Below are 115,111 nucleotides of genomic sequence, written 5' to 3'. Positions count from 1 at the left end.
CGCGCGAGGCGAAGAAGCGAGACGGGTCGGCGGCGGGCGACTTGTCGATGACGGTCAGCCGGGTTTCGGCCGTGGTGCCGTGACGGGCATAGACGCGGCCGTCGATCGCGGCGGTGAAAACGACCCTGCCCTGCTGCTGCAGGCGCTCGAAAGCGGGCCGCCATTTCGGGTTGTCGGGTGAAAGACCAGTCCCGGTGATTGCCACCAGACGGCCGCCGGGCCGCAGGCGTGCGAAGGCAGAGCGCAGGTGACGCCAGGCGGCATCCGAGACGTGACCGTCGACATGGGCGCCCACCGTGAAGGGCGGGTTCATCAGCGCGACGGAGGGATCGATGGCCGGATCGAGGTGATCGTCGATATGGGCTGCGTCGTGGCGGAAGGTCGGAACCCGCGGGAAGAGCAGGCCGAGCAAATCGGCGCGTGTGGCGGCAAGCTCGTTGAGCGCAACCGAGGCCTGCGCGATCTCGGCATGGATGGCGAGCAGGCCAGTGCCGGCCGAGGGCTCAAGCACGAGGTCGGAGGATGCGATCGCCGCCGCACGCGCCGCCACGAAGGCGAGCGGCAGCGGCGTCGAGAGCTGCTGCATCGCCTGGCTTTCGTCGGACCGGCGGGTATGGGTCGGAATGAGCTGCGCGATCCGCGTGATCAAGGCGAGTGCCGCCTGCGGCGATGCCGAGCGCGACAGGATCGCGGGTGCAAACTTGCGCATGAACAGGACCTGGGCGGCTTCGAGCGCCTCATAGGCGTCTTTCCACACCCAGCGACCTTCGGCGTCCGTGCCGCCGAAAGACGACGACATGGCCGCGCCGAGCACATTGGCGCTGATCGCGCGGCCGCCCTCGAGTGCAGGGAGAAGAAGCTCTGCTGCTCGGAGGATCGCGGCGGCGCGGTTTGCGGACCCGGATCCGGGCATGGCAAGGGGGGCTGCCGCCGGGGCGGCCGATGCGGGGATGACGATGTTCATGGTGCAACCTTCCCGGTGCTGGAGTATCCGGCCCCCTCCGGCACACTCTCTGCGCCGGCCGGGCCGCACTCCTGCCGGCCGCCCTCTCCCTCCGGCGAGATTGTGATCATCGGGTTGCGTCATGCGCGAACTCGTGACTCAATGGGCGGACAGGGGATGCGGCGGCAGCCCGGAGCAACGGAGGTGATGCGGCGATTCAGGATCGGAGGTGAGGTCTACGCCGATGAAGGGTCAGAACTGCAGGTGGCCCTCGCTGCCGCCTATGGGCGTAAGGAGCGGCCGCTGTGCTTGTGTCGCGATCCGGGGTGCGCGATGTATATCGCGCAGATCGGCAACCTCTACGTGATCAAGCGCATGCCGCTTAGCGGCGGCGAGCACGATCCTTCCTGCGACTCATATGAATCTCCGTATGCACTGTCCGGCCTCGGTGCGTTGATGGGCAGCGCAATCCAGCTCGACGCTGAAAGCGGCGTGGCGGCGCTGAAGCTCGACTTCAGCCTGTCGAAGACAGGCAGCCGAGCAGCGCCCGTGTCAGGAAGCAGTGGCTCCGCCGGGGTGACCGCAGACCCAAAGAAGCTGTCGCTGCGCGGCCTGCTGCACTATCTGTGGCACGAGGCCGAGCTGACGGTCTGGACGTCCAAGTGGACTGGGAAACGACATTGGTGGACTGTCCGGTGGCATTTGCTCGAGGCTGCGAAGCAGATGTCGGTCAAGGGTGGTCCGCTTTCAGACATTCTGTTCGTGCCCGAACCGTTTCGCGCGGACAACAAGGATGCCATCGAGCAGCGGCGCAACGCGGAGCTTGCCGCGGCGCTGCCGCCGAAGAATGGACCACGCAGGTTGATGGTGCTGGTTGGCGAGGTGAAGGAGCTGATCCCAGCGAGGTCAGGCCAAAAGCTCGTCATCAAGCACCTGCCAGGCTTTCCGTTCCTGATCGACGATGCCCTGCATCGACGTCTGTTGACCCGCTTTGAGCGGGAACTTTCGCTTTGGGGCGCCGACGCCTCGTCACACCTCCTCGCCGTCGCGACCTTCGGGCTGAACCCGGCTGGGCTGGCCATCGTTGAGGAAATCGCGCTGATGGTGGTGTCCGAGAACTGGATTCCATACGAGACGTTTCAGGAGAAGCGATTGGTCGATGCTCTCGCCCGGGTCCGCGAGAAAAGCGTCAAGGGCCTGCGCTTCAATCTGCCACCCGATCAGCCGATCGCCAATGCCCTGCTCCAGAACAGGAGAGACCCGGTTGCGCTGTTCATTGTTCCAGCCGGAGCCGACGACACCTTCGACGTGTCCTTGCAGGACATGATCGCCGAGCGTCCGGAAATAGCGACTTGGATGTGGCGCGTCGCCGAGGGCGATATGCCGGCGTTGCCCTAGCCGGCATCACTCCGCTCGAGAGCGATTCCATCAACTTGGTGAATCGGTTCGTCGTCATCGATTCACATAATGCGTTGGACAGACTGGTGCCTCGCCCGGATCATTGTCGAATGGTGGGGAATGATCAGCGATCGTGTTGCAGCTTGAGCCTGCTGCGGCTTTCGGGTGAGCGGCCTGAAGGTGGTGGAGTTCGGCTTATCGTTGTCAAGATCGACGTGTTTGACGCGGATATGCACGTCCGTGGCGTTGCGGACTTTGCTGGCGAGCCTCTCGAAAGCTGGCTTGCACGACGACACGATTTGGTGGATGAGCGAAATTCGAGACTTCGGGCGAGTGGACGATAACACCCGAGCAATGTAGATCGCCGCATGATCCGGGTAGCGGATCGAGTCTCGATCCAGGATAAATATCTATGAGGCGGCAGGTCCGACCCTTCGTGGTGGAGGTGAAGAAAAAGCGCGGTGATCAAGCGCGGAAGCGTTCGATCTGGGGCGGACTGGATCTGTCCGTAGTCGCTGCCGAGACAGTGGCGAGTATTGCAGAGATGAAGCCACAGCAGCGGCAGGTGGAGGCAATTGAACGACCGTCGACATCGGGAAATTCGATTGTCTCTATTCCTGCGATGACGATGCCCCAGATAGATCAGGATGTCGGCACGCGCGATCTTGAGCTTGAACGCGCCGACGAGCCACCCGGTGGAGAAGAGCGCCAGATAGTCGTTTGGAAGCGACGCGGACGTGTCGAAGCACTTCCGCGTGGCCAGAAGTGGAAGCGGCGGTTGCCGAAGGTCCTTCGCAGGAGAAAGTGAATTCCCTCGCGAGCCGATAGGGCGACTGTCCGAGCGGGCGCCTCGCTATTCATAGCGGGGCCGCACTTCGGGATAGAATTTAGGAGCGAAGTTCTCGTACACCGCGACCGAATGGCGTCCTCCGCGGTAAATGACCGATCCGACATCTGGCCTGTGCCGCTGAAGACGCTCCAGAAGCCGGTTCGCGCGGTGTGCGAGGTCATAGGCCCTTTCTTCGGCTTTGAAGGTGCGCCAGATGCGCACGAGTTGGCCGGTGTCGTACCACCAGCCGCCTTCCTCGGGACCGCCGTAAACCCGATCGATCTCGTAAAACGCCAGGACATACGTCGTCATGACGATGCCTCCGCGTGCTGGGAGCCTGGCTCATCCGGATCGCGGCGTTCCTCGATGATCGCTCTCGCCTTCTCAATCGCAGCGACGGCCTTCGGCAGCCAGCTTTGGAAGTCGACTTGGGAGAGACCCATCGGCTGGGCAGGGTAGGCAAGCAGGTCAAGTAAAACAGGGAAGTGATCGACCATGCGGCGCATGGTTTCCTGGAAGTGCGAGGACACCAGGATTTCTTCGCCCTGGTAGGCGGTCTCCGCACCCTTCCAGAGGCCGGTGATATAGGTCGGACCGGGGCATTCATAGTCTGGCAGCTCACCCGACCAGTCGTCGTCCTCGATAGCGTGCCTGCAAGCCTCCTCGGGTGTCGCCGCGTCGTAGGTGCGCTGCCGGTAGTACGGCATGCGGTAGGTGGCTTCGATGGTGAACTTGGGCATGGCATTGCTTTGCTCCTCTGATGAAAAAAGGGCGCTGCCCAGCGCGAGGGGCCGGGCAAGAAATCGACGCATGGAGGTGATCGCCAGGACGCGAGCCGTCGGGTGCAGCGGTCGGGTAGACCGATCGACTATCCGCCTGCTTTGACGCCGCGCCGCCAGGCGATGCGTTGCTCGCGCGTCGCGTTCGCTAATCGGTGCAGGAGGTCCCCGTGGCACGGCCGGGGCGCGCAGAAGCACACAAGGTCGCGGCCGCGCAGCTCGTCGAGCGAGCGCAGAAGGTCATTCTGATCGGCGAGCCATTGCTCATGTTTGGCGATAACCGCCTGGCGATCGCCGTCGCGGCCGATGACGAAGCGATTGCCCCATTTCGATCCGCGGCCGATGTACTGGGCTCCTGGCGGGATTACGTCTGTGTGCTTATTGAGCACCCGGCACATGTTCCTGTTGCCGCCCGGTCGGATCCTCTCTGCCGACGCCGACGTCGCCTCCTCCCGGCCCACCTCTGCCTCCCGCGCAGCGGCCGGTTTATGCTGTGCCGGGGTCGGCGCTTGAGGCTACCGCGCGGGCCGCAGCGCCCATATCGGCCGAATAGGTGGATTGCGCCTCATACGCTTGGTTGGCGTCAGTCCATGCTGCCTAGGAATGGTCCGCATTGCCGCCTCCCCTGCGTGGGGCGTGCCGTAATCTGGCGCGAAGAAGGGCGTCGATTTCTTCCTCCGAAAGGTCCTCTAGCCGCTTAAGGACGGTGCCCTGCGCGCCGGCGTTGACAAGGATAGTGCGCTTGCCGCGATGTTCTGGCGCCCAGGCATCGGGGTTCACGTCTCCCGCGTTGCCTTTGAAGTCGGCATGGGTTGCGGTCCAGATCGCCTCAAGCTTCTCCTCACGCGTCATGCTGTCGACTGCACCCGTCTCGTGCGCGATGATGGCGGCGCGCATGGTATCCGGGCTGCGCTTGTCGGAGAGATCGCAAAAGCCGTGGAACCAGCGTTCGCGGCCGCGGATCCTGATCGCGAAGAAGACGCTGGTGACATAGCCGGCCTTGAATTCCGAGATGCCGAACATGCCGGTTCGCTGGAATAACGGAGGCAGGAGTTCGAGCATGAACCGGTAGCCGTCGGCGGTGATTTCGAACCACTCGCCGGCATAGGGCTTGCCGGAAAGCACATCGATGCCGGGAGTGTCGCGATGGCGGTTGAACAGCTGAAACATCTGCTCGCGCGAGGCGACGCCGTCAAACACTTTGCGGAACGGTGGATGGTCGGACATGACGTACCTCCGATATGGCTGCGCCCTTCCGCCACGGCGGCAGGCGTGGCGTCGGACGATCGGTGGGTTGACGGATTCGGGGTGGGGACGCTGAAACGCCGAGCCGGGTCGGGTATCAGTGCGGTGGCAGGGGCCTTAGGCCGCGCGAGAGCTCGACGCGTCGCAGCTTTCGCGGCCGATGCCGGTAATGGGGCGTACGGCCGCGGCGAGTGTCGGAATATCGTCGAGCATGTCGAGAGCGACGAAGTGATTGGGGCCGCCGGTGTAATCTTTGCGGCCCTTGCAGGTGCGGATCAGGATGCCGTGGCCGGATGACAGGCCGAACTGGCCGACCTGGATGTAGGCGCGCTCGTGGTGGAGGGTGATCTCGCCGGAAACGGCGATGCCCGCCTTGTTCGATCGGATATCGTAGCTACCCGGCTGCAGACCGAGTTCGCTGGCGAGGCTCTTGAGCCGTGAACGGGCCGTTGTGTGAAAGCGCTTCTTCTGCTGTTCGTCGTAGGAGCAGCTCTTGTTCCACTGAAACATGTTGGTCTCCACGAGATGGCCCGGCGACCGCATCAGCGATCCCGGGCCTGTTGAGGTTCAAAATCTGTGACGAGAAAGGTCAGGCCGCTGTGCGCCCCTCGACGGCGTCGGCGCTCACCTCGTCGGCGGTGATCTCCTCGAGGTGGGCCTTCTGGTGCCGGTTTCGGGTGAGCCAGAGCTCGGCAGCCTCACGGTTTTCGGCCAGATGCAGCAGCTCTGAGCTGGCGCCGACGGATTGCAGGACGCGAACCATGCCGATCGCCGGGCGCTCGACAATCTCAAAACGGAGGTCGCTGCCGAGAGAATAGGTGCGCATCACTGTGACCAGAATGATGCCATCCTCACCGAAATCGCCCTCGTGCAGGGTGAAGCAGGCCGGCGAACTGTAGGTCGGGCGCTCGCGCGGCGACTCTTTCTTCACGAGCCGGCCGACGCCGTTGCGGGTTTCCCAGCTAGCAAGCTTCCTGGTGAAGCGCGATGGCGGTTTGGGCATTCCGTCCGAATAGCGGATGAGGCTGCCGAGCGGCGCGTTGTCGTAAACGATTGTTGCGGACATGCGTGTTCTCCATTGGCAATACGAGAAGGGCCCGGCACAATTGCCGAGCCCCGGTGCGGATCGATGAACCCGGCTATTCGGCGGCCAGGATCTGATTCGCCTCGCCATCGTCGGCGGAGGCGGGGTCTTCCGAAGACAGGTCTGCGTCGTCCGCGAGGAACGCCGGCAACTCGGCCGGCTCGTGATCCGAGGCAGTCTCCTCGAGTGCTTCGCCGGACGCCTCGTGGTCGACGGTGGCAGTCGCGTCGTCTCCCTCGAGGCGCAGCGGCTCGGGGAGCCAGTTCGATCCCTGGAGAAGACGGGCAGCCTCCTGGGCCATGCGGTCCTTCTTCAGGTTCTCGATCAGCTCCATGGTCTCCTCGCCGCGAGCCTCACGAACGGCCTGCAGGATTCGGGCCTTGGTCACCCTGCCGAGATAGTTGTCGACGGTGGGCGCCCAGCCGGCAGAGACCATGTCGAAGCGGAGTGTGCGGGCGAGCACGTCGGCATGCGCAAGCGCCCGCGGCCGCTTGTTCCAGACCTCCAATGCGGCGTTGAGGGACAACGAAACGCAGTGCGCGAAGAGCGCCCTTCGGCTTGCTTCGTCAAGGCCGACAAGGAAGTCCCAGAACTCCCCCTCCCCGTCGGGAAGTTCGCGGTCCCAGGCCTCGTGGCGCTCGGTGATCTCCTTTGCCCAGGGAGTGTCGCCGAGACCCTGGACCTGGCTGAAGCTCGCGCTCGTCAACCCAATTTCAAGGCAGGTATCCTGCGCGAAGCGGTAGAAGACCTGCAGCGCGAGCGCATGCAGGGCTGCGACGAAGGCGATGTCTGCGTCGCCGGCAAGCGCGTTGCGCAGCGCCAGCGTCCGCTCTGCCGTCAGATCGAAGACCAGACGATCAGGCAACGGCTTGATCCCCTCGTCCTCGGGTTCCTCGCGCGGCTCAGTTGCGCCATTCACCGGCTTTCCGTTGACGACGACGGGGCTCCCGTTGCCCTCGTACGAGGAAATATTGGCGTCGCCGGCTTCCGCTTCGCCTTCGCCGGCGTCGTCGATCTCGACGCGAGGCTCATCTTCGGGACGGATGAAGCCCGCCTCGATCTGCAGCCGGCCATTTGCGGCGAGCGTCACGAACGCACCTGCCAGCGCCTTTTGGGCAGGATCGTAGAGGTGAGGCCGATCGTCGAAAGCATCGAGTTCGGCGCCGAGTTCATCAAGCTTCTTCTCGACCTTCTCGTCCGCCTCTTCTGCCTGGGCGTATTCGGCATCGAGCTTGTCGTATTCGGCCTTGAGCGCCTCGTAGCGCTCGATCTCCTCGGCGCTCAGCTCCTGCGGCTCGGCATAGATGCGGCGCATGCCGTTCGTGTGCCCGTAGGAAAAGCTGATCGCCGCCTCGACCCACTTCCAGCCTTCGGCGCGGATCGCCTCGGCATCGACCTTCAGCTTTTCGAAAACGAGCTGCTCGAGCAGCGCTGCATCCTGGAACCAGCCGCCGGAATCCTGCTCAAAGAGATCGCGCAGGATGACGCCGCCAGCCGTCTCATAGGCTTCCGCGCCGACGTAGACTGCCCGGCGGTCATCGGCCCGAACGGTGGTCTCTGTCAGCAGCCGCTTGATATAGTAAGGCTCCTGCATGTGGGTATTGGCGACGCGCTCCCACACCTGCTCCTGACGCGCATGGTCGTCGGAGATCGAGAAGGCCATGACCTGTTCGAGGCCGATCTCTTCCTTCTCATAGAGGTCGAGGAGCTTCGGCGAGACGGAGGCCAGCTTCAGACGCTGCTTTACCGTTGCAGACGACACGAAGAACCGGGCGGCGATCTCCTCGACGTCAAGTCCCTGGTCGCTCAGGGTTTTGAAAGCGTGGAACTGATCGAGAGGGTGCAGGTCGACGCGGCGCACGTTCTCGGCAAGCGAGTCTTCCTCGGCCGAGGTCGTGGCATCGCGTTTCACGATGCAGGGGATGGGTTCATTCTTCGCCAGGCGCTTCTGCTTGATCAGGATGCCGAGTGCGAGATAGCGGCGCCCGCCAGCAGGCACTTCGAAATTGCCGGTCTCCTCTCCGCCTTCGTCGAGCACGGGACGGACGTTCAGGCTCTGGAGGAGCGTTCGTCTACCAATGTCCTCGGCAAGCTGCTCAATGGACACGCCGTCCTTGATGCGGCGCACGTTCTTCTGGGAGAGGACGAGCTTGTCGTAGGGAATGTTCTCGGCGGCGCTCAATACGATCTTCCTGATGGCCTTTGCCATGATTAGGTTCTCCATGACGGGCGGCCCGGGGACCCTCCCCGGACCTCCAAGCCCGTCGGGAAACCTCCCCTCCCCCCTCTGCCTCTGCCTGCCGGCGCCGCGGCCACCATTGCCGCAACGCACGCTTCGACCCATAACGAGAAATGGCGCCGTCCTCGTGCTCTGGGGTAACGGCGCCACAAATGCGATCAGAAGGAATGAACCAAACGATCCTCGGAACAGGTATCTAAGGTCGCCGGCATCACAGGGTCATGCTGCGAGATCCAGAAGCTTTTTTGCCCTGCCCTCCATATCGAGCCGCAAATCCTGATGTGGCTTGTCCCGCGCGATACGGGTGATGCCCTGAACAAAGTCGAAGATGGTCTCCGGGGGGCGACCTTCCTCGAGCAGGACGGCGTCGATGATCTTGGTGGTCTCGGTTTTCGAGAAGCCGCGCTTGCGCAGGAATACTGTGCGGTCCTCGTCATCGCGGGCGACGATCCGTTCCCGCGCCGCCTTGATGCCGTTGATGAACGGCATGGGCGAGGAGTCGGCGAACTGGATCAGTGCCGGCTCCGCCTCATGGGCGAAACGGGAGGCCGCGTATTTGGAGTGCCGGATAGTGATTTCCTCGAAATCTTCCACCCCCCACAAATTGCGGTTCTGGCACACGGCGCGGAGATAAAAGCTGGCAATTCCCAGCGTGCGGGCGCCGACCTCAGAGTTCCAGCAGTAGAACCCCCGGAAATAAAGGTCGGGCGAGCCGTCGGGCAGCTTGCCGGCCTCGATCGGGATTGAGGTCGTCGACCAGGAAGAGAAAGACGTCGCGGTCGGACGCATAGAGCGTCGTCGTGTCCTTGGTAACGTCGGCGTGCGGATTGTAGATCCGGGTCGACCAGTCGAGCACGCCCGGCACCTTCCAGCGCGTGTCACCAGTACCGTTGCCGGCAATCCGCTGCACGGCCTCGACCAGCTCATGGTCGAAGATGCGGCCGTTATCCAGACTCTGTGTACCTGTCTCACAGACGTCAGGGTTGGCGGTTAGTATCGCCGACGGTCAGAGAGACAGAATCGTCGAGTGATGCCGGTGCGAAGTTTTTGCCGGGGGGCGGGCTCGAGCCCGTCCCCCGGCAAAAACTTCGGCGCCGTTTGGGAGGTCCATTGCCGCAGCTGTTCTTCACCGATCTTTCCGCCCTGCGCCGTTCCGTGACGGTCAACGGCGCGACATACGAGTTGTCCTCGGACGAGATAGCGGCTGCGGACAGCATCGGCCTCATCGAGGGCATGCCGTTCATTCTGGGAAGCGACGGCACCTACGATCACCATCTCAACCGTTTCCTCCGATCGTGCCCGACCATGGGCGTGCGCTCGATGAACAGCCTTCGCGCCTATGCGCGGGACATTATCGTCTGGATGCGCTTCCTCGAAGAGCGACAGAACGGCAAGTCTGTCTGGTCGGCAGATCGCGATGACATCGCGGCATTCCACGAAGCCCGGCGCTTGTCCGAACCTCCGTTCCGGATATCGGCCTCTTCCTGGAACCGGATGATCGCGGCACTCGACAAGCTTTATCGGTGGGCAGTGGACGAGAAGATTATTGCCGCGGCTCCGTTCACTTACCGGCAGCTCTGGTCACGCGCGTCGACTTCGGGAGCGGTCATAGCCGTTGCGGTGAACTGCTCCAAAGAGAGCGGAGCTCGCAATGGCGACATGCGCTTCCTGGACCTGCCGCGCTATCTGGTGTTCCGCGATGTCGGGCTGCGCGGCAGGCTTCCCGATGGGCGGGAAGACCCGACACGGCGAGGCCGCAACGGAGAGCGCAATGCGCTGTTCGCGGAACTGCTGATCACGACCGGTCTGCGGCTGCAGGAAGCGTCGAGCTTGCTGCTGAACGAGTTGCCCACACTGGATACATGCCTGGATTCCACGGCCCGATCTCTGCCCTTCCGATTGGCCGCCGCGACCGCAAAGGGTTCGCGCGGCCGGGATATCCGCATGCCGATCCGTCTGATCGGGCAGTTGCACGACTATGTCCGGATCGAACGGGACAACGCGCTTGGACGAGCTCGGCGGAGCGGTCGTATCCGCCGGACGCGTAGCCCGATCCCGGTCGTCGAATGCGAGCATCGAGCTCTTCGCCTGAACGATGGCGACCGCGCGGTGAGGATGAGCGTCGATCAGATGACGCCCGCGGAACGAACGCGGCTCGTGGAAGCCACGACGGGCGCGCCTCTGGCGCCCTGGCTGACCGAAGACGGATTGCCGATGCCGATGGCGTCGTGGGAAGCCGTGTTCACGCGAGCCAGCGAGAGATGCCGTCGCTTCGGCTTCGATGACATGCACGTCACCCCTCACATGCTTCGCCACAGCTTTGCTGTCCACATGCTGACGCTGCTTCTGCGCGAACAGGTTGGCTGGGTCATCAGCGAGCGATCGCGGCATCTTGGCTCCGCCTACCGCCGAATGATCGGCGACCCGCTGCTGAAGCTCCAGAGACTGATGGGGCACAGCAGGATCGAGAGCACCTATATCTATCTCGATCACCTCGCGGACAGCCAGGAGATCGTCGATGCGGCGGTGGGCAATCTCGGCCTGGATGTTACCTCCGGGGAGCCGGCGCCATGAGCCGGGGACGACGGGCAACCTTCCCGCCCCGGTTGGAGCCGCCGGATGAGAGCGCCGTAGCAGCCGTCATCGTGGCCGATCCCCGCCGCTTCGCTGTGCGCGTCGACACAGTCGGCGAGATCATCGTCGACCTGAGTACCTGGTCGAACCCATCCTTCGTTGCCGAGATCGCCCCGCTGGTGCGGGAACGCATCCGCCAGATGGGGCCGACGCCGATCGGACGTTCGGTGCAGCGCACGGTGCTCAATCTCCGTCGGTTCTGGTCGTTCCTGGATGCTCGGGAGATTGCCGTCCGAAGGCTAGGCGACATCACCGTCGAGCTGATCAATGATTATGAGGCATGGCTCGAGCAGAATGCCGGGAACCGGCTGTTCCAGCGTCACCTTCTGGCGGCGCTGATCAGCGTGCTCCGCATCGCGGTCGAGGACCGTCCCGGCGTGCTGACGCCGGACGTCGTATCCCGCCTGCGCTATCTCGGTCACGGCGATAGCGGCGGGAGCCGGCCCCGAGACGCCTATAGCGGCGGGATCGCTGAAGCGCTGCGTACCGCGGCCCGGGCTCAAATCGCTGAAGCCCGCCAGCGCATCGCGCTCGGCGACCGCGTTCCGCCGCCTCCGCCGAGAGTCGACGCATGCACGCGGCTGCGCGCCCATCATGATGCCGTCGTCGCCGAGATCATACGATCCGGGCAGATCGAGACGCGACATCCCGCCTTCAGGCGCTTCGTCAATCTCGCGGCCTACCGCAAGGTCGACAGCAGGATCGAGGTGCCGCACCGAGGCTTCCACCTCACGGCGATCGACCTTGCGGCATTCCTGGCGCTGCTGTCGCTGGAGACCGGCATGGAGATGGAATGCCTGATCCACCTGAAGGCGGACTGCCTGCGCAATCCCACCAGAGGCTATGTCGAGATCGAGTATTACAAGCGCGGTGCACGCGGCTCGGAGTGGAAGCGCCTTCGGGTGCGGGATGGATCGAGCGGCACACCCGGAGGGCTGGTCAGAATGGCGATCGCGCTCACCGAACGTGCCCGACGACACACTGGGTCGGATCGCCTGTGGGTCCTCTGGACCATCGACGGCTTGCGTCCAGCCAATGAAGAAGGCGGACAAGGCATCGCCGCCTTCGTCGAGCGCTATCATCTGGTCGATGACGACGGCGCATCGCTGCGGCTGAGGCTGTCGCGGTTGCGGAAGACACATAAGGCCGAGTGGTATCGACGCACGAACGGCCAGCTCGAGCAGTTCGCCGTCGGGCATTCGATCAGCGTCGCGGTCCGGCACTATGCAGATATTCCGGCCCTGCGCCATGTTCACGAGCGGACCCTGGCCGCCGCGTTCCACGATGCCCTCGACGCTGCGCTGAAGCCGCGCATCGCCACGAGCGAGCGGGAAGACCTTGTCGCAGAGCGGCAAGACCCGCCTCCGGCGATGGACGAGCAGGATGTGTGGCTCGCGCGATGCGGCAGCTTTTACGAGAGCCCGTTCGCTGAAGCGGGCAAACCTTGCCCGACCCCGTTCTGGGGGTGCCTGGAATGCGAGAACGCCGTGATCACCGAACGCAAGCTCCCGGCGCTCATCGCATTCCAGTCGTTCATGGCCGATCAGCGCGCCACCCTCAACGCTGACGAGTGGTCGATCAAGTTTGGCCGCCCCTGGCACCGCATCACGAAGCAGATCCTGCCCGCCTTTGCGCCCCAGATCGTGGAAGCGGCCCGGACACGGATTGCCGCAGAAGGGCCGACGCTACTTTATCTGCCGGTTGAGGCGACGGCACAATGACGGCGACGAACGTCGCCCAGGCCACAGCCCCGTCGGCCATACGCAGCCAGAGCGACATCGTGCTCTGCTCGATGAAGCTCAAGGAAGGGACCGACCGGGAGACGCTCTCGCGCTTCGGCGACGACGTGTGGAATCTCGATCCGGCAATCTTCCATGTGACTGCGCGCAATGCATTCCGGACGATCGACTTCACCGATATTGCCTGTCCGGTGGAGAGGCTGACGGCCAAGGAATACATCTTCGCCTGGCTCAACGAACGCCTTCCGGACCGCTCGGGGCGGTTGCGGCCGTTGAGCGCGCGAGCAGCGCTCGCCTCCCTGCGCCAGTTGATGGCGTTCGTGCGGGAACGGGAGGGCCGCTTCGATGCCGCGCTCATCGATCAGGATCTGCTCGACGCTTACCTTGCTCTCCAAAAGAACCGGCCCGTGTTGCCGAGCCGGGTTGGCGCCTGCCTGAGACCGGTCGTGCAGTTGCATCGGCTCGCCCGCTTCCTGACCCATGGCGGCTTGTGCTTCGTTCCCTGGAACGGGACGCCGGTCTACAAAGTGGCGGGCTGCGGCGGTCGGCCATATGAGAACATGACGCCCCGCATTCCCGAGCCGGTGATCGGCGCATTGCTGCGCTGGTCGCTGCGCTATGTCGAGCTGTTCTCGACCGATATCCTCGCGGCACGCGACGAACTCGACGCCCTTGAGGCCGCCTATGCAGCGCGCCCGCGCTATGCCCGGCGCGGCAGCGTCGAAGGGCGGCTTGCGGACTGGATCGATAGGCGGCGTCAGGCGGGACGAGGCGTTCCCGTCTGGAACGAACCGAGGCGCATGGGTGGCATCTGCTGCGCTATCGCGCTCGACCAGCTCCTGAACGGCCAGGTTCTGAACATCCGGCTGATCTCGTTGCAGAGCGGCTTGCATCCCAGCAACCTCATCCAGAACAAGATTGCCTATGGCCGGCTTCTTGACGCCGTGAAGGAACTCGGCGTCGAGCAAGGCGGCATGGACACGCCGATCGCCATCGATCCCGATAGCGGCCAACCATGGCGGCCGCGCTTCGACGCCTATGTGTTGGCACACGAGGAACGGCAACTTCAGACTGCCGCCTACATCCTGTGCGCCTATCTGACCGGCATGCGCGACGGTGAGGTCCAGGCAATGCGGCCCGGTTGCCTTCAGCGCAAGTGCAGCGCCGACGGCATGATCGAACGGCTGGCAATACGCAGCATCGTCTACAAGGGCCGGCAAGAGCGTGGCGAACCAGAGGAATGGGTGACGATCGAGCCGGTCGGCCGCGCTGTCGAGATCGCCGAGCGCCTTGCGGCAAGGCATCGGCCGCGGCGCAAGGATGACGGCATCTGGATCGTTCTGCACCACGCCGTTGCGCTCGATCGCGGCGTGCCGCATGTGGTGCGACAGATCAATCGGTATCGCGAGCACCTGGACGAGCGCTTCGGTGCATCGGAACAACCTGCAATCCCGCTCGTGGAGGGCCGAAGCTGGATCTTCAACACACGGCAGTTCCGGCGCACCGTGGCCTGGTACATCGCCAACCGGCCGTTCGGCGTGGTCGCCGGCAAGATCCAGTACAAGCATGCCTCCGTCGCAATGTTCGACGGCTATGCCGGATCATCGGCTTCCGGCTTCCGCCAGGAGGTGGAGCAGGAACACCATCTGGGGCAGCTCGACGACATCGTTGCGCATTACGAAGCGGCGCAGCGCGGCGAGCGACTGGCCGGCCCCGGCGCGTCTCGCGTCACGCACGAGATCGACCGTGTCGCGCAGGAGATCGGCTCCCTGCCGGGCGTGATCGCAGACGGCAAGCGCGTGAAGGCGATGCTCGCCCACCTCGCGCGCACGCTGCACGTCGGCTATCTGAACGACTGCTTCTTCGAGCCGGCGACGGCGCTTTGCCTTAGCCGGTCGACGGGTTCGGCAAGCGAGCCCATCCTGTCGAACTGCGCCCCTGACCGCTGCCCGAACTCCTGCATCGCGCGTCGTCATCTGCCGTCGTGGCAGGCTGCGATCGCGCATGCCGAGGCCATGCTGGACGAGAAGCGATTGTCGAGCGTGCAGCGGACCGCAATCCGGCAGGACCGGGATCGAATGCGCAAGCTGATCGCGCCACTGCTGGAGGAACAGTCGTGAAGCCGGTCAGCGCATCCACAGAGCGAGCTCTTCGCGCCGCGCTGATCCGGCTTGTCTCCGGTAATGCGGCCCGGACGGACGGCCGACTGACGATCGCCGGTCTGGCTCGGGAAGCCGGCGTCAGCCGGGCGACCGCGAACCGTGCTCCAGTAATACTCGCCGAACTGCGGCGGGTAGCCGAAGCCGCAAAGCTGTCCCGATTGGAGGAACCCCGCTCACCGCAGAACGCCACAGAGCGGGATCGGCGTGAGCGGGAGAATGTGGTCGCTCAGCATATCCAGGCCCGTGCCCTGCTACACCGCGCCGACGAACGTCGGATCGGGGCGCGAATGCGCCCGTTGCTTTATGAGATCAAGCCTCCGCAGCGCGATGTTCCGAGCGTGCCGCCTGCCACACTTCTCGCGCGGCATCGGCGTTGATCGCAGCAATACCAAGTCCGACGATCAGGTCGGGCCAGGCCGACAGGGTGTAGGCGGTGAGCAACCCGGCGGCGACGATCGCGACGTTGGCCAGCGCGTCATTGCGTGCCGAGAGGAAAGCGGCCTTGGTGAGGCTGCCGCTGTGGTGGCGGAAGCGGGTCAGCATGAGAGCGCAGGAGAGATTGACCGCGAGAGCGCCGAGGCCGGTCAATGACAGGGCAAACGGCTCCGGCGGGGTCAGTGTCATGAACTTGTCCCAGGCAGTCCAAAGGGTAGCCAGACCGGGGACGAGGAGGATGCCAGCGAGCGCCATCCCGACCATGGCCCGGCGGCGGGCGGACCACCCGAGCGCTGCCAGGATCAGGAAATTGACTGACGTATCCTCGAGGAAATCGACGCTGTCGGCAAAAAGCGACACCGAGCCGATGGCAAGCGCGACGGCAAACTCGACGCCGAAATAGGCGAGATTGAGAAGAGCGACGAGACGAACCACTCGCCGCAGGTCCTGTTCATGGGATGACATGTCCAACGTGTCGGCTCCAGTCAGCGGTTCTCGTCGTGAGCGTCAAAAACCTGGCGAGCATAGGCGTCGAGCAAAGCCTCACACGCGCGCAGCCGCTTCTCGGCCTCCGCACCGAGCGTTGCGCCATAGAAGTCGAGCTTGCGGATCTTCTCGAACCAGCCCTGCAGCTTCTTCAGATCGACGTCGTTCTCCTCCAGTTCGGCGTAAGTGAAATGGTTGGCCGCCCGCTCCTTGGCGATCTCCGCCTCGAAGTCGTCGCACTTGTCGACGAACTCGCGATAGGCTTCGTCGCGGTCAGCCTTGAAGCGGGCGATGACCTTCTCCTCCTGCGCCCGGTCGAGCGCGACTGTCTCCAGGATCACGGATTCCCCGCCCATCTCGCCGACGTCGTTCTCCAGCATCTTCAGCCGGCGGACGTGATCGTCGGTCTTGGGCAAAAGGCAGACGCCGTTCTGCAGATAGACGGCGCCCATGCCCTTCAGCCGTCGCCAAAGCGCGATGCGCTTCGCCGCGGGTTCGGGCGGCACTTTGTAGGTCAGAAGGAGCCAGTTTGCAGCTGTCATCGTCACATGTATAATGTTACGACCGTTACAGTTCAACCGAAATGATCCCGCGCGTGATTGAGAGTGGGATACAAATCCCGAAGCCCCGTCACGGATGGAGCCGCAGCGGCCTTAGGCTGCTGCGCGTGCATCCAGTCGGCGGCCTGCTGCGCCTTGCTGGCGGCTGTGAAGATGGCGCGGGGATCGTCCTTCAGCACTTCGATCCACGAGGCAATATACGCTGCATGATCGGCACGCGGATGATGGGCTATGCCCAGATCGGCAAGGACGAGCCCGCTGAGAATCTCGACGCAACACTCCTCGGCGGCATAGGCAGCCGAGCCGAAGCGACCCGAGAGATCACGATCGAGCCGGTGCTTTGCTCCCGAGGCGTGGCCGTCCTCATGAAGCCACACGCCATAAAATGAGGCGGCATCGCGGAAGGAAGCGAAATCCGGCATGAACACCGTGTCCGATGACGGGAGGTAGTAAGCTTCCGAACCGCCGAACACGGTCTTGATCCCGAGATTGGCGATGAAAGCCTCAGCATGCGCCAGGCGTTCGCTCTCCGGCAGGAGGTCCACCGGCGGCTGGTCGTATCCGTCTACCTGCGCGACGTTAAACACCGAGAAGGCCCGGGCAAACATCCGGCGGTGGCCACCGACGTCGTTGTCATCGTCGTCAGCCGGCTCAGACGAAGCGACCTGCTTCCACAACACGACGGTGGTCGAGCGTTCGCCTTTGCGCACCTGGGCGCCGGCGGCCTGCCATTGCCGGTAGGTGCCCCATAAGCCATCGCTGTAACCGCCAGCTATGGCTGCGGCCAACAGCGCCACCGTGTTGATGCCGCGGTAGCACTTGCCCGATGCGACATTGGTCGGGCGGGCAACACTTGTCCCGTTGTGGAACCACGGCGCACGCCACTCGCCTGCATCTTGCTCGATTGCCGCGATGATCTCGGCAGTGATGCGCGTGTAAACGTCGGCACGCGCTCCGGAATGCATCCTGGAAGTCATCGTGAAAGCTCCTTGAGAGCGACGCGAGCGCACGGGATCGCCACCGCTTACGGGCGGCGTCGAGCTCAACATCGATGGAAGGGATCAGTGAAAAGCCGGTGAGACAGCTTGACTGTTCAGATAACGCACATAGTCCGGGCCCGTGACCGCCCGGAGCTCCAGGCGGCCGTTCTCGATCTCGAGCGTCTTGACCTGCTCGGTGCGGTGGGTGGACAGGCCATATTGTAGATTGATGCCGGCAAGCGCGGCTGGAAGCTGGCGCAGATAGGTCGCGGGTGCGCTGACCAGGCTGGCAAGCTGGCCAAAACTCCAGTGTGTCGGCGCGACCGGTGCGCGGGCATCTGGCAGCATGAGTGTCAGCCGCTCGGGATTGTCGCGAGAAGCTTCCACACGGATTGTCTCGCTTTCCACGATCCGGGTCTTGCTGTGTTCAGACCGCCGGCTCACCGCATTGTTGAGATCGGTGAGAGAGAGGTAGCGTTCGTCGTCCGGCCGGTTGAACCATTCCGACGATACGCGCCCGATGCGCTGGCCACGGCTGATGTCGACCTTGTAGCCGTTGGGCGTAGTGCGTGAGGGTGCCAGAATCTCAGTATGGGTCATGATCGTTCTCCGCGACGGGCACCGGGAGACTCTCTCCTGGCCTCGACCCGCCGCCGCATCCGGGCCTCCCCTCTGCCTCCGCCAGCGCCGGCAGGCGCGAAGCGCGCAGCCGTAGCTGCGCCGCGCCTCCATATGAGATCACGCGCGAAGGGTACGCCGGCCCCGGCTGGCGGCGGCGAAGCAGTGCGTGCACACGAAAAGCTCTGAGGGTTGCGTTGCCGCCCAATCCGTGAATCAATGAAAGACAGGGGATGCGGCGGCGTCCGGAGCGATGGAGGCGATGCGACGATTCAAACTTGGTGACCAGGTTGTCGAGGAGACGGCGCCGGATTTGCAGGTAGCGTTATCCGACGCTCATCGTAAGCGGGTTCGACCGCTTTGCCTCTGCAGGGGAGGCGGACTTTCGATGTACATCGCCCATGTCGGCGACCAGTACATCGTCAAGCGCATGCCTATGTCGGGTGGGAGCACGATCCCGTCTGTCCTTCCTACGAGCCACCAGACGAGTTGTCCGGTCTCGGCGTGTTGATGGGCAGTGCGATCCTGGTCGATCCGGAGAGCGGGATGTCCGCGCTTAAAGTCGCCTTGAGTCTCACGAAAATCGGCACGCGGGCTGCGCCGAGTGCGGGGACGGATACGACTGACAGCATCGCTGGCGACGCAAAGAAGCTCTCGTTGCGCAGCGTGCTCCATTATCTCTGGCATCAGGCCGAGCTGACGGCTTGGACGTCGCGGTGGGCTGGCAAGCGTCACTGGTGGAATATTCGCTGGCACCTGATCGAGGCCGCGGGCCAGATGACGGTGAAAGGCGGAATGCTCAACGAGATGCTTTTCGTGCCTGAACCGTTCCGGTCGACGGACAAGGCCGCGATCGAGCAGCGCCGGACCGAGGCGCTGGTACCGGCACTTCCGCCGAAGAGCGGACCGCGCAAATTGATGATCCTGGTGGGTGAGGCCAAGGATTTTGCTCCGACACGCAGTGGCCACCGATTGATCGTCAAGCTCATGCCGGACTTTCGGTTCCTGCTGGATGAAAGGCTGTATCTGCGACTGAAGGGTCGTTTCGAGAACGAGCTGGCACTGTGGGACGCGGACGAGGCTACTCACCTGATGGTGATCGCGACGTTCGGGCTCACGCCGACCAGCCTTGCAGTCATTGAGGATATGGCGCTGATGGTCGTCGACGAAAACTGGGTGCCTTTCGAATCCGCATAGGAAAAGAGGCTGGCCGACACACTGGCCAAGCTGCGTGACCGAAGCGTCAAAGGGTTGCGCTACAACCTGACGGCAGAAAACGCCAACCGCGGCGGTAATGGTGCAGCGTCAATCCCGGCCGATCGCGCTTTTTGTGGTTCCGCCTTCGGCGGACAAAGCTTACGAAGAGGCCTTGGAAGAAGAACTGATCACGGCCGGAAATCGGCGCCGGATCTGGCGCACAGCGGAGGGCGAGATGCCTTCCATGCCTCTTCGGTGAACATCGCACTGTCTCGGCTATCAGCGCATCTTGGTCGACTGGCAAGTCGGATTCTTGGGCCCTGCCCTTGCCCAATATCTTGAGCGGTTTCCCAAGCGGGTTTGGCTCATTTTCGCACGTGCGATACGAAATTGTGCATTGCAATATCAACGGCGTTCGGTATGATCCCGTTGTCGGCCATCTACTCCTCCCAGATGCGATGCCGATGCTGGATGCGGTACACCTCCTCCCGCGCCTTGTCCATAGATCGAGCCCGCTGCGACCTCCTCCCGGCAGCGGGGGGCTTTTTTCCTTGGCCGTCCGGCATCGAGGCAAGGCGAATGGATCGATCCTCCAAGCGTTTTTTGTGGCCCCCCGAAACCTGATGATCCCGAACGGCCGAAGGTGAAATGCCACCACTTTTCCTCCCAGTGAATTGAGATGGATCTTTTCAGCGACAGGAGACGGCGAATCCCCAGAGTTCCTCAACACCATTTCGACCGGGTGTGTTCTGTTGCTTCAATCAACACGGTGCCATCGGAATCCTTCCAGTGGGATGTCTCAACGTGGTGTGGAGAAAACCCACGACAGGGGAACGATGACGCTCAGGAGTATTGGCTGGTGCACGAGGTAGATCGGAAGGCTCCGATTTCCCATCCAGACCAAAATCCTTGCAAGCCATCCTTGCATCGGCTGGTCGCCCAGAGAACCTTGCTCACGTCGATATGCGAACAGCTTTGCGCTTGCCATGCCCAGAAGCGTGACGCCGACCCACGGGAAAATGGGGACGAAATCGTTGCTGGGTGGAGGGCGTTCTGCAAATCCGATCCAAGCCAGCCACCGCGTGTTGAATGCCGGTGCATCCGCAACGAATGGCAGCATCAGCACTATTGTGGCCGCGCCCAAACAGACTAAGGGGCTAGCGCGCAAGAACAGTGCACCAAGCAGCGTGGCAGCCGCGATCGCGTGGAGAATCCCGAAAAAGATGAAGCTCTCCGGGAAAACGAACCAGGTAACCAGCGTGATGACCATCGCATAAGCGGTGATGGAGAAAAGACGGCGGGTAAAGGCTCTCACGTGAATGGTTTCGCGATGCGCGAGCACCAGACTGACACCAACGAGAAACATGAATGTTCCGGCTAGGCTTCGTCCAAAAGCCAACCAGACTGGGTGCCGTGCGACACCGTTGATGATCCCGGTGAATTCCAGATCCCACACAATATGAAACAGGACGACGCCTGCGATCGCCAGTCCTCGTGCGACGTCAATCGCTACAACGCGCTGGCCGTGGGCCATGTCTTTGCCTCTCCTGTGCGCCATGGATTCGCAGATCCTCGCACGCGGCGCTCCGGCCCTGGCTAACGGGTGGGCATCGCTCTACGCGTGCGGCTCATTGAGTGCCTTGAGCGAGCTTGACTTCAGTCTCGACAAGATCGACGAGCTGTTGCGGCCCGAAGGTTTGCATGCTCTTGCCGTTGACGAAGAACGTTGGGGTCTGCTCGACGCGCCACGTATCGATGTCCTTCGATTCCTGATCGAGGACTGCTGTAACGTCCGGTGAAGAGGCGTCTTGCCGCGCGCGCTCGAGGTCCAACCCGGCGGCGGCCGCGGCCTGCCATGCCTTGTCAATGACCGGCCCGCTATGCGGGGCCCATTCCGGCTGCGCGGCCAGGAGAGCTTCCAAGACGGGTTCGAAGAGATTTTGCTTTCGTGCGGCTTCAAGGATTCCTACTGCCTGGTCCGAACCGTCGTGGAATGCGGCGTATCGTAGGACGAGTCGGACATCCTGAGGATATTGTGCAAGGATGTTCTTTACGATGGGATAGAAGGCGCGGCAGGCTTCGCATGACGGATCGAAGAACTCCACGATGGTGACAGGGGCGCTGGCCGGTCCCATGACTGGCGAGTAGTCTCTGACGAGGCTGGCATTGTCGGAGATCGCCTCAGCACTGCTTCCACCAACACGGTCATAGTAGAGCACAGACCCCGCGAAGAGGATGGTGGAGGCGACGGCAGCGGAGACGATTATCACCTGTCGACGGTTCATCGATAAACTCCGGGGCGGCACAGGAAAAGGAGCCCGCCGATTGCCGCAAAGGCAATCAGCGAAGCGAGCGGCAAGGGCACGCTGCCGAGAATGGTCATAGCTTCTCCAGCGCAAGATGGCCCGGCGCGCGTGCACGGGACTATCGCTTCTTCTATAAGGCCGAAGTAGATCAATGTGTGAAACAAGGCGATCGCCGCGCCCAATCCAACGAGCGGCAATGCATAGAATTTGATGCTGGAATCAGAGCGAAATGCCGCGATTCCCAAGATAATCGCGAGAGGAAACATAAATATCCTCTGGAACCAGCAGAGATTGCATGGTGTCTGCCCAACGATCTCTCCAATGAACAAGGCGGTGAGCGTTGCTGCTACCGCGATCATCCAAGCGAACAATAGCCATAAGCCATTGCGCTCCTCCACCACGTCGTTGGACAATTTGTTCAACATGCATCAAGAACCCGTGACTTGATCTCTTGCTATGCGACGAAGCTTTTCCAACCGCGTCTCGCGTGGCTCGTGCATATCCATCATACCGCCAAAGCTGCCATCAGATTTCATGAGGAACACGCCGGCAGTGTGATCCATCGTGTACTCGCCGGCCTCCAAAGGAACCTTTTTCGCGTAGGCGGAAAAAGCCTTAAGCGCGGCATCTGTCTCGGCAGCCGTACCACGAAGCGCCAGGATCCGGCTGTCGAACGATGTCATGTAACTTGCCAAGGCTTCTTGGGTGTCGCGCTGCGGATCGACCGTGATGAATAGAACCTCGAAACCGTCGGCTACAGGTCCCAGCTCCGTCATCAGGTCCGTTAGCTCGAACAGCGTCGTCGGACAAATGTCGGGACAGTAGGTGAATCCGAAAAAGACCAGATAGGGTCGACCGGCCAGCGACTGATTGTCGACGCGTTCGCCGGTATGCGACACCAAGGAGAAAGGCCCACCGACTTTCGCGGTGCCACTTGAAGTCTCGACCGTAGGACTGCGACCGGATCGTTGCGTCGACACGATCACGAACATGCCGAGCACCACGATGGCGGCCCACACCATGAGCCGGAAGGCCCGCAGTCCGCTCACGGCGTATGACCGCCGTGCTCATTGCCGCTGCCCGTTTCCACCGTGGGGTTTCTCTGCACGACAAACTCGATCTCTACGGTCCCGGCCCGGGCGAACTCCAATGTCGCCTTGAAGCTGCTCCCTTCGATCAGCTGCTGGTTGGGTTTGATGAGCATAAGGTGGATGCCGCCTGGCGCCAACTCGACCGCGGCTCCTGCAGCGATCTCGACTCCATCGGGAAGTGGACGCATGCGGGCTGTGCCGTCATCCATGGTCATCTGATGGACTTCGATCCGATCAGCTATCGGAGTCGATCCGCCGGTCAGTCTGTCGGGCTGTGACCCTGAATTTGTCACCGTCAGATAGGCTCCGGCGACCGGGGCAGCGGACGGCGTGACCCGTGACCACGGATGGCCAATCTTGATATCACCTTGCGAGAATTGGTGTGCAAAAGCTGATGTAGAAAGCAGCATCGCGGCCAATATGCAAATGAGCTTCACGGTCAGCTTGAACCCGGACGACAATGGGTTTCCTCCAACTATTGTTCTTTCGCGGCTTTATCGCCCTTTCGTGTCATAGGGACCACTACGCACTTCGCCGCATAGGGACTGCCATCATGTTTCACGAAGCCCCTTCCAGGCGAGCAGGCGCATGGCATTGGCGGTGACCAATACCGTCGCGCCGGTATCGGCAAGAATGGCGGGCCACAGCCCGGTCACGCCGAGAACCGTGGTTACGAGGAATACGGCCTTCAGGCCAAGCGAGAGGGTGATATTCTGGAGGATGTTGCGCATGGTGAGGCGCGACAACACCACCATATTGGCGATGTCCTTGACACGGCCATGCAAGACCGCCGCATCGGCTGTTTCCAGAGCAACGTCCGTGCCGCTGCCCATGGCAATGCCGATGTCAGCAGCTGCGAGCGCCGGAGCGTCATTGATCCCGTCACCGACCTTGGCCACGAACTTGCCCTTCGCGCGCATCTCGCCGACGATCTTCTGTTTATCCTGCGGCATCAGTTCTGCGCGTGCTTCCATGTCGAGCGACGAGGCTATGGCTTTCGCCGTCCGCTCATTGTCGCCCGTCAGCATGACGGTTTCGGCTCCAAGATCGTGTAGCGCGGCTATACCGGTCTTGGCGTCCTCTCGCGGTTCGTCGCGTATTGCGAAGAGGCCCGCCACTTCCGTTCCGGCAAGCAGCACCGAAACAGTCTTGCCTTCGTCGTTCAGCGCGGCGATTTGCGATAGCAGCCCTTGGTCCAATTTGACCTTTTCGGCCGCGGCGCGCGGTGAAGCCAGAAAGAGCTTCACCGCATCCACTGTCCCTACCACACCCTTGCCGCCAACAGCGCCGGCATCGGTGGCGGCGACGACAGGAACCTTGTCAGCCTCCGCCCTTGCCAGGATGGCCACAGCCAGCGGATGGCTCGATCCGGCCTCAAGGGCCGCTGCGAGCCTCAATACCTCGCGCCCGTCGCGTGCCACACCGATGATGTCGGTGACCTTCGGCTTGCCTTCGGTAAGCGTCCCGGTTTTGTCTAGCGCGACGTAGTTGACTTTGCCCAGATTCTCCAGCACCGCTCCGCCCTTCATCAGGAGACCACGGCGCGCGCCGGCGGATAGCGCCGCGGCGATTGCCGCAGGCGTGGAGATGACCAGCGCGCAGGGGCATCCGATCAGAAGAACTGCGAGGCCACGATAGATCCAGGTGTTCCATTCCGCGCCGGCAAGCAGCGGCGGCAAGATCGCTATCAGTGCAGCCACCACCATTACGCCCGGGGTATAATATTTCGAGAAGCGATCGATAAAGCGTTCGGTCGGCGCCTTGGACTCTTGGGCCTCCTCGACCAATGCGATGATACGGGAAATGGTGTTGTCGGCCGCTGCTGCCGTTACACGCACCCTGAGCACGCCTTCCTGATTCACAGTGCCGGCGAAGACATTGTCGCCCGTCTCCTTGCGCTTCGGTACGGACTCGCCGGTCACCGGCGCCTCGTCGACCGCGCTTTCGCCGGAGAGCACGATGCCGTCGGCGGGCACACGGTCGCCGGGCCGAACGAGCACCACAGCATCTACCGTCAGGCTTTCGGCGGGAACCGTCTGCGTGGCACCGTCGCGCTCAAGGAGCGCAGTCTTGGGCATCAGTGTTGCGAGCGCCCGTATCGAGGCGCGAGCCCGGCCTGTCGCTATCCCTTCAAGGAGTTCACCGACAAGAAACAGGAAGACGACGACGGCGGCTTCTTCGGCCGCATCGATGATGACAGCTCCGACCGCCGCGACCGTCATCAACGTCTCGATTGTGAAAGGGCTCCCGTTTGCAGCACCGAGCAAGGCGCGTCGCGCAATTGGTATGAGCCCGACGGCCATTGCAATGATGAAGCCCCACGGCTGGGTCTGCGGAAGAACCTGCGAAAGCCCAAAAGCGACGGCCAGCGCGATGCCGCAGATGATCGTCAATTGCGCTTTAGATGTTTTCCACCAGGGTCCGTCCTGCGGCCCGTGATCGTGCCCGTGCATGCCTTCCAGGGCATCAGGCGCCTCGGTAGCGATCCCGCTTGCTGTCAGTGCCTGGTCAAGCCTACCGTCCGGCCCATGGACATGGTTTGCGGGGGTGGTGGCCGGCTTTTGTCCCGCAGGGCCTATCGGCGCGGCTTTGTAGCCAAGGCTGGTGACCTTGCGGGCAAGTCCGTCGAGGTCAGCCTTGCTTCCGTGCGTGACGGTCATGGTGCCAGCAACAACTGATACCTTCACATCAGTGACATCCGGCATACGGCGCACTGCCGTGTCGATCTTTGCCGCACAGCTCGCGCAATCCATGCCCGCGACGCGAAAGCGGGTCTGATGCGCGCCTGGCGACGCAGTCTCCTCGATGTAACCAGTCGCGACGCGATATTCGCCTGAATGACTGTGCCCCGCGTGATCGCGATCAGCATGATCGTGCTTGCAATCCGGCCCGTGAACATGTCCGGCATGGTCATGGCCGGAATGGTCGTGTCCGGCGTGATCGCAGTCATGATCCGCATGATCGTGCTTGCCGTCCGGCCCGTGCACATGGCCGGCATGGTCATGGTCCCAATGATCGTGTCCGGCGTGATCGCGGTCATGGTCGGCATGATCGTGCTTGCCGTCGGGCCCGTGCACATGGCCGGCATGGTCATGGTCCGAATGATCTTGATCGGCATGATCGTCGTCATGGTCCGAATGGTCGGACTTTCGGTCTTGGCCGTGGGCGCGCTCCGCAGCCTTCGACCTCTTCGCCGCACCAAGGCGTGTGGCCTTATAGCCTAGCCGGTTGACCTTTTGGGCCAGTGTGTCGAGATCGAGCTTGTCTCCGTGTTCAACGCTCATGGTGCCAGCAACAACCGACACGTTCACATCTGTGACATCCGGTATTCGTCGGACCGCTTTGTCGATCTTGGCGGCGCAACTTGCGCAATCCATGCCTTCAACCCGAAAGCGGGTGCGGCGTGCTGCAGCGGTCATCTCGATGTCTCCTGTCTCGCAGGGACTACGTCATAGGACCTATAGCAGCTAGAGGGTCAAGGGGCCTTGAGAGATTCTTCGCTACTGCGATGTCGGTTGGTCGCGAGAGGCCGCGCGCATGAGATATTCTTCCAGAACCTGCGGATACAATTGCACCTTGGCTTCTTGAAGTTGCCGCCTCTGCAATTCCTCGGCCATAGAGCGATGCTGTTGGTTGGTCAGGTACTCCTCGATAAAGGGTTTTGCCTCGTCAAGAGTTAACTGCTGCGGCAAGGTTCGTTCCGTCACTTCCACGATGTAGATGCTGCCTCCCAACTCGAAAGGTTTGCCAACTTTTCCCGGCTCCATGTCTTGAATCGCTTCATGGAACGGGTGGCTCATCAGTTCGCCTAGTGGATCCCCGCTTTCGCCGATCCAATCAGGGAACTCGCCACCCTTTGAAGCTGTTTCGACATCCTCGGAATACTCTTGCGCCACCGAGGCGAAGTCCGACCCCGGGACAGCTCCGGTCAGCTTCCGATAGGCTTCGTCCGAACGTTCGCGTGCACGACTCGCGTCCGCCTCGCTCGAGCCAAGACCGATTCGGACATAACGGATTCTCGACTTCGGAGGACTCACAAGGCGATCGCGATTGTCGGAGTAGAATGCTTGAATTTGCTCGTCGCTGACTTCGATCCGGTCGTCCACCTCCTCCTGCTCCATCATTTGCCGCAGCAGACGAAGTCGCGTTTCGTCGGCAAGGGGCTTGTTTGCGACGTCGAGCAACCTGTCATAAGTGTCCGATACCAGGAGCATGCGATCAATAAGTGCGTTTGCCAAACGTTTGAGGCCCTCTGCTCCTTCGAACTGCTCGCGAAGTGACGCTTCCTCGTATTCCTTGTAGAAATCGCGAAGGCTGTAGCGCTGTCCCTTGATCGTGAAGAGCGTCTTTTCGCCGTTATCCGCGAACCATCGCTGTTCCTTTTGCGTGCGTACGGTTGTCATGATTGTCGGACGGACTTCGGCGAAGCTCTTTGCGCCTGCGGGCATGACCTCCTGAAGGCGGACGACGTAATACGATCCGCCTGCCTGAAACACGCTCGCCAGTTCCCCGGGAACCAGTGCGAAGACGTATTTGTCCCAATCGGGGTTCCTGCTGCCTTCGGGCACCTCCGCCCGGGATGAAAAACGCGCCTTCGAGAATCGCCCTGCTGTCGCCTGGAATGTTGCACCGCCTTGGATGCCTAGTAAGGCGCTGGCCGCCTCTTGTTGGGCCTTCGGGCTGAATTGTGATGCACTAAACTCCAGTTCATCAACGATGGCGCGGCGTGGCAATTTGAATCGGTCGATGTTCTGTCGGTAGTAGGTCTCAAGCTCCTTCTGGCTCGGAGCTGGTACATCCAGGAGATCGAAACTGCGAGTGATCGATGCGCTCGTTCGCAGCTTCTCTAAATAGTCTTCGACAAAAGCGGGTTCCTGCTCGGCAACCAGGGTCCGCCGTATCTCATCGCGCACCTCGGTAAAGCTACGTCCTTCATAGCGCGCTTTGTTCTTATCGTAATATTCGCGGATGCTGCTCTCGGAGATTGAGATGCGCTCGGTATGAAGCTGGTCCGCGAAGGATTCGAGATTGAGATTTTCATTTATGTGTTTGATCGCATGTTGGAAGCTCTCGTCGGCTTCCGGCTTTCGATTAGCTGCCCATCGGAGAATTAGTTGATCGGATACGAGATCTTCAACTGTCTCAAGAAGCGCTTCCTGCGACATGGGACCAGGGTTGCTGGTGGACGACGAGAGCATATTCAGGTGAGCTTCGATGTCTTCAAGGGTTATCTGTCCCCCCTCGAATGTCGCGACGACATTGGGGGCCGGAGGAGATGGGAGCGTCATGTCGGCGAAATAGTCCGACGAAAAGAAGACGAGCGCGGCGGGAATGGTCGTGATCGCGAAAATGCTCGCCACATACTGCCCCAGTGTCGGTTGCCGTGTTGGCGCAGGCTGAGCCTGATCTGAATCTGCCGTCCATTCTGTCTCCGACTGTGCGCTTTCCGTGAGCTGGCGGGCGAGCTGCTCCGAGTCATCGGGACTCGAATTCGCTGCGGCCGGATCGGTCGCAGGAGGTTTTGGCGAGGCAGTGGCAATTGGTGGACCGGGTGCGATAGTAGCCCGGCTATCAGCCGATTCTGGAGGTTCGACCGTGCGATCGCTGTCCGGTTTCGATGGCTTTCCTCTGAGGCTATCGCGAAAATCGGACCAAATCTGACGCCAACCATCTGCCATGGCTAGCGCGCTGCCTCACCGTTTGTTGGTGCGCCATTCTGAGCGCCATAAAGTCTCAGGTTGAAGCTGCCGCCTTTCGCGGTATCCAGAGCATAAACCTGCACTCGAGGCATGATCTTCTCGATGGTCTCAAGATACATCCGATATCGGGTCACATCTTCGCCGTAGGCTTCCGCGTTCTTTCGATACTCGTCCCAAAGAAGATCGAAGGCGCGTGCCGTTCCGCTTGCGCGCGCCAGAACGGCGGATCGGTAAGCGGCAGCCTGTGCCTTCAGCTGCTGTGCCTGACCTCTGGCTTCTGGGACGAGGCTGTTCGCATATCCTCGTGCCTCATTGATCAGACGGGCCTTTTCCTCGCGCGCGGTATTGACGGCTGTGAAGGCATCCGCGACGTTGGCAGGAGGGAACGCTTTCTGCAGGTCAACGCCGACGATAACGAGGCCGGTCCGATACTGATCCAGACGCGATTGCGTCTCCTCGCGGATGGCTTGTTGCAAGGACTGCCGTCCGCTGGTCAGCAATGCATCAACCGGCAGACGTGTTACCAGCCTGGTGACTGATGCCCGGAGTGCGTCTCGGACGATGCGATATGGAGCGTATTCGACGTTCAGTATGTAGTTGGCTGGCTCGCGCACCTGATACTGCACGATGACTTCCACATCGACAACGTTGGTATCGCCGGAGAGTGCCTGAAGTTTCGCCGGAGGTTCAGGATGTATGTGCTCTTCCTCGGGAGCGCTTATACCTACTTGCTCACGTCGGACACTGGTAACATCGACGATATCCACGCGATCGATCGGCCACGGTAGCCGATAGTGGAGTCCCGGTTCAACACTGGGTTGGACAATCGCGCCAAAGCGGCGCACAACCGCGGCTTCTCCAGGCGCGACCGAATAGACGCCGGTCAAAGCATAGCCGATAGCGATCAGCATCACCGCACCCGCAAGCAGAGGGCCGGGCCTTAGGTGACCGAGAGCGACCTTGAAGTCTGCAAATGCGAACCGCCCACCCTCCGCAATGGCGCGAACAAGGAGCTTCGATTTGATCGCGACGTCGCGGGCAATGTTTCCGCTGCCATCGTCCGCCGTCGACGGGGACTTTGGTGATTTTGCCACATCCTCGTCCATCATCTATCGCGCTCCGAATCCGCGGTCACGTTGCGCGATCCGACCGCAGATCCGCCAGTCGCGGTCGATGATGGAGGAAGTTTCAGAGCGTTTCGTGGATCCAGATACTGAAGCAGTTCGGAATCGGCTGGCAAAATCAACGTCGTGCCTTCATCAATGAACTTGTCGTAGGCTTCGAGCGTTCTGGAGAAGCGGTAAAAATCCTTGTCCCTGCCGAAGGAGCCCGCATAGATCGCAATCGCCTCCGCATCGGCCGTCCCTCGGATCTCGGCGGATTCGCGGCTCGCGGTGGCGAGAATCTTCGCCTTCTCTGTATCAGCTTCCGCTCGTATGCGGGCTGCTTCTTCCGCGCCTTCCGAGCGAAACTGGCGCGCGATCGCCTCACGCTCCGAGCGCATACGCTGGAAGACGCTTGTGAGGTTGGCCTCCGGGAACGTGAGCTCCTTGAGCTGGATATCTGTGACCGTGAAGCCATAAGCACCCGTGCGGGCTGCAGCCCTCTCCTTCACGGCGTTCAAGGTGTCTGGAAGGCTCGCCTGTGAGGTTTCTACTGTGACGAGATTTCCGAGCTCGACCTGTCCCAATGCCGCTCCGAGCTCAGCTTTGATAATATCGTTGAGCTGTGTGCTGGCGCCGCGCAGGCTGTTGACGTTCTTCAGAAACGCCAGCGCGTCCGTTACTTGCCAGGTGGCATAGGCCTCCACCATAATGTTCTTCTTGTCGCTACTCAGGAATTCCGTTTTCGGTAGGTTGTAGACTTGAATTTGCTTGCTGATTTTTAGAACGCTTTGAATGGGGTCGGGCGCTTTGATATAGAGACCAGGGTCACTGAGCACGCGGACGGGCCGCCCAAACTGCGTCACGATCGCGTATTCGGTGGTGTCGACCTGATAGAGGGTCAGTGTTGCTCCCAGGAAGCCAAGGCCCAAGACGCCAAGAGCGGCAATTCGAACTGGTTTCATGTCGTAATCGTCCTCGCCCGTCCCTATTGCATTGGGGGCAGCAGTTGAGCCTTGCCCGGTTGTGTTATCCAAAGATCCGTCGATTGCGGGATGATCGTCGGGTCCATCACGAATTTCTTGGCGCCAGCCAGCGATTTCTCCACGGCCTCGAGGTAGAGGCGCTGGCGGGTGATATCCGGCGCCGCCGCGTAGGCTTGTCGCCGCGATTCGAAATTCGCGGCATCTCCAGCGGATGTGGCGAGCTTTTCAGCTGCATAGGCTCGTGCAGCCTGCCGCGCGGTGTCGGCGTCGCCGCGCGCGGCCGGAAGAACCTCGTTGCGGTAGGCGAGTGCCTCGTTGACGAAGGTGTTGCGATCTTCCCGCGCGCTCGCGACGTCGCGAAATGCATCAGCCACTTCGGGTGGCGGCGCGCTTTCGAGCAATTGCACGCCGACGATCCGGATCCCCGCAGCACTCCGGTCGAGCGACGCCTGGGCAGCCTTCACGGCTTTTTCCTGTATGGCGGTCTTGTCGACCGTGAGGACAGCGTCAACCGCGTCCTCACCAACGCTCTGGCGCAGGGCTCCCACGCCGGCTTGGAGGACGAGGTCGTCCGGCGCGGATACATTGAGAACGAATGCCGAAGCGTCGCCGACTGAGAACTGAACGCTCGCCCGGACAGAGATCAGGTTCTCGTCGCCCGTCAGCATCTGGAGAGGGCCGGTCTCGATTCGTCTCAGCAGATCGAGCGCAACCACGTCGACGGTCTCGATCGGGCTTGGCCAGCGATAGTGTATTCCAGGCCCGGCCTCTTCGATCACCTTTCCGAAGCGCCTCACCACCGCCACTTCCCCGGGCTGAACCGTGTAGATGCCGGTCAAGAAATAGAGAGCTATCAAGGCGAGCGATGCGATAGGGGCATAAATGCGAAACCAGCCGCGGCTATGGAGGTGACCGTGTGCGTCCTCGGCTTCCACTTGCAGCTGCTCACGATGCCGCAGCGCAGTGATCGCAGCAGCCGCGATCTCGAATCCAGAAAGAAAGATCATGACGACGACGATGGCCGCTGCAGCCGTGTCCAGGTTCTCCAGGCCGAGAGCTGCGCCTCCCAAGCCTGCGACAACGACAATCGACGCATATATGTCGACTTGAGAGTGGTAGCCGCTGGCAATCAATGCCGGGGACTCTGTCTGGCGGCCCACATAGAGCTTGTAGCGGGCAATGACGTAGGCGACCACGACGGTAACGAGAGAGGCCAGGGTGATAGGCCCAAGGTTCCTCAAATCGGGAGGGTCGCCTGCAAGGACCTCCCCGACAATGTCCAGCCCGACATAGAAGATCGCCGCCGAAACAAGGAGCGCCACCCAATTTTCCACGGCGTGAGCCCCGTGTTGCGCGGCTGCCGCCAGCTTCGTACGGCTCAGGAATAGACCTATCAGAACGAACACGCCGATCGCGAGATCCGCGAGGGAATGAATGGCGCTGGACCGGAGCGCCAGGCTTCCGGAAGCTGCTGATAACCAGAACTTGAAAAGGATCAGAAGTCCGTTGATGAGGATCGTAACGAATACGGTGCGCTCTTTACGATCCATCGTCTGTCGACTCTCGCGAAATGGAAACAGGTTCGGCGGCCGCGACCTTCGGGGGGGAAACGGCGAGACAAAGGGGCTGGGTCAACAGCGTCGGAGAACGGCTGATGACATCTTGTAACTTGGAATCGGCGACTTTCGGTGGCGATCGGAAGTTGTCGCGGAGCCAAGCCCGATGACATCGAGATCGAAGAGATCGAGGGAGAGCATGGGCCAACTCCACCATTTTCCCAAGCCCGTACAGTCGCTTGGGGAAACTTCCGGCCGGAAGCCAAACCCGTCTTGCGCAAGGTGGGGCCAAGGAGAATGAAACCAGGACGTGTGGACTTTGTAGATAAACGGACTGGATTTCCAAGACAGTCGCTCCCCCTGTTCACAACCGAACGGAGAATCACGGTGCTGCGCTGCACATACACGACATAATTTTCAGGAGTTCGTCGCAACCTCGCCCGGACATGGCGGAATTTGTCACCACAGGACTTCTGACACATTCTGCAAAACTTTTCTGAAGCGCCGACCGTCGGCTGACGCGGAAGCGATCATTCCGGTCCGTTGGTCACCAGCGCTTTGAAGCCGGCTACTTGCGTGGCTGGCGAGATCGATGCCTTGGGGCGGCCCCGCGATTGGCGACGTTTGTCCCTACTGGCATCAGGACCCGTACGCAAAGACCGCCGGCTTCGCCGCGGTTTTCCAGTTGGATAGATCCGCCGTGCATGTCCAGAGCCATCTGGGCGATGGCCAGTCCAAGGCCCGCGCCACCGGTGTTGCGGTTCCTTGAGCTCTCAATGCGGTAGAACGGTTGGAATATGCGCTCCAACTCTTCATCCGGGACTCCGGGACCTTGATCGGTGATGCTGATATCGATCATCCCTTCCCGGACCTTGGCAACCACCTGAGCGCGCTCCCCATACTTGACCGCGTTGTCGATGAGATTGGACAACGCTCGCTTCAAAGCCAGTGGGCGGCATGCAGCGACGATTGTGCCGTAAGGCACAAAGCTGACGTCGTGCCCGATGTCCGAAAAATCGCTGCAGATCGCCTCCAACAGGGATCCGATATCCGTTGCCTGCAGTTCCTCCTGCGCGGTGCCCTCCCTGGCAAAAGCCAGCGTGGAGGCAAGCATCGCGTCCATCTCCTCGATCGCCGCGAGGATGCGATGCCGGACCTCGGAATCGCCCAAACTCTCCGCCCGAAGACGAATTGTCGTCAGCGGTGTACGCAAATCGTGGGAGATGGCCCCGAGCATTTGGGCACGCCCTTCGATCGTCTGAAGGACTCGCTTCTGCATGTTGTTGAACGCCCGGGCGGCTTCCCGGACTTCACTCGGGCCTGTCTCAGGTAAGGACGGCGCATAGACATTCCGAGCGAAAGTGGTGGCTGCGCGCGCAAACAGAGCCAGTGGGCTCGACATCTTCCTGATGGCCCACAGGGAAAGCGCCAACACGATGACCAAAAACGTCCCGGTGACCGCCAGCTGTCGCTCCCATCCAGGCGCCGAAGCCAGCGGCATCGACGTCGAGAAATTGAGCCTTTGACCCTCTGACAGCGGAACTGAGACCAGCACAGCCTGGTCGCGGTCGTGCCCATAGGCGAGGCGACTGAGCCGCGAACTCAGCCACCGGCGCCAGCTATCTGGCGCAAGCGGCGTATTGCCGGGGTTTGCGTCACTTATGTCCACCGATATCGGTTCGCCCGTGCCCTGTCGAACCTGTCGTAACAACAGGTCGGCCAGCGTGCTGCTGCTGGTACCAATAGGTTGAAGCGTGCTGTTGGTGCTGTCCTCCGTTATTCTGACGTTGAACAGGTGGCCATCGGAGGAACGAACGATCCGGTCCCTCCATTCGCTTGGAACGCCTGAAACAATATTTGTAATGGACGCAATATGCTGGGCGATATGTTGCTCTTCAGTGCGCGTCAAAGACTCAACTCGATCTTCTGACAGCACGAGCAGGGTGACGATATGCGTCGCAATAAGGCCCGTCACGAGAATGCCAACTGTCCGACCGCTCAGGCTTTTCGGGAGCAAACCGATCATCCACGAGATACGTCGGCTGCAAATACATAGCCGTCGCCCCACACAGTCTTGAGGATTTGTGGGTTTTGGGGATCCTCCTCGATCTTCCGCCGCAACCTGCTGATCCGGGTGTCAATGCTGCGATCAATGAATTCGGACTCACGGCCCCGGGTCAAATCGAGGAGTTGATCTCGCGTGAGCACGATCTGCGGCCGTTCAACGAATACTTTCAGCAGGTTAAACTCGGCAGTGCTCAAGGAAAGCAACGCATCATCTGTCGACTTCAGAGAGCGTGTCGCCGTGTCGAATGTCCAGCGGCCGAACCGCCACAAGCACGCAATTTGGCTTCGCGTTCCTGGTGGAACGGATCGCGTCCTTCTGAGGACCGCGCGAATCCGGGCCACGAGTTCCCTGCCGCCGAATGGCTTTGTCAGATAGTCGTCAGCACCCATCTCGAGACCGAGGACACGATCAAATTCGTCGCCTTTCGCGGTGAGCATGACAACCGGAATGTTTGTCGAGGCTCTGAGATCGCGACAAAGGGTGAGCCCGTCCTCTCCTGGCAACATGAGATCGAGAACGACAAGGTCGACGCTGCTTTCGATGAGCTGCCGACGCATTTGTCGTCCATCCGCTGCTGCGCTGACACGGTATCCTTCTTTGGCGAGCAGCCCGGCGACCAGGTCTCGAATATCCTGATGGTCATCAACCACCAGGATATGACCGTTCAAAACATCCACTGACACACAGGTCACTCCCGATCGCTAGCACAGGGTGAGCGACGTTTCTGGGCTTCCTGTCTCAGCCGATCGATAAGTCTCGCTCCAGCCTAGCGTACAATCTCAAGCTGCTAGAGATTCAAGAGGGATCTGACGTAGGTCGCCGCGTTAGTTTGACTCACTGGCAAGAGCGAGGAGGAGGGACTATTCGTTCATGCGTCCCGACCGTCTTGCGGCTGCAGAATGCCCGATACGCTTTCACCAAGTAGTCTACATAGGGCGGGCATCGTCGCGATGGCAGTCCTGTGCATAGGGTTTTGCGCAGCATCGTTGGGATCGATGGTTCTCGCGACAACCATATGGATACCTGATCTCGCAAACTTCCTGCGCCCGCATCTTCTGCTCACTGCGACGTGCCTGTTTGTTCTTGGCCTGGCCTTCCGCCACGTCGTCGTGGCACTTTTCGGGACACTAGCGCTGCTAAGCGGTGTGTTCCCGTTCTTTTTCCTACCACAGCCTGCTTCTTCGCAAATCGGCGCGCCGCTTACGGTGGTGACCGCCAATGTCTATGTCGATAACCCCGATCCGGCGGACTTTCTCTCACTTCCATCAATCGCGGCCGCCGACATCCTGGTGCTCCAGGAGATGACGCCGCGATGGCAGGACGCGTTGGCAGCCAGCGGCATCTGGCCATTCGAAAGCAGTCGCGACCTGCACGCCAACACGGACATGAAGCTGTTCAGCCGATTTCCGATCCTGACCGCGAGAACCGTTTCTCCCGATAGCGCCGACACGGGCGGTAGGTTTGCCGTCCGTTATGAACTACTTGTGGGAGCCAGGACCCTCATCGTCTATGCGGTTCATCCGCAGACGCCGAGAAGTCCACGCATGTGGCGCGAGCGGTCGGCCTATCTGCGTGATCTTGCACAGGCGCTCAGGTCGGAACCGCACGACACCCCCGTTGTCGTCGCGGGAGACTGGAACACCGCCTCGTGGTCTCCCTTCTTCAAAGACCTGTTGTCCTCCACGGGTTACAGGACGACTGAATCCCGATGGTGGCCCCTGCCGACTCGATTCAGCATAAGGTTCGGATCGTGGACGCAGCTCGGGACACCAATCGATCGCATCGTGCTGACGCCTGCGGTGGGATTGGACAGCTTGGCGATGGGGCCAAAATTCGGCTCAAATCACCTTCCAGTCATTGCGAGGCTCACACTTCCATAGGACAGGCCCATCGATCCCAATTTCAGGCACGGTGACCGGATGCATCAAGACGCGCGGATCGGAAGGCGAGCATGCGGCTAGGGCAGACAATCGGCGCTTTGCTTGCGGCATCGTTTGCCGGCGTTCTACAGGCTTTGGCAGAAGCGCCGACGGGCGTGTTCCTGTGGTTCCCAGAGCAAGGAGCAGTACCCTCCTCAGCGGACTGTGATGCGCTCGTGCGGCGCATCAGGCCATCCCGTGAGAAGGCCGACGCCTTGCTTTGGGGACGAGCGCCGTTCGGTTCGGACATGGAATACTATCTGTTCCTGGATCAAAGGAGGATGGAGACGACCTACGCCGCGGAGGGCGACTACGATACAGGATCGATCCGTTTCGGCCAGACCCGCGGGGACAAAACCGCCTTCGAGCTCATCCCCGATGACCATCCGACGGTGACGATTGCCGGGAATATCATCGCGCCTGCGGGCAGCTCGGTCGTCAATGTCATTCTGCACAACGTTCCTTCATTCAATGGCACCGCCGACAGGGTGACCTATTTCTGCCGGTTCGAAGACGACACGGAGGCGTGAGGACGCCGGGATCAAGCCGGGGGCGCAAGAAAGTCGAAGAGCAGCGTGACGTTCAGGGCAGCGATGGCAAAGGCGATGAAGAAGGCGACGGCGACCAGCGCACGGGGCGCCACCAGTTCACCCATCTTTTTCCGGTCGGCAGTGAACATCACCAGCGGAAATACCGCGAAAGACAGCTGAAGGCTGAGGATCACCTGGGTCAAGATCAGGAGCTGGGCGGTGCCGCTCTCTCCGTACCAGATGGTGATCGCCGCGGCCGGAATGATGGCGATCGCCCGCGTGATGAGCCGGCGGAGCCAGGGTGGTAGCTTGATATCGAGGAAGCCTTCCATGACGATCTGTCCCGCCAGGGTCGCCGTCACCGTCGAGTTTATGCCACAGCAAAGGAGTGCGATCCCGAACAAGGTCGGCGCGATGGCCGCGCCGAGCATCGGAGCCAGCAAGCTGTGGGCTTCGCCCAATTCGGCGATTTCCGTCCTTCCGGTCGTGTTGAACGTGGCTGCGGCAAGGATGAGGATCGACGCATTCACACAGAGTGCGAACATGAGTGCGACCGTGGAGTCGATCGTGGCGAACTTCAGCGCTTCGCGCTTCTCCGGCAGGCTGTCGCCATAATTCCTCGTCTGGACGATCCCGGAGTGGAGATAGAGGTTATGCGGCATCACCGTCGCGCCGAGGATGCCCAGGGCGAGGTAGAGCATTTCGGGATTGGTGACGATCTCGGTGGTCGGGGCGAAACCGCGGATGACGTCGCCCCAGTTCGGATCCGCCAGGACAATCTGAAGCACGAAGCAGACGGCGATTACGGCGAGCAGCGCGATCACCAGTGCTTCGACCCACCGGAAGCCGAGCCTTTGCAGATAAAGGATGAGGAAGACGTCAAGCGCGGTGATCACGACGCCAATTTCCAGCGGAATGCCAAAGAGCAGGTTCAGGCCGATGGCCGTTCCGATGACCTCGGCGATGTCGGTCGCGATGATCGCGATCTCGGCCAGCACCCACAGGGTACGCGACACGGATTTTGGATAGGCATCCTTGCAAGCCTGCGCCAGGTCCCTACCGGACGCGATGGCGAGCCGCGCGCAAAGGGATTGGAGGATGATCGCCATGATGTTGGAGATCAGGGCCACCACGAGCAGGGTGTATCCGAAGCGAGAGCCGCCTGCGATCGACGTCGCCCAGTTGCCGGGGTCCATATAGCCGACGGCGACAAGATAGCCTGGACCGATGAAGGCGGCGGCCCGGCGCCAGGACGAGTGCATGCCCTGCACGGGCACTGACCGGTGCACATCGGACATTGAAGGGGCACTCGACCTGCCCTTCCAGCCGTTGGCGACGTCCGACGTCGAATCGGTCATATTGATCTCATGTCTTGCAGTTGCGACTTATTTGCATTTAAGGCTAGGAAGGCGCCTTTTTGCAAGAGGCGCAGACCGGCGTCGCGCTGCCGTTTCAAGATCTCCAGGAGATCGCGCGAAAAGCCGAGGTTTGGTTTCTCGCTAAGGCGCTAGTGTTCGCTCACGCACATGTCGTGGTTGGCGAGAGACCGCAGGACGTAGCAGTGTTTGACTTGGTCGTCGTGGTTGCGGGACGTCATTCGATCGAGTTCCTTCTCGAGAAGACGGAGCTTGGCGATCTTGTTGCGAACGGACTGAAGCTGCCGAACGGCGATTTCATCAGCATCCACGCAAGGACGGTCAGGATGGGCGCTCAGTTCCAGGAGCTCCCGAATGGCTTCGATTGTAAACCCCAGATCCCGAGCATGCTTGATAAACGACAGGCGCTCTCGATCATGGGATTCATATCGCCGCTGGTTGCCCCCGGAGCGTTCGGCAGCAGCCATCAATCCCATCTGTTCGTAGTACCGTATCGTAGGAATTTTGACGCCGGTTGCCCGCGACAGGTCTCCAATCGTCAGCATGTGTTCCTCCAGTATCTATAGCTATTATGGCTTAGGATTTCTCCCTGCAAACGCGTTCAATTGCCGCATTGTCCGGCAGCATTGATCACAGGTTTGCCCAGATTGTGCTCAACCAAAGGGCAGGCACTGGAGAGGGGACAATTGCTTGTGAACAGAGCACTTTTGAGAGCGGCGCTGGCAATCTTCGTCTTGGCCACGCAGGTGGAGGCATCCGACGGTGTACAAGATCATGGCAAGCCGCCGCCGATTTTGACGGTCGAGCACGCGGAGATTTTGGTGGCAGACAACGAGGACGTCGGCGCTGAAGGCTATCTCACAATCTGGAATGGCACCAATCAGCAGATAAGCCTGGAGGCGATCCGAAGCGATGCATTCGGCAAGATCTCCATCTTGCGAACCGAGATGAGTTCGGGCCAGACCAGCACCGGGCCCGTGGAAGGAATTGTTCCTGTGCCGGGACACGCCGAATTGACGATGCGCCCTAGCGGCATTCGCTTGCTCCTGCAGGATCCCCTGCCCCGAAATGACAGGTTGGCTGACAGCCGCTTTACGCTGGTCTTCGAAGGCGGCCAGAAACTGGAGGTTACCGCCGATGTCGTCCAATCTCGCGATCAGTTGACGGTACATCATCACGGCCAGGGCGACGTCGCCATTGACTGATCGCGTGTGCGTTGCCCATCGGTGAATCAAACGTTGAAGCGGGGCATAAAATTCTCCGATAGTTCTCCCTTAATTTAACTCGCTGATTTTCCGTCGTTTTGAGGCTTATCTTGTATCTGTTTCCCAACACTACGGGGAGACGGTTCAATGATACGCTTTATTGTCTGCGCCCTGGCGCTCGGGATGTCCTGCGTCGTAGCTTCGGCCAACGCCTTTCACTTCAACCCGACCCAACCCACCAATGCGCGCAATATGCTCACGTACGGCGCGACAACCATGCCGGTGGGATACTACGAATATTGCCGTCGCTACCGAAAGGAGTGCGCGCGCGGACCAGAGGGGATGATGATCAAGCTTACCGAGCCTCGGTGGCGCGAAATCGTCTCGGTCAACGCTGACGTCAATGCCGCGGTTGCGCCGTTGACCGATATGGAGATTTTCGGAGTCGAGGAGCGATGGGAGTACCCGACGACAGTGGGGGACTGCGAGGACTACGCCCTTGAGAAACGCAAGCGCCTGAACGAGATGGGCTATCCCTTGGGAGCCCTCTTGTTGACGGTCGCCCGTGATGCCAAGGGCGGTGGGCACGCCGTGCTGACGTTAGTCACGGACCTCGGCGACTTCATCCTGGACAATCTGGAGCAGAAGGTCCTCCTGTGGAAGGACACGGAAATCTACTATCTGAAGCGTCAGTCAGGAGATGACCTGAATCGCTGGGTCAGCCTGGTGAATGAGGAAGACCTTCTAATCTCGTCGGGCAGGAGCCAAGCGCCTTCCACAGCGGCGGCGAGCGTCAAAAGATAGACAGCGGTCCCGCCGTACAGCATCTCAATGGTGTTGTGCCCGAGCCCGACGCACACCATCCCGAACAAGGTGGCTAATGGTAGGTAGGCTATCGGTGCGACCAACGCAAAGCAGGCCAAGCGCAAAATCATCGAGAGATGGACCGAGCTGGACTTAGGTCGGTCCACTTTCTCACCGACAAGGGCGATCGGCCACTCAAGCGTGGGTGATTGGACCGTTATCCAGTTCGGAGGATGATTGAGTTTCATTCGTCTCAGTCCGGACGTGGCTGAAACTTATCCAGTACACGGCAACGACGAAGGCCAACAGGAGCCCGCAGATCACCCAATTCATGCGTCGTCTGCGCCGTGCGAGTGTCTTGGACTCTTCGAGGGTGAGGTGTTCCGATCCTTCTGGCATGGGCGTGGCGGGGTCTTTCTCAGGGCACTTTGTCCTGCCCTTACCTAGTTGGTCTTCGGCACAGCAGCATAGTCTGTTTGCTGCGGTTCTTTGACGCTCGCGAATTTGTGGGCGGAAACGTCATCTTAACTATGATACTCGAACTTTCGGACAAGCCGCCGGAAGGGGTGGGCGCCGACACACATGGTTCTGGATGATACTCACGGCCGTCAAGATGGGGGGAATTGCAGCACTTGCGCTCTTTTTGAGCGCATGTGTTTCCACTGTTCTCGACGTTGACGGGAAGGCAACTCGGCCGATCCCCGCCGCCCTCGTGGCGGATATGTCGCGCAAATCCATGTCTCCCTCGGCGCCTGTCCTCGTCCGGATCTTCAAACAAGAAAGCGAGCTGGAGGTCTGGAAGCGCGACCGCAGCGGCAAGTTCGCCCTGCTCAAGACCTACCCGATGTGCCGCTGGTCCGGAAAGCTCGGCCCCAAAAAGCAGAATGGCGATCGTCAGGCTCCCGAGGGCTTCTACCATGTGTCCGCCCGGATGCTGAACCCCAACTCTCAATACTACCTGTCGTTCAACCTCGGCTATCCGAACAGGCTGGAAGCGGCTCTCGGCTACACGGGAGAGGCGCTTATGGTCCATGGCGCCTGCTCGTCGTCCGGGTGTTTCGCACTAACGGACGAAGGCGTTGCCGAAATCTATGCCGTCGCGCGCGAGGCCCTGAAGGGCGGCCAAGGGTCGTTCCAGGTCCAGGCGTTTCCGTTCCGGATGACGCCTCAGAACATGGCGAAGAATCGGAACGACCCGAACTTTGCATTCTGGTCGGACCTGAAGCTGGGCTACGACATTTTCGAGGTCACACGCCGGCAACCGAAGGTTTCCTATTGCGAAGGACGCTACGTCTTCGACAGGGAGTTCGAAGGTGGAGAGCCACGGGATCCTTTGGCGTCATGTCCGCCAGCACTGAACGCTGCTGATCCGTTGGTCGCCGGACGGCAGCAATCCGATCGCGTCGCTATGGACGATCTTCTTTCGACCGGCAGCGTGCTTTCGGCACATGCCTATGCCGACGGAGGCATGCATCCGAGCTTCCGCAAGTTGCTGGAACGCGGCGGGCAGTCCGCTCTCGCCAAGCGGACCTCGCTGACATCAGTGCCGATCAGCCGTCCCGACGCTGCACTGGCCGACCCTCACTCGCCAGATGAGTGACGCGATGGGACGGACACTGCTCGCTCTCCTGATGCTATGTTTCGTCAGCCTTCATGCTGCGCTGCCGACGGCTACGGCCGGCGAGCAATCCGTCACGATCGTGTCGCTAGTCGCGGGGGATGCAGTGGAGGGCAGCGATGACGCCGCCGCACCTGTTTCGCCCGACGCGGCAGCGAAGTGCCACGACGGGTGCAGCTGGCTTGCGGAGTGGCATGTACCTGCCGTCGGTGGAGTACCTCAATCGCTTCCTGAGAGGCGCACGCGAGCGATCCCTCCCGGCCTCATCTCCTTAGATTCCCCACCGCCCCGATAACGTCTCGAAGCTAGAGCGCGCGAGCGTTGCGCCGAGCTGGACATGCGCCAGAGCCTACAGCGTGATGCGCGTTCCTTGCCTTTCGGCTTCGCTTGCCCAGCAAGCGCTGGATTTTCGATGACCTATTGCGAGCGGAACAGTGACCTCAAAAGACCTTCGAACGACTCCATCCCGGCGACAATTTCTAAGCTTGGCTGCTGCGGCCGCCGGCGGACTGGCCTTGCCCGCCTGCTCGACTACGGGGGACCCGGCTGCGGTACCGGCATCGGAAAAGCCTGCCAGCGACCCATCCTATGTCTCGATGTACCGGGCGATGCCGGAGGAAGATTTCCCGATACCGGCGGTCGACCTCACCAAGGTCGACAAGCGCTTCTACAGGCAGCTTGTCGACGATCCTACCGGTGAGCGACCCGGCACGGTCGTTGTCGATACGAGATCCTACTTTCTGTACCTCGTCCGGCCAGGCGGCAAGGCAATGCGGTATGGGGTGGGGCTCGGGCGGCAGGGATTCACCTGGTCCGGCGATGGTGTCATCCAATGGAAGCAGAGGTGGCCGAAATGGACGCCGCCGGCGGAAATGATTGCCCGGCAGCCCGAGCTTGAAAAGTGGAGCGCGGACAATGGGGGCCAGCCACCCGGACTCAACAACCCGCTCGGGGCGAGAGCCCTATACATTTTCCAGAACGGTGAAGACACGCTCTATCGTCTTCACGGCACGCCCGAATACTGGACCATCGGCAAGGCCGTTTCCAGCGGCTGTGTCCGGTTGATGAACCAGGACATCATCGACTTGTACGACCGCGTCGCAACGCCGACCCCCATCATCGTGCGGGGTGGTACCCGCGCATTTGTATGAAAAACGCCCCTTGCTTCTCAAGGGGCTAGAGCTTGCACAACCCTGTCCTCGCGAAAGGACCCAAGATGAAACGTCGCAATTTGATTTTCGGCATGGCTGCCGTCGGTATGTCTGCCACATATCCAGCCCTGCTTTCGGCCCAGCCAACGCCGGAGGCCCTGCTGGCGCCGGGACCGCTGCCGGAGAAGAGTTTCGGGCCTGACGACGCAACCGTCACCATCATCGAATACGCGTCACTGACCTGCCCCCATTGCCGCACCTTTCATGTAAATGTGTGGCCCGAGCTCAAGAAAAAGTATGTCGATACGGGTCAGGTCCGCTTCGTCATGCGGGAGTTTCCCTTTGATCCGCGGGCCTCGGCCGGCTTCATGCTTGCGCGGTGCGTCAGCGACGACAAATGGTACCCCACCATCGACCTGCTCTATCGAACCCAGGACAATTGGGCGCGGGTATCAGACGGCACGGCCGCGCTCAAATCCGTCATGGGCATGACCGGGATGGGCACCGCCGACTTCGAGAAATGCCTTCAAGACCAGGCTCTGCTCGAGAAAGTCACAGCCGTCGCCGAGGGGGGCCGATCCTTCGGCGTCGATTCCACGCCCACTTTCTTCATCAACGGCCAGATGCAAAAGGGCGCGCTTAGCATCGAGCGCTTCAGCGAGATCATCGATCCGTTGGTAGCCGCCGCCAAGCAATAGGGAGGTTCTCATGATGGGCTGGACCAAGAACAGGTACCGGGAGAGCGGCATTCTGATCACGACGATCGTTTCGCTGTCGCTGTTGCTCGGCTCGGTCGCCGGGGCGCAGGACGCGAGTGTTGTCGGCCGCGTCGACGGCCAGGACATCACTGCCGATGATCTTGCCATTGCCGAGCAGATGTATTCCCAGCAGCTCGGACAGATGCCCGAAGATGCGAGGCGCTCGATGCTGGTGGACGCCCTGATCGAGCTCAGGATTGTCGCCGAGGCCGCGCGCAAGGCCAACGTCGCCGACCAGGAAGCCTACAAGCGGCAACTGGCCTTCTTCGAGGCGCAGAGTTTGCGCTCGCTCTTCCTCGAGCAGCGCGTCGCGGCGGCGGTGACGGACGAGGCGGTGAAGGCGGCCTATGACGAAAGGGTTGGGAAAATCCCGCCCGTTCTTGAGCGCCGACTTCGTCATATATTGCTTCGAAGCGAGAGCGATGCCGTCGAGGTCATTGAGGCACTGAAGGGGGGCAAGGCCTTCGCGGAGCTGGCGCAGGAACGCTCTGCCGACGAGGTCTCCAAGGTCAAGGGCGGAGACCTCGGCTTCGTGGCGGAAGGCCAGGTCGTGCCGGAGGTCGACGCGGCGGCGGCGAAACTACAGCCCGGAGAATTCACGCAGTCGCCCGTTGCGAGCGCCTTCGGCTTCCACGTCGTTCTGGTCGAGGAGACACGCAACCGGCCTCCCCCAGCTTTCGAGGCCGTCGCACCGCAGATTCGGCAAGCCCTCGAAGCCACGGAGGAAAGACGGATCATTTCCGAGCTTCGGGCGGCCGCGAAGGTGGAGAAGCTTGTTCCGGATGTCGCGCCGCCAGAGGGAGACGATGGCCATGAGCATTAATTCCGAGGAAATTGGAAGCGACTGCTCGCCTCTCGGGATTGGTCGACGGACTTTTTTCCTTGGCATGTTCACCTTGCTGGCGGCACCCGGGCAGGCCCTGGCGAACGGGGCGCAGCGCAACTTCGTGCTCGAGGAGCGCTTCCTTCCGCAGGTCGTAAGGACACCCTATGACTATCTGGCCGGAACGATCATCGTGGTTCCGCGCGAGCGATTTCTCTATCTGGTCGACGGTGCGGGCTTTGCGCGTCGCTATGGCATCGGTGTCGGCAAGGCAGGCCTGGCGTTTTCGGGTTCGGCGATCATCGGCAGGAAGGCAAAATGGCCGTCATGGCGTCCGACCGACAATATGATCCGCCGCGATCCCAAGAAATATGCCCGTTATGCTGGCGGCGTGCCAGGGGGGCCAAACAACCCATTGGGGTCACGGGCTCTCTACCTCTATCGTAACGGCCGCGACACGCTCTACCGTATTCACGGAACGACCGAGCCTTGGACCATCGGCAAGGCTGTTTCCAACGGCTGCGTCAGGATGGTGAACGAGCATGTTGAGGATCTTTACGAGCGTGTGCCCGTAGGAGCCCAAGTCGTCGTTGTCTGATGGAAAGACCTGTCTTAGTGATCGGAGCCGGACAGGCGGGGCTCGCAGCCGGGTATCACCTGAAGAATGCCCGTGTGCCGTTTGTCATCGTCGACAGTCATCGTCGGGTGGGAGACAACTGGCGGGTGCGCTACGACTCGCTCACTCTGTTCACGCCACGCCAGTTCAGCGCCCTACCGGGACTAGACCTGGCGGGCAACCGGGAACTTTATGCGACCCGCGACGAGTTCGCCGACTATCTTGAAGTATATGCTACACGCTTCCGGCTGCCGATCCAGCTTGGTCGACGTCTGATCCGCCTCTCGAAGGCTGGAGACGGTGGATTTGAAGCTGCGTTGGACGATGGATCGCATATCAGTGCCAGCGAGGTGATCGTCGCGACCGGAGCGTTCCAGGTCGCGCTTGTGCCGAAGCTTGCGGCGCAGTTCGGACACGAGGTGCTGCAGCTAACCACCGAAACCTACCGCAATCCGAACCAGCTGCCCGACGGTCCGGTCCTGGTGGTCGGAGATGGAGCAAGCGGGCGGGATATCGCTGTGGAAGTGCGACAAAGGCAGCCCGCCATGCTGGCGACGGGCAAGCCTCGCAAGCTCTTTCCCGAGCGAGTGCTTGGCAAGTCCATCTGGTGGTGGCTCAACCTGTTTGGCGTACTGAGAGCCCCCGCGGAGTCGCGGATTGGCAGAAAGCTTAGACAATCCGATGCGTTTCCTGACCGTGACCGGAGCATCGAGAGCCTGGCGAAGCGCGGCATCCGGGTGCTGCCACGTCTCATTGAAGCAAGCGGTGAAGCGGCCCGGTTTGCCGACGGCACGTCGGCGAACATCCGGACGGTTATATGGGCGGTCGGCTATCGGGACGACGCAACCTGGCTCGATATCGAAGACGCGAAGGGGCCTGATGGAGCATTCCTGCACGAAGCCGGTATCTCGCCGGTGAAAGGCATCTACTTTGTCGGGCGGCCATGGCAACGCAATCGAGCATCGGCGCTGATCATGGGAGCCGGGCCGGACGGCGAGATTGTTGTCCAGCGATTGTTGTCGGACAGAGCGAAGCCATAGTCGTCAAGCGTCGAAACATCGTAGTCAAGGGGTTTCGACGCTTTTTTTCCCAGAGATGGCAGCATGCAATTCGTCACCGGATGATCGTCTGCTGCCATCCAAAGTTGCTGGCGCAATCCGGAATGGATCAAGCTGCGGCAACTTCAGCAAGCAGCTCGTCGAACAGCTTTTTTGCTTTTGGCGGATGCTTGACTGCCCTGGCTTCATCCAGGTTGCTTGGCGTCCCTACGGCGATAAGCATCACCATCCCCATTCCGTAGTGCGGGACACATTTTACGTCATAGACGCCTTCCTTCTCGACGGTGACGGTGATCTGTTCATTCAGCTTGCCTTTGAACGGGAGCGCATTTTCCGGCAGCATCCCTTTTATGCTCTCGGCGTTGTGGGACTTGTCGGTTGGAAAGAAGGTTATGGTATCGCCGGGGGAAGCAGCCACGAAGTCCCGCTCGTACACCATTGCGCCCTTCTTTCCTTTGTTCAGCATCTGGACCTTATGGTTGACACCGGTCTGTGCTCGCGCGGGCAGTGCCGCCAGGGCTGCAAAAGCCGTTGTGCCGGCCAGCATCTCGCGTCTCGTGAACATATCGAGCTCCTTGCTCTTTCTATTGACGGGAAACCCGTTCCCCTTCCCAACACATCGCGGCCGGGTTCTGCTTCCGGATGAGAGCTGTATGGCGTGGGCGTCTGCCACCACATGCGGTTCGGACGCTGATGTCACCTTCGGATCAACCCGCGTATGTGAAATCCGATAGACCGACGCCGGCGGCAGGTTCCACATGACGGTCCCAAGCAAACTCGCTTCCAGGCCCAGCCTCTCAAGTATGGCGTGCGCAACGGGGCACCGAGCGCCATAGGTGAATTGATAGAGATTGCCGCGGGGCCCGAGCCTGCGCGCCACGCCCTCGACGATGCGAAATACCGTGCGGGGGGCATCGAAAGGAGTGGCAACTCGCTGATAACCGCACCGTATGCGACATCTCTCCCGACGCCCGCCCCTGACAAGCGAGCCGCACTGCCCTGGACGATTCGAGCGCCCGGAAACCGGCGCAAGAGCAAGTAGGCAAATCTCTCGTCCAGTTCGACCAGAGTGTTGCGGTCGATTGCCTTTGTCATCAAGTGGGCCAGAGACGTACTTGAGGGGAGCACCGCCCCTACCCTCAGGGGGTCGGCGAGCCACTGGCGTAGGAATGTCAAACGCTGCGGCATCTGAGACATCCAGCGCCAACCTTTCTTGCCAAGCGATGTGGCATGGCGTGCCGGTTGCCACTGATCGTCGGGTGCGACAGTGAGGCTGGGTTGGCGAGATGCTTCAATCCACGGTACCGAAATCGGATACTAGATTTGCCGTCCAAAGAGGCAGAGGATTGGTCTTCGGAGAGCTCATTTCTGGCGGACCGCTTCGATTGCATCGGCAAGCGGTTCCTTTCCAACGGCGCCCTCGATGATTTGATCTCCTACGACGAACGAAGGCGTCCCTGTCAGGCCGAGCCGCTGAGCCAGAGCGAGGTTTGCCGCGATGATGGCCTCGATCGCTGGTGTAGCCATTTCTTCAGACAGCTTCTTGCGGTCGAGTCCCATCTCTTCGGTCAGGTCCAATGCCCGGCTAGCGTTTATCTGTCCTTGCATTTCCATCAATCTGACATGGAAATCACGCGCAGCGGCGTCGCCAGCAACGCGCTTCACGGACAGGGCCACTTTCGCGGCCTCGACCGAGCCCGGCCCAAGAATGGGAAAATCCTTCAAGACGATCCGCAACTTGGGATCCTCGGCGACAAGTGCCTTGACGTCAGGCGCCGCCCGCTTGCAATAGCCGCAGTTGAAGTCGAAGAATTCAACAAGCGTAGCATCCCCGTCCGGATTTCCCAAGATGACATCGTCGCTCGATCGGAGTAACGCATCAGTTGCGGTCGCTATCGCTTGCGACCTGACCTCGGCCTGAGCTGTTTGGTTCCGCTTCTCAAGCTCCGTAAGTGCTTCCTCGATGATCTCCGGGTTTTGCATGATGTATTCGCGGACGATCTTCTCGACCTCCGCGCGATCGATCGATTGGGCATAGGTCGGCGAGGCCGTTGTCAACACGGAAATGGCGTACCACCCTAGCCGACCAATGCGCGCAGCCTTCATGGTTCCGCTCCTGGTGGGGTGTCAGTCGAACAATCGGCTGAGGAACGAACCGTGCCTTCGACCATGGTGTCCGCCATGACGATCATGGTCGCTATAGTCGCGGCGGTGATCTTCGCGGCAGTCATTCGATGTATTGCGTGAGGACGCTTGCGCACGGCCGCGACCGGCTTGTCCCTGGGCGTACTGGGCCTCTTCCGCCGCGCTCCGTTCGATTATCTTGTCGAGTTCGCCGCGATCCAGCCACACGCCGCGACATTTCGGGCAGTAGTCGATTTCGATACCCTGACGCTCGCTCATAACGAGGTCGACCCTGCAATGTGGACAAAGAGCCCCGGTGGCTTTGTCGCCTGGTCCTAGCGAGTTGAGAAGCGTTCCTGACATCGCGATATCCAACCTATTTGAGTGCACCAAAGCACCCCGCTAACGGAAAGGTAGGACCTCGATCAGGCTGAGGTTCAAGTGTTCAAATGTCGCAGCTCCCTTTTGGAAAGCGACGCCGCTAAACTGTTGCGCGGCCACGATTTCAAGCGTCTTTTCACATCGGCGACAGGTGTTCGAGCAGGATCATCGTCCCCAAGCCGCAAAGTGCAAGACCTGCAATCAGTTCGGCTAGCCTGCCGAGGCGATGGCCAACCAGCCTCCCGACAAGCATGCCGCCCGAGGACATTACGAAGGTGGCAAGCCCTATTGCTACCGCCACGATGACGATGTTGACCTGAAGAAACGCGAGAGAGATAGCCACTGCCATGGCGTCGATGCTGGTTCCGACCGCCGTCGCCATCAGGGCGGCGAGCGATCTTCCCTTGGGCGGGTTATCCATGCCGAAGATCAAACCTGTCCGTAACGCATTCTCTCAGGGGCGGCGAGCCGATGGCGGCCCCTCGTCCGACAGAGACTGCAAAGGCATCGATCGACATGCTCAGGGCGAGCACGGCAATGGTGTAGGGCGACATTGGATAGCGATCCCGACGGACATCTACCGGGGCGCCAACCCCTGCTCGTCCGCATAGGAGCAGTGGCGCCACAGTCTTGTCGGGCCGTTGAATCGGCTGACCGCGCCATGCGCATGTGCACAAGCCTGTTGACACGGTCCCGCGCGGGCGCGGTGACTACTCCCTGATTGGCCGGGAGATAGGAACGCGGATCCAAAAAGTCAGATTAATTCAGCTAGATGAGCACTTGATACTCATTTGCATCTGGCCAGGCTTCGCGTGAAGCGTGGCGTCGCCGACACAGCACTAAGCGGAGCGGGCCAGCCTACAATGGGAGTTGCCAGCCAGAGATCACCGCCGCTTGGCGCAGTTCTTCAAGCACTTCAATTCCGACGATGGCGACAAGGAACCACATGACTTCCGTCAACGACCGTACAAATGCCCGAGAATGAACAACGACGGTGTCTTCGCTTTCCGGCAAATCGAGGCGAGGAAAGAAGCGAGGAACTCTCGCCATGTATAGCAGGTAATCCGGCCCAAAGAGGGACAGCAACCGCTTTTCCTCATTCCTGATTACCGGTCGATAGTAAACCAGGAATGCGACCGCGCTTATGATCATCAAGACAATGTTCTGAGCCGCAAGGCACACGCCGACGAGCCCGAGAAAGGAGAAGAAATAGAGAGGATTGCGGGTAAGGGAATACGGACCGCTTTGGCAGAGATCCAGATCCTTCCGACTTCCAATATACAGAGTGCACCAGAGCCTTCCCAGAACGGCAGCAAACACCAGAAAGAATCCGAGAAACTCAATCAGGCTGTAGCCCAGCGTTTCAAAGCCTTCTGGCTGCGTTGCGAACAGCATCGCCAGCCAAGCTGGTGCCAAAAGCCACGTTACAAAAGTCCTCTTGCGCTCGACTAGGGATTTCGTACCAATAGTTCCTAACACTGATCTAACTCCACCCCCCGCCGAATGTGCGGTAAAAAATATGGGAACCGATCTGCGTCATGCGCTCCATGGAGCGAGCCCAACGCGGGCTGACGTAGGTGGCGTTGTAGTGGGTCGATGACGCCACTTCGGATAAGAATATCTTCCCGCCGGTGACTGCCATGGCCACGTCCTTTGCCAGACGATACGCGCGTCGATCTGTAATGACATCCGGAATGCCGTCGCAGGCAAAGGAAAACTGGCATTTGTTGATCCAGCTGTCATTTTGATAAACTACGTTACAGACGCTTGCTGGATATGCAGGGTTGCGCACCCGATTGAGAATGACTTGTGCGACCGCGGCCTGCCCCCTCACCTCCTCGCCCCGAGCCTCGAAATAGATAGCGGTGGCAAGGCACTTTTGCTCGGCTGTCGAGAAGACGGATTCCGGTAGAGGCTGCTTCATCCAATCGTGGTCACCTTCCATAGTGGGCGGAACGAAGCGACCGGCTGTCTCATCGGTGCCGAGCAAAGCCGTGAAGGCATTGGAGGAGGCGTGGAACTCATCCTTTGGGGCGTAAGCCGTGGCCAGGATGTCGGCGCCATCGTTGTTGACCAGGTCGGCCAGCGCCGCCGGGACACCGGCCAGACGGTCGTCTGCTGGGCTATGAAACGTAGACAGGCCCGCCACCATTTCGGGATCTGCCTGTTTTGAAAAGCCCCGCAGAAAGTATGACACGTCGGTCCCCGACGAAAGTAGCCGCGAAGCCAATGCCTGCTCGCCAACCGGGGTCTCCAGGTTTTTCCGATACGCTACGCTGACCAGCCGTGGTTTCTTCGCTTCTTCAACCACCCGCTGGGACGCGGAAGAAACCTCTCGATCCGCCCGCAAATTGACCCGTTGACCGCCGAGCACCAGATCCAGGTTTTCGACATCGCCAGGAATAGCGGCACTGGGCAGCCGGAGCTCCTTCAGATGAGAGCAGGTGTCGGCCTGCTCGACATATACCGCCCAGCGATCCGGCCCGGGAGCGATTCCCAACTCGGATTTGGTGCCCTGGATCCCCGTGGGCGATGCGAAGCCGAACACGAACCAACTTGCGCCGAGAATCGCCAGCACACGCCGATGGCCGTTCGATGATCGTCGCTCGAAAGCGGCTTTCGGTTTGGACCGCAATATCTCATTCTCCGGATGCCCCACGCAGAAGGAGAATCGATTGTTAACCTTGATGGAAAGTTAACACTACTGCGACTGCGCGTCGCAATGTCACGGCAGGCTTATCCAGGCTCCCATTGAACCTCATGTCGCTTGAGCATTTAGACCGACACACAAATGGGGTCGGGGATTGCAGTCGACAGAGAAAGGACGACAGCCTTGGCGATCGATGTCTCAGCCGTCGGACTTCTCACGGCGATTTTGGCGGGTGCCATATCATTCGTTTCCCCATGCGTTCTCCCGCTTGTGCCGGGCTATCTTTCGTTCGTGTCAAGCGGCGTCGATCCTGCGTCCAGGCAGCTTGCCGATCGCATCAGGGTCGTCTGGTCAGCGCTTTTTTTCATAGCCGGGTTCTCCACCGTCTTCGTGATGCTTGGGCTCGGCGCGCAGGCGTTCGGCGGCATTCTCCTGCGGTACAATGTCGAGGCAAATCTCCTTGGTGGGGCGCTGCTGGTCTGTTTCGGCCTTGTGATGACTGGCATGATCAAGATACCGGCGCTGCTTAGAGATTTCAGACTGCCGGGGCCGCAGACCATATCGGGGCCAGCCGGAGCCTATACGCTTGGACTTACATTCGCCTTTGGATGGACGCCGTGCATTGGCCCAGTGCTCGGCTCGATCCTTACCCTTGCGGCGGTGTCCGCAGGAAGCGGTGCTGTCCTCCTCGCAGCCTATAGCGTCGGGTTGGGAATCCCCTTTCTGATAGTTGCGGTCGCCTTCAGCAGCATCGCCGCCGGATTCAAGCGCATGCGGTATGCCGGCCATATCCTCAACGTCCTTGCCGGCGGCATCATGATTGCCATGGGAATATTGATGATGACAGGCCGCCTCACTCTGATCGCATTTTGGCTGCTCGAGCGCTTTCCGGGACTGGGCTACATCGGCTAGCGCGGTGCGGCGCGATCCACGAAGAACGGGGGCCGATTCAATTTCGAGGATCAAGTCGCGCGGAAGGTATCGTCGCTGCGCCCTCGTTGCCGTCACGATGGGCGGCCTGAGCGGCTTGGGGTTCGCACCCTATTTCGTCTTTCCTCTCACGTATTTGGGCCTTGCCGCGTTCGCCTTTCTGACACGTCATAGCCCAAGCGGCTTGCCTGCATTCGTCACCGGATGGGTCTTCGGTTTGGGTCAATTCATCGTTGGCCTGAGCTGGATAGCCGAAAGCTTTGCGGTGGAAGCCGAGAGATTTGGAATGCTGGCTTGGCCCGCGGTGGCTGCTCTTTCGGCATTCCTGGCGCTGTTCCCGGCGTTCGCGGCGATGGCTGCTCGTTGTCTCGGCGGATCGGGACCGGGTGCGCTCATCGTCCTCCCGGCCACGTGGTCCATCGCCGAGATGGCGCGCGGCACCATACTGGCGGGATTCCCCTGGAACCTCATTGGATACGCTTGGGGATACAGCGATGAAGTTCTTCAGGCCATATCGGTCATGGGTATCTATGGCCTCGGGCTTCTGACAGTTCTCCTGGCGATTTTGCCGCTCCTGATCACCGAGAAGTACAAGCTGGGCCGTCGGTCTGCGGCACTCGTTCTGATCCTGGTGCCAACGATCGCTTTCGCCGCTCTATGGACTGGCGGTGCGATGCGCCTGGCCGCGGCCGACATCGGGGAAAATGGACAGCGCGTGCGGATCGTCCAGCCGAACATCCCGCAAAACCAGAAATGGGAGGCCGGCCAAGCGAACGCAATCCTCGACAAACTCCTGGCGCTCAGTACGTCCGGTAAAAGCGATCGGCCACGCTACGTAGTCTGGCCCGAGACGGCGTATCCTGTCTTGTTCGAAGCTGGTCGCAAGATCCATCCAGCCCTCACCGCCAGTGTACCGACCGGAGGCCTGCTTCTCTTCGGAGCGGTCAGGGAAGCTCCTGCGCGTCGCGCTAGTGATCCTGCCCTGTTGAACAGTGTTCTTGCACTCGATGAGAAGGGAGGCGTCGTCGCGGACTACGACAAGGTGCGATTGGTGCCCTTTGGGGAGTTCACCCCTTTCAAGGAGGTCCTCGGCGCCATGAAGATGACCGTCGGCGATATCGACTACATTCCGGGTGAGAGCAGCGCACCGATCCAGCTTGGAGGATTGCCCGCCGCGAGGGTCTTGATCTGCTATGAGGCAATATTTCCACGTTCGGGCGACGACCGAGCAGGATGGATACTGAACATCACGAATGACGCGTGGTTCGGCATCTCCGCGGGACCCCACCAACATTTTCTTGCCGCGCGAGCGAGAGCGCTTGAGGCGGGTCTGCCGCTCATCCGGGCGGCCAACAGCGGTGTCAGCGCGATTGTCGACAGCTATGGTCGGGTGACCGAGATGCTTCCCCTGAACGTCAGCGGGGTCATCGATGGTCCATTGCCCGCATCTTCCGAAACCGTGTTCCGCCGGGCCGGAAACATTCCAGTCGTCGTAGCGATCGCACTGCTAATTGCCGCCGCCGCGGTCACTCGACGCCGCTTCCGAAAAACCAAGGGGTTGCTCGCGCGCCCTAATGAACGGAACTGACCAGCGGCGCGTCACCGTCTCGTATGGAGACCCATCGACCGGTATGATCAATCGCTTGCCGCTTCAAGTAGGTGTATCCGGTTTCATCCCAGTTCAAAACCGTGTCCGTGAGATTATCGAGAACAATGTCCCCAGCATCGGTTCGAACGGTCAGCACTGCATGCCCGTCGCCGTTCGGGCGTCGCAGTACAGTCAGGAGCAGGTTTGATGCTGAAATGCCACCTTCCATCAGAACGCGGCGTTTCGCCAACGCATAGTCCTCGCAGTCGCCCGCATCAACGGGATAGGTCCAGAATTCTTCCTTGCCATACAGCTCGAGGTCGCTTTTCGGCTTTATGGCCTGATTCACGGTGACCGTGAGTTTCTCCAGCCGCCCGAGGAGCTCAGTCGACATCTTCAGCGGTGTCACGTTGCGGGAGCGAATTGAGCATTCTGAAGCGTTGCGCCTGCAGAACTCATAGTGTCCGATCGGTTGCGATGTCAGGCTTCCTGTCATCATCGCTGAGGGATGGGCCCATGCACTGCTGGCACTAAACGTCCAAGCGGCCACCACGCACAAAGCAGCGATCGACTTTCCAGTGGTCACTCCCCGATCCCCCGTCGATTTTAACCGATATTACCAAACCCTTAACGGCTCCTGGGGTCCGCGTCTATTCCGGGCGGGCCACGACTTCGTGAAGTGTCCATGCCCTCAGCTTTCCACAGGAAGCTGCCCGCCGGCGATTGAAGCTCAAGCAGCTAGAGCGACGAAGCTCTCATCCCCGAACGTGACGGAGGATAACCGTGAAGCGATCCACTAATTTAACTCGAGTTCTCCTCGGTCTCGCCTGCGTGGCTTTGGCGTTCTCGATCGACCAACTGTCCAAGTTTGTAATCGTCGAGTTTATCATGCAACCGCCAAGGGAAATTTATATAACTGAATTTCTGAATATTGTTCTTTCTTACAATACAGGAATAAGCTTCGGAATCCTGTCCGGTTATTTTTCCAGCTCTTCCTCTTCGCTGTCATTCCTGACATCGGTCGTTGTCGGATTTCTGTTTGTTTGGATGCTTTATGCAAAGACGAACGGCCATACCATGGCGCTGGGACTGATAACGGGAGGTGCGAGCGGGAATATCTACGACCGAATGCGACAAGGCGCGGTTACTGATTTCATCGACCTTCATTTAGGTGCCTGGCATTGGCCGACATTCAATACTGCTGATATCGCGATTGTGGTTGGAGCGGCAATTTTGATTGCAGATTCTTTCCGCTCCAAGCCCGGGCAACCTGCTGGATGATGCCGTCGCGCACTACGATCCGGATCGAGCGCTTGTTCGATAGCTCACGCCGCACTAATGGTCAGTGATCACATGCAAACACTGACCCAAAGTCAGTGCGCCATGAACCAGCAGATTTCGGTGCTCTTCAACAATTCTGTGGTTACGCCCCCAAAGACGCGTTCGGCGAGTGAACTACGTCCGAAAACGCCAGTCACAATCAGGTCCGATCCCTCCCGACCGGCCTGCTCAAGCAAGCTCGAGCACGCGTCTCCAGGGGTGTTGGGAATGTGCAAATATTGCGCTTTTGCGCCATGGGAACTCAGGTGCGTCGCAACAGCATCGAGCCGTTCGCTCGAAACCTCATCCCCGACGCCGACGACCGAAACACTCTCGGCGCGGACAAGCAGAGGGAGGGCATCATGAACTGCGCGTCGGGCTTGCGCTGTGTCCTTCCAAGCGACCAGAATGCGGGGGAAACGAGCGTTCTCAACCGAGCGCCCGAGGCGCAGCACGGGCACGCCGGAACCAAGGGCGACGTGAGCCGGGTTCGGCAACACACTTTCGTCTTCATCGGATGAATCCGTGATCAGCAAGTCTGCGGTCAGGAGGTGCCCCTGCATTGCAGCGGTAGGTTCGCCAATTCCCGAACACCAGTGGACCTGCTCAGAATCGGCGCCAAAGACCTTGTCGACGATGTTCCGACTAGATGCCAACATGCGTTCCATCAATCGGGTCTGCTCTTCGGCCCAGAAAACGTTCGGAGCCAAGACATCCTTCATCGACGTTTTCGGCCATGCGTAGGAAGCGACGGAGACTCTGGCGTCGAATGCCTTGGCCATCTCGCGTGCGAATTCGAGGGTCCTGGTTAGGTTGCTCCGTGGACATGCATCGACAACGATTTCGCGGAAGTCCGTCACGGTAGAGCTCCTATGGCCTGTTCAAACAATATGCCCATTGTTCTGCGGGCTTGCGTTCCCTATCCTGGGTGGAAGCGCTGTCACCGTTCCGCGCAGTTGCGGACAGCACCGCTTCGGTTATCGAGTTGGGCAACCTTCGGGGCGTCTCGACCAAGCCCAACATAGGCATCGCCACCAAAAAGAAGGCGAAATAAATGACCGTCGAGATCTGCATCAACACGACATATATCGCATCCGCCGGTTTGGCCCCGAGCCATCCCAGGAAAAGAGCGTTTGCGGCAAACAACCAAAAGAACACTTCATACCACGGGCGATAGACTGCGGATCGCACTTTCGATGTGTCGGGCCATGGCACGAAGAAGAGCACCGCGATCGCTCCAAACATTGCCAGGACACCCCCCAACTTAGAGCCGATCGGTCCGATGTCGAACGTCACGGCGCGGAGGATCGCATAGAATGGAAGAAAGTACCATTCCGGGACGATCTTCGCCGGCATCTTAAGAGAGTCGGCCTCAACGTAATTTTCTAGATGGCCTAAGTAGTTCGGTATGCAAAAAACGAAATATGCGACACGAGTAGAAACACTATGGCGGCCTCTGGCCAGCCAGCATTTGCCGACATGCTTCGTGACATAGGTTTTGCGCCGGCAACACGCTCTGCGATGAAGCTTGGTGACAAGGACGCGCCCATGGGAGCGGTCATGATCTTCCCTGTCGAGACCGTGCCTGCCAGCTGAGCGCACGGCGTCGATCTGGAACCAGCGCGGCTGTTCCTTCCGCCGATCGGGCGCAGTTGTCTTTTGCCAGCGGTGGGAAGCACTCCAATGCAGTGAATCGCAAACTGCATCCACATACGCCTGTTCAAGCTCTCAATTGCTTCCTAGCGAGCGAAGCGTTGGCAGACGAGTCTGAACTTGTGCTATTTTGAAACGATCGACATTTCGGGGCTGGGAAACGAGGGGTTTGGGAGCTGGTGTATAGAATGATATCTGGCAGGATTGGCTATTGCGATGCAGATCGATCCGATCGATATTGTCAAGATCTGTAAAGAATGCGGTCTTCGCTTGACAGGCCAGCGGCGCGTGATCGTCGAGATTCTTCAGCAAGCGAAGGACCATCCCGACGCTTTCGAACTTCATCGGCGTGCGACGAAAGTCGACCCACGGATCGCGCTTTCAACGATTTATCGAACACTCAGTCTACTTGAGGAGAAAGGGATCCTTGAGAGGCACATTTTCGGCAGCGGACCTGCTCGCTTCGAGCGCGCCGACGCAGAACACCATGACCATTTCATCGATGTCGTGTCAGGCCGGGTGGTCGAGTTTCGTTCTGATCAGATCGAACAGCTTCAGCAACAAATTGCGCAGGAGCACGGTTTTGAGATCATCAGCCACAGGCTTGAAATCTATGTAAAGCCGGCGAAAGCGCGAAAGCGGAAACCTTAAGAGGCGCCGCGAGGTCGCGACCGGAGCAAATAAGCGTTCGACACTCTCGCAATCTTCAGTATTGGTGGACTACGCGAAGGCCATCTACAAGCAGGTTTCAGTGCTCGGGGCGAAGCCACGACTGCTGTACTGCCGGGGATGTCGTCGGCTGGCCGGATACGGAATATTTTACATGGGAGCATTTCTAGATGACAAGCAAGCTTCGTTTGGACATTCCGGTCCTGCTCCCTGAGATCGACGACGTTGCAGATGCTTGCGTCAAGCGTCTGACCGGTGACCTTGAGGTTCGACCAGGCGTCGAGAGAGTCCACATCGTGGCAGGTGAAGGCGCGGAGCCTGCGAAACTATGTCTCCATTACGACCCGGAGGTCCTGCCGCTGGCCCGGATCCGCGAAATCGCTCGGACGGCCGGAGCGCAGATTACGGCTCGCTTCGGGCATCTGACCTGGAATGTCTCCGGTATCGGTCACGAACGTCGTGCCCGCACCGTCGCTGAAAAGCTGCGGTCTTTGGGCGGAATTCTCGAAGCCGAGGCGAGTGCTGCCGGCATTGTGCATATCGAATTCGATCGCAGCACGATCTCTGAAGAGAATATCGCGTCTTCAATGCGCGACTTGGGCGTCAAGCGGGTGGGCGACGCCTCGCCGGCGTTGGCGGGTAAACAGGATGCACATGCCGGCCATCATCATGGCCCTGGGGAACGACACTCCGCAGGTGATGGACATGATCATTCGCACGGTGAATTCCTTGGGCCCAACACGGAACTGATCTTTGCGCTCACATGCGGTGCGCTGTTGGGGATCGGTTACACGCTCGAGAAGTGCGCGCCAGGCGCGCCAGGGTGGCTGCCCACCGCCTGCTACATCGCGGCCTACTTCTTCGGCGGCTTCTTCACCTTGCGCGAGGCTGTCGACAATCTGCGTCTCAGGCGGTTCGAGATCGATACGCTGATGCTGGTTGCGGCAGCTGGCGCGGCAGCGCTCGGCGCGTTTGCAGAAGGCGCTCTGCTGCTCTTCCTGTTCAGCCTTGGCCATGCGCTTGAACACTACGCCATGGGCCGTGCTAAGCGCGCCATCGAGGCTTTGGCGGAGCTTGCTCCATCGGTCGCGACCGTCAGGCGAGACGGCGAGACGGCAGAAATTCCGGTTGAGGAGCTCGTGCTCGGCGACATCGTCGTTGTACGCCCGAATGAGCGTCTCCCCGCCGACGGGTTCCTCAGCAAGGGCGCGACCAGCGTCAATCAGGCACCGGTGACAGGCGAGAGTATCCCGGTCGACAAGCGTCCGGTTGCCGATGCCGCGGCGGCGCGGGCGCGGCCCGATTCCGTCGATGGCGCTTCGCGCGTCTTTGCCGGCACGATCAATGGCGCGGGTGCGATCGAGATCGAGGTGACGCGAAAATCTACCGAAAGCGCGCTTGCCCAAGTCGTCAAGATGGTGAGCGAAGCGGAAGCGCAGAAGTCGCCGACGCAACGTTTCACCGATAAGTTCGAGCGAATCTTCGTGCCAGCGGTCCTGGTGCTTGCGATCCTGATGCTATTCGGTTGGGTGGTCATAGACGAGCCGTTCCGCGACAGCTTCTATCGGGCGATGGCCGTGCTGGTTGCTGCCAGTCCCTGCGCGCTCGCGATCGCGACGCCAAGCGCCGTCCTGTCAGGTGTCGCTCGTGCGGCACGCGGCGGTGTCTTGGTCAAAGGTGGCGGACCGCTCGAGAACCTGGGCTCGCTGACGGCTATTGCCTTCGACAAGACCGGGACGCTGACGGAGGGCAGGCCGCGCATCACCGACATCGTCACAGCCGAAGGCCTGGACGAAGAGGAACTGCTGACCGTGGCGATCGCTGTCGAGAGCCTGAGTGATCATCCTCTCGCCGAGGCTATCGTGCGCGACGGCAGAGAGAAGCTGGGCGGCCGGGCGATCGCTGCAGCATCCGATCTGAAAAGCCTCACAGGCAAGGGCGTGACGGCGACGCTCGACGGTCAGACCGTCTGGATCGGCAAGGCCGAGATGTTCGGAAGCGAGGGTGTTCCGGCGCTGAGCCCGGCGATGATGGAAGCCGTGGCGCGGCTGCGCGACGGCGGCCGCACCACGATGGTCGTCCGCCGGGGCGATCGCGATCTCGGCGTGATCGGATTGATGGACACGCCCCGCGGCGCCGCACGCGGCGCTCTGGCTAAGTTGCACGAGATCGGCATCACGCGCATGATCATGATCTCGGGCGACAATCAGAAGGTCGCTGACGCAATCGCGAAGGACGTCGGGCTCGACGAGGCCTGGGGCGATCTGATGCCCGAGGACAAGGTGGAGGCAATTAAGAAACTGCGGTCCGAAGGCAAGGTTGCCATGGTCGGCGACGGAGTCAACGACGCACCGGCGATGGCGAGCGCTACGGTCGGCATTGCGATGGGCGCGGCCGGCTCCGATGTGGCGCTGGAGACGGCCGATGTGGCGCTGATGGCCGACGACTTGTCGCACTTGCCCTTCGCAGTAGGGCTCAGCCGCCAGACCCGCTCGATCATCCTCCAGAACGTCGTCGTCAGCCTCGGCATCGTCGCCGTGCTCGTACCAGCGACGATTTTCGGATTGAGCATTGGCGCGGCAGTCGCAGTGCATGAAGGCTCAACCCTTCTCGTGGTTTTCAACGCCTTGCGGCTGCTCGCTTATCGTGAGCCCTATCGAGCGGCGGCTTAGAGCAGAAGACCAGCTTTCGCCACGGCGCGCCGCCGGTCGAGAAACCTGACTTTCGAGCGGACGATCCTCGGCCCGGACGGAATCCGGCTCCTGGTGCGGGCCGGCGGGTCGGAGCCTATGACCATCGCGCAGGTTTAGGTCGACGATGCCTACTGGCAGTTCACGCAGGAGCCCCCCGGACCGATCGCGCGCCTGGATCGAGCTCATACTCATGGGTACTCGGCGAAGCGCATGCCGTGAGATTCGTCACAAACACCGGGATGACTGTCGATCATGCGATCGAAGTAGCAGTTCCCCGCGCCCTCCCGGTACAACATTAGCATAACGACACAAGCAGTTGGAGCGTTCGTCTGCATTCTGCCGGTAGCGGTTGGCCTCATGTTCTCTCCGGCGCTTAGGGGAGTTGGCCAAGCCGGTATGGACTTCCTGCTTTCGCTGACCGTGAGATTGCTCGCCTTCCTTCTGGTGGACGCCTTTGCTGAAGCGCTCGAGTTGGCAGCGGAGGCTGCTGCCCTCTTCCAAGGGCAGACCATGGTCGTGCTGGCCGCCACTGCGAGCTTCTTGCTGCTGATGGCAGTCGGCCTCCGTGGAGGAACACCGACTGGGCTGGCGCTCGCGACCTTTATTGCGCTTGGAATCGGACTTCACAATCTTGACGAAGGCCGGGATTCCATTGTGCGCCGCATGGCAGAGCTTCAGGTCGAGGACCTAGGATCGTCAGTGGATGTGCTCTGGATCAAGCTGTCGCGCCACGACGACGATCCGGCGCAGCAGATGAGCCATGCCGGCCCCGGCCCGAGAACATCCGCGAATGAGCGACGGGATGCGCGTGCTGATTATCAGGCACTTGCTTTACCGGCTCGTCCGAACGCCCAACAGCGGCATGACCTGCATGTAGATCAGCGAGACGAAGAGTTCGACACACGATGACCGCCGGAAGGAGAGGAATTGCGCCCGGAACCGCGAAGGCAAGTGGCAGCGCCGGAATCTCGTACGCGACTTTCGAGCCTGCTGCCGAACCGTTTGCGCTTTCCACGCGGTGTCGTTGTCGTGGCTCACGCGCTGACGATATATCCTGGACTAGTCACCAGTCCTGGCAGGTGCGGTCATGATACTGAATTGATTTCGTATGTCATGAAGCGCCGCAACAAGGGCTTGTGTTTGGGCGGACTTCAATCGCTCCTTTGCTGTGAGGACCAGAGCCTTGAATGCAATCTTGGGATGGAAAGGGCGAGCGACCAAGCCACGCTGTTCGAATTTGCTGGCCCTGAACGTCATGGAGTTGGCAATTCCAACACCGACGCCTTCGAGCGCCAGATTGCAGACCACCTCTGAGTATTGCGTCTCGACCACAGTGCGCGCCTGCATGCCCGCTTCTTCGAAGATGCGCTCGATCCGCCTACGAACGGTGTCATCCGGTGAAAGGGCAATGAACGGTTCTCCGGCGAGGTCACTGGGCGAAACAGTTTCGTGGCTGGACAAGCGGTGGCCTACCGGCATGACGCACACGGCGGGTGCGGACATGAAGGGCTGTGTGGAGACGCGCGACACGTCGATTTCGTCGGCAGCCAGCCCAACATCCGCCTGACCGGAGGCGACCATGTCGCGCACGGCGTTTGAACCTGCGATCAGGAGGGTCACATGTCCCGAACGGTCCCTGGTTCGATATCGCTGGATCGCCTTGGGTGCGAAGGACAGACCGAGCGCGGGATAGCAGGCCAGCCGAAGCCCCCCGGCGCCGAATTCACGTATCATCGCGGCGCGGGCGCGTATTTGATCGAGGCCAACAAAGGCGCGCTGTACCTCCTCGTGTAGGCTCAATGCCTCAGGCGTCGGCACGAGACGTCCGCCAACCTGTCGGAACAACGTCAGCCTTGTGGATCTCGCGAGGCGGCCAATGGCCCGACTGACCGCCGGCTGGCTGATGCCCAGGAAGTCGGCAGCCCGGTTTGTGCTCCCCATCCGCATAACGGCATCGAAGGCCTCAAGCTCTCCAAGATGCATAATAACACCAGCGCATAATGTACATATCACGGCAGCATTATCGCACATAGGTTCACTGGGCTACACCTCTAGGCAGGAGATTGGCCTTGAAATCAGAAACCAGATTACTGCGTGCCGAGCCAGCGAGCGACGAGGGCTTCGCCAGCCTTGCTGTTCCGGTGACGCGGGCTTCGACCATCGTCTTTCCCTCGTCCGATGCCTTCGAGAGCCGCTACGAGCACTTCTACGACGGCTACACCTACGGACTCTACGGCACGCCGACCAGCCGCACATTAGAGGCGCGCATTTCCGAATTGTACGCGGCAGACCATTGCCTGTGCCTGCCATCAGGGCAGTCCGCGACGGTGCTCGCCCTCAGTGCGCTCTTGAAAGCTGGCGACCGCGTGCTGGTGACGACCTCCGCCTACGGGTCCACTCGCACATTCTGCACGGAAATGCTCGCGGCCTTCGGTGTCGAGGTGGCGCTCTACGATCCCGGCGTCGCATCCGGTATCGGTGCATTCTTGGACGACCGTACCCGGATGGTTGTGGTCGAGTCCCCCGGCTCGAACACGATGGAGATCCAGGACATTCCCGCCATCGCGCATGCGGCGCACGCATGGGGGGGGTGTGTGCTTGCCGACAACACATGGGCATCGGCGCTGTGCTGCAATCCGCTCGACCTTGGTGCTGATATCGCCATGGAGGCGTTGTCCAAGCACGCCGGTGGTCATGCGGACGTGCTCCTCGGCGCTCTCGTGACCCGCGATGAGGCACTCTTCCGTCGAATGAAGGACGTCAGTCGCCTCATGGGGCTGGGCGTATCTGCCGACGATGCGAGCCTGGCCTTGCGCGGCCTTCAGACGATGCCTCTCCGGATCGAGCGCGAGGGTGCCTCGGCGCTGACCCTAGCGCAGTGGCTCATCGCACGTCCAGAAATCGCGCGGGTGCTGCATCCAGCCCTTCAGGGCGATCCCGGGCATCATCTCTGGAAACGAGATTTCCGCGGAGCGAGCGGGCTCTTCTCCATCGAACTGGCGCCGCCCTATCAGGAATACACGTCCGCATTCGTGGACGCTCTGCGGATTTTCCGCATCGGAGCGAGTTGGGGCAGCACCCACAGCATTGTCACACCCCAGGTCCCGTTCAACACGATCGGCGGACCTGCCTCCATACCGAGGAAACTCATCCGCTTCTCGATCGGCCTCGAGCCCGTCGAGGATCTGCAGGCGGACATCGAAGCGGCTCTGGCGGTCTTGTCCGCCAGTACCACGCACAGCGTGCGCAAACATGTCGTTGAACAGAGGGAACTACAGAAAGAGGAGCGATGACGCAGATGAAACGAGTAACTCAGTTTGCCGCCGCCGCGGCAATGGTCTTGATCGGGGCCGGGTCGGTGAACGCGCAATCCATCACGGACAAAGTCCGTCAGCGCGGATATGTCAGCTGCGGCGCCAGTCAGGGGGTGCCAGGGCTTTCCCGTCCCGACGACAAGGGAGTGTGGACCGGGTTCGACGTCGACAGCTGCCGCGCCGTCGCTGCTGCCTTCTTCGGCGACAGCCAGAAGGCCCAGTTCGTGCCGCTGAACGCAGCCCAGCGGATTCCGGCCGTCCAGACCGGCGAAGTCGACGTGCTGGCTCGCACCACGACCTGGACGTATACCCGCGACGTGGCAGTCCGTTTCGTCGCTATCAATCTGGTTGACGGTGACGCGATCATGCTGCGCAAGTCTTTGAACGTCGGGGCCGCAGCCGATCTCGAGGGGCTGACCATCTGCCTTCAGGGCGGCGGCAGCCTCGTGGAAAATGCGCTCGACCTGATCGAGCAGCAAAATCAGGTAAAGGTCGAACGCGTCTACTTCGACTCGACGATCCTCGCGCGCGACGCCTATTTCGGAGGGCGGTGTGACGGCTACATGAGCGACGGTTTCGCGATCGCCGGGCAGAGGGCAGCGGTCGCGAGCAATCCTGACGAGCATGCGATCTTCCAGAGTGGAGCGACGACGGAACCGCTCGCTTTGGCTATACCTCGCGGCGACGACCGCTGGTTCGACATCGTCCGCTACGCTTTCAACGCCATGGTGTGGGCGGAAGATCGCGGCATCACATCCAAGAATGTCGATGAAATCGCCGCAAGTGCAACGGACGGCGAAACCCGCAAGGCTCTTGGCGTGGAACCGGGTATCGGCGAGCCTCTCAAGCTCGACGACAAATGGATCTACAACGTGATCAAGCAAGTCGGCAACTATGGCGAGGTGTTCGCGCGCAATCTGGGCGAGGAGAGCCCCTTGAAGGCCGAACGCCGTCTCAACGCGCTTCCGCGCGACGGCGGAATATTGTTCCCCATCCCGTTCAAGTAGCCGTGGACGCCGTCCGGCGAAGGCCGGGCGGCCATGGGGGCAAGGAGGCAGAGATGCTGCAGGATGCTCGATTTCGGGCGATTATGGCTCAGGCCGCTCTTCTGGCAGGCGTCGCCGCTCTCGGGTTCGTGCTTCTCACGGCCACGGCACGAAACCTCGAGCTTCGCGGAATTCCTCTCGGTTTCGGGTTTCTCTGGCGGCCAGCAAACTTCCAAATCGCCGAAACGATCCTGCCGTATTCGTCTTCCGATCCGAACTGGTGGGCCGCGGTCGTCGGCCTGTCAAACAGCCTTTTCATCTCCGTCCTTGTCATACTGCTGGCCAGCGTGATCGGCCTGTTCATTGGTATTGGCCGCCTGAGCAGCAATCCGCTGGTGAGCGGTCTGTGCCGTGTCTGGGTGGAGGTGGCCCGAAACACGCCGTTGGTCGTCCTGCTGATCTTCAACTACGCGCTTTGGTGGGAGGTCGTGCCGCTCGCCACCCAGGCATGGAAGCTCGCGCCCGGTACGCACATCTCGGTGCGAGGCCTCTCGATGCCAGCTCTCACCTGGTCGGCTTCGGTGCTTGCACCAGCAGCGTTCCTTGCAACGAGTGCCGCAATTCTCGTGGTGGCTTCCTATGCGGCGCGGCAGCGCCAGGTCGAGACAGGCAGGCGACCGGCCTATGTGAGTGCGGCGTGGCTGTTTACCGCGCTCGGGGCCAGCATCTTTCTGCTCGCCTACCGCGACGCCGTTTCTCTGGACATCCCGGAATTCCGCCGAGCGAACTTTTCGGGCGGCTGGTCACTGACGCCGGAACTGACCACGATCCTGATCGGCCTCACTTTTTACACCGCCGGCTTTATCGGTGAGATCGTGCGAGGCGGAATTCTGGCTGTTCGCAAGGGGCAGTGGGAGGCGGCGACCGCGCTGGGACTGTCGCGAGGTCAGACCTACCGGCTCGTGGTCGTGCCGCTGGCTTTGCGAAGTATCGTTCCGCCACTGAACAGCCAGTACATAAACGTGGTCAAGAATTCCACTCTGGCAATCGTCGTCGGCTACCAGGATTTCATGACGGTCGTCAGCACCATGATCAACAAGACCAGCCATGCGATCGAAGGCGTGGCAATCATCCTCGGGGTCTTTCTAGCCGTAAACCTGGCATTGTCCGCGCTGCTCAACGCCTACAATCGCCGCATTGCCATCATGGAGCGCTGAGACATGGCCGACACAGCGTCCAATACGATCGCGCGTACCGCCGGGCCTGACATGCGCTCACTGCTTCGTCGGCTCGCGCCGTTCTTCGGCACGCCGCTCAATGCCGCCCTGACAGTCGTCCTGCTTTGGCTGATGGCCCGGTTCGGGTGGCTACTGCTGGACTGGGCAGTCCTCAAGGCCGCCATTTTCCCTGCCGAACCGGAAACATGCGTGGGCAAGACCGGAGCCTGCTGGAGCTTCGTGATCGCCAAGTCCGGCCAGATCCTGTTCGGCATCTATCCGCCGACGGAGCGATGGCGCGCCGGGCTGGTATGCGTCCTCATCATCACGACGCTCGTCGCATCGGCACGGCCTTCCGCATGGCGGCCCAGCCTGGGACTCGTCTGGGTCGCCATGATGGTGGTGGTCCTGTGGCTGATGGGTGGCGGCTTCGGGTTGGCCGCTGTGCCCACAAGCTCATGGGGCGGATTGCCGGTGACGCTGATCCTCACGGTCTTTGCCATTGGACTCGGCTTTCCGGCCGCCATCCTGCTCGCGCTGGGCCGCAGGTCGAACCTGCCGGTCGTCCGCACCCTGAGTGTGCTCTTCATTGAGACTATACGTGGGCTGCCACTGCTCAGTCTGCTTCTCGTGGCGTCCATCCTGCTGCCGCTGTTCCTGCCGGAGGCGCTCCTCCCGGACAAGTTCGTGCGCGCGTTAATTGCGTTGACCATCTTTGCCGCCGCCTACCTCGCGGAGGTTCTACGCGGCGGCCTGCAGTCAATCCCGAGCGGCCAGTCGGAAGCGGCCGAGGCCCTCGGCTTAGGCTACTGGAAGACGCAAAGGCTGATCATCTTGCCTCAGGCGATCCGGATCGTCATACCGGCGCTGACCAACACGATCATCGTGATGATCAAGAACACAAGTCTCGTGCTGGTGGTCGGCCTGTTCGACCTGATCAGCTCAGGCAAGGCGGCACTCTCCGACCCTGCATGGCCGGCGCCTTCCACCGAAACCTTTCTCTTTATCGGCTTGATCTACTTCGCGCTCGCCTTTTCGTTCGCGCGATTTGCAGATTTCCTTGAACGCAGCGGCGCGGAGAAGCGTGGATGAAGAATGTTGAGAGGCAGACGGATCGCGGCGCGGCGATCAAGATCGAAAATCTCGGCAAGTCCTTCGGCGATTTCCAGGCGCTTCGGAATGTGACGCTGACGGTCGCCCAAGGCGAAAGGATCGTCATCTGCGGCCCGTCGGGTTCGGGCAAATCCACGCTCATAAGAACGATAAACCGGCTGGAACAGCACCAGACCGGCCGGATCGTGGTGGAAGGCACCGAGTTGACGAACGACCTCAAGGGGATCGAGAAGATCCGCTCGGAGGTCGGCATGGTGTTTCAGCATTTCAACCTCTTTCCTCACCTGACGGTCCTCGAGAACTGTACGCTTGCACCCATCTGGGTGCGGAAGCTGCCTCGGGAGGAAGCCAAGGAGACCGCCATGCATTTCCTGCGCAAGGTCCGCATACCCGAACAGGCAGGCAAATATCCGGGGCAGCTTTCAGGCGGCCAGCAGCAACGCGTCGCTATCGCGCGGGCCTTGTGCATGAGGCCGCGGATCATGCTGTTCGATGAGCCGACGTCCGCGCTCGATCCCGAGATGATCAAGGAAGTGCTCGACACCATAATCGGACTGGCGAACGAGGGCATGACAATGGTGTGCGTGACGCATGAGATGGGCTTCGCACAGGCAGTCGCCGATCGTGTGGTGTTCATGGACGGAGGCCAGATCGTCGAGGAGAACGTACCGGCCGCTTTCTTCTCATCACCTCGCAACGAACGGACGAAGCTGTTTCTCAGCCAGATACTTGGGCAGTGACCGCAGTTCCCGAATTCAAGTCGGTGTGACGATCAGCGTCGTGGCTTTCGCTGCGGGATGTCGAGCGAACTGCAAACGTCGCTCGGCGCCGTGGGCTATCTGGACGACAGCTCCTTGTCTTGAAGAAGCCAAGGGACTCGATGCACATTCTAGCACGAAGCTGGAGTTTCCTGTGAAATGTACCTACTTCATCGCCAAGGCCATGGCAACTTTATCGCGTCAGCTCTGATCATCTGCGCCGGTCTCCCATCCTATGCTTTAGTCGCCAGAGGATCGGAGTATCGATCATGCTCACGATTGGAGATTTGTCCCGCGTGAAGGTGCCGACCATCCGCTATTATGAACACATGGGTTTGATGGCGCCCGCGGAGCGATCCGAAGGCAACCAGCGACGCTACAGCCGCGAGGAGCGCGACCGTCTGTCGTTTATCAAGCATGCTCGCGATCTCGGCCTCACGATCGAATCTATCCGGGAGCTTCTGGAACTCAGCATCCATCCTGATCGCCCCTGCGAACAAGCCAACCGGATCGCGGCGGAGCAGTTCCAGGCAGTTCGCGAGAAAATCGAAAAACTGAAGCGTCTCGAACAGGAACTCGAACGCATCTCGAGCCATTGTATGGGCGAGAATGCCCGCAATTGTTACGTGATCCGCGCGCTCGCCAATCACGACCTCTGCGAAAGCGAGCACTGAGCGAAGCTTCGCCACCCCCCACGAGGATCAGACTGTCGAAGCGCTTGTCTCTCGCGAAGGGAAGGACATGGACCGAACGAACCATAGATCCTCCAACGTCGTTGCCTTGGCGGCGGTGTTCACTGCGGCAGTAGTCGCCTTGGGGTACGTTTTGCTCGGCTTTATTCCGATGGCGTTGTTTGCACTCGGCTTCCTAGGCGGGCTGCTCTTATGGATCTTTATCCCCGCGGAAGTCCCCTTCGCTGCCATTCGAGTTCCTTACTTCCTTTGTCTGGCCCTGTTCGTTCTGCACAAGCTCGAGGAGCGCTATCTCGATTTCTTTCCCGCGCTGTCACGGCTGACCGGGGTTCCCGTGCCGGTAGAAGGATCGCCGCTGGCCATACTGCTTTACGCCTTTGCAGGCATGTGGCTGCTGATCCCGTGGCTGGTAGGACGCGAGCACGCCTTTGGCTACTTCCTCGCCTGGACGTTTTTCGCTTCCATGGGAATCACCGAGCTCGTACACTTCGTCTTTCCGTTTTTCACCGGTGGCCCGTACGGGTACTTTCCCGGCATGGCAAGCGTCCTGCCGCTCGCCCCGATCGCCTGGTGGGGCATGTGGCGGCTCGCGTTTGGGCGCGATTTCATGCGAGACCGGGCAGCATGACTGGATATGCCGATCCAGACACGCACCAACAGCGCCGCACGCTTTGGATCGTGCTCGGTCTCAATGTCGGTCTGGTGGCGGCTTTCGGAATCGGCGGACTTCTCGCCGATTCGAACGCGCTGATAGCGAACGCTCTCGACAACGCCTCCGACAGCCTCGTCTACATTCTCAGCCTGTTGGCGCTCGGTCGGGGCGAAGCGTGGAAGCACGGCGCGGCCCGGGTGTCGGGCGTGATGCTGCTGCTATTCGCGTTGGCGGTGATTGCCGATGCCGTTCGGCGATTTCTCACGGGCAGCGAGCCTCTCGGACCCACGATGATTGGGATGGCGGTTGTCGGGGCGGCGGTGAATGCCCTCTGTGTCTGGTTGCTGAACCGCGCGAAAGGCGACGTCAATGTCAGGGCGGCGCGGACCTTTAGCTATAATGACTTCGTGTCGAACGCGGGCATCATCCTCGCAGGAGGCCTGGTGCTTTGGACCGGACGTGCCTGGCCCGACCTCCTGGTGGGCGTCGCAGTCGCAGCCATCGCGGTTAAGGGAGGCATCGAGATTCTGCGCGATGTGGCGCGCGAGGTGCGCGAGGAAGCCAATAAACCGTCCCGGTCAGGCCCAATCGGCCTTTGACGAACTCCTGCCGGGTTTGAGTCAGCTTCGCGCTCCGAGAAATCGCCGGAAGGCGTCGAGAGTTTCGGAGCTGACGTGGTGCTCGATCCCTTCGGCATCGATGCGCGCGGTTTCAGGGCTGATGCCAAGTGCGCAAAGGAACGATTCGACCACCTGGTGGCGTTCCCGGCTGACGCGAGCCAATTCCTTGCCAGCCTCCGTCAGGAACGCTCCACGGTAACGCCGCCGCTGGATAAAGCCGTCAGCGGCCAGACGCTTCAACATCTTTGCCACCGTCGGCTGCGCGACGCCCAAGCGATGGGCGATGTCCACCTGGCGGGCCTCGCCGCCATGGTCGATCAGATCTGCGATCAGCTCGACATAGTCTTCGACCAGCTCCAACCGTCGATTGCTCCTTGTCTGCCTAAAGCTCTCGACGTGCGTTGCAGCGTCCACGAGCACGCCAGCCCCATCTTCCTTTGGCGCATTTTCGTCCATCGCCATCCAGTTCCTCACAACGCTCAGAAAGCATTATAGCCTCGGCTATGGATTATCCAAGCGAGAATACGGGAGTGGCTCCGCTCGCGATCATTGAAATAGCATTTGCTATAATTCAGATGTTGTGCTTTCCTTTTTTGCAGTCGCTATCATCCAAGCGGAGCAAACATGAAGCGCTGGCTGCCCTTCGATCGCGGACGTCGAGGATTTCTCGGTGCCGGGCTACTTGCCGCGAGCGGGGCAGCGCTCAGCGCCCGCTCTGCTTTAGGACAGTCGGCGCATCCAGCGGGCCACGGTTCCGCCACTGCGGCGGCAACCGCCGACAGCGTGCCGGCCCACCGAGCGGCGCACGGCTCTATGATTACCGTTGGTGAGGTCGATGACGCCCGGAACGGTTTCGACCCCACCACCATGCTGACCGACTGGGAAAGCGGAACGCTCTCCACGCTGCCTGACGGAAGGCGGCTGCGGACCTTCGAAGTCATCGCCGAGGACAAGGAAATTGAGATCGCTCCGGGCGTAATGTTCCCGGCCTGGACGTTCAACGGCCGCGTTCCGGGGCCGGCGTTGAGGGCGGTGGAAGGAGAGCGCCTCCGCATCGTTTTCCGCAATAACGGATCGCATCCGCACTCCATGCACTTCCACGGAATTCACGCGGCGCGCATGGATGGCGTTCCCGGTGCGGGGCTGATCGGTCCCGGCGAGGAATTCGTCTACGAGTTCGACGCCAAGCCTTTCGGTTGTCACCTCTACCATTGCCATGCGCTGCCGCTGGCACGCCACATCCATAAGGGGATGTACGGCCTGTTCGTCGTCGACCCCGATCCGGAGCGGCATCCGGAGTTCGCCGACGTCGCCCGTTCGCGACTACTGGGCACTCAGGAGAACTCCCGCTGGCAGGAACTGGCAATGGTCATGAACGCCTTCGACACGACATTCGACGGCGAGAACGAGTTCTATGCCTGCAACACGATCGCGCATTGCTATGCAAAGAAACCGATCCGGATTGAAAAGTCCCGGCCAGTGCGCGTCTTCCTCGTGAATGTCACGGAATTCGACCCGATCAACTCCTTCCACCTGCACGCCAACTTTTTTGACTATTACGACCAGGGAACCACGCTCACGCCCACGCTGAAGACGGTCGACGTCATCATGCAGTGCCAGGCGCAGCGGGGCATCCTTGAGTTCACCTTCGCTGACCACGAGCCTGGGCTCTACATGTTCCACGCACACCAGTCCGAGTTCACGGAACTCGGGTGGATGGGAATGTTCGACGTTGTTGAGGCCGTGTCATGAACGAGCGCCTCCAGACGCGTCAGATCGAGACTGGCGCCGTACCGCAGAAGTCTACACGCCGGCTCGCCGTCATATGGCTGGCCTTGCCGATAGCTGTGCTGGCAGCCGCGATCTGGTGGCTCGTTGCCACCAATCCGCTCGCTCGCTTCGACAACGGCGCACCGCCTGTCGAATCCTTGACGATCGAGCGCACGATCCTTGACAACAGTGGGCTGCGGCTTCTGGTCCGCGCCGGCGGCTCGGAGCCGATGACGATCGCGCAAGTCCAGGTCGACGCGGCCTATTGGGAATTCGTCCAGGATCCTCCGGGGGCCATCGCTCACGGCGACACGGCCTGGGTGAGCGTCCCATTTCCGTGGGTAGTCGGAGAGGCGCATCTCGTCACGTTCGTGACGAACACCGGTGCAACCTTCGGACATTCGATCCCCGTCGCGGTGGCGACCCCGACCGTGACCTCCGGCAACCTCGTCTCACAAGCGATCCTTGGGGCTTTTGTCGGAATCCTGCCCGTTGTCGTCGGCTTGATGTTCTACCCCGCGCTTCGTGGTGCAGGACCCGCCACGATGGATTTTCTGCTCGCGATGACAGTCGGCCTGCTCGGATTCCTTGCGGTCGACACGTTGGAGGATTCCTTCGAGTTCGCCTCGCAGGCGGCGGCCATCTTCCAGGGCAGCGCGATGGTCGTATTGACGGCGGCCGCAAGCTTCCTGCTCCTGATGGCCGTTTCGAGACGACAGGGCCGCCCGACCGGTGTTGCACTTGCCGCTTACATCGCACTCGGCATCGGCTTGCATAATCTGGGAGAAGGATTGGCGATTGGCGCCGCCTTCGCTGCCGGAGCGGCCGGGCTGGGAACGTTTCTGGTCATCGGATTCACCCTTCATAACATAACGGAGGGCATCGGGATCGCAGCGCCCATGCTTAAGGCGAAGCCGTCACTTTTGACTTTCGCCGCCTTGGCATTGCTCGCCGGTGGACCGGCCGTCGTCGGCATTTGGCTGGGCAGCCTCGCCTACGCGCCGCACTGGTCGGCGCTCGCACTTGCGATCGGCGCAGGCGCAATCCTCCAGGTCATTGTCGAGGTGAGCATGCTTCTCATGCGCAGCAACGGAAGTGGACCGGCGGCGCTCGGAACCGCGCCGGTTCTTGCCGGGCTCGCAATCGGCGTCGGCTTCATGTACGTCACCGCGATGTTGGTGAAAGTCTGAGGCCGATGAAACGAACTGCCCCACGGGCTGCCGTCCTACTCGTTCTGCTGGCAGGGCTGGTGGTCGGCGGCGGCTCGGTGGCGCATGAAGGCGCGACTGGCGTCGTCGCAGAGCGCATGCATGGAATGAAATCCATGGCCGAGGACATGAAGGCACTCGCGGAAATGCTTGATGGCAAGCGCCCCTTCAGCGCTGACGATGCGAAGGCCCGGGTCGCTTCCCTTCATCATACTTGCCATCAAGCCCAAGACCTGTTCTCCAATGGCAAGAACGACCACGCGAGCCGGGCTCTGCCGGCAATCTGGGAGCATCCCGACGCGTTTGCGGCCGCAATGGCTGGTTTCGATCGTGCCGTTGAGGCGTTGATGACCGCAACACAGACGGCGAGTCTTGAATCCCTGCGCGCACCTTTTCTTGACGTCGGCCGGCAATGCTCTTCCTGCCACGAGGACTTCAGGCGTCCGCAGTAGCGGCAAGCGCCGCCGGCGTCAGGTTTCCACGCCGATGTCGTCGAAACTGCAATAGTAGGTCGTCCGGTCCACGGCTCCGCCGTCCAGAGGTATTCCCTTCAGGGTCACCGAGAGCACCTTACCCTCGGGAGACGTGCGGATAGTTCCCCTGATCGAGGTATCAGGATGATCATCCGGAGTGAGCGTGAAGGACGTCGTCCCAGTTGCCGTCGATTCCCAGACAACCGAACCGGAGTCGTAATCCCCCTCGGCGGCGAATGTAGGCTCCATGCGGTCCCACAGATAGAACTCCACCTCGCGCGAATCATCCCCTTCGGGCACCCGCCCCCAGAGCCAGTCTTCAGCCTTCGACCTTGAGGGCTGGATGTCCGCCACCAGTTTCTCGCAATCCTGGTCCGTCGGCATTGCCGAGGCATTCGGATACCAGAGATAGACGCCTACCGGTGGGCCTGCTGGACGTTCCACCGCAGAGGCGTCCGCCCCGACAAATGTCGTCATGGCAGCCGAAAGCATAAATAGGAGAAATTGCACGCTAGTCCTTCTTGCGAGCATGGCTTATCGAGCTCAGTCTGGGGACGGCATGACTTCGGGATCTTTGCCGAGCTGTCGCAGGGCCTCTGCAAAGGTGCCAGCCTGCTCGATTAGCTGACGGGCCTCTGCTGGCGATAGGCCAGTCAGCTCTGCCAGCAACTTCACCTCGTGATCGAGATCACTTGCGATTGGGAGGTCTTTCGGGCCCGATGGCTGCGCCTGGAGATTTTCAATGGCAGATGCCGCGTAGCTTTCCTCGGCGCCACGGTCTCGGCCTTCCCGTCTTGTGCTGCGCTCTTCTGCCATCCGGCCTCTTGTCGGACATCCCCGCACCACACTCCCAAGTGCCTGCGGCCGTCTCACAAAATCCCCCAGGCCCGAAACCTCCCCCTTCCCGTCATCTCGCGCAGGCCGAGCCCGCCAACGAGATTTAACGCCCCCTTGTCGTCACCTTCAACTCCTTTTCGATCATTGCGCTCGAAACGAGCGGTCGCGACACTGCGTATTCGATAAGCCAGGGCAGTTTTTGAGTGACCACGCCGCCCCTTGAGACGTCGCAGCATCTGTTCCTCGCCAAGGTCAGGCGATCGTGTTCCTTCAAGCCGAGCGCGGCCGCTTCCGAGACCGCGTCGAGGAAGGTCAGCAACCGCGTCGTCCTGTCGCGGTGACGTCGCCGTTCGTGGGCGACGACGCGCAAACCCGCATTGAGGCTGAACAGATGGGCAATTGTCTTTCGGCGCTGTCTCAGCATGCATTCGGCAAACAGGGGACCAAGCCAGGACTGGTGCTGCAGCGGAGCGATACCTTCCCAGGCGTCCCAAAGGACCGCCGCCGCGAGTACCGGCGGAAGGTCCGCGGCGCGGGCAAACGTGGCGCGCCATGCCTCAAGCCGGACATCCTCATCCCAATCCGGGTCGTAGATCAACGATCCCGCTCCGGTGCCGCTTCTGGGCCGGGCTGGGCGTGCGACCGCAACGCCGTCAAGGACGGCGCGAGCGCGCGAGGACCGTGTCGATGGCAGCGAATTCGTCGGCGAGGGTCGCCTCTTCCTCTGCGCCCGGTTCGGCATCGTCCGGCCTCATGGAAGCGGCGAGTTCGTCGCCCCCTTCCCTGTCCCGGACGACTGGCGGCTCGCCCGCCGGCATCCCGCGTGCGGTCAGGTGCCGCAGCCCTTCTCGCCCAAGCGCCCAGTCGGGCAGGTTGGAAAAAATCTGCGATGATCAACCATTTGCAGATCAATCATGTTGGACGCAGACGCTGACCGGGTCTGGATGGAGGCCAACAAACCGCGCCTGCTTATCGAGGTCGCCAGACCTTTGATACGCTTCATCCCCTCAAAGACCTTGGCACTGGATTCTGCTTGGAAAGCTAATAACCATTACGTCCGGATGCTGCTTTCAGCTTCGTTCCGATTGGCCGGCAGGTCATCAATATCGATCGGCCGCCCGAAGCTGATCGGATCAGATTTCATGATAACAGACGCAGCGATTTTTGTCAGACGGTGGGACCACTTGATTTCGGTGGAGAGGATTGCGGTCGACAAAACACGGTACACTGATCGGGTCGAGATCGACGCAGGTTCGGTAACGCTCCTTATGTCGCTCTTTGCTCGGTTCTTCTTCTGGCATCGGCAGACCGGTTGCTGTGCCTGGCGCGACGTGGGTTTATCTACAATGCCGGTTACGCGCCATAGCGACGATCCAAAGCTAAATCAGACGTTGCCCCGCGAAGAGGGACAGGACCGGGCAGATGCGGCACTGGGGCAAGAGTAAGAGGTTTGATGCCGCTGTTCGTGGTTACATTCAGGCCCACGTTGATTCGACACGGGCGTCGCCCCGGTGAGCCGCTTGAGAGCCATTCGCTGTCAGATGACCACTACGGTCGCCCCCACTGGAGTGCGCTCATAGAGATCGACGATGTCGTCGTTCGTCAAGCGAATGCAGCCGCTCGACATAGCATTGCCTATCGACCAGGGCTCGTTAGTGCCGTGTATCCGAAACATGGTGTCGCGCCCGCCGCGATAGAGATAAAGAGCACGCGCGCCGAGCGGATTGTTCAGCCCTCCCTCGACGCCGCCCGCATACTGCACCAGATGCGGCTTGCGCCGAAGCATGTTCGCCGTGGGCGTCCATGACGGCCATTCCGCCTTGCGGCCGATTTTCGCCTTGCCCTTAAGGGTGAGCCCCTGCTCCCCGACACCGACGCCGTAACGCATCGCCCAGCCGCCTTCTTCGACATGATAGAGATAGAATTCCGAGGTGTTGACGACGATCGTCCCAGGCGCCTCACCACCGTCGTAGGGTACGCGCTGTTTTCGGTAGCGTGGATCCACCCGGTAGTTCTCCGCGTTGAGCGCGACCGGCACCGGCTGCACCACATCCTGTATCGTCGACATGCACCCGGTGCTCGACAGCGCCAAACCGCCAAGCAACAGTGCTCGGCGCGTAATCGTCTCATTCCTCATATCTGCCCTCGAGAAGTCATCGCTACGTATCTGCCCCGATCCTCCTCCATTAGACCACGGGCAGAAGGCGCACTTTCGACTTGGTTGGTATGGCTCAAATACTCGATAATGCAGATTGATGGCAATCTGCGGCTAGTTGCGGTGCCCAGATCGGTCGCATCCATCCCGAGGATGGGGTCAGAACAAGAGCTGCTCAAAATCGTAGGCTAAGGCCGAACGAGCATGAACATCATGCTGCTCGTCGGATTGGCGCTGGCAGCCGAAGCGATCTGAAGCCTTCGGTCATTTGGTGCTCAGTATCGGTTGTCGACAGGATAAAATGAATCATAGTCTTGCATTATCATTCACTTACGCCTCTCTCCAACCTGACCCTCGGTTTCAATACGGGTGTCAGTTTCGGAATGTTCCGTGAGCTCTTCCTCGACCGCCCATTGATGCTCGCCGGAATCAAGATGGTGATCGTCGCCGGCCTTCTCCTCTGGGCTATGAGAACGCCAAAGCCATTGGAGATGGTTGGTCTCGGCCTGATCGCCGGCGGTGCGATGGGCAATATTGTGGACCGGATAAGTCAAGGTGCCGTGACCGATTTCCTCGATTTCCATGTCGGAAGATGGCACTGGCCGGCCTTCAACATGGCGGACACGATGATAACGATCGGCGTCGTCTTGCTGATCGCCGGCTCCTTTTGGCCGGTGAGGTCATAGGCCCTTACTGCATTGCAGCGGCTTCCCAACGACATCCCAGTGACGGCCCTGGGCGCGGTACCGGGAAGGTAGGCTCAGGGCGACCGAGCAAAGATTTGCTGTGCGCACACCTCCGCCGTACTATGGTCGACTTCGAGATCAACGTTTCAGAGATCCGAAGCCGCAGCAAGGCTTGCTAGAGCGCGACCGCCGCAAGGAACATGATGCCGCCCTCGACGCGCTGGCGGATGTGCTGAAGCTTGGTCAAGCCGTGCTTCCCCGCCGCGCCGTGCGTTGCCTCGTTGAAAACATGGAAGAGCTGGAGAATGTCTTCAATGTCCTGCTCAACAAAGCCGAGCATTTCCGGAGTATCTGCCCCCTTCTGCTTTAGCAAATAGCGGATTTTGGCGCGGCGCGACGGACCTGTCTTGTTGGGCGTCAATTCAGCATTTGGGTCGGCCTCAAGAACGTCCTCGTTGTCGGCCCACTTGTCGAGGATCTCCGTGAAAATCTCGCGCACGCTCGTGCAGAAGTGCCGGGCGGCATCCGGGTTAATGGGGTTGAGGGCGTACAATGCCCCTTTCCAGCGGTCGCATAGGTCTTGGGAGAACCCTGCAAGGTATTCGAGGATACCGGAGTCCTGTTCGGGTTGCGGTGCCGTAGGGGCGTCAGTGGCCAGAGCCTCGGCCACAGTTGCGCTGCTCTCAGCCTCCCGTTCCGACAGCGACAGCAAATCGGCGCTGCTCAGACCGGTGCGTTCGACCCTCTCGTAGCGCTCGTTCAAATCAAACGTTGAGGTCCGCACCTCGATGTAGCGCGGGCTACTGAGTGCCCTCAGTGCGGAGATCCGGCGCTGACGATCGCGTTCGACCGCAGCGTTGTGAGAGCGCACCGCCTGTTTGTACTTGTTGACCGCGGCCGCAGCGTTCTGATTGCGCTGCCTGACCCGCCGATTGTGGTCGGCAACGACCCGCTTGTTGTGCTGTTTTGCCCGGTCGATTTCGCGATTAACGTCACGCACCCATTTGTCATGCGCTGCCTTCGCTTGGCGTTGGGCGCAGTCAATGTCCTGTTCGAACTTTCGAACCGCCTGCTTCAGCTTGTTCTGGCGCTGCTGCATCATGCTGCGGAACTGTGAAGGTGTCACTCTCCGGACCATGAACCCCCCATTAAATCGATTGCGAAACAGTTGGGCGTGCCCTCGCGTCACTTCAAGGGCAGCACCGAGGCTTTCAACAGCCTCCTTGGCCCGTGGCGTTCCTCCCAAAACATGTCCGTTTCTGGACAACGGCAGGAGCCATTGGAATGACCGGATAGGCTGTGCGAAGCGGACGTCGACGTTGATGTGCCGTTCAGAATTAACTGTCGCTGTCCGGAATTAAGCCGATCTTCGGAGGTCGTCTCCGCGCTCGTGCAAAAGCTTGAGCGCATCGCTGCCACACGACATGACACGAAGTGTGGTCTCGATCCGGGAAAGACGAATGCTACCAACGCCGTTGGTAATGGCAGCGCAGTTCTGGAGGAGGTGGCAAAGCGCGCGAAGGGAGGTGTTCTCACCATAGATAACAATCGCTTCGTAGGCGTCGGCTCCCTCAACGTTGTGTTCCGCGCCGATCCTAACGCAGTCCTCCCGCGTGGGCTGCCCGATCTCGAAACGCATGCCGATACGGCTTTCGATCTGATCCACAGCGTGGGTATAACGCCTCGTGCCCGCTAACCGATGAGTGTTGCCGGCGAGCAGTAAAGCGAAGCCGCAGCGCTCCTGAAGATGCAGCAGCTCCCGCAAAACAGTGGGTGTGAAGTTCTGATATTCGTCCACCAGCAACGGGCGCGTCGGGCCGTATCGGGCGCCCAAAAGTTCATGCAATCCTTCGCAAGATCGTATGTGTGCTTGCTGTCCTTTTGGACGCCGTAGGCGTCGTGCAGCATCAGGAACATCGGCCTGATAGCCTTGGTATGCTGCGCAACCTCACAATAGGCAGCTCCGCTTTGGGCGGCTATCCAGTTGAGCGCTACAGTCTTTCCGAGTCCGGCTTTGCCGACCGCAAGCACCGGATATCGCATCTTGACCGCCGTATCGAATGCAGCCCGCACCGTGAGCGCGGCGCCGGTTTCGATAAACGTCATCCGACGATCCTCTTGGCCAAATCCATCTGAGCGGCTATGCGCTCGTCCTGTTCGCGTCGGCGCTCTTCGGAGGACGAAGGCCTCTTCGGCATCACGATCCGCGCCGGCCGCTGAGACTGGTCGAATGACACTTTGCCCGCCGGCTCGTTGGGGATGACGTCAGGTTGAGCCTGACCAAGCGCTATCAGCCGAGCTGCAACGTCGATTTTCGGGACTGAGCGAACCATCTCCACAATTGCATCGCGATGCGCCTTTGCTCGTGCTGCCGTGCTTTGGGAGCCACGATGATCAAGTGGACGAAGTGCGACGTCGGCGGTTGCGATCCCGAGCCTGTTGCCCTTCATGTCCAGCACAAGCAGCTCGGCCGGCGCATGATAGACAGGCTCGCAGACCAGCACCTTATCGTGCATGTACTGCCACAACTCTTCGCAGGACCACCGACGCCCACGGATCTGGAACGCGCCTTGGATCACGGTGCGCTCGACACGGCGCGCTACAGCCGCTCGGACCTCATCCCGGCTCATGGTGATCGCTGACCAGCCGGCAGTAACGTGCTGTTGAAAAGTGGTGTTGGGGGAGAGCCCCTTGAGGCCGCTCTGCTTTCCCGTGGGCACGCTGTGATAGGCCTTCAGGAGACCGAAGAACGCCGGAACGAAATCTTCGAAGGTGCCATATGGCGCAACCGTCCGGCCGATCGCCTCTTGGCGCTTGTTCATACGGTTGCCGGCAATCCAGCCAGGCAGCGTGCTCAGATAGCGGGACTCGAAGTCACCGAACCAACGTTCGATTGGCTTTGCCGGGGCGTTGTAGGGCAAGGCGTTGATAACTCGCATCGAGCGACCTGGCCCATGGCACCCGGGGACCGTCAGTGTCATGGCGTCATCCAGGTACGTCGCGAACCCGTATTCCCTGCCATTATCGATGTAGAGGGCTTCAGGTAGGCCAAAGGCTGGATGTTCCACCATGGCCGCAAATACTTCGATCACATCACGGTTGTTGACGCCGCCGCGCGTGTCGAATGCGATCAAATCACACCAGACGCGGCCAGTCGCCCAATCGAGGAACCCGATCAGCTTCGCAGTACAGACCGAGCCGTCCGCCCGCGTCAGGTGGATGTCAATCGGGTGCACGTCTCCGACGACCAATTCCATCGGGCGCATGCCTTCGATGGAGCGCCGCCCGCGTGGGCGGCTGTCCTCGTAAGCTTTGCGGTTCGTTCGAAACTGGTGGGCCTTCCGATAATGCAGCTCTTCCGAAACGAGCGTCCACGGGATCGAACAAATTTGCTCGAAACTCGCCAGATTATTGGGGCGGAACTTCCATGACCTGGTTGTCTCGACCAAGAAGTTGCGCGCCAAGATCTTGACGTGTCCCCAAGCTGCGCCAGAAGGCCTCGGATTTCCTGTTTTAGGTCCTCTGCAATCCTGGCCTTGGTGATAGAGTCAAAGGGTACCAAAGCATCCCACTGCCGGCTGATGACGACACGTTTCTTTCCTTTATCCGCTCGGTCGCGCCGGCCTCGGCATGCAGTCGGCTTCGGACGGTTTTGAACCGGCATTTCAATGGGCTTTAGACGGAGCTGCAACTCGAGTGGGAGGGAAGTCGAGTTGACGAGATACTGCTTGCCCGCGTTGCCGCCCTTCCCCCGGACAACGCGCACCTCCGGGGAGTGTCCTCGCCAGTTGCCACGCTGGCAGGCCTTCCAAACTGCCTGCCGAGAGATTCCTGCCCGCTTGGCGAGCAGGTTGAGTGGCACGAACTCTTTCCTGGACATCCTGCGCTAGTCCCGAGCAGCGGAACGGAAACCACCGGTTAGCAGCTGGAGTTGTATCTGTCGTGACAACCACACCTTGCATCGCCACGCAGCCTGAGGAAGCCTCGAAAGTGAAAGCGCAGAGCTGGACCTTCGTTGATGGGGCTGCTCCGGTTTACCAATCCTGTCGATCTTGGTTGACCAATCTGTTGACGACCGTGAGCGGGTTGACCAACAAGGGCGCCTATATTCTGCGCAAATCCAATCGCTTAATGCCAATCCAGAATTAGCTGTCATTGAGGCCATTGGTAAACCCGTTCTTAAGATCGGAAAGCCCTACCCTCAGCCAGAAAACCCTCCTGTTTTCAATCTAATAGGCCAACCAACAGCGTCCCATAATTCCGGACTGGTAAACCCCGTGAAATGCCAAATATTTCCGGACATCACAACGGAACTTCCAAATTGCCTCTTATGCGACTTTGGGCAAACACACGGTGAACAGAACCACAACAGCTGCGGTACATTCCCTCTACGCGATCGTGACCAACGGCCGTGCAAACGTTGCGGTTTAATACCTTGGTCGCCGACGGCGGCCGAAGCGTTTAGACCTTCCATTCTGGCCTAGAGGAAGTCCGTAGAACCGCCGTCTGGCGTTTAGTTCAGCGATCATTCGTTCACGCCTCAAGCCGGCAGCAATCGTTTCCACTATCGTTCGGCTAGGAATGATTTGGGGCCTCTCCCGAGCTGCCCGAAGAAAGGCGGGCCGCGAAACTGCCGCGATGACAGCCTGTCCTTCGGCCCGCTCAGGCAGCAAGCACCAAAGCGTAGCGAGCTTTGTGCCGGACTGTTCGATAGCCTCACGATCGAAAAAGACCGGCATTGTGCAGTTAAGCCACCCAGCCGGGAAGCACTCCTGTGGCCTCTGAGTAACAAAAACGCCCTTCAACCACGTCGGTCTAAGAAGCGTGCGTCCACTGAGAAATCGTGGGCGATCTCTTTTCAGGCGCGTTCCATCCACAACCCAAACCATATTTTGATAAAAGGCCTCGCGCGCTGACCGTTCCTTTTCAGGGAGATGTGAGTGCTGGAATTCGATAACCAGGCCACTCTCGGTCCTCACATCCGCTATGTGTTTCTCTCCTGCGTCGTCAAGCTGAATCGCTTCCTGCCAGCCCGAAGCAAAATGGCTCTTCCACATACGATGCCATACGGTCTCAGGTTCCCACCATGGATCGCAGGTTCTCCTGCTGCGATGCGCCCAATGCCAGATCTTTCGCGTCCCACACTTCGCAGTCATCGGCTCCGAGCATCCAGGACAGTAACCAATTGACCCTGGCGACGCTTCCGACCGCACGCTGTCTACCAATGCAAACCGCATGATCTTCTCCACATGTTTCTAGGGCCGAATGCCATCGTAGTCGGCAGCCGCTGTCTTGTTTGAGGAGCTATGTCGGCAGCGCGGCCAGCTTGAGCTGGTGCTGTTTCTTTTTATCTTCGACGTACTAGGCCAGCCTGTCGTCGGTTATCATGCGGCTAAGCGAGGTGCCCGGCGCCGCCTTTTCTCAAAGCACGTGAAGAGGATAGCTCATCGTCCAACCCAGTCAAGTGGACGCACTACGCCAGGGATTGGACGCAAGATGGGCTATTGAAGAGGAGAGCCCCGGCGGAACACTTCCGATGGACAACGGATATTCTATTAATAGTAGGCGCGAAACTTCTCATGATTCCGCAAGGCTTCAGGGCGGTAGGGTCCGGATCCAGCGCATTGGGGAACCTGCGTGAGTTGGAACCGCTCTTCTACGGTAGGATGGACGGGAGCCTCGGGATTAATTTCCCGGATATTGGTCTTCCATCCGAGGCCGCTGGTGAACCGGCGCAGCCAGCGGGGGATGCGAGCCTCCAGGACATCCTGCATGCCCGCGACCTCACAATGCTGCAGGCCATCGGCTCTCGGGAAGAGGTGAAGGGGTGTCCCGTCTTCAGACGTCTGCGGCAGACGTTTGCCGTCAACAATCACTGGTCCGATCTTAAGGCCGTCGGGCACTTCCAGCGCCTCTTCGATCATCCATTGCAAGGCAATGTCCGAGAGTCGAGATTCACTTTCCGGATAGCTGCCGCCGATATCGGAGTGATTGCCGGCGAACCACAACTGTTTGAACGTTCGGACGCCATTCCGCTCTTCTGGCATCTCCCTGGTTGGGCCCCAACCCACTCGAGCGAAGTCTTCTCTCGTTTCATCGATGGCGTTCGCAGAACGCGCATATCCCACAAATCGGCTGAGCAGGCGGTCGAAATGTTCTCCTTTCCACTCGGCAAGATGAGAGGATTTGTCGCCGGGGTGGGGGAAGTCGCGTATGACTTTTCTGATCGATCTGCGCTGTTGCCAAGTAATCAGAACACCGCCAGCGACCGCTGCCAGCCCGACCAATGCCAGCATCGAGCACCAGAAGGCGAAGCCGAAAAAGGAAAGAACACCGGCCACTACAACCGCAGGCACAAACGCGAGTGCCGCTGCGAGCAGAGCAGCGCCGGCAGCTAGGAATATCTTGATGCCGATCGCCAGCGGACCTTTGACGCCAAGAGCCGCTACCGTGTCAAACACGCCGATAAAGTATGGTGACGCGTTTGAGCGGTGGGGTTCGCCGGATTCATGATCGGCGCCGTATCGAGCACGAAACCTACGTGCGAGCTCCAGCCTTTCGTCCTCAAACTTCGCACGCGGGTGCCCTGCCCCGTGCTCCAGTACGTTGTGAACCGCACTGCTCGCGATATCACGGACGGCCTTCCTGAAGCGGGCTAACGGTTGATCCCCATCGCGGCTGGGAATCCCGCAAAGCATCAGCAAGTTCGCCACGCTCCGTACCGTGTAGGCTCCCCTGCTGAAGCCGAACAAAAAAATCCTGTCGCCAGGTTCGTAGTGATTAATCAGAAATTCGTAGCAATCGACGATGTTGGTCGTTATCCCGCGGCCGGACACGGAAGCCAACGTCTTTTGCACCCAACGCACTACACTCGTGAAGCCGGTGGCCGTTGTTTCGGTCCCAAGACCAGGATCATAGAACGCCACCTGTTCGCGAGGATTGATGTTCGTTTCGGGACTTACCCTGCAAACGCGATACATCTTGTAGATGTTGCTCAGGCGCTGCTCGACCCGGATGCCGCCTTCCTGACCGGTACCGTCGGAAAAGATGACGATGTTTTTTGTCATGGCCCGCTCCTCTTGGGACGACAATATATTCGCATAATGCGCTGGTGTTTCCCGCAGCCGGTGGCGATCCACAATATTCACTTGGGTCGAGGTCGCAGTGGGGGCTGCGCGATCAAACCGCAAAGGGAGCATGCCCCTCGGAAGATCGATTGAATTGACCGAGGGCGGTAGCCAGACTTGAGCGGCACTTCGTCTGTGCGAACGATTCTGTTCGCTCTCGGCTCAAACGTTGATGAGCGAGCCGTGCGCAATTCTCCGCTGTATGTGCGGATCTTTCAGCATGATTGCGGGCGGGCGGAAAACCGCACGTCGCTCGAGCCCGACATCACGAGCGTCGAGCCGGGTGAAGTTGGCGCCGCGACCTTCGCCGCAGTGACCCCGCGCAACAATCGGAACTGACAGCAGACCTCGTGAAACTCACGCGGCGACCAGAACGCCAACCGTTTCGACAGCGGATATGTGTCCTCCTGCTCAACAGGATGCAGTGTGTCCCAGTCACTGTCAGAGCCCTTCGGATTGGCGTTCTCGATGTGCCGCTCCCTAATCTAGCATCGCTAACCTCCCGAGCACTTTGAACTTTGTCGGGCACCAAGCATGGATACTTGCAAAAGACGCCGGAATCATCGTGCAATGCAGGTTGGGGGACTAGATGCCATACTTTGTCGATAATGATCTTGCACTGAATCTGATCGGCGCGCCTAACACCGGATTTCGCCCCGGTCAGCTGGGGGCATTGCACTCCGTGTTGGCGCATTTTTCCGTTTACGATGAGCCAGCGATCCTTTCCTTGCCGACGGGCTACGGGAAAACAGCGCTCCTAATGGCTCTGCCGTTTTTGTTGCGGGCGAAGCGAGTGTTAGTCGTGGAGCCATCCGACGCCTTGCGGCAGCAGACGACCAGCCACTTCAAGGAACTATCCGTCCTTCGTCGCCTCGGCGTCATTGCGGCAGCTACTCCCAACCCCGCGGTGCTCGGTCAAAAAGGTGCGCCCTCCGATGCCGACGCGTGGACGATGATCGCCGTACAGGACGTTGTCATTTCAACGCCTCAAAGTCTTTCACCCGCAGTCGCCCCGGGAGCCGCGCCCGACCTCTTCGATCTGATCATCTTCGATGAAGCTCATCACGCGCCAGCCGACACGTGGGCAGCCTTCCTTGAGCACTATCCCCAGGCGCGTTTTGTCTTCCTGACAGCAACGCCTTTCCGCCGCGACCGAAAGGTCATACCGGGTCGCATGGCGTATTGGTATCCGGTGTTGAAAGCATCGAAGGAAGCCGCGTTCGGGCGGGTGAAATTCACGTCGGCGCCAGTTCGCAACGCTAACGACGATGACGAGATTGATCGGTCTGTTGCACGCACGGCCGTTGCCCAATTACGAGCTGACCAGGCAGCTGGATTTGATCATCGCATCTTTGCACGTGCTGCGACAATTGTCTCTGCAAGGCAGCTGGTAGCCGTCTATGAAGAGGCCGGCGCACGGGTAAGGGCGATCGACAGCCATGCGTCGAAGCGTACACAGGACAAGGCGGAGGCCGAGCTTCTCGCCGGCGAAATCGATGGCGTAGTCTGTGTCGACATGTTTGGGGAGGGCTATGACTTCCCCAAACTAAAGATCGCAGCGCTCCACGCACCGCACCGGTCCCTTGTTCCTACTCTGCAGTTCATAGGCCGCTTCGCGCGTACGAACGATGCCGCGACTGGCGATGCAACGCTCGTTGCGCCACTCTCGCGACTGAAAGAAGCCTCAGTCAAGCTGTTCAAGGAAGGCGTCGACATCGCGGAGATGATCGATGAGGTCGCGCGCGCGCAGATCGCGGAAGCCGAAGCCGACCGAGAGGTTTTGGATTTTCTCAAGATCAGCAAGCAGGCCGACTCCGACTACGATTCCGTGACCCCTCTCCTGCTGGAACTCTATGCGCATGCGCAAATCTTCGAGTGTCAGCGCCAGCCGGACTTCTTGCTTTTTGGAGACGTCATTGGTCGGAACCTGAGAGTGGCCAAGCACTGGACATCAGATGACGGGCTGGTGACCCTGCTTCTGACCGTAGACACCTCGCCTCCCAACTGGGCAACCTCCGATGTTCTGGTGAACGTGCGCCATGACGCATTCCTGTTGGCGTATAATCAGGCATCGCGCCTGTGTTACATCGGCTCGACGCGTCGAACGGCCCGCATCTATCTCGACCTCATCCAGACGGCGCTGCCCGACGAGCATCGGCCGATCAGCTACGAGCGCACGCGCCGTGCCTTAAGTGGGCTGAACAGCCTTAGGTTCTACAATGTCGGCCTGAAGAACACAGCCGTAAACTCCCAGGCCGAATCTTATCGCGTGATGACTGGACCGGCGGCGGAGCGCGCAATTACCACTGGTGATGCACGTGCCTATTCGCAAGGTCACTTCTTCGGAAGCGGCGTGGGGGAGGACGATGTACGTGAAACAATCGGCGCCAGCAGCAGCTCGCGTATCTGGTCTAACCAACGCCTCACAGTCGCGGAATACATCGAGTGGATCACCGAGCTGAACGGAAGGCTTGGGGGCGGCGGTGGGATCGCAGCATCACAATTAGACATCATCCAGCACGCGCGAACCTTGCGCCAGCTGCCGGAGCACATCATTGCCGCCGGCTGGCACAAGCAAGCTTATCGCCTTGCGCCGCGCGTCCGGTGGAGAGCCGGAGCCGGCGCACCTTGGACTTACAGAATCGTCACCGATCTCGAGCTCGCCAATTTCCAGGTAAATGCAGCCCGTTCGACTATGACCTTCGATGTTGTCTCCGATACCTTCAGCGAAAGCTTCCGCTTCAACCTTGGTGGCGGAGCCTTGTTCACGAAAGTCGGGGCACGCGATATCGACATCGTCACAGGCTATGACGAGTGGACGGACCTGGCGTCGTGGCTATCCCATCATCCTCCGGTCTTTTACGCGGCCGACAAGTCGTCATTCCTGGGTGTCAATCTTATTGCCGCAGCAGCCAATGTCGTCACGCAGCTTCGCGATGGCGATGCCGAGGCTCTCGCCTGGGACAACTGCAAAATCGACATGGAGTTCGGGCCTGACCAGCCGGATGGACGACTGACCGTCCACCAGTGGCTGGAGCGGTATCTCAGGGCGACAGCCGGCCTCGTCGCGCTCGTCTATGACCACCGCAGCGGAGAAGCAGCCGACTATATTGCGTTCGTGCAAAACCCGGACGGCTCCGTTGTCGTCAGGCTCTATCATTGCAAAGCCGCGGGCGGCGCGCCTTCTGGCGGGCGCGTCGGCGATCTCTATGAAGTGTCGGGCCAGATGCTGAAATCCATCGCTTTTTGCGATGCCGCAGTGCTTATCCAGCACGTCCAACATCGCATCAATCCGGGTCATCACCGCCACCCTTCGCGTTTTGTATCAGGTGATTTCGACGCCACGAAACAGGCGCTTGAAAACGCTCCTCCGACCGGACTGACATTTGAGATCTTCGGCGTGCAGCCAGGTATATCGAGAGCAGCCGTGGATCAACACCTCGCCGACCTGATGGTCTATGGCCTGGATTACGCGCAGCGCGGCGGGGCCGCCAAGGCTCAATGGCTGATCAGCGCCTAGGCACCTGCGGCTGCTCTGGGACGGACCGGTGCGTCATTTTCTGTTTCGGCATCGCCTCCCGCTTCCCGCGTATGCGGGATGGTTTCGTTGAACCTGCCTCCTCGACACAGGGAGCCTACCTTCGTCGACGAGCTCGTCCAGTTGTCCTCCGATCGCCTCCCAGACCCCCATAGTTTGCACCGATGGCGTCGCAGGCGGCGGCCAGCTTCTTGAAGTGGGTTGAAACTAAGGGCCTTAGAGGTCAGTTCGACTTGGCATCTGATCGAGGGTGACGCCACAGCCTGCCATGTCGCCAAGGTGGTTGTAGGTGGGCTTCAGGTGCGATCTCCACCTCCAACACGGTAGCAGCGATGTCCGCTTTCTATGGAGTCTGAGAGCGCGGTGCTAGAGCAGGTGCCGGCCTGGGGTGGGCAACCGTTCCCAGGGAAGTTTTGGAGCGCCTCTCAGGCGTTCTTCGCCGGAGGAAAGCCCAATGGCAACGTGAGCGCTGGCGTATAAGACCGATCTCGTGCGCCATCGAAATCGAATTCGTACAGGCGAACTGAGCCGAGGACCGTCTGGCGCTGGCCAAGAAAGAAAGTGAAAGCGTTGGGCGCGGCGATGAACAGGTGCACGAGGCCTGCGCGATCGACCCTTGCGATACGGGCAGCATTGGTCGCCGCGTCGGCGAGCTCAAATGCGTGGCGACCGCAAGCGACCGACTGGGCACCGGAGCCGGTACTCGGTTTCAAGATCAATAGCCGTCCCACGTTGGGAAGCTTGGCGTTGCAGTACCGGCGCACGTCTTCCGAAACGTCATGCGTCAGGCCGAGTGCGACAGCAAAGTCAGGCTGATCCGGACGAAGCTCTACGGTTTCCGCGACGAGGATTGGCCAGCTTGGATCGGAGATCACATCGTCGGCTGCCCAGATGCGTCGGCCCGTGCTCCGCTGCTCCAGTTCGACTTGGCGGCCGGACTTGATGTTGATAATCGAACCCGCGGCGAAGGCGAGCGTGACGTGAGCATCGAGTGCAAGTCGCAGTCGCGGCTGATCCTTAGCCGCCGCGAGAAGGAAAGACCGGAGCGTCGGGTACAGCGTGGTCTCCCAATCGCTATCACTGCGGATGTAGCGTTCGTCAAAGGACGGGATCAGGTCGAGGACGGCGTGACAGCGCTCCTCGAGCCGATCAAAGGCGTGCTCGAACGACTTCACACCATAAACGCGTGGTCCGCCTTGGGCTGGGCCGAGCAGATTCTCGCGCGCGCAGACCGTGCGGAAGCCGGCACGATCAAACTCGAGGCGCCCTTGCGCCATCCATTGAAAGACAAGATCGTCGTAAGGAAACACGCTCTGGTACGCGGGTATTCGATGCAACCCGACCAGGCCGAAGAGGATGTCCAGGTGATCGCGGAGAGCATCGAGCGTGTCCGTGGCCTCGCCGAAGGCGAGTGTGCGCGCCAGGAGCCGAAGCTCTGCTTCGTCAATGCCGAGGTGCTCCCGCCAAGCCTTGCGCACGGCGCCCGCCTTGCTGTTGTCCGTCACGGAGCCATAGAGCCGCTCGAGCCGCATTGCGCCGGAGCGGTTGCCCACCATCTCGCGCAGCGGATCGTTACGATCAAGACGCCAATTGGTCACCAGCTTGAACCTGACGCCACTCCCCTCGGGGGCATAGGCGAGCTGCGCCTCGCGTGCCCTCTGCAGGAGGGAGCGCGCATTGGCGTTGATAAATTCCGGATCAATGAGATGCGCGTACCCATAGCTGTCAGGCGTCACATGCCATTTACATTGCATGTGCTCGCGGCGCAGCGGGTCGCCGTATTGGTCGACCGCCGTCCGTGCCGGGTCATACTCGACCCAGATATCATCGAAGCTCTTCGGCCCGGTCTCGAAGCCGACCCGCATGACCGGGCTTTCGGGATCGAGCAGGCGGGCAGCGTGCCACCAGAAAAGACGCGCCTGAAAGGTATCGCCGTCGCGCCGGACGGTCACCGCCTGGGTCATGATCACGTCCTCATGCAGTCGCCTCACCGCCCCGGAACGGGGGCGTTGGGATCATGCCACGCGCGATCTCAACGGCACGTACGCCATCCACGGCGCGGGAGGGATAGGCGTCCAGAACGATTGCCGGCAGCAGCCGTTGGGTCAAATCTGAGAAGGTGAAGCCGTAGTCCCGCGTACCGCGCTGCGGCCCGGTGGCAGTGACGAGAGCGTCGATATGATCGCGGCCGAGACCAATGGGCTCTAGGCGGCTCGACAGCACGAAGCAGCGCTGCTCCTCGCCAGGACGAGCGAAGCTAAGCACGTCAGCCGCACGCCTCCGCACCGCCGGGTCGAGCGCGTTCAGGCGATTTGTGCACATCAGTACTGCGGCCGGGAGCTTGTCGTTGGCGATGCGGTCGATGCCGCGGATGAACGCATTCACACCGGCCCTGTCCTCGTGGTGCATCTGCGCCGCCTCGCGCGACTGGGCGAGTGCGTCGGCCTCGTCGACGAGAAGGATCACGGCCCCGCGCGCCTTGCCGGAGGTGGACTTGAGCTTGGTCGCCTCGGCCACCGTGTAGTCGAAGGCGGCGGAGAGCAGCTGTGTCATCTCGCCGACTCGGCCCTGGCCGCGTGTCGAAAGACTCAGTGGCAGCAGGGTAATGTCGATTTTCTCCTGCCGCGCCACTGCATCGCCAATCGTCTCGGCGAGTTCCGTCTTGCCCGAGCCGACGTCGCCGGCGAGTACGACCAGCGGAGGTCGGCGCAGAACCGTGTCGAGGAGCGCCTGGGCGCCGGGATGGTGCCGCTTCGCCCAGTCCGTAAGACCTGCCGGATTGACGAGAAGGCCAAGGATCTTGGCGAGGCGACCCTTCTGGTCATCGAGACCCACAAGCCGGGCGAGCCGCGCCTGTGGTTCGAAGTCGGGATAGGTGATGCGACGCTCAAAAAGTTCGTCGAGGGTGGGCTTGGTGTTCATCAGAAGCTCCTGACGCAGGCGCGGTCGAGGGCTCGACCACCGGCCGAATAGGTGCGGTCATTGGCGAGATAGCCCGAGATACCCGGCTCGGGAGCTCCACCGCGGGAAAAGGGAAGTCTTCCTTTGAAGGCAGCACGCTCGGCCTCGGTCAGTTGGAACCAGGCGGACGTGTAGGTCATGTAGCTGTAGAAGGAGGCGCCTGTAATGTTGGCCCCCGGTCGTACACGGCCAGGATCGTCGTCATTGGCCGCTGCGCCGGCGAGATCGCGAGCAGTGTACCGCAGCGTCGGTTCGATCCAATTGCCGTTCCTCTTGAAACCGTAAGTGACGGTCTCGAGATAGCCGGCCTTGAGCATTTCTGTGGCCTCGGTTTCAAATTCCGCAATCTCCGCGTCGGAGGGGCTGCCGTAGAAGCGCTGCATGCGCTTCAGGTCGGTTGCGACCTTGGCGGCCATGTGCCGCGCATGGGTGACCGTGAAGGTCGCACTCTCCGAGTAGCTGTAGCTCGTGGACATGGATCGACCTCACACCTGGAAGGAGGAACCGAAGACCTTCTGCCAATAGGCGACGGTCAACTGTTTGTTGGGGGCGGCAAGCGCCGCGTCGATAGCGTCCCCGGCATCGAGTGCCGCCTCGACAATGGCGTCGGCGTTTGCCGCAGTATAGAGTCGTGCAACGTTGTTGGCGGCATTCACCGGATCGATGATCTGCACCGTGTCGGAGAACGTGCTCACCGACGAGGCGGGGTAATAGTCGCTGAACACGATGCGCTGCCGGAAATCGGTTCGGGCGATGTAGGTGAAGAAGTGCTGGAGCGCCTCCGGGTAGTCAGAGAAATCCAGGCCGTCGTCGCAGAGCTTGGCGAGAACCATCTCGATCATGAAGGACTTGAAGCGGAAGCCGTCGCGCTCCTGCTTCATGCGCCGGGCCCAGAACTTCGCGAGTCGGACCACCTGCGCGAAATGCTTCTCCTGTGTGCGCTTGCGCTTGGCGGCGAAATCCAGATGGAGCGGAATGCTCGTCTTTAGAAATGAGCCGTCATCCTGGCTGACGAGGTTTCCGTACCATTGCGCGTCGCCGTCATAGAGGATCGGCACTACGTCGACATCGAGCCCTGTCCCGCGGAAGGAGACCGTGACAGAGTAGGTCTGCGGCTGCACCTGGTCGGGGCTGAAATTCGGAAACGCCTTGCGCAGCCGCTCGGCCAGATAGTCGAGCAGCGCCTGCACATCCTTGGGCGCGTCGGCACCGCTAATATAGCAGGCTACGTCGATGTCGTTGAGGGAGCGAAGCGCCGTGCCCTTCGCGAGACTGCCCGAAAGCAGCATCTTCTTCAGCGTGAAGTCCGGATGTTCGCTGAGATAGCCCTCCAGCTTCTCGCGAAGGCGCCGGGCCTGCGCCCGATACTCATCCGCTTTGTCTTTCGGCAGGTTCACCTTGTCCTGCGCGAAGGCGGCGATCTCATCATGACCGACATGCTGCCGTCCCATATCCCACTCCTGTTGGCCGGCGGCCCCAAGGGCGGCGGCGTGTTGGGATCATGATATAATGGCTAAAATTTAGCTATTCAAGTGGCATAAAATTGGCTATTCACCGTTGACAAAAATCCTTTGATTCTCTATATGCTGTGTTCAACGACGGAGGATGAGATGACGGCGAAGCGGACGATGACGCTGAACCTCACCGACGCCGAGATGCGGGTTCTGGACGAACTGTCAGTCCGGAAAGACATCACAAAGACCGCCGTGCTCCGGCAGGCCCTGCGCCTCTATCAGACGATCGATGCTCGGGTCGAAAAGGGCGAGAAGCTCCTGTTCGAGAACGAGGCGACGAAGGAGAAGGCGGAGCTGATGCTTCTATGACGGTCGATGTCTCGACGATCTATCTTCTCGACGTCGCGACCGGGGAGAGTGTCGAAGCTGAACTGCGTGATGCGATCGAACAGGCGCAGCTCGACGATTGGCAGACGAAATGGCAGCCCGCCTTGCTGGCGGTGCTCCAGGAACTCGCCCGCAAGGGCGTGCCTATGTCACAGTGGCCGCAAAGCTGGCACTGGAATTGGGCGCAGAAAACGGCTCGAGTGCAGGGACTGTTGGCCTTTCGCGGTTTCAGCGTTGTCGCCCGTGGCGAGACGCAAGGCCTGGCCCAAGTCAACCTGACGAAGGCGAGCCGGGAGCCGAGCCAGGTCGGCAAACCGCTGGTTTACCTTGACTACCTTGAGGTGGCGCCTTGGAATCGACCGGAGCTTGGAGCAGCGCCGCGACTGCGCGGCGTTGGTTCGGCCCTGATAACGGCCGCCACCGTGTTGAGCATCGATGAGGGCTTCAAGGGTCGGCTCGGGCTTCATTCGCTGCCCCAAGCGGATGCCTTCTACCGCAAGATCGGGATGACCGATCTTGGACAGGACCCGGCATATCAGAACCTGAGATACTTCGAGATGACCCTCGAGCAGGCTCGCGCGTTCCTCGAAGAGGAGTGAGAACGATGAAACTTGAACGCAGCAAAGAGTGGTGGATTGCTCGGGCACGTCGTGAAGGCGACGCCGTCATCGGCGCCGGCCTGCTCGCGTTCGACCCGGCAGCGGACGAGCGCCCATCGGGCGCGCAGAGCGCAGTAGTTGAGGAAACCCGTATCGCCTTCGGCAAGTTCGTGAATCTGATGCGCCGCCGCCGTGGCTTCTCGATGGAGCAACTGGCTCAGGCGGCCGACCTCGATGCAAGCGAGTTGCTCGTGATCGAGGACGACGTCCACTACGTTCCGGAGCCCCGGACCGTATTCAAGCTGGCGGAGACCTTCGAGGTATCGCAGCGGCGATTGATGCAGCTTGCCGGATTGGCGGCGGCGAACGATGCTGGCTTTCGACAGGAAGCTGTAAGATTCGCCGCGCGCTCCGAGGCCGTGCAGAAGCTGACCCCAGAGGAAAGCTCAGCACTCGAAGCGTTCGTCGCTGTCCTGAGCGAGCAGGAACCCAAGCGAGTGAAGTGAGAAACGTCAGTCTCGGACATCGCACGATCGCCGATATCGATGGACAGGTTGCCAAGGTCCTGCGGGGCTTGGGCAACTCTGAGCCGCCCCTTGACTTGCGCATCGTCCGGGATTTGCTGAAGCTCGATCGCGGCTACTACAGCACCACGGACGACAGCCTTCTGCGCGAGACTCTCTCGCGCATGAAGGTCGCCGGCCGTCAGGTTTTGCTGCGTCCAACGATCCTGCGCGACGCTGTGCGCAGCCTGAGTCTGAAGGCCTTGTACTTGCCGGACCAGAAGCGGATTCTGCTCGACCAGGATCTACCGGCCCTGAAACATCGCTGGAACGAGGCGCACGAGATCGGCCACGACATCATCCCATGGCACGTGGGGATGATGCTGGGCGACACCGAGCAGACGCTGACGCCAGCCTGCCATGAGGTCATGGAGGCGGAAGCGAACTACGCGGCGGGTCAGATCCTGTTCCTCGCCGAGCGCTTCGCCGCGGAGGCGACCGCCTCGGCGCCAAGTCTGGGCCTCGTGCGGAACCTGAGCAAGGCGTTCGGCAATACGATGACGTCGACGCTCTGGCGGTTTGTCGAGCAGGCGCATGGCGGTCGGCCGATTGTCGCCTTGGTTACTGGCCACCCGCATCCAGCTCGGCGCAAAGCTGATTTTGATGCCGCGAACCCATGCCGCTACTGTGTGGAATCGCCACCCTTCCGCGAGCGTTTCGGCGGCCTCAAGGAAACGGACTTGTTCGCGGCAATTGCCGGCTACTGCGGTTCGCAGAGCGGCGGAAGTCTCGGCCAAAGCGAGATTATCTTGCCTGATCGCAATGGTGATCCGCATCTGTTCGGATTCGAGACATTTTTCAACCGTCACGAGGCCTTAACGCTCGGGCTTTGGCTAAAGCCCCACGCTCGAGGGAGGGCTGTTCAGGGCCTCTAGCGAGGCCGGCGCAGAAAAGGCAACCAGCGGTCAGATTTGCGGATCTTGGATACGGCTGCCTTGAGCCCGATGAGAAATCGGACGGTCGTGAGTATATATGGTTAGGTGGCACACGGCGCCTATTGAAGCGCGATCGAACAAACCCAACGTTATGGACGAAGAAGACGACAGCGCGAGCGGTAAGCTCCCCAATAATAGACCCTCCAAGATCGCGCGGGGTGAACCACTGACGGCCACCGAGGAGATTGCGCGTGGCCAGCGTAACGTCGCCACTGAACGTCTCATGCGCGACTATCTTGAATCGCCGGCGGTGAAAATGGCGCGGGACTATCTTGAGAGTCCTGCGGCGAAGCTTGCACGCGAGTTCGCCAATTCATCCATGCAGCAGCTCGCCAAACAGGTCGCTCTCGGGCTGGGACCGACCTTCGACACCGCGCGCATCGCGGCAATGCGAACTGCGCTTGAGCCGCCGGCCGGCCTCGCAGCCAAACTCGTGGCGATCCAGCCGATCGCAATCGAGCATGCGAAGCTCGCCTCGCTCGGCGCGATCATGCCATCGATCGATCCGTCGGTCATCAAGGCGATGCAGGGAATTCAACCGCTCAAGATCGATCCGGCACTCGGCCACGCCATGCAGAGCGCGCAGAAATCGCTGGAAGAGGCGATGCATCCATTCGGCGGCGTTGCATCGGCGGTGAGGCATTTCGAGGAGCAGCAGCGCGCCATTCAAAAGTCGCTGGTCGCCTCGCTTGCCGGGCCGATCGGCGTCATGGCCAAGACCGGGCAGTGGGCGAGCGCGATTGGGAAGGTCGACAGGTCTTACCTTGCCGGCCTGCTCGGCGGTGACCTCGGCAAGGCGGTCGATAGCATGCGCGAGGCGATCACGCAGAATTTTAGCGGGGCGATCGCAGCGGACCAAGTGAGGATGAGCGCGATGCTTGGTCTCAACGCCAGGTACGAGGCCGACCTTGCGGCGACGCGTCTCAAAATGTCGGCGCTCGCTGGCATCAGCGAAGCATTTGATCCGCGCAGCAGCCTGCGGCTTGACGCCTATCATTCGCTATTCGGCGAGTGGCGCAGCCGGCCCGACCTTCCAGGGAGTTTCTGGCGCGATGCGCGAGTGCGAAAACGCATGTATCGCGAGGCGGAGGTCGATAGTGGGCTGATCGAAGCGACGCCCGGCGTGGCGCTAGAGATTATGGTCGAGAGCGGTCTCACCGCCGGTCTGCGTTCCGGAGCGAACGCCGTCGCAGTGGTAACGTTAGGTGAAGTCTCGATGACCGTGCGGTCGCGGGGCACCCGCAAGGATGCGTATGCCGCGCTTGATTGTTTTGAGCAGGAGCTGCGTGCCTATATCAGCCGGAAGCTCGAAGAGCGGTTCGGCCCCTACTGGTTCAAGACGCGAGCGTCGAACCTGATCGGTAAAGCGAAGGCCATACGCAAGGCTGCAATGGAGCGTGGTGAGGCGTTCGCACCGCTGATCGAGTTCGTCGAGCTGGGCGAGCTTGCTGGGATCATCCTCAGCACCAAGAACTGGGACGAAGTGTTCGGCGACGTTTTCATCAACCGCTCCGAGTTCGATTACGACATGCAGAAGCTCGTCGCCACCCGACGTCCGACCATGCACATCCGCCCGATCGACGGCGTCCGTCTGGTCGAGATGCTGTGTGTGATGCAGCGGCTCGCTGAGAAGATGGCAGACGACGGAGCGTGGAAGATCGCAGCCGAATCTGACCGTTAATCCGGCGCTATTCGATCATGGACTAGGAAGAATTTTCATCGAAACGAGAGCGGCCTATTGCTCAGACGGGGCGCAGGCCACGCCTATTTCGCCTTGGCACGGTCAGGGGTCAGGGGCGACGCTTCATTCCGGAGAACTGCAGCGTTAGCTTGGTTTTCATCGCTATCGGCACCAGGCGGTATAAAACAAAACTGGATTTCACATTAATCCTACTCTGAAAGCATCGAGAACCTTGGCCAACCCTGGCGCGCCGAGAAGCGTCATGACGCGCTTCGCCTGAATCTTCGGTGTTGCGCGATCGTAGATGGCGAGATTGGTCGCGCCATTGAGGCGCGAGGGGTAAATGATGCCGTCAGGCTGAGATGGGTGCTCGTAAAACGCCACCGACCACCGGCGAGCCAAGCTCTGGCGCTGTGCCCCGACGACGTCGGTCGGGACGCCCATTCTGACGGCTTTGTCGCCTCTGAGGTCGACAAGGCGAAGTTCCGCTGTGGTCGTGATCTCCGCATAGCGCCGTTGTGTCAGCTCCACCTCATCGATCGGAAGATCGTCGACAAATCCTTCCCGCCGGTCACGGAGCACGGCCTCGAGAAAACACACCTTCACGGAGTCCCCGAGGTAAAGAACGCCAAAACGGTTGACAGCGACGCGGCGCCGAGGATCGCTGAAGCGACTTGGCGATTTCCCGTATCCGAGGGGATCAGGATAGGTGCTCCAATAGATCCGTCCGAATGTCTGGCCCGGCGGGATGGTCTCGATTTCGAGCCTTGCGCGCCCGAAATCGACAGGAGGTGGAACGCCGGGCATTCAGTCGAAATCGCCCCTGGCCATACCCTCCGCCGCAGCCAACACCGCAGCATCGGCGCCTTGCTGAAGGGCTCGGAGTCCCGTCCGCCCATCGAGCGCACCGTGGCGCGACACCAGAAATCGATAGACCGCCCAGGCGCTGTTACCCAACGTTGCATGGAGCGCCGGCAATGCCGCGAACGGCCGGCCATCCTTGTCGAGCTGCCAGACGGGAAAGCGGAAGCCGCGCTTGGCGCCATCGATCCCGAGAACCTGCCCGCTTTGCCGCTTGGCGTTGACCGTCACGCGCGACGTGCCGAGCAGCTCGGCAAAGGCGTCTGCACTCAGCATGTCCTCGCCGGCGACAATCTCGGCGACACGCTTGCGGCCGCGCTCGCGCGCCTCGGCAAGCGCCGCTTCAAGTTCAGCATCAGGCTTGCGCGCGTCCTCGACGGGAAACGCGTCATCCGAAGCGACCGGCTGTTCCTCGACTGGCGTGATCGTCTGCGCTCCGGCGGCCGGATCAACCTCCACCCGGAACGATACGCGATGGCCGATCTTGCGGCTGCGTGCGATCGCTTCCTGATATCGCTCGAGCAACACCTTCTTGAAGTCCGACTGCGACGGAAGTTTCGTGGTAAAGGCCATAGTGGTTGCTCTCGCATGTGACGCGGTCATATTGTGATTGCTGCGCTTTGGAGCGGCCATGACGACAACCTCCTGTTTCCACCAATGTGGAGGCACGTTGCAAGTTCGTCAAGTTCGATAATTTCGTAAAGTCGGCGAACCTAAGCTGACGAGGGGCGATCACAAAATACCCCACGCCCGAAATCTCCCCCGTCCCGTCATCTCGCGCAGGCTGAGCTCGCCGACGAGGTTAAGCGCGCCCTGCTTCGACACCTTGAGTGTCTCCTGTATCATCCCAGTGGCGACGATCGGCCGCGAGAGGACGAGTTCGACCAGGTCGGAGAGTTTCGAGCTGGCACGGCGCTCACGCAGCCGCCGCTCCATCTGGCTTTTCGCCAGGACGAGCCGATCGTGCTCCTTCAGCCCAGCCAGCGCCGCTTCCTGGATGGCGTCGACAAACGCCAATAGTCGGTCGCTTCGACTCCGCGCCCGCCGCCGCTCCCGCGGAATGTTTTTGGCGCCGAGATGCAGGCACGCGAGATGGCCCGCCGCGGGCCCTTCCTGCCGCAGCAGCGCGGCGACCAGCAGCGGCCCGAGCCAGGCGGCGTGCTGCAGCACATCGATCTCGGACCAGGCCTCGAGCAGAATCGCGGCACGCAGGACCGTGGGCAGCTCACGCCTGTCGGCAATCACGTCTTGCCATTCGGCCAGGCGCGCGTCCTCGTCCCAATCGAGATCGTAGACCAGGCCATTTTGCGGCTGCCGGCCGGTCACCGAGGCCGGCTTTTCAGTCTCGGGCATCACACCGCCTTCCAGCACTTGTCGAACGCGCGAGCACCGCGTCGATCGCTGCGAATTCTTCGGTCAGCGGATCCGGCGCGCCGACCTCATCCGGTTCGCCGGCCTCCACTTCAGGGCCAACAGCCCCCTCCCCTTCCCGGCTGCTTTCCGGTGGCGCCACACCGCCGCCACGGCCGGTGAGTTGGCGCAGGCCGTCGCGGCTGAGCGCCCAGTCAGGAGCATGGCCAAAAATCTGGCGGCGGACACGGAGCACGGCATGCGCGCGGGTGAGCTCGTGGGTCGGCGTGCGGACGTTCATATGAGCGTCGAAAAGGACGAGGTCTTCAAGGTGGACAAGCTCGCCCTCGAGCCAAAGCGCGGCGGCCGCGTCGGCAAAGTGCTGACGCTCGACAAAGCCGTCGCGCACCGGAGAGCGCGCCAGCCGCTCGTCGAGGCGGGCCAAAACCTCGGTGGCTGTCGCTTTCACTTCCCGATTTCAATCGTGAGACCGTCATGTGCTGTTTAGGTTTGGGCGCTATGATGGCCTTGATTTTTCGCTAACGATTTCACTGACCTCTCATTTTGCCGAACCGATTGCACAGCCTGAAACCGGCGCCGGCTGCGCCACCTTCCGAAGAAGCTTGGGCGACGGCGCGCCGCGCTGCGCGCGAGCTCGACAAGATCCTAGACGGTTCGGGTCCCCGGCGGGCGGCGATCGTTCGGGCAGTTGCCGAGTTGCGCCTCTCGACCAGGCAGGTCTACAATTTGCTGGCACGCTACCGTGTCGATCGGACCGTGACTTCGCTCTTGCCCGGTCCGGACAGGACACGCAAGAAGCGCCTTCAGCAGGACATCGAGGATATCATCGCAACGACACTGCGAGAGCAGTGGATGGTGCTGGAGGCTCCGCCGCTCGCTCCGGTCGTGGCTGAGATCCGCGCGCGTTGCGAGGAGGCGGGCCTCGCTCCTCCGTCCTATCTGACGGTCGCCCGCCGAATACCCGCACTGTTTGGACCCGAGGAAATCGCGAAGAAGCGATCCGCGAACCCGAAACATCTCCATCGGCTCAGGGCCAAGCCCGGATACATCCACGCGGCACATCCGCTGGATGTCTGCCAGATCGACCACACGCCGACCGACATCAACTTCGTCGAGGTCGTCGAGGGCGGCGGAACCTTTGTCGGGCGGGCATATCTCACGATCGTCACCGACGTGGCGACGCGCTGCATTCTGGGTTTTTGCCTCACGCTTGAAAAGCCGTCGGCACTCTCGGTTGCGTTGTGCCTGGCGCAGGCGATGTGTCCGAAGGACGAATGGCTGGTCGCGCGTGGCATCGAGCATAGGTGGCCGATGTTCGGTCGACCGCGTTCGCTGGTCACCGACTCCGCCAAGGAGTTCAAAGGCAATGCCTTTCAGCGCGGGTGCGAGGACTACGGCATCCGCATCCGCTACCGGGATCGCGGCCGCGTCCACCAGGGCGGCGTGGTCGAACGGCTGCTCGGGAAGCTCAACGGGGTTCTTGCAGCGCAGCCCGGCTCGACGGGTCGCTCCGTGGCGGACCGCGACCAATATCCCGCAGAGCGGCGGGCGCGCCTGAGCTTCGCCGATGTCGAGCGATGCGTCGCGCTCGCGGTGATCGACCACAACCTGCAGCAAAACGCGAGGACCCTGAAGCTGCCAGCGTCAGAGTGGGACCGGCAGGCGCGCGATCTAGTACGCTTCGACGATGATCTCATGCGGGTCCTGCTGGCATTCATGCCCCGAACGGAGCGGCGCATCTCGCCGCAGGGCGTCAGCATGTTCGCGCTCGACTACTACTCACCCTGGCTGGGCGAGCTTGTCCCGCAGCGAGATCGGCTGGGCAAGCTCGAGCTTCGATACGATCCGCGCGACATCAGCCACATCTATGCCCGAGACCCGGAAACCAGCGAGTTTCGATCTGTGGCGAGGCGCGACGGCATGCTTGTTCCAATGACGTTGTGGGAGCACGAGGCTGACCGGCTGCAGCGACGCACCGCGAATGTGCGCACGGACGTCGAGAAGGTGACGCTGCGCCGCCGGATCGCGGAGATTGCCGGCGGAACGAAGCCGTCGAAGGCCGAGCTGCGCAATGCCGTGCGCAAGTCTCACGCCGCAGACGCCCCCAAGCCCTATGACGCGATGCGGCAGGCGACGCCGGCGCCTGCCGATCATCCCGTTCGTCGGAAGCGCCGACTGCCTATTGAGGATTGGTGAGATGACGGATCACCTTCTCGATCATGTTCGTCCCCACCTCGATCGCAGCACGGAAGAGCGGATCGCCTATATCCAGGCGCCGCGATGGATCGGACACCACGTGGCGGTGCAGGCGCACGCACGCCTTGCCGAGCTTCTATCGCGGCCGCCGTCGCTGCGGACCCGTGGCCTGATGCTCGTCGGTCCCTATGCCAACGGCAAGACGATGATCGCCGAACGGTTCGCCGTCGGCCATTTGAGAACGGTCGAGCAACGGCGGGTGTGGGTGGTGCAGACGCGCGAGGGCGCAGGTCTCGCCCATTTCTACGGAAGCATCCTGCAGGGCTTGCGCGCGCCGACGGGCAGCAGCCGGGACGTCGGCCGCAAGGCAGAGCAGGTCGATCATCTGCTCGACAGGCTGAAGCCCAGGGTCCTGATCTTCGATGAGTTCCACAATGCTCTGCGCGGCCGGGCGCGCGACGTCGAGGCTGTGCTTGCCTTCCTTCGGAGGATTGGCCGCCAGTTCGACATCTCGCCGGTTCTGATCGGCGAGGTCGCCGTCTTTGACTTCGTCAACCAGACAGCTGAAATGGCGACCCGGTTCGACCTGCACGCGGTGCCGCGATGGCAATATGGCGAAGAGTTTCTCTCGCTGCTCGACAGCCTCGAGGGTGCTCTCCCGCTTGCCCGCGCATCCAACCTTTCGGATGAACCTATGGCGCGAATGATCTTCCAGCTCTCGGAGGGGCTGATCGGCGAGATCGTGGCGATCGTCTCCGCAGCGGCCACGGCGGTGGTGAGGTCAGGCGAGGAGCGCATCACGAAATCAAGCATCGCGGCGCTGCGCTACGTCCCGGTCTCGAAGCGCCGCCGAGCGCCGGTGCGCGAAGACCTGCTGTGACGGAGGAAGCCGCACGCGCGGGCTTCGCGATCGAGATCCGCGAGCGGTACGCTGACGTCGCGCGGGACCGCTGGCCGGCTTCCGTCGCGCCGCTCCCGGACGAACTGCTCTCGAGCTGGCTTCATCGTGTGGCGCTCGCGAACGGCATCGCGCCGCGGTCGTTCCGTGGCGTCCTCGGGCTCGACGAAAAAATGTGGTCGCCGCGCCTGGACCTTAAGCTACCGCGTCACGTCGCAAGATTGCTTGCCGACCAGACGGGGCTTCGGCAGGAAGCGATCGAAGCGATGACGATTAGCCGCTGCGCGATGGCCCCGCTCCTGCTGCCGCTGCGCGACAACGCGCACCGGAACCGTTCGACCTGGATGCAGTATTGCCCAGATTGCCTTGCAGCTGACGATACGCCGTATTTTCGGCGGGAGTGGAGGCTGTCATCGCGAGTGTCATGTTTCGCGCATGGCTGCGGGCTTCGGGATCGATGCCCGGCCTGCCACGCCGGCGTCGCGACCTTCGAGCAGAGCGAGCTGGTCCCGCAGCATTTTTGCGCTCGATGCGGGTTCGACGTGCGCGCTGCTCCGAAGGCCTCAGTGAAGGCGGCTGCACGTCGGCTGGAACGCGTGATCGTGGATATATGCCGGGTGGAGTCGGCAAAGGGCTCGGCGAAATCCAGTGATGCCGTCTCGCGCGTGCTGCGCACGCCGGTCGCCGCCGATGTCCGCTGGGGAAGGACGCTCACGAATCTGTCGAGCGCCGCGCGCATTCGCTGCTTCGAGGCGCTGGCGGCGAAACCTTCCGACTGGCTTGTGAACGACATGGAGGGGGCCGGCGCATGCCGTCGCTGGATGATCGTGGCAGCGGGCAGCCATGAGGAGCTGATCGAGCGCTTTGCGGATTTCCTGGAGACGCACCAGGGTTCGCCGCGGCGGAAGCGCTCGCCACCCGCAGTCGACCGAACCGCGCTGTTCGCCGCCTATTTTTGGGTCATGCAATCTGGACAGTTACGCACAGGCCGACAGCCGCTCATGACCCTATGATCAGCGCGGCCGAGATCGGGACCGATGCAGCACCACACCTGTCACGCGAATACGTTGATTTGGCTGGTAACCCGCCGTTCTCGAATAAGTATCGTGATTTTGACCTTCATGATGACCTCGAGCAGAATCTTGGTTGGGTTCTTCGAGGCGCCGCGATTACGCACCTCGGTTCATCCATTTCGCTCGGCCAGGATGCGATCAAAGGACGGCTTCTGCGTCTGGTCCTGCGCCCATAATCAGCGCCGACGCGCGGTTGTGCTGCCACGGCCGTCGGACAAAGTAGAGACCCTCAACCGGTGAGATGCCCGAGCTGTGCAAGACACCTTCGTTGATGTCTTTCGCGTCGGAAAGTCCAACTAGTCGCTCTCGTCTCGGTAACTATGGCCCACACGACCGTTCGAATGTTCTGCGAGCCACCGTCCGCGAACCGGGCAACCGTCTGCATGCCGTCGTCGCTTTGCGTGAACTTGAGCCCAAAGGCCTCTGCGATCTTGCGTGTGCTCCTCGGGCTGATCAGACGCCGCTGTTAGAAACACCCAGTTCACGGGGTCGAGGCCATGAGCCTTTCCGTAGTCGAGCAGGACCTCGGCCGTCCCGGTCGGCCCCGGTGCGCGTGTACGGGTCGCCGAGACTGTCGAGCCAAAGGGCTGCGTCTTCGGGCCGATCCCTAAAAGTTCAGTCCGTGGATTGGCACGGTCTTGTCCCGGGCAGGGCGCAAGAATAGCGGATGCTCGGCCCTGCAGGCGACGCACCAGGACGCGAAGACGTTGACGAGCGAGACTTCACCGTGGAGGTCGCCGCTCGACAGGGGTGCGGCCCTGGACCGGCGGCAGATCGAAGATCGGAACGGGCTTGCCGATCAGGGCCCAGGGAAGCTGGCTCGGATATCGCTTCCGAGCCGCGTGGCGAATAGGGCCGCAAGCCCTCCAAAACCGATGGCTGGTGCAGCCAAGAGCAAGCGTCGCCGTGTGACCGCGCCCGCCGGCTGTTCAGCCATCTCCGGGGGAATGTGTGGTTGCGATCTCAGTCATCGAAGCGACCTCCCGCGCCGGTCATTCCGTCGCGTAGACGGTCGGGGCTTTGCCATCCTTCGTGAGGGCGTAGATCACGAATTTCTCGGTCTTGGTCCCGACCATGCCAGGCGAGCCCATCGGCATGCCCGGCAGGGTGATGCCGGCAATCGCGGGCTTCTCCGCGAGGAGCCTGCGAACGACGTTGACCGGCACGTGACCGTCGATCACGTATTTGTCGATAAACATCGTGTGGCAGCCTTCCAGCTCCGCCGGTACGCCGGCCTTGCGACTAATCTCGGCCAGATCATTGGTCGGCTTGACCTCCACCTGGAAGCCGTTCTGCCGCAGGTAGCCGGCATAGCCGTCGCAGCAACTGCATTGAGGGTTCTTGTAGAGTGTCGCACGAATGCCTGTGTCCGCGGTCGCCGGGATCGGCAGGAACAGAATGGCGGCACTTCCGAGCAGAAAAGTTCGTCTTTGCATCGATGATCTCCTTCATCAGGTTCGAGTTCAGGCCACGCGCAGCACGGTCATCAGGCCGGACATCTGGTGGTCCATGACATGGCAATGCAGCATCCAGTCGCCGGGATTGTCGGCGACGAAGGCAACTTCAACGGTGTCCCTGGGAGCCATCAGGACCGTGTCCTGCCACTGCCGATGAGGCACAGACGCGCCGTTGCGGCTCAGCACCAGCATGCTGTGGCCGTGCAGATGCATGGGGTGCCACCAGGCGGTCTCGTTGCGCAGCTTCAGCACGACGCTGCGCCCTCGGAGGAACGTCAGGGCTGGCTCCATGCCGGCGTGACCGTCGCCGGTCATCGACATGCCGTTGATGGCCCAGGCGGCTCCACCGCCCATGCCCATCATTCCTCCCATCATGCCACCGCCCATCATCCCGCCCATTCCGGCCATGCCGCCGCCACCCATCATGCCGCCCTGGAGCGTCAACTCGTGGCGCTCCGCATCGGCAAGGTCAGGCTCCGGCAGGGGATTGCGCGGCAGGCTGAGTGGCGTCTCGAGTGGATGCGTCCTGATCGGTGGCCTCTCGTCGTAGGCCAGTTCGGTCACCCAATAAGCCAGGCCCTCGTAGAAATCGTCGACGACGCGATAACGGCGCCCCGGCTCGCCCTGCAGGTCGAGCGCGACGTCGATACGCATGGCGGGGCCGAGCAGGATCCGGCCGCCCTTGGGCTCATGCGGTTCGCAAGGCTGGCCGTCGACCGCCACGACCACCGGCCGGTGCCCCTCGAAGCGCAGTGCCATGATGCGGGCGAGCGAGCCGTTGACGAGGCGCAGGCGGACACGCTCGCCGGCACGCATCGGCACCTCCTTCGACACGCTCCCGTTGAGCGTGACGGTGTTACCGACCCGGCCGGACATCGCCGCTTCCATGCGGTTGCCGAAGCCGGCGGCGATCTCACCCTGCGCGTTCAGCCGCCAGTCGGCCAGGAGCCAGAGAAGGTCACGATCGACGGCGACGGGCTCACGCTCCTCGACAATGACGGCTCCCGCAAGTCCGCGGCCGAGTTGCTCGAGGCTGTTGGCGTGTGGATGATACCAGAACGTCCCTGCATCCGACGGCGTGAACTCATAGGCGAAGCTCTCGCCCGGCTTGATCGGCGGCTGGGTCAGGCCGGGGACGCCATCCATGGGATTCGGCAATCTGATCCCGTGCCAATGGACAGTGGTCTCCTGATTAAGGCGGTTCTCGATGATGAGGCGTGCCGGCTCGCCTTGGCGCAGGCGAACGAGCGGACCGGGCACCATGCCGTCGTAAGACCAGACATCGGTTGCCGGATGATCAGCACCGGCAAGGCGTGCGCGGGCTGGAACTGCCACGATACGGCGCTCGGCAGGCGTGTTGGCCCAGGCCGGCCGCTGCCGCCAAGCCATCGCCAAGAAGAGGCCGCCACCCGCCTGGAGCAGGGTCCGGCGCGAGAGAGGGCAAATGAATTGCGTAGTCACATGCGATCCTTCCGATCATCGTTGATGACGGAACGCGTCTGCGCTCAGCGAGCTATCGCGTGAGAAAGGCGCGCAGGCGCGTTCGCTCGACCGGCTCAGTCGCTTCTTGCAACGGCCGGAGCGTCAGCCGATGTCGGTGGTTCGCGGCGGGTAAGGATCGGGCGGCGCTCGCCTTCCATGAAGAAACGCGTCGCGCGCCGGATAGGAGGCCGCTTTTTGAGCTGCCGGCATGGATGCTCCCTCCGGGAGCATCGCGAGAACGGGAGTGGCGCACACTACACCGCACACCATCGCCTTCATGCCATCATCGCCGCCGCCATTCGGACAGCCAGGGCAACCGTCATGTGCCGAGCCGGTCATGTCGGAGGCCATCGCCATTTGCGCCGACATGCCGCTCGCCTGAACGGCGGACAGGCTCATCCCCACGGTGACGAAGACCGCGAGGAACACAGCGACAAGCTTTCGAGCCGACCAGCGTTCCATGACAACCCGAAGGATGACGCCAAAATGTGCCAAAAACAAGCCGTCACCGATGCTTGCAACCTTCAGCCGCCCGCGAAGTAACGCAAAAATATTCGGCCCGACCACGTTGGTCAGCGGAAAAACAGATACTTGATGAGCGCCGCGATCACGAGAGCAATCAGGATGATCCCGACGATCCCCGCGAGGCCCATGCCCCACATCATGCCGCTGCCCATCATGTCGTTCATCATGGCAGCCTCCTTTCATTCGGCGGCCTCCTTGAGAGGAGGCAACTTGAACTCTGTCTCGATCACCTCCGCGGAGGGCGTCGCCGGCAGCCGCCATCCCTTGATCAGCCCGTAGATGGCGGGGATCACCACCAGCGTCAGGATGGTCGACGAGATCATGCCGCCGATCATCGGCACAGCGATGCGCTGCATCACCTCAGACCCGGTCCCCGTGCTCCACAGGATCGGAACGAGGCCGGCCATGATGGCGACGACCGTCATCATCTTCGGCCGAACCCGCTCCACTGCGCCGAGCATGATCGCCTCATAGAGATCAGCGCGGGTGAAGCTCCGCTTCTGCTTGGCGCGTTCTTCCTTCAGCTCAGCCATCGCTTGCTCAAGGTAGATGAGCATGACCACGCCGGTTTCGGCGGCGACGCCTGCGAGCGCGATGAAGCCGACGGCGACCGCGACCGACATGTTGAAGCCAAGCCACCACATCAGCCAGACTCCGCCAACCAGCGCGAACGGCAAGGACAGCATGACGATCAGCGTCTCGGTCAGCGCCTTGAAGTTCAGATAGAGCAGCAGGAAGATGATGAGTAGCGTGACCGGCACGACGATCTTCATGCGTGCTTCGGCACGTTGCAGATATTCGAACTGGCCGCTCCACCCGACGGTATAGCCGGGCGGCAGCGTCACCCGCTCCGCAACCGCCCTTTGGGCATCAGCGACATAACCGCCAAGATCACGGCCGCTGATGTCGACGAAGATATAGGTCGCAAGCTGGCCGTTCTCGGTGCGGATCGAGGTGGCGCCGCGCGTGAGTTCGACCTTGGCTACCTCGCCGAGCGGCACCGCACCGCCGCCGGGCAGCGGCACCTGGACATCCGTCTCGATCGCCCTGGGGTTCGAGCGCAGATCCCGTGGATAACGAATGTTGACCCCGTAGCGCTCTCGGCCTTCGACCGTCGTCGTCACCGTCTCGCCGCCGAGTGCGGTCGCGATGACGTCCTGAACGTCGCCGACGGCAAGCCCATAGCGGCCGAGTGCTTCCCGGTCTGGAACGATGTCGAGGTAGTAGCCGCCGATCACGCGCTCGGCATAGGCGCTGGATGTTCCCGGCACGGTTTTCAATGCCGCCTCGATCTGACGCGCGATCTTCTCCATTTCGGTCAGATCAGTGCCGAAGACCTTGACGCCGACGGGTGTGCGGATGCCGGTCGACAGCATGTCGATGCGGGCGCGGATCGGCATCGTCCAGGCGTTCGACACGCCAGGGAACTGCAGCGCCTTGTCCATCTCAGCCTTGAGGCTGTCGATGGTCACGCCTGGACGCCACTGATCCTTGGGTTTCAGATTGATGATCGTCTCGAACATCTCGGTCGGAGCCGGGTCCGTTGCCGTCGCCGCACGCCCGGCCTTGCCGTAGACGGAATCGACTTCGGGGAAGGACTTGATGATGCGGTCCTGCATCTGCAGCAGTTCCGCTGCCTTGGTCACCGAGAGCCCCGGCAACGTTGTCGGCATGTACATCAGCGTGCCTTCATTGAGGCTCGGCATGAACTCTGAGCCGAGCTGACGGGCCGGCCAGACGGAAACGCCGAGCACGATGAGCGCCAGCAGGATCGTCAGCGTCTTGGCCTTGAGCACGCCCCGGATCACCGGGCGGTAGATCCAGATCAGGAAGCGGTTGATCGGGTTCTTGTGCTCCGGGATGATCCGTCCGCGCACGAAGACTACCATCAGCGCCGGCACCAGCGTCACCGACAGGAGCGCCGCCGCCGCCATGGCGAAGGTCTTGGTGAAGGCGAGTGGACCGAACAGCCGGCCCTCCTGCGATTCCAGCGTGAAGATCGGCAGGAAGGAGACGGTGATGATCAACAGGCTGAAGAACAGCGCCGGGCCGACCTCGCTTGCCGCATCGATCAGGATCTGTACCCGCGATTTGCCTGGTTCGGCCCGCTCGAGATGCTTGTGTGCATTCTCGATCATCACGATCGCGGCGTCGATCATGGCACCGACGGCAATCGCGATGCCGCCAAGGCTCATGATGTTGGAGCCGAGGCCGATCGCCCTCATGGCCGCGAAGGCGATCAGGATGCCGACCGGCAGCATCAGGATGGCGACGAGGGCGCTGCGGAGATGCAGCAGGAAGACGACGCACACGAGCGCGACGATGATGCTTTCCTCGACGAGCGTGCCCTTGAGCGTTTCGATCGCCGCCTCGATCAGATGCGAGCGATCGTAAACCGGCACGATCTCAGCGCCCTTCGGCAGGCTGCCGGCGGTCTCGGCGAGACGCTGCTTCACATTATCGATCACGGTGAGCGCATTGGCGCCGAAGCGCTGCAGCACGATCCCGCTCGCGACTTCGCCCTCGCCGTTGAGCTCGGTGATGCCGCGCCTTTCGTCGGGGCCGATCTCGACGCGAGCCACGTCTCGCAGCCGCAGCGGCACGCCCTGGGCACTCTTGAGGACGATGTTCTCGATATCGGCTTGCGACTTGATGTAGCCGCGGCCCCGTACCATGAACTCGAACTCGGAGAGCTCAAGCGTTCGGCCGCCGACGTCGCGATTGCTGGCCCGCACCGCATCCCGGACCATCGCCAGCGAAATGCCCTGGGCGCGCAGCCGCAGTGGATCGACGACGATATTGTACTGCTTCACAAAGCCGCCGACGCTTGCGACCTCTGCGACCCCCTCCGCCTTGGAGGCGCCGTAACGCACGACCCAATCCTGCAGCGAGCGCAGTTCGGCGAGCGTCATCTCCTTCGCAACGACGGCATATTGAAAGACCCAGCCGACGCCGGTCGCATCCGGCCCAAGCCCCGGGGTCACGCCCTGTGGCAGGCGTTGCGCCGCTGCGTTGAGATATTCGAGAACACGGCTCCTTGCCCAATAGGGATCGGTGCCGTCCTCGAAGATCACATAGACCAAGGAGACTCCGAAGAAGGAGAAACCTCGCACCACCTTCGACTTCGGCACCGTCAACATTGCCGTCGTCAACGGGTAGGTGACCTGGTCCTCGACCACCTGCGGTGCCTGGCCAGGATAGTCGGTATAGACGATGACCTGCACGTCGGAGAGATCGGGAATGGCGTCGAGCGGCAGCGTCTTCAGGGCATAGAGGCCAGCCGCGACCGCAAAGGCTGTACCGACGAAGATCAGGATGAGGTTGCGTGCGGACCACGCGATCAATCGGGCGATCATGGTGTCGCCTCCGCGCTTGTCATGCCGTTCAAGGCGGCCTTGAGATTGCTTTCCGCATCGATCAGGAAGTTCGCTGCAACAACGATCTTGTCGCCGGCCGCGATGCCGGAGCGGATTTCGGTGAATCCGCCGCCCTGCTGACCAACCTGAACCTGCCGCGGCTCAAAGCGGCCGTCGCCCTTGTCCACGATGACGACCTGCCGGCTTCCGGTGTCGATCACCGCATTGTCGGGAACGGCCACGACCTCAGCGCCGCTGCCGCTGGCGATCTCGACATCGGCATACATATCCGGCAGCAGGGTGCCGTACGGGTTCGGGATTTCGATCCGCACCTTCGTCGTGCGGGTGTCCGTCGCGACCTGCGGATAAATCAGAGCGACGTGGCCAGTGAAGCTCTGGCCCGGCCGACCGCGCAGCCGGATGGTGGCGGCCGCCCCGAGCTTGACCGCGGCGAGCTGGTACTCGGGCACGTCCGCCACGACCCAGACGGTCGATACGTCAGCAAGCCGAAAGAGGATATCGCCGGGTGCGGCCTTCATCCCCTCCACAGCATTCCGCTGAAGCACGATGCCGTCGCGGGGTGCCCGCCATGTCATCGAAAGCGGCACCTTGCGTGTCCGCTCTATCTCAGCGATCGCCCCGGAAGGGACACCGAGATTTTCAAGCCGCTGACGCGCGCCACCGAGGCCATCGCTCAATCCGCTGCCGTTGAGGACGGTCAGCAACTGCGCACCGGCCACGGCGACCTCGGGCGAATAGAGCTGAAGAAGGGCTTGGCCCTTGGCGATGCGATCGCCAGTGGTCACGCTCGCGACAGTGTTGATGAAAGCGTCCGAGCGTGTTGCGACGACGGTCACGCGCCGCTCGTCAAGTTGCACCGTTCCCGGCACGCGCACCGGATTGACGATCACCCTTTCGGTGGCGGCCTCCGTCCTCACGCCGGTCCGCTGCAGCTTACCCGGAGCGACCTTAACCGAAGAGCCATCCTCGTCCTCACCCTCGTAAATGGGGATGTAATCCATCCCCATCGAATCCTTCTTGGGTGTCGGCGAGGTGTCGGGCAAACCCATCGGGTTGCGGTAGTACAGCACGCGCTTCGCGCCACCATTGGCGGGTGCGGCTGCTACTTCCTTGTTCCCCGGCTTCTCCTCAAAGCTCACGTCCTCGTCGGCATGAACCGCGAGGAAATCCCGGCCGTTGGCGGTCTTCTTCGGCACGGCGGAATAGAAGGGCTGTCCGTCCGGATCGCGGTAATAGATGACAGGTCCCGATTGTGCGGGACCGGCGCTCGCCGGCAGGATTCCGGCACTCTCCAGCCAAGGGACGGCGCGAAGCCATGTGTCGCTTGGCACTTAATTATGAGAATGCCATACAAGCGATTCCAGATGCTTCGGCCGGCACATAATTTGAGAATTGGCAGTTAATTTGATAATCGCTCTTGGCGTTTGCCATTTAATGTGAGAATCTATCTTTCGGAGTTTTTCACTTGCGAGCCTCCGTGAGCGACCCATTTCCCGACGAAATTGATGAGGCGCTTTGGGATGAAGCGTGCCGGCGTGCGGATGCGATCCGCGGCTTTCTGAGGCGCAACCCCGGCCGCACTACGGCCGGAAATGTTGCGGCGCTCGCGGCCGAGCTCGGCCTGAGCCAGGCTACGGCTTACCGCTTGGTCAAGCTGTTCCGCGCCGGCGGTACCGTGCTGTCTCTGGTGGATCGCAAACGGGGACGCCCCGAGGGTCATCGTGCCCTGGGCGAGAAGCGCGAAGAGATCATCCGCGCGACGATTAGCGCACACTACCTGAAACAAACCCGGCCAACAGTTTCGCAGCTGGTCCGTGACGTGCAGACAAACTGCATATCGGCGGGGCTCAAGCCACCGCATCGCCGGACGATAGTTGCCCGCCTTGAGGATATCGACCTCCAGAAGCGTGCCCGGCGCCGCGGCGAACAAAAGATCGTCAAGGCGACGACGCCTGTTCCCGGGTTGTTCGGTGCATCCCGTCCCCTCGAAGTCGTCCAGATGGATCATACGAAGGCCGACGTCTTCGTCGTCGACGAGGAAACCCGGCAGCCCCTCGGTCGACCGTGGCTGACACTGGCGATGGACGTCTGCAGCCGCATGGTGACCGGGTTTTATCTCACGATGGAGGTGCCATCCCGTCTGTCGACGAGCCTGTGCCTCCTACACTCCGTCTTTGATAAATCGGCTTGGCTGCGGGAACGCGAGGTCACGGAGCCGTGGCCCGTCGCTGGGCTGCCGGACACTGTTCACGTCGACAACGGATCCGACTTCCGAAGTCGAGCATTCAAGAGAGGTTGTGAGGATGCTGGTATGGCAATCGAATGGCGGCCGCCGAGCGAGCCGCGCTTCGGCGGTCACATCGAGCGTCTGATCGGCACGCAGATGGGAAGGCTGCACCTGCTGCCCGGGACAACATTCAGCAACGAACAGGAGCTCGGCGAATACAACCCCAAGCGGCACGCAGCGCTGACTTTGAGGGAACTCGAGCGCTACATCGCGCTCGATATCGTCGGCTCCTACCACCAGTCGATCCACAGTTCCTTGGGCCGCCCGCCGATTGCGGTCTGGCGGGAGCACGAAGGTGAGATCCCGCTTCGACTGCCACAGGATCGGCTTCGCTTCTGGCTGACCTTCCTGCCTGAGCAGGAGCGCACCTTGCGGCCGACCGGGATTCATCTGTTCGGCCTGCGCTACTGGTCGGCGGCGCTCAGCGCCGACGTCGGGCGTTCTGACCGCCGCGTGCTTGTGAAGTACGATCCGCGCGACCTGGCGCGCATCTTCATTCGGCGGCCATCTGGAAACTTCGTGGAAGCCCGCTATGCCGACGTCACCCTGCCCTCGGTAACCCTGCACGAGGCGCTGACCGCCCGACGCACCCTGCTGGCGAAAGGCCGCCGTGAAGTCGACACACGCGCCATCGTCCGCACTGCGATGGCGCAGCGAGAACTGGTCGACGCGGCGACCAGAAAGACGGCGGCGGCGCGCCGCGGCAAGTCTTCTTCGAAATCGAAGGTGGATGATCGCGGATGGGGCTCGCTCCGCGGTGTCGACTCCAGCAAACCTGTACCCTTTGTTGAGGATACAGATTGAGCTGGAGTGAATATGAACGATGAAGTCTCCCACCTGACCGCCAGTGCAGCAGCACTGCTTGCCGAAACTGACGAGCGACGCATTCGAGCGATACGATCACGCCGCTGGGTTCTCTACCCGCGCGCCAAGCAGGCGCTCGACCGGCTGAGTAGCCTCCTCGACCATCCGCGAGGCACGCGCATGCCCTCGGTCGCGATCTATGGCGACAGCGGCATGGGCAAGACCATGATTATGAAGCGGTTCCGGGACGAGCACCCGCCGAGCTTCAATCCGCTGACAGGCACGTTAAAGACACCAGTCCTGGCCATGGAAATGACCAGCCGTCCCGGCGAGCGACGGTTCTACTCCGAACTGCTTACCCTTCTCGGTGCGCCGCAAAGGCCTCGCGCCGACATCGCCCAGATGGAACAGGCGGCGTTGCGGATCATGGAAGCGATCGGCGTGCAGGTGCTGGTCATCGACGAGGTGCACAACATCCTCGCCGGATCTTACCGCGAGCAACGTATCGTCCTGAATACGCTCCGCTTCCTCAGCAATCGTCTGCAGATCTCCCTGGTCTGCTTCGGCGTCAACGAGGCGCGGGAGGCCATCAGTGGTGACGTCCAGCTTGCGCGACGGTTCGAGCAGTTCACCTTGAGTCGGTGGGCTGCAAACGAACAGTTCGAGACCCTGGTGGCCTCGATCCTGCGTAACACGCCGCTGCGTCGACCCTCGGTGCTTACGCCGAAATCGCTGCGACGGATCCTGCAGATCACAGAGGGTATCACCGCCAGCATCTTCCACGTGATCAACAGCCTGGCCGTCGAAGCCATCGAGAGCGGCCGCGAGCACATCAACGACGAAGCAGTCGAGAACTGGGAGCCGGAGTTCGATGCCGAAGCGGCATTCGCATGATTGAAAACCCGCCGCCACGGCAGTTGCCGGTGTGCTTGCCGCCCCATTATGATGAACTCCTGTCCTCCTGGATCAGTCGCCATGCCGCCTTCTACGCAGTCCCTCCCCTTGTCATGCTTCGGCATTGCCTGCCGGAGGCCTCAGCGTTGCGCGCGGCCAATCTCCATCTGAGCAGTGATCAGGAAATCCGCCTGGCCAACATATTTGGCACCGAACCGGCCGTGGTGCGTCGAATGACCTTCATAAATGTCGCGCAATCATCGCGTCGGTTCATCGCCACGCGGCCAACGCAGGTCTGCACGAGCTGCAGCCCGGGACATGCGGAATCGGCGCCGATCCTGCGTAGCCAGCTTCTGGGGTGGCGCATTACGTGCGCTTTGTGTGGAAACCAACTCCGGGATGCCAGCGGTCGCGAACTCGCCTCCCCTTTCCGGCAACATCGCGTTGCGGCCGTTCATGGCGAAAGGCTGCTCGACGATGAAGCCGAACGAGGTATCGGAACCTGGACATCGCCAGCCGACATTGCCCGGCTTCTCCTGATGCGACGCGTTCCAACGCCTGTATGCCGCGAGCACGACCTCTGGCGTTTCCGGGTGCTCGGCGCAGTCATCCCCGATCTCGACGATGTCATCGCCGAGCGACAGGAGAACCTGCCCACACCTGCAAAACCGATCCTGCCGCTCCACCTGCGGCCGGCTCTGCTCGCCGGCGTTGCCATCGTCGAGCGTGCCGGACCGGAGATGCTCCGGATGCTGCGTGGGCACATGATGGGTGACAACAGGGTGAGATTCACTGACGCCACCGAGAACATGATAGCCCGAGCTCGCAGGTCGAATGCCTCTTCTCAGATGCAGTTAATTTGAGAATCCGGCCACCACGATTCTCACAATAAAATGCCAAGTCCGGACGAAACCACCGTATTCTTACAATTAAGTGCCAAGCGACAGCTGGACAGCCTCGCGGCGGCGCGCGCGGCTGGGGCGACGATATCGTTCGACACCAATATGCGGCCGCGGCTCTGGCGGGGCAACGCGGAGCTTCGCTACTGGACAATGCGCGCCGCGGATGTGGCCGATATCGTGCTGCCCAGCTTCGGCGAGGAAAGCCAGGCCTTCGGTGATGCGCACCCTGAGGACACCGCGGAGCGCTATGCCGCAGCGGGCGCAGCCACGGTGGTCGTCAAGAACGGCGCCGGGCCGGTGCTGGCTGTGGACGGACCGGTGCGGCTGCGGCTGAACCCCGTGCCGGCGGTGCCGGTCGACAGCACCGCCGCCGGCGACAGCTTCGCCGGCGCCTTCCTTGCAGCGCTGATGCAGGGCAAGGCGCTGGACAACGCGGTGCGGGATGCGATGAGCGTCGCCGCCCGAGTGGTTCAGAGCCGAGGCGCGCTGGTGCCTGTCGGGGTGGACTAAAGCAGCCCCCGTCGGGCCAGGTTCGACATCAGCGCCCGCGTGCCGAAGGACCACTCTGGGCATTCGGTCGACAGCCGCACGGTGTTCCGCAGGCAGCCCAGGCCAGGCGCCGAGATCGACACTATGTCGCCTAGCTTATGGGTGAAGCCCTGCCCCGGCTCGTCGCGGTCCTCGGTCGGCGCGAACAGCGTTCCAAGATAGAGCATGAAGCCGTCGGGATATTGGTGATGGCGGCCGACGGTCTGCGCCACCAGATCTTCCGGGTCGCGGCTGATCTCAGACATCGCCGAGCGCCCGGTCAGGCGATAGCCGTCGGTGCCGTCGACCTGCAGCGTCAGCTCGGCCCGGCGCACGTCATCCAGCGAGAAGCCGCTGTCGAAGACCCGGATCATGGGGCCGATGGCGCTGGAGGCGTTGTTGTCCTTCGCCTTGCTGAGCAGCAGCGCCGAGCGACCCTCGACATCGCGCAGGTTGACGTCGTTGCCCAGCGCGGCGCCAACGATCCGTCCGGACGAGGCGACGGCCAGCACCACCTCGGGCTCGGGGTTGTTCCAGCGCGAGACAGGGTGCAGGCCGATGTCGGCCCCCGGCCCCACGGATGACAGCACCTGTGCCTTGGAGAAAACCTCGGCATCCGGGCCGATTCCGACCTCGAGGTAGGGGTCGGAACAAGAGCAGTGCAAAATCGTACGCTAAGGTCGAACGGATCGTGAACCCTCGTCGCGAACCCGCATAATGGTCTGTC

The 115,111-nt window shown here is 61.2% G+C and carries 107 protein-coding genes and 8 pseudogenes (1 of these 115 cut by a window edge); 52 read left to right on the top strand and 63 right to left on the bottom strand.

Translation table 11 applies throughout. The annotated features are described in order from the left end of the window. A protein-coding gene (locus GNP00_RS20120; RefSeq protein WP_011578620.1) for a bifunctional class I SAM-dependent methyltransferase/DEAD/DEAH box helicase crosses the window boundary here: on the bottom strand, positions 1–964 show its start. Its footprint begins 3,533 nt before the window's first position; only the first 964 of its 4,497 coding nucleotides appear in the window; the start codon lies at positions 962–964; the stop codon falls past the left edge of the window. A gap of 186 nt (positions 965–1,150) precedes the next feature. Between GNP00_RS20120 and GNP00_RS20115 the strand changes: the two genes are divergently transcribed. Beyond that, positions 1,151–2,341, top strand: a complete 1,191-nt coding sequence (locus GNP00_RS20115) for a DUF1173 domain-containing protein (protein WP_041544208.1) — start codon at positions 1,151–1,153, stop codon at positions 2,339–2,341. A gap of 412 nt (positions 2,342–2,753) precedes the next feature. Then, positions 2,754–3,149 (top strand): hypothetical protein, encoded by a 396-nt coding sequence (locus GNP00_RS20110; RefSeq protein ID WP_011578618.1) that lies wholly within the window; start codon positions 2,754–2,756, stop codon positions 3,147–3,149. Positions 3,150–3,194: 45 nt separating this feature from the next. Here GNP00_RS20110 and GNP00_RS20105 read toward each other — a convergent pair whose 3' ends face one another. From GNP00_RS20105 to GNP00_RS20070, 8 genes and pseudogenes are all read right to left on the bottom strand, one after another. Next, entirely contained in the window at positions 3,195–3,482 is a 288-nt protein-coding gene (locus GNP00_RS20105; RefSeq protein ID WP_011578617.1) for a hypothetical protein, read from the bottom strand. Beyond that, the gene (locus tag GNP00_RS20100; protein WP_011578616.1) at positions 3,479–3,910 is read right to left on the bottom strand and encodes a hypothetical protein; all 432 of its coding nucleotides are present in this window, start codon (positions 3,908–3,910) and stop codon (positions 3,479–3,481) included. The genes GNP00_RS20105 and GNP00_RS20100 overlap by 4 nt, the downstream gene beginning before the upstream one ends. A 128-nt stretch (positions 3,911–4,038) precedes the next feature. Beyond that, entirely contained in the window at positions 4,039–4,347 is a 309-nt protein-coding gene (locus GNP00_RS20095) for a DUF4326 domain-containing protein (protein ID WP_041544154.1), read from the bottom strand. A 199-nt stretch (positions 4,348–4,546) separates the two neighbouring features. Beyond that, positions 4,547–5,176 carry a DUF1419 domain-containing protein gene (locus GNP00_RS20090; protein ID WP_011578614.1) on the bottom strand — a complete coding sequence of 210 codons (630 nt, stop codon included), beginning with the start codon at positions 5,174–5,176 and terminating at the stop codon, positions 4,547–4,549. Between the two features lie 135 nt (positions 5,177–5,311). Further along, complete coding sequence (locus GNP00_RS20085) at positions 5,312–5,704, bottom strand: hypothetical protein (protein ID WP_049764558.1); 393 nt, start codon at positions 5,702–5,704, stop codon at positions 5,312–5,314. Between the two features lie 79 nt (positions 5,705–5,783). Next, a complete protein-coding gene (locus tag GNP00_RS20080; protein WP_011578612.1) occupies positions 5,784–6,260 on the bottom strand; it encodes a hypothetical protein in 477 nt (158 codons plus the stop codon). 73 nt (positions 6,261–6,333) lie between these two features. Then, a complete protein-coding gene (locus GNP00_RS20075) occupies positions 6,334–8,487 on the bottom strand; it encodes a ParB/RepB/Spo0J family partition protein (RefSeq protein WP_011578611.1) in 2,154 nt (717 codons plus the stop codon). Between the two features lie 249 nt (positions 8,488–8,736). Then, positions 8,737–9,466 (bottom strand): annotated as a pseudogene (locus GNP00_RS20070) (DUF932 domain-containing protein); the annotation flags it as partial. Between the two features lie 161 nt (positions 9,467–9,627). Between GNP00_RS20070 and GNP00_RS20065 the strand changes: the two are divergent. The 4 genes from GNP00_RS20065 to GNP00_RS20050 are packed head-to-tail and all read left to right on the top strand — an operon-like array spanning position 9,628 to position 15,429. Then, complete coding sequence (locus GNP00_RS20065; RefSeq protein WP_041544153.1) at positions 9,628–11,091, top strand: tyrosine-type recombinase/integrase; 1,464 nt, start codon at positions 9,628–9,630, stop codon at positions 11,089–11,091. Beyond that, the gene (locus tag GNP00_RS20060) at positions 11,088–12,872 is read left to right on the top strand and encodes a hypothetical protein (protein ID WP_011578608.1); all 1,785 of its coding nucleotides are present in this window, start codon (positions 11,088–11,090) and stop codon (positions 12,870–12,872) included. The genes GNP00_RS20065 and GNP00_RS20060 overlap by 4 nt, the downstream gene beginning before the upstream one ends. Beyond that, complete coding sequence (locus tag GNP00_RS20055) at positions 12,869–15,010, top strand: hypothetical protein (RefSeq protein ID WP_011578607.1); 2,142 nt, start codon at positions 12,869–12,871, stop codon at positions 15,008–15,010. The genes GNP00_RS20060 and GNP00_RS20055 overlap by 4 nt, the downstream gene beginning before the upstream one ends. Beyond that, on the top strand, positions 15,007–15,429 hold the full coding sequence (locus GNP00_RS20050) for a hypothetical protein (protein ID WP_011578606.1): 423 nt from the start codon (positions 15,007–15,009) through the stop codon (positions 15,427–15,429). Before GNP00_RS20055 ends, GNP00_RS20050 begins: the two co-directional genes overlap by 4 nt. Here GNP00_RS20050 and GNP00_RS20045 read toward each other — a convergent pair. The 4 genes and pseudogenes from GNP00_RS20045 to GNP00_RS20030 all read right to left on the bottom strand — a co-directional run. Further along, the gene (locus GNP00_RS20045) at positions 15,362–15,952 is read right to left on the bottom strand and encodes a cation efflux transmembrane domain-containing protein (protein ID WP_041544152.1); all 591 of its coding nucleotides are present in this window, start codon (positions 15,950–15,952) and stop codon (positions 15,362–15,364) included. The two genes, GNP00_RS20050 and GNP00_RS20045, sit on opposite strands and share 68 nt — an antisense overlap. A gap of 20 nt (positions 15,953–15,972) precedes the next feature. Next, entirely contained in the window at positions 15,973–16,515 is a 543-nt protein-coding gene (locus GNP00_RS20040; protein ID WP_041544151.1) for a Chromate resistance protein ChrB, read from the bottom strand. A gap of 32 nt (positions 16,516–16,547) precedes the next feature. Continuing rightward, a complete protein-coding gene (locus tag GNP00_RS20035; RefSeq protein ID WP_011578603.1) occupies positions 16,548–17,510 on the bottom strand; it encodes an ArdC family protein in 963 nt (320 codons plus the stop codon). A 102-nt stretch (positions 17,511–17,612) separates the two neighbouring features. Then, a pseudogene (locus GNP00_RS20030) lies at positions 17,613–18,113 on the bottom strand (hypothetical protein); the annotation flags it as partial. Positions 18,114–18,384: 271 nt separating this feature from the next. Here GNP00_RS20030 and GNP00_RS23460 point away from each other — a divergent pair. Beyond that, positions 18,385–19,328 (top strand): annotated as a pseudogene (locus GNP00_RS23460) (DUF1173 family protein). 799 nt (positions 19,329–20,127) lie between these two features. Here GNP00_RS23460 and GNP00_RS20020 read toward each other — a convergent pair. The 13 genes and pseudogenes from GNP00_RS20020 to GNP00_RS19965 all read right to left on the bottom strand — a co-directional run bounded on the left by GNP00_RS20020 (position 20,128) and on the right by GNP00_RS19965 (position 34,814). Further along, positions 20,128–20,862, bottom strand: coding sequence for a heparan-alpha-glucosaminide N-acetyltransferase (locus GNP00_RS20020; protein ID WP_011578600.1), 735 nt, complete (start codon positions 20,860–20,862; stop codon positions 20,128–20,130). Between the two features lie 94 nt (positions 20,863–20,956). Continuing rightward, on the bottom strand, positions 20,957–21,613 hold the full coding sequence (locus GNP00_RS20015) for a DsbA family protein (protein ID WP_011578599.1): 657 nt from the start codon (positions 21,611–21,613) through the stop codon (positions 20,957–20,959). Continuing rightward, the gene (locus GNP00_RS20010) at positions 21,610–22,059 is read right to left on the bottom strand and encodes a disulfide bond formation protein B (RefSeq protein ID WP_011578598.1); all 450 of its coding nucleotides are present in this window, start codon (positions 22,057–22,059) and stop codon (positions 21,610–21,612) included. Before GNP00_RS20010 ends, GNP00_RS20015 begins: the two co-directional genes overlap by 4 nt. A gap of 3 nt (positions 22,060–22,062) precedes the next feature. Continuing rightward, the gene (locus GNP00_RS20005) at positions 22,063–22,683 is read right to left on the bottom strand and encodes an SCO family protein (protein ID WP_041544149.1); all 621 of its coding nucleotides are present in this window, start codon (positions 22,681–22,683) and stop codon (positions 22,063–22,065) included. Further along, positions 22,680–23,186 carry a copper chaperone PCu(A)C gene (locus GNP00_RS20000; RefSeq protein ID WP_246259403.1) on the bottom strand — a complete coding sequence of 169 codons (507 nt, stop codon included), beginning with the start codon at positions 23,184–23,186 and terminating at the stop codon, positions 22,680–22,682. Before GNP00_RS20000 ends, GNP00_RS20005 begins: the two co-directional genes overlap by 4 nt. A 90-nt stretch (positions 23,187–23,276) precedes the next feature. Further along, positions 23,277–25,532, bottom strand: a complete 2,256-nt coding sequence (locus tag GNP00_RS19995; protein WP_484482083.1) for a heavy metal translocating P-type ATPase — start codon at positions 25,530–25,532, stop codon at positions 23,277–23,279. A gap of 417 nt (positions 25,533–25,949) precedes the next feature. Continuing rightward, positions 25,950–26,144, bottom strand: a pseudogene (locus GNP00_RS23950) (cation transporter); the annotation flags it as partial. Between the two features lie 81 nt (positions 26,145–26,225). Then, positions 26,226–28,403 carry a peptidylprolyl isomerase gene (locus GNP00_RS19990; RefSeq protein WP_011578594.1) on the bottom strand — a complete coding sequence of 726 codons (2,178 nt, stop codon included), beginning with the start codon at positions 28,401–28,403 and terminating at the stop codon, positions 26,226–26,228. Between the two features lie 2 nt (positions 28,404–28,405). Continuing rightward, on the bottom strand, positions 28,406–29,533 hold the full coding sequence (gene hflK / locus GNP00_RS19985; protein ID WP_011578593.1) for an FtsH protease activity modulator HflK: 1,128 nt from the start codon (positions 29,531–29,533) through the stop codon (positions 28,406–28,408). Next, positions 29,530–30,459 (bottom strand): protease modulator HflC, encoded by a 930-nt coding sequence (hflC, locus tag GNP00_RS19980; protein ID WP_246263736.1) that lies wholly within the window; start codon positions 30,457–30,459, stop codon positions 29,530–29,532. Before hflC ends, hflK (GNP00_RS19985) begins: the two co-directional genes overlap by 4 nt. Before the next feature lie 56 nt (positions 30,460–30,515). Continuing rightward, positions 30,516–32,063: an FtsH protease activity modulator HflK gene (gene hflK / locus GNP00_RS19975; protein ID WP_011578591.1), complete on the bottom strand. Its 1,548-nt coding sequence runs from the start codon at positions 32,061–32,063 to the stop codon at positions 30,516–30,518. 574 nt (positions 32,064–32,637) lie between these two features. Next, positions 32,638–34,044 carry an ATP-binding protein gene (locus GNP00_RS19970; protein WP_343034332.1) on the bottom strand — a complete coding sequence of 469 codons (1,407 nt, stop codon included), beginning with the start codon at positions 34,042–34,044 and terminating at the stop codon, positions 32,638–32,640. Positions 34,045–34,091: 47 nt separating this feature from the next. After that, positions 34,092–34,814, bottom strand: a complete 723-nt coding sequence (locus GNP00_RS19965; protein WP_083764389.1) for a response regulator — start codon at positions 34,812–34,814, stop codon at positions 34,092–34,094. A gap of 318 nt (positions 34,815–35,132) precedes the next feature. On the opposite strand from GNP00_RS19965, the gene GNP00_RS19960 reads away from it, so the two are divergent. After that, on the top strand, positions 35,133–36,017 hold the full coding sequence (locus GNP00_RS19960) for an endonuclease/exonuclease/phosphatase family protein (RefSeq protein ID WP_041544147.1): 885 nt from the start codon (positions 35,133–35,135) through the stop codon (positions 36,015–36,017). 71 nt (positions 36,018–36,088) lie between these two features. Further along, on the top strand, positions 36,089–36,586 hold the full coding sequence (locus GNP00_RS19955; protein ID WP_011578587.1) for a hypothetical protein: 498 nt from the start codon (positions 36,089–36,091) through the stop codon (positions 36,584–36,586). An 11-nt stretch (positions 36,587–36,597) separates the two neighbouring features. On the opposite strand, the gene GNP00_RS19950 is transcribed toward GNP00_RS19955, so the two are convergent. Both GNP00_RS19950 and GNP00_RS19945 read right to left on the bottom strand, forming a co-directional pair. Then, complete coding sequence (locus GNP00_RS19950; protein ID WP_011578586.1) at positions 36,598–37,944, bottom strand: Nramp family divalent metal transporter; 1,347 nt, start codon at positions 37,942–37,944, stop codon at positions 36,598–36,600. Between the two features lie 149 nt (positions 37,945–38,093). Further along, entirely contained in the window at positions 38,094–38,507 is a 414-nt protein-coding gene (locus GNP00_RS19945) for a MerR family transcriptional regulator (RefSeq protein WP_011578585.1), read from the bottom strand. Positions 38,508–38,654: 147 nt separating this feature from the next. Here GNP00_RS19945 and GNP00_RS19940 point away from each other — a divergent pair, with 147 nt between their 5' ends. The 8 genes from GNP00_RS19940 to GNP00_RS19905 all read left to right on the top strand — a co-directional run bounded on the left by GNP00_RS19940 (position 38,655) and on the right by GNP00_RS19905 (position 45,977). Then, a complete protein-coding gene (locus GNP00_RS19940; protein ID WP_343034340.1) occupies positions 38,655–39,167 on the top strand; it encodes a copper chaperone PCu(A)C in 513 nt (170 codons plus the stop codon). Positions 39,168–39,314: 147 nt separating this feature from the next. Then, positions 39,315–39,971 (top strand): transglutaminase-like cysteine peptidase, encoded by a 657-nt coding sequence (locus GNP00_RS19935; RefSeq protein WP_011578583.1) that lies wholly within the window; start codon positions 39,315–39,317, stop codon positions 39,969–39,971. A 592-nt stretch (positions 39,972–40,563) separates the two neighbouring features. Next, positions 40,564–41,571 (top strand): L,D-transpeptidase family protein, encoded by a 1,008-nt coding sequence (locus GNP00_RS19930; RefSeq protein WP_011578582.1) that lies wholly within the window; start codon positions 40,564–40,566, stop codon positions 41,569–41,571. Between the two features lie 452 nt (positions 41,572–42,023). Then, complete coding sequence (locus tag GNP00_RS19925) at positions 42,024–42,740, top strand: L,D-transpeptidase family protein (RefSeq protein ID WP_041544142.1); 717 nt, start codon at positions 42,024–42,026, stop codon at positions 42,738–42,740. 65 nt (positions 42,741–42,805) lie between these two features. Continuing rightward, entirely contained in the window at positions 42,806–43,438 is a 633-nt protein-coding gene (locus tag GNP00_RS19920) for a DsbA family protein (protein WP_011578580.1), read from the top strand. 10 nt (positions 43,439–43,448) lie between these two features. Next, positions 43,449–44,321: a peptidylprolyl isomerase gene (locus GNP00_RS19915; RefSeq protein WP_011578579.1), complete on the top strand. Its 873-nt coding sequence runs from the start codon at positions 43,449–43,451 to the stop codon at positions 44,319–44,321. Continuing rightward, positions 44,311–44,919: a L,D-transpeptidase gene (locus GNP00_RS19910; protein WP_011578578.1), complete on the top strand. Its 609-nt coding sequence runs from the start codon at positions 44,311–44,313 to the stop codon at positions 44,917–44,919. Before GNP00_RS19915 ends, GNP00_RS19910 begins: the two co-directional genes overlap by 11 nt. A 17-nt stretch (positions 44,920–44,936) precedes the next feature. Then, on the top strand, positions 44,937–45,977 hold the full coding sequence (locus GNP00_RS19905) for a flavin-containing monooxygenase (protein ID WP_343034333.1): 1,041 nt from the start codon (positions 44,937–44,939) through the stop codon (positions 45,975–45,977). Positions 45,978–46,104: 127 nt separating this feature from the next. Here the strand turns inward: GNP00_RS19905 and GNP00_RS19900 are convergent, their stop codons facing one another. The 6 genes and pseudogenes from GNP00_RS19900 to GNP00_RS19875 form a co-directional block, all read right to left on the bottom strand. Continuing rightward, on the bottom strand, positions 46,105–46,560 hold the full coding sequence (locus tag GNP00_RS19900; RefSeq protein WP_041544140.1) for a pseudoazurin: 456 nt from the start codon (positions 46,558–46,560) through the stop codon (positions 46,105–46,107). A gap of 797 nt (positions 46,561–47,357) precedes the next feature. Next, on the bottom strand, positions 47,358–48,101 hold the full coding sequence (locus GNP00_RS19895) for a DsbA family protein (RefSeq protein ID WP_011578575.1): 744 nt from the start codon (positions 48,099–48,101) through the stop codon (positions 47,358–47,360). A 21-nt stretch (positions 48,102–48,122) separates the two neighbouring features. Next, a complete protein-coding gene (locus GNP00_RS19890; protein WP_011578574.1) occupies positions 48,123–48,482 on the bottom strand; it encodes a TFIIB-type zinc ribbon-containing protein in 360 nt (119 codons plus the stop codon). Positions 48,483–48,636: 154 nt separating this feature from the next. After that, a pseudogene (locus tag GNP00_RS19885) lies at positions 48,637–49,054 on the bottom strand (manganese efflux pump MntP). Between the two features lie 304 nt (positions 49,055–49,358). Beyond that, the gene (locus GNP00_RS19880; RefSeq protein ID WP_011578572.1) at positions 49,359–49,979 is read right to left on the bottom strand and encodes a methyltransferase; all 621 of its coding nucleotides are present in this window, start codon (positions 49,977–49,979) and stop codon (positions 49,359–49,361) included. Between the two features lie 4 nt (positions 49,980–49,983). Next, positions 49,984–51,135 (bottom strand): cell wall hydrolase, encoded by a 1,152-nt coding sequence (locus GNP00_RS19875; protein ID WP_011578571.1) that lies wholly within the window; start codon positions 51,133–51,135, stop codon positions 49,984–49,986. Positions 51,136–51,333: 198 nt separating this feature from the next. Here GNP00_RS19875 and GNP00_RS19870 point away from each other — a divergent pair, with 198 nt between their 5' ends. Both GNP00_RS19870 and lnt read left to right on the top strand, forming a co-directional pair. Beyond that, entirely contained in the window at positions 51,334–52,062 is a 729-nt protein-coding gene (locus tag GNP00_RS19870; protein WP_011578570.1) for a cytochrome c biogenesis CcdA family protein, read from the top strand. Positions 52,063–52,159: 97 nt separating this feature from the next. Next, positions 52,160–53,668: an apolipoprotein N-acyltransferase gene (lnt, locus tag GNP00_RS19865; RefSeq protein WP_011578879.1), complete on the top strand. Its 1,509-nt coding sequence runs from the start codon at positions 52,160–52,162 to the stop codon at positions 53,666–53,668. On the opposite strand, the gene GNP00_RS19860 is transcribed toward lnt, so the two are convergent. Then, positions 53,652–54,254, bottom strand: coding sequence for a transglutaminase-like cysteine peptidase (locus tag GNP00_RS19860; RefSeq protein ID WP_011578878.1), 603 nt, complete (start codon positions 54,252–54,254; stop codon positions 53,652–53,654). The two genes, lnt and GNP00_RS19860, sit on opposite strands and share 17 nt — an antisense overlap. Positions 54,255–54,451: 197 nt before the next feature. Here GNP00_RS19860 and lspA (GNP00_RS19855) point away from each other — a divergent pair, with 197 nt between their 5' ends. Beyond that, positions 54,452–54,949: a signal peptidase II gene (lspA, locus tag GNP00_RS19855; protein ID WP_011578877.1), complete on the top strand. Its 498-nt coding sequence runs from the start codon at positions 54,452–54,454 to the stop codon at positions 54,947–54,949. Positions 54,950–55,041: 92 nt separating this feature from the next. Here lspA (GNP00_RS19855) and GNP00_RS19850 read toward each other — a convergent pair whose 3' ends face one another. Both GNP00_RS19850 and GNP00_RS19845 read right to left on the bottom strand, forming a co-directional pair. Next, positions 55,042–55,848, bottom strand: coding sequence for a universal stress protein (locus tag GNP00_RS19850; protein ID WP_011578876.1), 807 nt, complete (start codon positions 55,846–55,848; stop codon positions 55,042–55,044). A 10-nt stretch (positions 55,849–55,858) separates the two neighbouring features. Next, positions 55,859–56,344, bottom strand: a complete 486-nt coding sequence (locus GNP00_RS19845; protein ID WP_083764394.1) for a hypothetical protein — start codon at positions 56,342–56,344, stop codon at positions 55,859–55,861. Positions 56,345–56,857: 513 nt separating this feature from the next. On the opposite strand from GNP00_RS19845, the gene GNP00_RS19840 reads away from it, so the two are divergent. From GNP00_RS19840 to GNP00_RS19830, 3 genes and pseudogenes are all read left to right on the top strand, one after another. Beyond that, positions 56,858–57,292: a Fur family transcriptional regulator gene (locus GNP00_RS19840; RefSeq protein WP_011578875.1), complete on the top strand. Its 435-nt coding sequence runs from the start codon at positions 56,858–56,860 to the stop codon at positions 57,290–57,292. A gap of 188 nt (positions 57,293–57,480) precedes the next feature. Next, complete coding sequence (locus tag GNP00_RS19835; protein ID WP_011578874.1) at positions 57,481–59,982, top strand: heavy metal translocating P-type ATPase; 2,502 nt, start codon at positions 57,481–57,483, stop codon at positions 59,980–59,982. Positions 59,983–59,996: 14 nt separating this feature from the next. Next, positions 59,997–60,645 (top strand): annotated as a pseudogene (locus GNP00_RS19830) (ZIP family metal transporter); the annotation flags it as partial. A gap of 417 nt (positions 60,646–61,062) precedes the next feature. Here GNP00_RS19830 and GNP00_RS19825 read toward each other — a convergent pair. Further along, on the bottom strand, positions 61,063–61,986 hold the full coding sequence (locus GNP00_RS19825) for a LysR substrate-binding domain-containing protein (RefSeq protein WP_041544199.1): 924 nt from the start codon (positions 61,984–61,986) through the stop codon (positions 61,063–61,065). Positions 61,987–62,072: 86 nt separating this feature from the next. Here GNP00_RS19825 and GNP00_RS19820 point away from each other — a divergent pair, with 86 nt between their 5' ends. The 8 genes from GNP00_RS19820 (at position 62,073) to GNP00_RS19785 (ending at position 69,334) form a co-directional block, all read left to right on the top strand. Continuing rightward, entirely contained in the window at positions 62,073–63,296 is a 1,224-nt protein-coding gene (locus tag GNP00_RS19820; protein WP_166016245.1) for a trans-sulfuration enzyme family protein, read from the top strand. A 5-nt stretch (positions 63,297–63,301) separates the two neighbouring features. Next, complete coding sequence (locus GNP00_RS19815) at positions 63,302–64,324, top strand: transporter substrate-binding domain-containing protein (protein WP_011578870.1); 1,023 nt, start codon at positions 63,302–63,304, stop codon at positions 64,322–64,324. A gap of 53 nt (positions 64,325–64,377) precedes the next feature. Next, positions 64,378–65,520, top strand: a complete 1,143-nt coding sequence (locus GNP00_RS19810; protein ID WP_011578869.1) for an amino acid ABC transporter permease — start codon at positions 64,378–64,380, stop codon at positions 65,518–65,520. 3 nt (positions 65,521–65,523) lie between these two features. Continuing rightward, the gene (locus tag GNP00_RS19805) at positions 65,524–66,612 is read left to right on the top strand and encodes an amino acid ABC transporter permease (protein ID WP_011578868.1); all 1,089 of its coding nucleotides are present in this window, start codon (positions 65,524–65,526) and stop codon (positions 66,610–66,612) included. Next, complete coding sequence (locus tag GNP00_RS19800) at positions 66,609–67,373, top strand: amino acid ABC transporter ATP-binding protein (protein ID WP_011578867.1); 765 nt, start codon at positions 66,609–66,611, stop codon at positions 67,371–67,373. Before GNP00_RS19805 ends, GNP00_RS19800 begins: the two co-directional genes overlap by 4 nt. Positions 67,374–67,660: 287 nt before the next feature. Then, on the top strand, positions 67,661–68,065 hold the full coding sequence (locus GNP00_RS19795; protein ID WP_011578866.1) for a MerR family transcriptional regulator: 405 nt from the start codon (positions 67,661–67,663) through the stop codon (positions 68,063–68,065). Positions 68,066–68,216: 151 nt separating this feature from the next. Then, entirely contained in the window at positions 68,217–68,711 is a 495-nt protein-coding gene (locus tag GNP00_RS19790; RefSeq protein ID WP_246259405.1) for a hypothetical protein, read from the top strand. Further along, on the top strand, positions 68,708–69,334 hold the full coding sequence (locus GNP00_RS19785) for a cation diffusion facilitator family transporter (RefSeq protein WP_011578864.1): 627 nt from the start codon (positions 68,708–68,710) through the stop codon (positions 69,332–69,334). Before GNP00_RS19790 ends, GNP00_RS19785 begins: the two co-directional genes overlap by 4 nt. A gap of 21 nt (positions 69,335–69,355) precedes the next feature. On the opposite strand, the gene mntR is transcribed toward GNP00_RS19785, so the two are convergent. Next, positions 69,356–69,817 (bottom strand): manganese-binding transcriptional regulator MntR, encoded by a 462-nt coding sequence (gene mntR, locus GNP00_RS19780; protein ID WP_011578863.1) that lies wholly within the window; start codon positions 69,815–69,817, stop codon positions 69,356–69,358. Positions 69,818–69,979: 162 nt separating this feature from the next. Between mntR and GNP00_RS19775 the strand changes: the two genes are divergently transcribed. The 3 genes from GNP00_RS19775 to GNP00_RS19765 are packed head-to-tail and all read left to right on the top strand — an operon-like array spanning position 69,980 to position 72,785. Then, a complete protein-coding gene (locus GNP00_RS19775; RefSeq protein ID WP_011578862.1) occupies positions 69,980–71,107 on the top strand; it encodes a multicopper oxidase domain-containing protein in 1,128 nt (375 codons plus the stop codon). Then, a complete protein-coding gene (locus GNP00_RS19770) occupies positions 71,104–72,315 on the top strand; it encodes a ZIP family metal transporter (RefSeq protein ID WP_011578861.1) in 1,212 nt (403 codons plus the stop codon). Before GNP00_RS19775 ends, GNP00_RS19770 begins: the two co-directional genes overlap by 4 nt. A 5-nt stretch (positions 72,316–72,320) precedes the next feature. Further along, positions 72,321–72,785, top strand: a complete 465-nt coding sequence (locus GNP00_RS19765; RefSeq protein ID WP_011578860.1) for a c-type cytochrome — start codon at positions 72,321–72,323, stop codon at positions 72,783–72,785. A gap of 18 nt (positions 72,786–72,803) precedes the next feature. Here GNP00_RS19765 and GNP00_RS19760 read toward each other — a convergent pair whose 3' ends face one another. The 4 genes and pseudogenes from GNP00_RS19760 to GNP00_RS23455 form a co-directional block, all read right to left on the bottom strand. After that, a complete protein-coding gene (locus tag GNP00_RS19760) occupies positions 72,804–73,316 on the bottom strand; it encodes a hypothetical protein (RefSeq protein ID WP_011578859.1) in 513 nt (170 codons plus the stop codon). A gap of 33 nt (positions 73,317–73,349) precedes the next feature. Beyond that, positions 73,350–73,622 (bottom strand): hypothetical protein, encoded by a 273-nt coding sequence (locus GNP00_RS19755; RefSeq protein WP_041544197.1) that lies wholly within the window; start codon positions 73,620–73,622, stop codon positions 73,350–73,352. A 53-nt stretch (positions 73,623–73,675) separates the two neighbouring features. Beyond that, positions 73,676–74,241, bottom strand: a pseudogene (locus GNP00_RS19750) (RHE_PE00001 family protein). Positions 74,242–74,296: 55 nt separating this feature from the next. Then, positions 74,297–74,461, bottom strand: coding sequence for a hypothetical protein (locus tag GNP00_RS23455; protein WP_246259407.1), 165 nt, complete (start codon positions 74,459–74,461; stop codon positions 74,297–74,299). A gap of 96 nt (positions 74,462–74,557) precedes the next feature. Here GNP00_RS23455 and GNP00_RS19745 point away from each other — a divergent pair, with 96 nt between their 5' ends. After that, on the top strand, positions 74,558–75,088 hold the full coding sequence (locus tag GNP00_RS19745) for a hypothetical protein (RefSeq protein ID WP_011578856.1): 531 nt from the start codon (positions 74,558–74,560) through the stop codon (positions 75,086–75,088). A 92-nt stretch (positions 75,089–75,180) separates the two neighbouring features. Here the strand turns inward: GNP00_RS19745 and GNP00_RS19740 are convergent, their stop codons facing one another. Next, the gene (locus GNP00_RS19740) at positions 75,181–75,780 is read right to left on the bottom strand and encodes a L,D-transpeptidase (protein WP_011578855.1); all 600 of its coding nucleotides are present in this window, start codon (positions 75,778–75,780) and stop codon (positions 75,181–75,183) included. A gap of 332 nt (positions 75,781–76,112) precedes the next feature. Between GNP00_RS19740 and lspA (GNP00_RS19735) the strand changes: the two genes are divergently transcribed. Then, positions 76,113–76,484, top strand: a complete 372-nt coding sequence (lspA, locus tag GNP00_RS19735; protein WP_011578854.1) for a signal peptidase II — start codon at positions 76,113–76,115, stop codon at positions 76,482–76,484. Between the two features lie 175 nt (positions 76,485–76,659). On the opposite strand, the gene GNP00_RS19730 is transcribed toward lspA (GNP00_RS19735), so the two are convergent. Then, positions 76,660–77,610, bottom strand: coding sequence for a pPIWI-associating nuclease domain-containing protein (locus tag GNP00_RS19730; RefSeq protein WP_343037190.1), 951 nt, complete (start codon positions 77,608–77,610; stop codon positions 76,660–76,662). A gap of 264 nt (positions 77,611–77,874) precedes the next feature. Between GNP00_RS19730 and GNP00_RS19725 the strand changes: the two genes are divergently transcribed. Beyond that, a complete protein-coding gene (locus tag GNP00_RS19725) occupies positions 77,875–78,180 on the top strand; it encodes a hypothetical protein (protein ID WP_157037975.1) in 306 nt (101 codons plus the stop codon). On the opposite strand, the gene GNP00_RS19720 is transcribed toward GNP00_RS19725, so the two are convergent. The 4 genes from GNP00_RS19720 to GNP00_RS19705 form a co-directional block, all read right to left on the bottom strand. After that, positions 78,177–78,590 (bottom strand): TniB family NTP-binding protein, encoded by a 414-nt coding sequence (locus GNP00_RS19720; RefSeq protein WP_157037974.1) that lies wholly within the window; start codon positions 78,588–78,590, stop codon positions 78,177–78,179. The two genes, GNP00_RS19725 and GNP00_RS19720, sit on opposite strands and share 4 nt — an antisense overlap. After that, the gene (locus tag GNP00_RS19715; protein ID WP_041544195.1) at positions 78,587–79,948 is read right to left on the bottom strand and encodes a hypothetical protein; all 1,362 of its coding nucleotides are present in this window, start codon (positions 79,946–79,948) and stop codon (positions 78,587–78,589) included. Before GNP00_RS19715 ends, GNP00_RS19720 begins: the two co-directional genes overlap by 4 nt. Positions 79,949–80,911: 963 nt before the next feature. Continuing rightward, entirely contained in the window at positions 80,912–81,721 is an 810-nt protein-coding gene (locus tag GNP00_RS19710) for a competence protein CoiA (protein ID WP_157037973.1), read from the bottom strand. A gap of 318 nt (positions 81,722–82,039) precedes the next feature. After that, on the bottom strand, positions 82,040–83,551 hold the full coding sequence (locus GNP00_RS19705) for a DUF2235 domain-containing protein (RefSeq protein WP_011578850.1): 1,512 nt from the start codon (positions 83,549–83,551) through the stop codon (positions 82,040–82,042). Between the two features lie 243 nt (positions 83,552–83,794). Here GNP00_RS19705 and GNP00_RS19700 point away from each other — a divergent pair, with 243 nt between their 5' ends. Both GNP00_RS19700 and GNP00_RS19695 read left to right on the top strand, forming a co-directional pair. Beyond that, the gene (locus GNP00_RS19700; protein WP_157037972.1) at positions 83,795–83,950 is read left to right on the top strand and encodes a hypothetical protein; all 156 of its coding nucleotides are present in this window, start codon (positions 83,795–83,797) and stop codon (positions 83,948–83,950) included. 250 nt (positions 83,951–84,200) lie between these two features. Then, positions 84,201–87,131 (top strand): DEAD/DEAH box helicase, encoded by a 2,931-nt coding sequence (locus GNP00_RS19695; RefSeq protein WP_011578849.1) that lies wholly within the window; start codon positions 84,201–84,203, stop codon positions 87,129–87,131. 443 nt (positions 87,132–87,574) lie between these two features. On the opposite strand, the gene GNP00_RS19690 is transcribed toward GNP00_RS19695, so the two are convergent. Genes GNP00_RS19690 through GNP00_RS19675 form a run of 4 tightly spaced genes read right to left on the bottom strand, consistent with a single transcriptional unit; the run spans position 87,575 to position 91,561 of the window. After that, entirely contained in the window at positions 87,575–89,113 is a 1,539-nt protein-coding gene (locus GNP00_RS19690; RefSeq protein ID WP_011578848.1) for an SAVED domain-containing protein, read from the bottom strand. Between the two features lie 10 nt (positions 89,114–89,123). Next, on the bottom strand, positions 89,124–90,071 hold the full coding sequence (locus GNP00_RS19685; RefSeq protein ID WP_011578847.1) for an AAA family ATPase: 948 nt from the start codon (positions 90,069–90,071) through the stop codon (positions 89,124–89,126). Continuing rightward, positions 90,071–90,586, bottom strand: coding sequence for an HORMA-1 domain-containing protein (locus GNP00_RS19680; protein ID WP_011578846.1), 516 nt, complete (start codon positions 90,584–90,586; stop codon positions 90,071–90,073). Before GNP00_RS19680 ends, GNP00_RS19685 begins: the two co-directional genes overlap by 1 nt. Positions 90,587–90,595: 9 nt before the next feature. Beyond that, on the bottom strand, positions 90,596–91,561 hold the full coding sequence (locus GNP00_RS19675) for a CBASS oligonucleotide cyclase (RefSeq protein WP_011578845.1): 966 nt from the start codon (positions 91,559–91,561) through the stop codon (positions 90,596–90,598). Between the two features lie 159 nt (positions 91,562–91,720). Here GNP00_RS19675 and GNP00_RS19670 point away from each other — a divergent pair, with 159 nt between their 5' ends. The 5 genes from GNP00_RS19670 (at position 91,721) to GNP00_RS19650 (ending at position 95,729) form a co-directional block, all read left to right on the top strand. Next, a complete protein-coding gene (locus tag GNP00_RS19670) occupies positions 91,721–91,933 on the top strand; it encodes a hypothetical protein (RefSeq protein WP_011578844.1) in 213 nt (70 codons plus the stop codon). After that, on the top strand, positions 91,930–92,550 hold the full coding sequence (locus GNP00_RS19665) for a GNAT family N-acetyltransferase (protein ID WP_011578843.1): 621 nt from the start codon (positions 91,930–91,932) through the stop codon (positions 92,548–92,550). The genes GNP00_RS19670 and GNP00_RS19665 overlap by 4 nt, the downstream gene beginning before the upstream one ends. Positions 92,551–92,555: 5 nt before the next feature. Further along, the gene (locus GNP00_RS19660) at positions 92,556–93,056 is read left to right on the top strand and encodes a helix-turn-helix domain-containing protein (protein ID WP_011578842.1); all 501 of its coding nucleotides are present in this window, start codon (positions 92,556–92,558) and stop codon (positions 93,054–93,056) included. Further along, the gene (locus GNP00_RS19655) at positions 93,053–93,988 is read left to right on the top strand and encodes an ImmA/IrrE family metallo-endopeptidase (RefSeq protein WP_011578841.1); all 936 of its coding nucleotides are present in this window, start codon (positions 93,053–93,055) and stop codon (positions 93,986–93,988) included. Before GNP00_RS19660 ends, GNP00_RS19655 begins: the two co-directional genes overlap by 4 nt. Before the next feature lie 151 nt (positions 93,989–94,139). Then, entirely contained in the window at positions 94,140–95,729 is a 1,590-nt protein-coding gene (locus GNP00_RS19650; protein ID WP_041544192.1) for a Swt1 family HEPN domain-containing protein, read from the top strand. 198 nt (positions 95,730–95,927) lie between these two features. Here GNP00_RS19650 and GNP00_RS19645 read toward each other — a convergent pair whose 3' ends face one another. From GNP00_RS19645 to GNP00_RS23445, 4 genes are all read right to left on the bottom strand, one after another. Further along, positions 95,928–96,536: an RES family NAD+ phosphorylase gene (locus tag GNP00_RS19645; RefSeq protein ID WP_011578839.1), complete on the bottom strand. Its 609-nt coding sequence runs from the start codon at positions 96,534–96,536 to the stop codon at positions 95,928–95,930. Further along, positions 96,537–97,193 carry a hypothetical protein gene (locus GNP00_RS19640; protein WP_041544280.1) on the bottom strand — a complete coding sequence of 219 codons (657 nt, stop codon included), beginning with the start codon at positions 97,191–97,193 and terminating at the stop codon, positions 96,537–96,539. A 129-nt stretch (positions 97,194–97,322) separates the two neighbouring features. Continuing rightward, entirely contained in the window at positions 97,323–97,943 is a 621-nt protein-coding gene (locus tag GNP00_RS23450; protein ID WP_011578837.1) for an RHE_PE00001 family protein, read from the bottom strand. Next, on the bottom strand, positions 97,930–98,409 hold the full coding sequence (locus GNP00_RS23445) for a hypothetical protein (protein ID WP_011578836.1): 480 nt from the start codon (positions 98,407–98,409) through the stop codon (positions 97,930–97,932). The genes GNP00_RS23450 and GNP00_RS23445 overlap by 14 nt, the downstream gene beginning before the upstream one ends. 116 nt (positions 98,410–98,525) lie before the next feature. Here GNP00_RS23445 and GNP00_RS19630 point away from each other — a divergent pair, with 116 nt between their 5' ends. The 4 genes from GNP00_RS19630 to GNP00_RS19615 are packed head-to-tail and all read left to right on the top strand — an operon-like array spanning position 98,526 to position 102,304. Further along, positions 98,526–100,157, top strand: a complete 1,632-nt coding sequence (locus GNP00_RS19630) for a Mu transposase C-terminal domain-containing protein (protein ID WP_041544279.1) — start codon at positions 98,526–98,528, stop codon at positions 100,155–100,157. A gap of 1 nt (position 100,158) precedes the next feature. Then, positions 100,159–101,037, top strand: a complete 879-nt coding sequence (locus GNP00_RS19625) for a TniB family NTP-binding protein (protein WP_166016242.1) — start codon at positions 100,159–100,161, stop codon at positions 101,035–101,037. Then, the gene (locus tag GNP00_RS19620; RefSeq protein WP_011578833.1) at positions 101,034–102,068 is read left to right on the top strand and encodes a TniQ family protein; all 1,035 of its coding nucleotides are present in this window, start codon (positions 101,034–101,036) and stop codon (positions 102,066–102,068) included. The genes GNP00_RS19625 and GNP00_RS19620 overlap by 4 nt, the downstream gene beginning before the upstream one ends. Beyond that, positions 102,065–102,304 carry a hypothetical protein gene (locus GNP00_RS19615; protein WP_011578832.1) on the top strand — a complete coding sequence of 80 codons (240 nt, stop codon included), beginning with the start codon at positions 102,065–102,067 and terminating at the stop codon, positions 102,302–102,304. Before GNP00_RS19620 ends, GNP00_RS19615 begins: the two co-directional genes overlap by 4 nt. An 816-nt stretch (positions 102,305–103,120) precedes the next feature. Here the strand turns inward: GNP00_RS19615 and GNP00_RS19610 are convergent. The 5 genes from GNP00_RS19610 to GNP00_RS19590 all read right to left on the bottom strand — a co-directional run bounded on the left by GNP00_RS19610 (position 103,121) and on the right by GNP00_RS19590 (position 110,300). Then, positions 103,121–103,564 (bottom strand): DUF411 domain-containing protein, encoded by a 444-nt coding sequence (locus GNP00_RS19610; RefSeq protein ID WP_011578831.1) that lies wholly within the window; start codon positions 103,562–103,564, stop codon positions 103,121–103,123. Positions 103,565–103,591: 27 nt separating this feature from the next. Next, positions 103,592–104,974: a multicopper oxidase family protein gene (locus tag GNP00_RS19605; protein ID WP_011578830.1), complete on the bottom strand. Its 1,383-nt coding sequence runs from the start codon at positions 104,972–104,974 to the stop codon at positions 103,592–103,594. Between the two features lie 195 nt (positions 104,975–105,169). Then, on the bottom strand, positions 105,170–105,568 hold the full coding sequence (locus GNP00_RS19600; RefSeq protein ID WP_246263735.1) for a hypothetical protein: 399 nt from the start codon (positions 105,566–105,568) through the stop codon (positions 105,170–105,172). Between the two features lie 203 nt (positions 105,569–105,771). Continuing rightward, positions 105,772–108,948, bottom strand: coding sequence for an efflux RND transporter permease subunit (locus GNP00_RS19595; RefSeq protein ID WP_011578828.1), 3,177 nt, complete (start codon positions 108,946–108,948; stop codon positions 105,772–105,774). Next, positions 108,945–110,300, bottom strand: coding sequence for an efflux RND transporter periplasmic adaptor subunit (locus GNP00_RS19590; RefSeq protein ID WP_011578827.1), 1,356 nt, complete (start codon positions 110,298–110,300; stop codon positions 108,945–108,947). Before GNP00_RS19590 ends, GNP00_RS19595 begins: the two co-directional genes overlap by 4 nt. 146 nt (positions 110,301–110,446) lie before the next feature. On the opposite strand from GNP00_RS19590, the gene GNP00_RS19585 reads away from it, so the two are divergent. The 4 genes from GNP00_RS19585 to GNP00_RS19570 are packed head-to-tail and all read left to right on the top strand — an operon-like array spanning position 110,447 to position 114,366. Next, complete coding sequence (locus tag GNP00_RS19585; protein ID WP_041544166.1) at positions 110,447–112,060, top strand: Mu transposase C-terminal domain-containing protein; 1,614 nt, start codon at positions 110,447–110,449, stop codon at positions 112,058–112,060. Positions 112,061–112,072: 12 nt separating this feature from the next. Further along, positions 112,073–112,954 carry a TniB family NTP-binding protein gene (locus tag GNP00_RS19580; RefSeq protein ID WP_011578678.1) on the top strand — a complete coding sequence of 294 codons (882 nt, stop codon included), beginning with the start codon at positions 112,073–112,075 and terminating at the stop codon, positions 112,952–112,954. Continuing rightward, positions 112,951–113,817, top strand: coding sequence for a TniQ family protein (locus GNP00_RS19575; RefSeq protein ID WP_011578677.1), 867 nt, complete (start codon positions 112,951–112,953; stop codon positions 113,815–113,817). Before GNP00_RS19580 ends, GNP00_RS19575 begins: the two co-directional genes overlap by 4 nt. Positions 113,818–113,847: 30 nt before the next feature. After that, positions 113,848–114,366: a PfkB family carbohydrate kinase gene (locus GNP00_RS19570; protein WP_246263734.1), complete on the top strand. Its 519-nt coding sequence runs from the start codon at positions 113,848–113,850 to the stop codon at positions 114,364–114,366. Here GNP00_RS19570 and GNP00_RS19565 read toward each other — a convergent pair. After that, positions 114,363–115,025 (bottom strand): annotated as a pseudogene (locus GNP00_RS19565) (fumarylacetoacetate hydrolase family protein); the annotation flags it as partial. The gene GNP00_RS19570 and the pseudogene GNP00_RS19565 overlap by 4 nt on opposite strands. Positions 115,026–115,111 lie beyond the last annotated feature (86 nt).

Origin of the sequence: Chelativorans multitrophicus (genome assembly GCF_011317445.1) — a bacterium.
In the GTDB taxonomy this organism is placed as follows: Bacteria; Pseudomonadota; Alphaproteobacteria; order Rhizobiales; family Rhizobiaceae; genus Chelativorans; species Chelativorans multitrophicus.
The sequence above is the reverse complement of the archived record's forward strand: the minus strand, read 5'-3'. Positions and strand labels throughout refer to the sequence as shown.

Coding starts and splice junctions, on each gene's coding strand:
- GNP00_RS20085 (WP_049764558.1), bottom strand. CDS start 5,704: ATGTTTCAGTGGAACAAGAGCTGCTCCTACGACGAACAGCAGAAGAAG.
- GNP00_RS19660 (WP_011578842.1), top strand. CDS start 92,556: ATGAAACTTGAACGCAGCAAAGAGTGGTGGATTGCTCGGGCACGTCGT.
- GNP00_RS19770 (WP_011578861.1), top strand. CDS start 71,104: ATGAACGAGCGCCTCCAGACGCGTCAGATCGAGACTGGCGCCGTACCG.
- GNP00_RS19695 (WP_011578849.1), top strand. CDS start 84,201: ATGCCATACTTTGTCGATAATGATCTTGCACTGAATCTGATCGGCGCG.
- GNP00_RS19705 (WP_011578850.1), bottom strand. CDS start 83,551: ATGACAAAAAACATCGTCATCTTTTCCGACGGTACCGGTCAGGAAGGC.
- GNP00_RS19810 (WP_011578869.1), top strand. CDS start 64,378: ATGCTGCAGGATGCTCGATTTCGGGCGATTATGGCTCAGGCCGCTCTT.
- GNP00_RS19945 (WP_011578585.1), bottom strand. CDS start 38,507: ATGCTGACGATTGGAGACCTGTCGCGGGCAACCGGCGTCAAAATTCCT.
- GNP00_RS19840 (WP_011578875.1), top strand. CDS start 56,858: ATGCAGATCGATCCGATCGATATTGTCAAGATCTGTAAAGAATGCGGT.
- GNP00_RS20060 (WP_011578608.1), top strand. CDS start 11,088: ATGAGCCGGGGACGACGGGCAACCTTCCCGCCCCGGTTGGAGCCGCCG.
- GNP00_RS19680 (WP_011578846.1), bottom strand. CDS start 90,586: ATGTCCACGAGCTACAGCTACTCGGAGAGTGCGACCTTCACGGTCACC.
- GNP00_RS19915 (WP_011578579.1), top strand. CDS start 43,449: ATGATGGGCTGGACCAAGAACAGGTACCGGGAGAGCGGCATTCTGATC.
- GNP00_RS20040 (WP_041544151.1), bottom strand. CDS start 16,515: ATGACAGCTGCAAACTGGCTCCTTCTGACCTACAAAGTGCCGCCCGAA.
- GNP00_RS19775 (WP_011578862.1), top strand. CDS start 69,980: ATGAAGCGCTGGCTGCCCTTCGATCGCGGACGTCGAGGATTTCTCGGT.
- GNP00_RS19665 (WP_011578843.1), top strand. CDS start 91,930: ATGACGGTCGATGTCTCGACGATCTATCTTCTCGACGTCGCGACCGGG.
- GNP00_RS20015 (WP_011578599.1), bottom strand. CDS start 21,613: ATGAACCGTCGACAGGTGATAATCGTCTCCGCTGCCGTCGCCTCCACC.
- GNP00_RS19650 (WP_041544192.1), top strand. CDS start 94,140: ATGGACGAAGAAGACGACAGCGCGAGCGGTAAGCTCCCCAATAATAGA.
- mntR (WP_011578863.1), bottom strand. CDS start 69,817: ATGGCGATGGACGAAAATGCGCCAAAGGAAGATGGGGCTGGCGTGCTC.
- GNP00_RS19720 (WP_157037974.1), bottom strand. CDS start 78,590: ATGACGTTTATCGAAACCGGCGCCGCGCTCACGGTGCGGGCTGCATTC.
- GNP00_RS20110 (WP_011578618.1), top strand. CDS start 2,754: ATGAGGCGGCAGGTCCGACCCTTCGTGGTGGAGGTGAAGAAAAAGCGC.
- GNP00_RS19785 (WP_011578864.1), top strand. CDS start 68,708: ATGACTGGATATGCCGATCCAGACACGCACCAACAGCGCCGCACGCTT.
- GNP00_RS19990 (WP_011578594.1), bottom strand. CDS start 28,403: ATGGCAGATGGTTGGCGTCAGATTTGGTCCGATTTTCGCGATAGCCTC.
- GNP00_RS19800 (WP_011578867.1), top strand. CDS start 66,609: ATGAAGAATGTTGAGAGGCAGACGGATCGCGGCGCGGCGATCAAGATC.
- GNP00_RS19890 (WP_011578574.1), bottom strand. CDS start 48,482: ATGTCAGGAACGCTTCTCAACTCGCTAGGACCAGGCGACAAAGCCACC.
- GNP00_RS20115 (WP_041544208.1), top strand. CDS start 1,151: ATGCGGCGATTCAGGATCGGAGGTGAGGTCTACGCCGATGAAGGGTCA.
- GNP00_RS20035 (WP_011578603.1), bottom strand. CDS start 17,510: ATGACTTCCAGGATGCATTCCGGAGCGCGTGCCGACGTTTACACGCGC.
- GNP00_RS19835 (WP_011578874.1), top strand. CDS start 57,481: ATGACAAGCAAGCTTCGTTTGGACATTCCGGTCCTGCTCCCTGAGATC.
- GNP00_RS19755 (WP_041544197.1), bottom strand. CDS start 73,622: ATGGCAGAAGAGCGCAGCACAAGACGGGAAGGCCGAGACCGTGGCGCC.
- GNP00_RS23455 (WP_246259407.1), bottom strand. CDS start 74,461: ATGCCGGCGGGCGAGCCGCCAGTCGTCCGGGACAGGGAAGGGGGCGAC.
- GNP00_RS20100 (WP_011578616.1), bottom strand. CDS start 3,910: ATGCCCAAGTTCACCATCGAAGCCACCTACCGCATGCCGTACTACCGG.
- GNP00_RS19615 (WP_011578832.1), top strand. CDS start 102,065: ATGATCAGCGCGGCCGAGATCGGGACCGATGCAGCACCACACCTGTCA.
- GNP00_RS19845 (WP_083764394.1), bottom strand. CDS start 56,344: ATGCCGGCGAAGATCGTCCCGGAATGGTACTTTCTTCCATTCTATGCG.
- GNP00_RS19930 (WP_011578582.1), top strand. CDS start 40,564: ATGATACTCACGGCCGTCAAGATGGGGGGAATTGCAGCACTTGCGCTC.
- GNP00_RS20075 (WP_011578611.1), bottom strand. CDS start 8,487: ATGGCAAAGGCCATCAGGAAGATCGTATTGAGCGCCGCCGAGAACATT.
- GNP00_RS19765 (WP_011578860.1), top strand. CDS start 72,321: ATGAAACGAACTGCCCCACGGGCTGCCGTCCTACTCGTTCTGCTGGCA.
- GNP00_RS19605 (WP_011578830.1), bottom strand. CDS start 104,974: ATGGCTTGGCGGCAGCGGCCGGCCTGGGCCAACACGCCTGCCGAGCGC.
- GNP00_RS19960 (WP_041544147.1), top strand. CDS start 35,133: ATGGTTCTCGCGACAACCATATGGATACCTGATCTCGCAAACTTCCTG.
- GNP00_RS19610 (WP_011578831.1), bottom strand. CDS start 103,564: ATGCAAAGACGAACTTTTCTGCTCGGAAGTGCCGCCATTCTGTTCCTG.
- GNP00_RS19645 (WP_011578839.1), bottom strand. CDS start 96,536: ATGCCCGGCGTTCCACCTCCTGTCGATTTCGGGCGCGCAAGGCTCGAA.
- GNP00_RS20055 (WP_011578607.1), top strand. CDS start 12,869: ATGACGGCGACGAACGTCGCCCAGGCCACAGCCCCGTCGGCCATACGC.
- GNP00_RS19675 (WP_011578845.1), bottom strand. CDS start 91,561: ATGGGACGGCAGCATGTCGGTCATGATGAGATCGCCGCCTTCGCGCAG.
- GNP00_RS19625 (WP_166016242.1), top strand. CDS start 100,159: ATGACGGATCACCTTCTCGATCATGTTCGTCCCCACCTCGATCGCAGC.
- GNP00_RS19815 (WP_011578870.1), top strand. CDS start 63,302: ATGAAACGAGTAACTCAGTTTGCCGCCGCCGCGGCAATGGTCTTGATC.
- GNP00_RS19640 (WP_041544280.1), bottom strand. CDS start 97,193: ATGACCGCGTCACATGCGAGAGCAACCACTATGGCCTTTACCACGAAA.
- hflK (WP_011578591.1), bottom strand. CDS start 32,063: ATGGATCGTAAAGAGCGCACCGTATTCGTTACGATCCTCATCAACGGA.
- GNP00_RS19710 (WP_157037973.1), bottom strand. CDS start 81,721: ATGCGGTTTGCATTGGTAGACAGCGTGCGGTCGGAAGCGTCGCCAGGG.
- GNP00_RS19900 (WP_041544140.1), bottom strand. CDS start 46,560: ATGTTCACGAGACGCGAGATGCTGGCCGGCACAACGGCTTTTGCAGCC.
- GNP00_RS19805 (WP_011578868.1), top strand. CDS start 65,524: ATGGCCGACACAGCGTCCAATACGATCGCGCGTACCGCCGGGCCTGAC.
- GNP00_RS20105 (WP_011578617.1), bottom strand. CDS start 3,482: ATGACGACGTATGTCCTGGCGTTTTACGAGATCGATCGGGTTTACGGC.
- lnt (WP_011578879.1), top strand. CDS start 52,160: ATGGGCGGCCTGAGCGGCTTGGGGTTCGCACCCTATTTCGTCTTTCCT.
- GNP00_RS19690 (WP_011578848.1), bottom strand. CDS start 89,113: ATGACCCAGGCGGTGACCGTCCGGCGCGACGGCGATACCTTTCAGGCG.
- GNP00_RS19935 (WP_011578583.1), top strand. CDS start 39,315: ATGATACGCTTTATTGTCTGCGCCCTGGCGCTCGGGATGTCCTGCGTC.
- GNP00_RS19570 (WP_246263734.1), top strand. CDS start 113,848: ATGCCAAGTCCGGACGAAACCACCGTATTCTTACAATTAAGTGCCAAG.
- GNP00_RS20080 (WP_011578612.1), bottom strand. CDS start 6,260: ATGTCCGCAACAATCGTTTACGACAACGCGCCGCTCGGCAGCCTCATC.
- GNP00_RS20020 (WP_011578600.1), bottom strand. CDS start 20,862: ATGGCCCACGGCCAGCGCGTTGTAGCGATTGACGTCGCACGAGGACTG.
- GNP00_RS19910 (WP_011578578.1), top strand. CDS start 44,311: ATGAGCATTAATTCCGAGGAAATTGGAAGCGACTGCTCGCCTCTCGGG.
- GNP00_RS23450 (WP_011578837.1), bottom strand. CDS start 97,943: ATGCCCGAGACTGAAAAGCCGGCCTCGGTGACCGGCCGGCAGCCGCAA.
- hflK (WP_011578593.1), bottom strand. CDS start 29,533: ATGATGGACGAGGATGTGGCAAAATCACCAAAGTCCCCGTCGACGGCG.
- GNP00_RS19575 (WP_011578677.1), top strand. CDS start 112,951: ATGATTGAAAACCCGCCGCCACGGCAGTTGCCGGTGTGCTTGCCGCCC.
- GNP00_RS20095 (WP_041544154.1), bottom strand. CDS start 4,347: ATGTGCCGGGTGCTCAATAAGCACACAGACGTAATCCCGCCAGGAGCC.
- GNP00_RS19950 (WP_011578586.1), bottom strand. CDS start 37,944: ATGACCGATTCGACGTCGGACGTCGCCAACGGCTGGAAGGGCAGGTCG.
- GNP00_RS19580 (WP_011578678.1), top strand. CDS start 112,073: ATGAACGATGAAGTCTCCCACCTGACCGCCAGTGCAGCAGCACTGCTT.
- GNP00_RS19740 (WP_011578855.1), bottom strand. CDS start 75,780: ATGAGGAATGAGACGATTACGCGCCGAGCACTGTTGCTTGGCGGTTTG.
- GNP00_RS20045 (WP_041544152.1), bottom strand. CDS start 15,952: ATGTCATCCCATGAACAGGACCTGCGGCGAGTGGTTCGTCTCGTCGCT.
- GNP00_RS19920 (WP_011578580.1), top strand. CDS start 42,806: ATGAAACGTCGCAATTTGATTTTCGGCATGGCTGCCGTCGGTATGTCT.
- GNP00_RS20090 (WP_011578614.1), bottom strand. CDS start 5,176: ATGTCCGACCATCCACCGTTCCGCAAAGTGTTTGACGGCGTCGCCTCG.
- GNP00_RS19955 (WP_011578587.1), top strand. CDS start 36,089: ATGCGGCTAGGGCAGACAATCGGCGCTTTGCTTGCGGCATCGTTTGCC.
- GNP00_RS19685 (WP_011578847.1), bottom strand. CDS start 90,071: ATGAACACCAAGCCCACCCTCGACGAACTTTTTGAGCGTCGCATCACC.
- GNP00_RS19825 (WP_041544199.1), bottom strand. CDS start 61,986: ATGCATCTTGGAGAGCTTGAGGCCTTCGATGCCGTTATGCGGATGGGG.
- GNP00_RS19670 (WP_011578844.1), top strand. CDS start 91,721: ATGACGGCGAAGCGGACGATGACGCTGAACCTCACCGACGCCGAGATG.
- GNP00_RS19895 (WP_011578575.1), bottom strand. CDS start 48,101: ATGAAGGCTGCGCGCATTGGTCGGCTAGGGTGGTACGCCATTTCCGTG.
- GNP00_RS19745 (WP_011578856.1), top strand. CDS start 74,558: ATGTTGGACGCAGACGCTGACCGGGTCTGGATGGAGGCCAACAAACCG.
- GNP00_RS19595 (WP_011578828.1), bottom strand. CDS start 108,948: ATGATCGCCCGATTGATCGCGTGGTCCGCACGCAACCTCATCCTGATC.
- GNP00_RS20010 (WP_011578598.1), bottom strand. CDS start 22,059: ATGTTGAACAAATTGTCCAACGACGTGGTGGAGGAGCGCAATGGCTTA.
- GNP00_RS19795 (WP_011578866.1), top strand. CDS start 67,661: ATGCTCACGATTGGAGATTTGTCCCGCGTGAAGGTGCCGACCATCCGC.